Source organism: Rhodothermaceae bacterium, assembly GCA_009838195.1.
In the GTDB taxonomy this organism is placed as follows: Bacteria; Bacteroidota; Rhodothermia; order Rhodothermales; family Bin80; genus Bin80.
In genome coordinates this window covers 1-115,343 of sequence record VXSC01000002.1, presented here as the reverse complement: position 1 = coordinate 115,343, position 115,343 = coordinate 1, and the positions used below count along the sequence as shown (strand labels likewise).

Sequence of the window (115,343 nt, the reverse complement as noted above, 5' to 3'; positions counted from 1 at the left end):
GGCGCAACTCCGGGACTGCATCGGTGAGTGTGCTCCGCGGATTTTTGATCTCCGTGGGGCTGAGTGATGTGCCACACTTTTCACACTGATCTCCATAGGCATCCTCGTAACCACAAATGGGACAGGTGCCATGCACAAAACGATCTGCGAGAAAAACCTTTGCCTCCGGGTCGTAAAGATGCTCCTCTCGCTTCAGCACAAACTCATTCTTCTCGGATAATCTCCGAAAAAAATCCTGACTGGTCTCCGTGTGGACCTCACGTGTGGTGCGGCTATAGTTGTCAAAACTAATTCCGAACCCCTCAAAACTGTCTCGGATCATGGGATGGTAACGATCAACGACTTCCTGAGGAGTGACGTTCTCCTGCATTGCCTGCATCACGATCGCTACACCATATTCATCCGACCCACAGACATATACCACATCACGACCCTGTAACCTCAGATAGCGAACATAAATATCCGCTGGTAAATAAGCACCTGCAAGATGTCCAATATGTACCGGACCATTGGCGTACGGCAACGCAGACGTCACCAAGGTGCGCTTAAAAGACTCGTCCGGCATAGATCATACTTATATTCTTGTTACGGTTCAACAAAAACTCATCGCTGCGGATCCTGACCACAGTATTGTGTACCTACGCGCCAAACCGTGTACTTGTGCGTACAAGCCGGATTAAACCATATTTGCCAGTGATGGAACCTGTTACTTCTGATCGGCAAAGTTCGATCACCCGAAAGACCGGGGAAACTAATGTCTCCGTCCAGTTCAACCTTGATGGAACTGGTGATTACAAAAACCAGACAGGGGTTGGGTTTCTGGATCATATGTTGGACCTTTTTGCAAAGCACGGTCAATTCGATCTAAAAACCAAGTGCAGTGGAGACCTTGATGTTGACGAACACCACACCGTCGAAGATGTTGGGATTTGTCTCGGTCAGGCGCTACGGAAAGCACTGGGAGATAAATCCCATATCACACGTTATGGCCATGCATACGTGCCGATGGACGAAGCATTGGCCCGTACAGCGATTGATCTCTCCGGCCGATTCGTACTCTATTTTGAAGGAGATTTTGATCGTCCAACGGTGGGAGACCTCCCAACTGAACTTGTCCAGCATTTCTGGTACAGCTTTGCAGAGCATGCACATTGTACACTGCATATAAGCGTCCTCTACGGGATCAACACGCATCACAAGATTGAAGCGATCTTCAAATCTGTCGGGCGTGCATTAAGAATCGCCGTACAACAGAGCGAAGACAATTCAAAGATGCCATCAACTAAAGGGGTCCTCTAATCCATGTCACTCTCCCATCAAACCATAGCTGTCATTGGTGCAGGCAATATCGGCCGTGCTCTCGTTGGCGGGTTGATCTCAGGCGGACACCTGGATCCATCGAGAGTTCGCGTAACCCGGCGGAATCCAAATGGCTTGGAGATTCTACATAGAAAACTTCCCGGCGTATCTGCGGGCGTAGATAACAAAGCAGCCGTCAAAGATGCCTCTATCATCGTACTGGCCGTTAAACCCACAAATTGGCTGAGTGTCGCGGAAGAAATTCGTGAATTCGTCAATCCGGGAACCTTGATTGTTTCTGTACTCGCCGGGCTTACTACAGACCGGATCGCAAAGGAATTCCCGGACCATCAACCGGTTGTCCGTACAATGCCAAACACGCCAATGACGGTGTTCAAGGGAGCGACTGCTATCTGCGCAGGAGCCTCCGCATCTGTTGAACACGTTGAATTAGTTCGAGAAATGTTTGAGGCCGTAGGCAGGGTGGAGCGGGTCCCGGAGTACCTTATGGACGCAGTCACTGGACTCAGTGGCAGTGGCCCGGCGTACGTCTACATGCTGATTGAAGCCCTGACCGATGCCGGCGTAAAACAGGGTCTTCCCCGCTCAACAGCCTTCAGGTTGACCAAGCAAACTGTACTTGGAGCGGCGCAACTTGCAGATCAAACCGATAAGCATCCTGCGATCCTGCGCGATGAAGTTACCACGCCAGGTGGAACTTCTATCTCCGCGATTGCAGAATTGGAACAGCATGGTTTGCGCACCATGTTCATCCACGCTGTTGCGACCGCAACAGAACGTTCCAAGGAACTCAGTGGAAATTGATGGTTGGCCTCCATGATTACGATTATCGACTACGGTATCGGGAATCTGCATTCCATTGAGAGAGCGTTCCAGTATGTTGCCTCGGGGGTAATCCGGACGGATGCCCCAGAAGCCATTGATCAGGCGGACCGACTTGTACTTCCCGGCGTCGGCGCTTTTGGTGCCTGTATCCAGGAAGTAAGAAAGAGAGGGCTGGAACAACCGATTCTGGATGCAATTGCTCGCAAGGTACCATTCCTGGGGGTTTGTGTGGGAATGCAAATGCTCTTTGAATCTAGTTCGGAAAAAGGCCGACATGTTGGCTTAGGGCTACTGAGCGGGCATGTAGAAGCGTTGAAACCACAAGATCCTACTCTGAAAATCCCCCACATGGGATGGAATGTGGTTTCGCCGGTCCAGCCCAGCCCGCTTCTGCATGACCTACCCGATGGTGCGTGCTGCTACTTCGCACATTCCTTCTACGCAAGTAAGACCGACCCGAATGACGTAATTGCCTCTACAGAGTACGGAGCAACCCTCCCGGTTGTCGTGGGACGAGATAATGTCTACGGGGTACAATTCCACCCGGAAAAGAGTCACAAAGTTGGTCTTCAAATTTTATCAAATTTCGCCCAACTTGTATGATTATTCCGGTGCCGGCAATTGACCTCTTGGATGGATGCTGTGTACGGTTGATGCAGGGAGCATACGATCAGGTAACCAACTATCATCGTAACCCCTTGACGGTTGCCCAAAAATGGGAATCTCAGGGAGCAACACTGTTGCATGTTGTCGACCTTGACGCTGCACGATCCGGAGGACAGACACACAATACAGAAACAATTGCTTCGATCGCAAAACAAGTGTCCATTCCGGTCCAAACTGGTGGAGGAATTCGGTCCAGTGCAGATGTCACCCGTATCCTTGAGCATGGAATCCACCGGGTGATCATCGGTACCGCTGCCGTTCAGGATCCTTCACTCGTCCGTACAATGGTTACAAAATATGGAGCAGAACGTGTTGCAGTTGGCATAGATGCCAAAGGGGGGGAGGTCCGTGTGAGCGGATGGCTTGAAGGGACCGGGGTGGCTGCTTTTGAGTTTGCAAGAGAGATGGAACGATGCGGAATTCGCCGTATTATCTATACCGACATCAGTCGAGACGGTACTATGACTGGCCCCAATCTGAGTGCCTATCGCACTTTAGGGATGCAGCTTGAATCTGCGAAACTGATGGCAAGTGGTGGTGTATCCGGGCCGGAAGATTTAGCAGCATTGGACGAACTGGAGTCTGTCGGTGTAGATTCAGTCATCATTGGCCGGGCACTCTATGAGGGAAAATTTTCAGACCATACTCTTTGGCCCGAAGGATTAAAAAGATGCCCCTAACCAAGCGGATTATCCCCTGCCTAGATGTGGATCAGGGGCGCGTCGTAAAAGGAATCCAGTTCGTGGACCTGGTTGATGCCGGGGATCCCCTTGAACAGGCGCATGTGTACAACAAGGAGGGAGCCGATGAGCTTGTATTTCTGGATATTACGGCAACCCATGAAGGGCGTGATATCATGCACGATGTTGTTCGTCAAACGGCCGAACAGATTTTTATCCCTCTGACCGTTGGCGGAGGTATCCGAACCTTGGAGGATATGCGAAAAATGCTTCACGCCGGGGCGGATAAAGTCGCCATCAACTCCGCTGCAATTCGGACACCCGATCTCATAACAGAATGTGCTGAGGCATTCGGCGCCCAATGTGTGGTCGTGGCAATTGACATGAAACGACGCCCCCAGGGAGGCTGGGAAGTCTATACACACGGAGGACGGCGAGCCACAGGAATTGATGGACTTGAGTGGGCCAAAGAAGCAGAGACGCGAGGCGCTGGTGAATTATTGGTCACATCCATGGACCGGGATGGTACTCAGATTGGATATGATCTGGAGCTGTTGCAACGGCTAGATGAACTTGTGCAGCTTCCCGTTATCGCCTCGGGTGGCGCTGGTACACTTGAGCATTTACGGGATGCTCTGCTAATCGGGCGCGCTCACGCTGTTCTTGCTGCGTCCATGTTCCACTTTAAACAGGTTACGATCATACAGGCAAAACAATTTCTGCATGATGCGGGGATTACCGTCAGGCTCATCTAAGTCGTTCGACTTAACGGGCCCTGAACATCAATTGATTCGAACCCCAAGGCACCTGTAGGGGCATTCCATGAGATGCTCGGGGTGGGACTTGCGAACAAAATGCGAATATCTTATCCTATCCCCCATGCTCCAGCGCTACTTACTTCCTCTTGTCCTACTTGCCTTGGCGTCATGCCAGACTCCTGAGTCTGCAGGTCCTACCATTCTGAGTCCGTCCGATCTCCCGGATTACGAACATGTACTGGATCACGCCGGAATCATTAACAACTGGACTGAGGAGTTCTATCATCGCGGGCTGCAGATCTACCGAACCAATTGTTTTTCCTGCCACGGAACCCCCAGCATCCAGGGCACACTCCCCAATTCACGTCAATTCTGGGAAGATCCCTTCAAGTATGGAAGCGATCCGCTCTCCCTATACAATACACTCACGCTGGGGCGCGAACTTATGCCACCTCAGTCGCAATTAACTCCGCAGGAAAAGTACGCTGTAATCCTTTATATCCGGGAAGAATTTCTGCATGACCACAATCCGGATGCTTTCTTTGAGATCACCTCCTCCTATCTGGACGAACTTCCCCGGGGAACTTCCTTCGGCCCTGAACCCGCACAAAACACTCCGTGGAAGGACATGGATTACGGGACATTTTTGATGCGGACCTATGAGATTGCACATGCATCTGATGGATCAAAAGGAATCAACCGTCGAGGCAGCCCCATTCCCAATGAAGATTTTCGCTCCCGGAATTTCGCTTACAAAGGCATTGCCATCAGACTTGATCCAGGGGATGGTGGAGTTGCAGCCGGGAATGCATTTGTATTGTTTGACCATGATCTCATGCGCATGGCCGCTTACTGGAGTGGTGACGGGTTCATTGATTGGGAGGATATCCTGCTGGATGACCAGCATAACATCTTCCCCCGGATTGTGGGAGACTTACACGTTGAAACTGCGATGGCTCCAGGCTGGGCCAGTCCGGCCACAGGCTCAGCAGAGGATCCACGCTTTCGCGCCGTAGACGGCCGTCAGTTTGGACCCCTACCCCAAAACTGGAGCCATTACAAAGGCCTGTATGTCCATGGTGATCAGATCGTTCTCCATTACACGGTTGGAAGGGCCCGAGTTCTCGAATCATTTGCCCCGGAAGCAGATACCCTGTTGAGCCGAACGCTAAATATTACGGGAGTAGTGCGTCCACTGGTTCTTCACGCAGCCCCTGACAGTGTACCATTGACCGTCATTGCTTCCCCTGATGGAATGCCTAGTGGGGTGCTCAGGCAAGAAAATGGAGCCCACTTGGTGACCGTCCCTCGTGATCTTAATCTCAAGTTGATCTATGGGGCCAGTGATGCAACCTCTGCCCCGCCCGATGATCTCACACAGTATACCCAAGGCGGCCCACCCGCCGAAGCTCCAGTACTTGAATCGCCAATTCTCCCTGGAACCGGGGAAGGCTACACTGCCGATGTCCTCACGCTTCCTTTGGATAATCCCTGGAATAGCCGGATGCGTCCAACCGCGATCGATTTTATGGCCGACGGGAATGAGGCCGTCATCACAACGATTGACGGCGAGGTGTGGCACCTCTCAGGGATTACCCGACAATCTGGATCTGTTGAATGGCGCCGTATTGCATCCGGCCTCTTCCAACCACTGGGGATTCGTGCGGTCGGAGGAGATATCTATGTGAATAGCCGAAATCAGATTGCCCGCCTGCATGATCTTAATGGAGATGGCCTCACAGATTACTACGAGAGCTTTAATAATGACCACCAGGTCACCGAACATTTTCATGAGTTTGCAATGGGGTTGCAGACCGATGAGAAAGGGAATTTTTACTATGCAAAAAGTGCCCGACACGCCCGCCCTGCCCTGATCCCCCAACATGGCACCCTAATCCGCGTGAGTGCGGACGGCCAAGAAAGTACCATACTCGCTACCGGATTTCGGGCAGCGAACGGGGTTACGATCAATCCAGATGGTACGTTTATGGTCACCGATCAGGAGGGACACTGGAATCCAATGAACCGTATCAATGTCGTTGAACCTGGAGGGTTTTACGGGAATATGTATGGATATGGGGCCCCCGCAGACTCCTCAGATGAAGCGATGGAGCCTCCCTTGGTATGGATCGACATGAGGTATGACCGCTCACCTGCTGAGCTACTCTGGACAACAAGTGATCGCTGGGGGCCACTGTCCAACAAACTTCTCAGTTTCTCTTATGGGTACGGTCGTATATTCCTTGTGATGCCCCAATCGGTGGGGGGAGTACAGCAAGCTGGGATTGTGCAACTCCCTTTGCCGGATTTCCCAACTGGCCTAATGCGAGGACGCATGAATCCTGCGGACGGGCAACTTTATGTCGTTGGAATGTCCGCGTGGGCAACGAGTCAGATGATCCAAACCGGCGGCCTCTATCGCATTCGATATACGGGTGGGACAGTACACATGCCCGAGTCCATGCGAGTGCTTGAGGGAGCGGTCGAACTCTCTTTCACCTCTGCACTTGAAGAGGCTTCTGCGACCCAGGCGAGTAATTACCGGGTACATACCTGGGATCTTGAGCGCTCGCGCCGTTATGGGTCCGAACGCCACAATGTCCAGAGACTACGGCTCGCCGCCGTATCTCTCCGAGATTCCACAGTCACTTTGAGTCTTCCTGGTCTGGAACCAACCTGGATCCTCGAAATCTCCTACGACCTCATTGACTCCAATGGGATTGCTTTTGAGGGAGCCGTCCAGAGTACGGTCTACGCTATTGAGGAAGACCCAACTTCGAGTTGACCTAAAATCGCCGTATTCCCGATCCCACTTACGCTTTATTCATCCTCGTCGGTCTGGCAGCCGTCTTCTCCTGTAAAGCATTTATGCTCTGCGTCTGCGCCGCTCAAAAGATAGGCGATCAAATCTGCTACTTCGTCCTCATTTAATCGATCCAATAACCTAGAAGGCATCGTTGAGACAGGTGACGCATCACGGGAAAGAACCTCTGAAGCCTCTACACTGGTCTCCTGAGACGGATCATAGGGATTCTGACTAACAAATACCCGCCCCTCCTCCTCCCGCAGGACTCTCCCCACAACCCTGCCACCGCTACTTAAGGTCAGCACGGAAGCTTCATATTGATCACTGATTTCGTCGCTGGGGGAATCAATTGCTTCAAGGATCTCATTGCGAGAAAACCTTGACCCAATCCCGGTCAGATCCGGTCCTTGCGCTCCCCCTGCCGTTCCCATTCGGTGACAAGTACTACAAAATGCAGCAGCATACATGGCCTCCCCCTGTGCAAAATCCCGTGGCTCTCCAAGTGCATCATCAAGCATTTGGCTGAGTTCCTGCCGGTTCCAAGCCTTACCCGGCCCTTCTGGAACTGGTAAATCCGCCAAGGATTGCCCCGGTGAAGAGTCTACGAGTCCGGCCAGCGCCTCCTTCTCGTCGTCCGTCAATTGCTCGACCGCATCAGCACGGATATCCTCGATAAACCCTACATAGCTTTCTCCCCCACTACGCCGCATCGCTTCATGGAACCACATGAAATAATCTTCCCGTAACTCCATTGACCACCCTGATTTTTGCCCTCGCAGATTCATGGCCAATTCGATCTCTTCTGGACTGGGAGGATTGGCTTTCATCTCTGTGATTGCTTCGCCATACTGCTCACTCCGCTCGGCCACCTCGCCTGAAATCAAAAAAGCTTCTTCAGGACCTGCTCCACTCAACTCCAACAAGCGAGCCACCATCTGATCTACTAACCCCGGTGCTTGTAACGCAGCCAACAGGCGTCCATATTCCCGATTTAATACCTCGTCCGACGATGGGTAATACTTTTGCAATCGATCAATGAGCTCACTGCGAAGCGGGTCCTCAGGGAATCCCAGCCGAATACATACGAGTCCCATTGCTCGAACCAAATCCAATTCCTGGGCACGCGAGAGCTCAGATGGATTAATATTCAGCAGAGCTCGCAGGGCCTGGGGCGCCATACTCTGATCAGCATGGCGTGCTAAGGCGATGATGGCATGAATTCTACGAATTGGATCCGGCTCACTCAGCGCCCTTGATTGCCATTGACGGACCGGCTGATGCTCAATAGCAATTCTAGCCGCGTAGCGAACAAAACGATCACTATGATTCAAACTAGCCCAGGCAGCATCCAGTGCCTCTTGATTTGTCGTCTCGCGATGCAGAGCTTCCAGGGAATGTCGTAGCACTTGTTGCGGCGAACGCTCAGGAGCAGTATCAGATTCCAGTTCTGTCACACCCTCATAGTAGACCCGAAAAAGGAACGAGTTGAGCCGGCGACCTCCCGTTGCAAAATAAAGCGCCCCATCATGTCCGATCACCCCATCGGTAACCGGTAGCGGTACACCACTCAGAAATTCTTCCACCACTCCCGTGTACGTACTTCCACGCGCCTTCAATGCTACATGATAGATGGTCCCGAAACTCCAGTCAAAGACAAAGAGCCCCCGGCGGTATTTGGGTGGGAATGCCGCATTTTTACCGGATACAATTCCTGTTGGGCTTCCCTGACCGATTTCCACTACAGCTGGAAGATTGTCAGGATAATAGTCTGCCCATTTACCAGACCCTGTACGCCATCCGAATTCACTTCCTCCGGTTACATGCACGACACGAATCGGCCGGTACCATGGCATACCTAAATCCCATTCCATATCTGAGTCGAATGTGAAGAGCTCCCCTTCCCTGTTGAAGGCAAGATCGTATGCGTTGCGATAACCTACACTGAGGAGTTCCAGTTCGGATGCCAGTGAATCCGTTCGAATGACCCACCCCCCGGGTGGCTGCCGATCAGCCGCGTGACCTCGCGGGTCACGTAGTGTTGGAAGCAGTTGATCCGTTTGCCAAACTGGAGGGACAATCGGGGTGTAGATACCTGGCAGTTCGGTATGATTCCCTGCGATCAGATACAGGGAACTGCTGTCGGGCCCGAGAACAATTCCATGAGGTCCATGCTCTCCCCATCCCTCAAATTGTACCAATGTGTGTACGCTATCCAACACAGCATCACCATCCGAGTCGATAACCCGGTAGAGCCCGCTACTGTGTTCAGCAATTCCTTCCTCACTGTTGACGACTACGTAAAGGCTGTTGAAAGCCCATAGCAATCCCTGCGCATGACCTAGCTCCAGATCCAATGCGGTAACCTCCGTATTCTCGGGATTCCCTCCAATCGGAGCCGGCTTTATGTGGTACAGTGTTCCGTATTGATCCGAGGCAAAGAGGCCATCTTCTCCGTCTACCGCCAGGGAAACCCAAGAACTAGAGTCCGTCTGCATTGGACTATACAGGACCTCAGAACGAAACCCCTCTGGTAAAACCAACTCCGGGGGCGCATCATCTGCACTTCCACCCATTTGGGTACAACCCAAGATCCCAAATGTGGCGAAGGATACTGCACTTAAAAGAATCAAAATTCTTAAGTTCATCGTCTGACAGTAAGCTTTATTCCACAAGAAGGTACGAACCTTATCGGTCTTTGCATATCTTAGTCGAATGTTGACGTGCCAACACGAAAATTTCTTTCTCTCTGCTGATAAGCATTATCTCAACTGCGCTTTTATGTCCCCCCTCATGCGCAGTGTCGAGCTTGCGGGTATAGAAGCGCTTCGATTGGAGAGAGATCCATCTCAGATCACCCCCTCGATGTTTTTTGAGGAAGTGAATCACGCCCGAACCTTATTCGCACAGCTTATCAATGGAAAATCAGAGAATGTTGCCTTGATTCCGGCAACTTCCTATGGGATCGCAACGATTGCACATAACCTATCCGTCGGCTCCGGCGACAACATTATCCTCGCGCATGGTCAGTTTCCAAGCAACGTGTATACATGGCAAAGATTGTCAAACGAGACCGGCGCGACAATCCGGACCGTGACCAGTCATGGTGGAGAGTGGACGCAAAAAATACTTGAGGCCATTACCTACCGGACAGCCGTTGTTGCGATCGGGACTCTCCATTGGGCGAATGGGTCTTCTTTTGATCTGGTTGAAATCAGCCAGCGTGCGCATGATGTCGGAGCATACCTCATTCTTGATGGGACACAGTCTATTGGAGCACTGCCCTTCGATCTCCAGGCAATTAAGCCGGACGCTTTGGTGTGCGCTGGATACAAATGGCTCTTAGGGCCCTACGGAACTGCATTCTTGTACATGGGGGAGTCGTTTATCGACGGGGTTCCCCTCGAGGAAGGCTGGCTCGCAAGGGATGGCAGCGATAATTTTGGAAACCTGACTAACTATACCGACCGGTATCGCCCTGGGGCAGCTCGATTCGATCGGGGCCAAACGAACAGCTTCGCACAAACCGCGATGATGGTCAAAGCCCTGAAACAGATACTTGACTGGAAGCCTCAACAAATTCAGGCGTACTGCTCCAGCCTGATCAAGGATTTTCTACCCGCCATTCGCAGAAGGGGATATACGATTCACGACTCCTGCTTTTCACACCTATTTGGAATCACCTTGCCAGAACATGTCGATCAGACCCACCTGAGCAGCGAATTGGCACGACAACAAATTTCTGTCTCTATGCGCGGCAGTGGAATACGTATTTCTCCAAACGTATATAACACCGGTGCAGATATTGATGCACTTCAGGACGTATTTCTCTCTGCGGCCAAGTAACCTTGAACGACCCTGTCCAGAAATTCGAACGCCCCTTCATAGATCCCAGGATGTTCGCTCTCGCGTGGCCCCGCTACATTCACGATACCAGATTCCAAGGCCCGCACCTACTGAATGACCAATTCGACAGGATCTCCCAATTCTGCATGAAGAACAGGTTGATGCAGTTCTTCTGCTGTTTTCCGGGCAAGCTGGGTCCCTTCTGAGTCCTCTATTCCGCCCAAAATGAGTACGCCGTCACTCTCCTGTACATTCCAGACCGTGCGCTGTGCTGGATTTGACTCCGGGGTTACACGAAGCAGGTATCGTCCCGGGATTTTCCCATCTTCTGCCCAGCGCCCGGCAGGACACCAACCTTTGTAGGGAAGTCCCCATTTGATCGCAACATCAAGCGCTGCGCGGTCCACCCCCGTCTGACCACCACTGATTATTGTGAACTTGGAATCTGACACTCTTGTGGTTATGTTGGACCTGAGACTAAGCGAACACCACACGTTGAGTTATAGTACGACTCCTATGATTCGTTCTGCCTCGGGGCTGAGAGTAGCTCTTATTCTTATTGGGTACATCGTTCCAGTGTCTACCGGTGTTCTGGCGCAGGTGCCATCTCCAGTGGCGCTGTTGGACGAGGTAGTCGCCCGTTATCAGAATACCATGGAGGCCACATTTGTGCATCACCTCACGTCTGAAGCCTGGGATGGATCACAAACCCTGACGGGAACGGTACAGCTTTGGGGTGACCGTTACCGTATTGAAACGCTTCATGAAGTCATCACTGGACAAGGTGAAGAAGTATGGATTTATCGCGCAGCAGACAACCAAGTCCTCATGACCACGGTAGATAGGGATGGTCTGGCCTATTCTCCTGGTGCACTTTTTCGTTCCTACGGAGAACTCTACCATCCCCACGCTTCCTCGCGTGAAATCCTTGACGGGGTCCCTTATTTTCGGCTTGAGCTCTACCCCCTGGAAGAGGATTTTGCAATTTCTTCGCTGACACTCTGGATCCGTGAACATGATCGTATGATTAAACAGATCGTTGCTCTGGATCAAAGCTCCGTTCGTACGGAGATTGAACTGGAGAATATTCGTGTCGGCCTACCCATCCCCCCTGAGACCTTTGAATTCAGAGCACCTGAGGGGGCTGAAGTCATTGACCTGCGATCGTGACTCGTCCAGTTCGCCTGCATATACTGCTGCTATCCTTCCTCCTGGCGGCATTTTTAATCTGGCTGTCCCTGCGCGACGTTGAATTTGCACAATTCATTGAATCCGTGCGCTTTGCACACTATGGGTGGATTCTGCCTGTGATTGGAGTCACCTTGCTGAGTCATTGGATCCGGGCATACAGATGGCAGGCATTGATCATCGCACTCCCCGAGGACTCCAAATCCCGGGTCTCCACACTGGATCTGTTTGCATCCGTCATGGTCGGAAACATGGTCAACTATGTAATACCTCGTGCCGGGGAGATTGCCAGGTGTACGCATTTGTCAACTAGGAAAAAACTCTCATTCTCTGCACTATTGGGAACGGTGGCCATTGAGCGTATCGCTGATCTCCTTGTGTTGGGTTTTGGCCTGCTCATCACTCTGGTATTCATCCGTGAACAACTGCAGTCTCTGTTTGAGCTATTGTCATTACGACAACTGCCATGGGTATGGATTGCAGTCGGTTGTCTGATGATTGCGATCATAATCTATATTGGACTCCGCTTGAAGTTCACTGCATCCCTGCGTAATCGACTTTCAGCACTAATCACCCAATTTGCCAACGGAATTAAAACGGTATACCGTACGCCCAAACGCTGGCGACTGATCTGGACAACGGTAATCATGTGGCTGATGTACGGCTTTATGGCCTACATCCCACTGGTAATGTTTGAACTAGATTTATCCTACTGGGATGGTCTGGCAATCATGTTCATCGGGGTGCTGGGCATCCTGGTTCCTACGCCGGGCGGATTGGGCTCCTTCCACGGTATTACCATCCTGACACTGACATCCGTGTACGGGATCGCGCGGCCGGATGCGGCGGCCTATGCTATTTTCGTTCACGGCGCACAACTGATCCTTTACCTTGCTATTGGAGGAGTGATTCTATTGACTTCTGCGATTACCTCACGTGCCAAGGTTTGAAGAAGATCAAACCGTGGGTCTAACGAAAGTATGTGCCGCCCCACCGCAATATTGTAGCTAAAGGTTGATAACTTCCCGCAATAAGATTGCGGACCAAGGGAACGCAATGCTGCTATCCAAAGGGGACAATTCTGGTGCGTGGCAGCCTATCCCATTTCCACCCAGAACGGCCCACCAAGCCCGCTGGCGACGACGGACCCGTCCGAAAAATCTCAATAATTCTGGAAAAACCTATACTCTCTGGCAGTGTAGAAGAAAAACATCTTCCTTGTCACCGAAACACATCGCAGTGTAAATACCCATACTGCTAAGGATTTCTCTATGTACCAAGGCATTAATATTAATAAGCGCATCCCTACTCATTCGAAATGGCTGATCGCATTGCTTCTGACCTTGAGTATGGGATGTACGGGAGATCGCGAACTTGGGGAGGGTGACACCCGCCCCATTCTGATCGACGGTGGAACGGTCGTAGTGATGGATAGCACTGGAACGATCCTCGAAGGTGGCGCAGTGCTAATTGAGGATGATCGCATTGCTGCGTTACTTGAGTTTGATGCACCTCGACCGGAAGGAGTCATGCGAATTGATGCAACTGGGCATCTTGTGATTCCCGGCCTGATCAATACCCATGGGCATGCGGCCATGTCTCTTCTGCGTGGACTGGCTGACGACCTCCCCCTACTCACCTGGCTCAATGACTACATCTTCCCAGCAGAGGCTGCACTTGTGGAGCCGGATTTTGTGTACTGGGGCACCTTGCTCTCATCTATTGAGATGCTGAAAAGTGGCACCACCACCTTTGCGGACATGTACTACTTCCGTGATGATATTGTGAGAGCCTCGGCCGAAGCTGGGATTCGCATCGTAACTGGCCCACACGTCATCGGCTTTCCCGCGCCAGACTACGCCTCTCCCGAAGAATCCCTATCGGATGCGGCAGAATTCATGGAGCAGTATCAAGACCATCCCACTGTAGTTCCGTCTGTCGCTGCCCATGCAGTTTATACCACACCTCTTTCAGATATCGAAGCTGCTTTCCGGCTTGCAGAGCGCTATAGTGCTCCATTTCAAATCCACGTACTTGAAGATTCCTCCGAGAACCCAACCTTTCGTGAGTTAGCTGGCATGGGAGTCATTGAGGCGCTCGACTCTATTGGTGCGCTCCGGCCTGGGACCGTGCTCGCCCATTCGATCTACCTGTCAGACGAAGACGTTTCACAAATTGCTGCAAGCGGTGCCGGAATCGCACATAACCCTCAGAGTAACATGAAACTTGGAATCGAAAGGGTCGCCCCGATCACCAAGGCACTCTCTGCAGGAATTCCAGTGGGACTCGGAACAGATGGTCCCGCCTCCAACAATGATCTCGATCTGTTTGATGAAATGGATACCGCTGCAAAGGTTCATAAATTGGCGCTCGGCGACCCCGCTGCCCTGCCAGCGGAAACCGTTTTCCGAATGGCGACCATGGGCAGTGCAAGAGTACTGAATCTGCACGAAGAGATTGGCTCGTTAGAACCGGGGAAGCGCGCCGATGTCGTACTTGTTGACATGGATCGTGCGGGACTGACACCGCATTATCGTGTCTATTCACACTTGGTGTACGCGGTTAGTGGAAGCGATGTCAATACTGTAATCGTGAATGGCCGTATCGTCGTTCAAGACCGTAAAGTCCTCACCGTGGACGAAAAAGAGGTCATTGAAAGAGCGCGCACATTCGGAGACCAAGTGCAGCAAGTGATGGCTGAACTAGGCAGATAGTGACTGATTCCTCGATTGAATTGGAGCAGATCATCACCGATTCTGCTTGGGCGCGACAAAAAACTATTTTTTCGTTTAGCCCCTATAGCCCGGCTGAAAAGCCAACGCCAAGAGGACACCGGTCGCGACGGACGCATTCAGTGATTCGACATCCCCGTCCATGGGAATCGAGACCAGACGGTCACAAATGCGTTCCGTATCCGGGAATAATCCTCTCCCCTCACTACCGATCACCAGTGCGACAGGACAGTTCCAGTCCATCTCCCAGATCGAATGCGCTCCGTGGGCCGCTGTACCATACACAAAATAACCCCGTTCTTTTAGCTCGGGAATTACATCTGCAAGTCGACCAACGCGAGCAATCGGCATCCGCAGCGCAGTGCCACTGCTAGCCTTGACCATAGCCGCATTGGCCGGGGCCATGTGATGAGCGCATACAATGAGTCCCTGAACACCAAATGCAACAGCCGAACGGACGATAGCGCCAAAATTTCGGGGATCCTGAATCCCATCCAACAACAATAACCGCGGGCGCTGTGCCCGTACCGTATCAAGGTCTGCTGCAATGTCTTTTAACATCACCGAATAATCCGCATAGGAAAACGCAGCCTGAAATGCTACAGCTCCTTGATGCGTCATCCCATCTGCCAAACGCCGTAGTCCGTCCTTTGGCAACATTTGAACCGGAATCCCCGCTCTGGTTGCAAGGCTTCGAATTTGGTTCAAACCGCGAGCATCTCGTTGAAGACATACCTTCTCCAGTGATTCGGGGGTGCGCTCCAATGCCTCCCGGACTGCATTGCGTCCGGCAATGATAAGTGGGGGATCAACGGACATGAGACTGTACAAAACCCACTAGGGAGTCTACCAGCGACTCTGCAAAATTCGCCTGCTCAGGACGCATCAGGACACTTCTCAGAATTCGAACACTCTCCTGATCCATCTCCATATCGGGCGTGCGGGCACGTAAATCTGCCGACTGTACACGAAGAACGCTCAGAAACACCGGGTTCGTCGTGGAAGCCATCGAATTTTCAAAAAGTGCCTGAGAAGCCCGGTCAATAGCGCTGGCAGAATTTGGATTCGCCTCGGGGTAATAACACGCGATATCCAGTTCCGGCTTTCCCCAGCTTCTGAGTGGGGTATCCTCCAGTGCAGCATGCCAACGCTGTGCGGCCTCTAAACAGGAAGAGAGTATAGGGCCCAGCCCCTCATCTGCAGACAATGGTAACAGCTGCAGAGTCAGCCACAATGCCCCTGCTGCCGCGCCGGCCCGTGAGCACTCCAGGCTGATTTCACCCAGATGCAGGTCCTCACTCGTAAAGTAAGTGTATGGAGAATCATGCAAATAGTGCTTTGCCATCGTTGGGTCACGATAGAGAACGCATCCACAGCCATATGGCTGAAGTCCGTGTTTATGGGGGTCCAAAACAACTGAATCCGCGTCTTTGACTGCATCAAGATTTCTGGCAACTACAGGATCCAATATCTCGCTCCTGCTCAGCAATCTGAAGAACCCTCCGTATGCAGCATCCACATGAACTCGCACACCATATTGCCGGCACAGAGGGATCGCTTCTGCTATCGAATCTACCGTTCCCAAGCCGGTCGTGCCAGCAGTCAGAACCACCGTTCCGATCTTCCGCGACCGGAGAGCCTTTTCGAGTGCTTCCAGGTCCATTCGACCATTTGTATCAGCGGCAATATTCTCTACCGATACACCCAGCACATGGCCCATGCGGGCATGCGTGTAATGGGCTTCCTGGCTGACCGCGATCGTTTTGTCTGGGTGCTCCTCCCGGCTTACAAAGAGCGCCTCCAGATTGGCAATCGTTCCGCTACTGGTCAGATGTCCCAACGCATTTATCGGGAACTCGAACATCTTGGCCAGTTCGATGACTACCTCTTTTTCCATTGCCGCCGTTGGCGGCCCACCATCCAGCGCATGGTTGTTCGGATTAATGCGCATTGCCGTAAGGTAACCCAGAATCGCAACTGGATGCGGTGGCTTGAGCATCTGTCCTGCATAACGGGGGTGGAAGAAAGGATAATTCCCCGTGAGCCGATTCACATAGGCTTCATACGAGGCGCTCAGAGCCTCATGATCTACACGGAGAGATGGATGCGGCTCATAGGGACCCCAACGTGCTTCCCATGTGCTCACACAGCGATCTGCCTCTTTGAGCCAGGCCCCGAGCGACTGCGCCGCAGTGGTCTGGGTCATGCTATTTCTTCCGGGTTGTAAATACCAGCCCCGCGATCCCCATAAGAATCATGATCACCGAGATCACTTCCGCCTGTGTGACCTCCAGACCGATAAATTCAAACACATTGTTGACCCGGATCTGCTCAATCAAAAGACGTTCTACCCCAAAAAACAGTACGGTAAGTGATGCCAGCCAACCTGCACGGAATGGATGATTACGTAAGCTCATCAGCACTGCAAATAATACTGTCGCCATCACAAATTCGTAGATGGATGTTGGATAAACACCAGATTCGGGCAATGTCTGGCCAAGAATATTATTCGGATAGGTCTCTCCCCACAGCCAATCCGGTATAAAGCTTGGTTGTATGTCTGGATTTGAGGGGATCCCCCAATCTCCGTCCCCCGCGAGATGACACCCAATCCGTCCAATCCCATACGCCAACATGACTGTCGGCAGTGTGGCATCAATAAAAAGAGGTAAGTGAACGCCGTGCTTGCGAACATACCAGATAATTCCGACTGCGGCAAAGATCAAGCCCCCATAGAAGGTGAGCCCGCCTTGGGAAAAAATCATTCCACCGGGGTCAACCATGAAATCTCCCCAATTTTCCAGAATATGAAAAACCTTTGCCCCGATAATGCCTCCAATAACCGCAATCACTGTAATTGTGCCCACCAGCGATGCCGGACTTGTATCGACGTTTTGTTTTTGCTTACGCCCTTTCTTTGCTTCAATCTGTACAGATTGAAGCTTTCCCTTTTGATATAATCGATCAAGCTCACGTCGCATGAGCCAAGCCGCCACCAGGAACCCGGTGGCCATCATTGCACCAAATGAATAGATCGTAATCGACTCCATGCCCAAAAATTCAATGGGGATCGGAATCTCAAGGAGACGTGGATACATAATTATTTGAGTTTTCCAGTCAGGTTTTGTATTAATCTAGAAAATTGAACGGCCGTCTGTTCCCCGGTGACCATATTCTTGACAGTTGCTTTTTCGGTTTTCATCTCCTCCTCGGCCAGGATGACAACCCAACTTGCGTTTGCGCGATTTGCGAGGCGCATTTGTGCCTTCATTGAGCGGCTAGTTAACTCCAGGCCTGCCCGTACCCCTGCCCTTCGAAGAGCTTGCACAAATGTAAATGCTTTTTCACCCGCTGCATCTCCCAGTGCGATCATCCATACATCAAATGAATCCGCCTCCGGTAGCGACAACTCCGATCCTTCCATGGCAAGAATGAGGCGCTCTATGCCCGCCGCAAAACCAACGGCAGGGACAGGCTTCTTTGCCCCGATTGCAGGGGCCAGGAGGTCGTAGCGCCCCCCACCGGCCAGTGCACTCTGTGCTCCGATGCCGTCATGCTCAAGCTCAAAGGCCGTGCGGGTATAGTAATCCAGCCCGCGAACGAGCATTGGATCCTCTACGTACGTAATCCCTATCGACTCAAGAAGTCTCTTAAGGGCCTCGTAGTTCACCTGACTCTTTTCGTCAAGGTAATCATGTAAACAGGGAGCCTGTTCAAGAATCTTGCGTTCTGCCTCGACTTTTGTGTCCAGGATCCGAAGCGGATTACGAGAGAGACGCTCACGACTGACCTTGGTTAGATTCTCCCGGTGTGGCTCAAGGTAATTGACTAATGCCTCGCGATATTTTGGCCGGGTCTCCGCACTTCCAAGTGTGTTGATGATAAGCTTGGTCCCTAGAAGCTCGAGCGCCTGATAAACCTCCATCATCACCGCGATGATGTCTGCATCTGCTCTTGGATCTTCGGTCCCGATGATTTCTGCTCCGAATTGGTGGAACTGCCTATATCGTCCTTTCTGTGGGCGCTCGGCCCGAAAGCAGGCACCGATATAGTACAGTCGCTGTACCCCCGGCTGCTGATCCAAATGATGCTGTAAATAGGATCGCATGATGGGGGCAGTCAGCTCTGGTCGCAGGACATAACTCGTATCTCCGCGCTCAAACGTAAACATCTCCTTGGAGACAATATCAGAAAGTTGCCCAATGGCCCGTGCAACGAGTCCGGTAGGCTCTAAAACGGGAGTCCGGATTTCTGAAAATCCATGCCGGTGCATGACCTCATGAATCACACGCTCTACATAACGCCATACCTCTGTGCGTACCAGTGCCCTCTGGGCGCCAGGCAGCAGATCGTTCGTTCCCTCTATTGTCTGAAAAGTGCTCTTCACTGGATTATTGGTTTATCAACCTCGGAAGTGAGCAACATCTTTGCGCAACTGCTCTCTAGTCCAGACTATGTCCTCCGGAAGGTCTGCCACGAATTCCATCCTATCCCCAGAATCGGGGTGACAAAACCCCAGCGACCGTGCGTGCAGTGCCTGCCTATCCAATACATCGAAGATATTCGCATAAAATGCCCGCCGATTTCTTGTAACGGGGCCATGCTTGATAGTCGCTCCTCCATACGCTGCATCTCCGACAAGTGGATGTCCCATGTGGCTCAAATGCACCCTGATTTGATGGGTTCGGCCCGTCTCCAGCTTGAACTGTACCAAAGCGGCTGGACCCAGAATTTCATGTGTTTCATAATGTGTGATTGCATGACGGCCATCAGGACGTACTGCCATTATAGTCCGGTTACGTGCAGATCTACTAATTGGAGCATCTATGGTACCTGATCGGGGATCTGGCACTCCCCAAACGATTCCAACATAATGTCTATCAACGGATCGCGCTTCAAATTGGGACTGTAACGCACGGTGCGCCGCATCGTTTTTGGCAACAACCAAAAGCCCCGTCGTATCCATGTCCAGCCGGTGAACAATCCCTGGGCGAAAGGGCTCATCCAGCGCATGTGGTAAATCTCCGTCCACATGATGCAGTAATGCGTTTACCAAGGTTCCGGTTGGTCTCCCTGCTCCAGGATGAACCGGCATCCGCGCAGGCTTATTGATCACTAGAAGGCTCTCATCCTCATAGACAATATCCAACGGCAATGCCTGAGGAAGAAGACTCATTGGCTCCACGGTGGGCGATGTCCACCGAATGACGAGACCTGGGGTTACGGGATGGGATGGACGCACCACAGTTTTTTCATCTACCGTCACACCGCCAGCTCGAATGACTTTCTGTGCCTGATTCCGAGACCCAATATCGGGCATGCATGCCAAGGCCACATCCAAACGCTGCTCAGTTTTGGCAACCAGGACATTTTGTTTCTTCATGATTCGCTCTGCAGCTGCTCCTCTTGAACACATTTCCACAACTCCCGCTTTAATGTATCTAATCCAAAGTCGGCTACTGCGCTAATCAGAAATACATCCTCTTGTGAACCAAACCGGCGGCGAGCCTGATCGAGATAATATGCATGTTCTTCTTCGGGGAGCAAGTCTGCTTTTGACAGCGCAATAAATCGACGTTTCTGAGAAAGCTTTGGGTCATAATTGTGTAATTCCTGCATAAGATTCTCAAATTCAGAGACAATATCGTCAGAGATCACCGGGATTAAAAATAGCAGTACTGCATTGCGCTCAATATGCCTAAGGAAGCGTAGCCCCAACCCCTTCCCCTTACTTGCCCCCTCAATAATGCCGGGAATATCAGCAATCACGAATGACTCATATTCATCTACACGGACGACACCAGGGCTTGGGGCAAGTGTGGTAAATGGGTAATCGGCAATTTTCGGGCGCGCAGCAGAAACAGAGGCAACTAACGTGCTTTTACCCGCATTTGGAAATCCGACCAGGCCGACATCCGCCAACATCTTTAACTCCAGTTGGATCGTTTTTTCCTCACCCGGCTCTCCAGGTTGAGCATAACGGGGAACCTGTCGCGTAGCAGATTTAAAGAATGTATTTCCTTTGCCACCCCGCCCGCCTTTCGCGAGTACAAGCTGGTCATCATGCTTTACCACTTCACCCAAGAGCTCTCCACTGTCCGACACCCGGGCAATCGTGCCGCAGGGTACGCGCAAAACCAGGTCCCCACCGTCTTTACCGGCACGGTTGTTCCCCTGCCCCCCTTCGCCCCGGGGCGCACGCTGGTGTGGGTTGTATCGCAAATCCAGCAGCGTATACAGATGTTTGTCTGCCTGGAGAATTACAGAACCGCCTTGCCCGCCATTTCCTCCTGCCGGACCGCCCTTTGGAACATATTTTTCACGCCGAAATGCTACGCTTCCAGCACCCCCATGACCACTTCGTACATAAACGGTAACTTGATCTATAAATCGCATTGAGACAGTGAAGAAGGTAACGATCTATACGGATGGGAGTTGTCAAGGTAATCCCGGACCAGGCGGCTGGGCCGCCATCCTTCGGTACGGAACGGAGGAACGTGTTCTTTCAGGGGGCTCACTGGAAACGACGAATAATCGCATGGAACTGAATGCAGCTTTGCAGGCTTTGAAAGCCTTGAAAGAGCGTTGCGATGTAAAACTTCATACGGATAGTCAATATCTCAAACGAGCGTTTACGGATGGCTGGATCGATAAATGGCGTTCAAACGGCTGGATGACTACAAATCGCCAGCCAGTGAAAAATCAAGATCTCTGGCAGGCCCTATGGAATGAAACCCAAAAACATAGCGTCCAATGGATCAAAGTTAAAGCCCACGCGAACAATAAACTCAATAACCGGGTCGATCAATTGGCCGTAAGCGCGGGCGAACGCGTTTCACGTGTTTCAGAGCATACATAACAAAAATTTACCCTGATTTTATTCAATGCTCCTCATAGTATCGGCTTTGTTGATGGGTACTCTACCCTCGGCAGTCCTCCCTGACAACTGCCCTGAGGACTGTAGGCTTTCCGCATCTTACGTCTCGCAGAATATCGAGATAGATGGCGTGCTCAATGAAGAAGCATGGCTTGGTGCGGCTATCGCCACGGATTTTACCCAATACTCACCGAATGAAGGAGATCCCGCCACCCAGCAGACTGAGGTTCGTGTTCTTTACGGAGAGAGTCAGATTTTCATCAGTGCCGTTCTCCGGGATACGGAACCTGAACAGATTCGACGCACACTGGGTCGCCGAGATGAATTCAACCAGGCGGACTGGTTTATCGCATCCATTGACTCCTATCTGGATCGCAAGACGGCATATAATTTTGGAGTCAATGCGGCGGGCGTGCAGGCAGATGGAATTTACACTGGCGGTGGGCCTGGTGGAGGCGGAGGAGGTGGGGGCTTTGATTTTGACACTTCCTGGGATGCAGTTTGGCGAAGTGCTGTGCGTAGTACTCCGGAGGGATGGGTCGTAGAAATGCGAATCCCCTTTACGATGCTCCGATTTTCCGATACACCTAACCAGCGCTGGGGGATCAATTTTCGACGTGTCATTCCGAGACTTGGGGAGGTAAGCGACTGGGTACTCATACCACGAGCTGAACGCAGAAGTGGGGTGGTTGCACAATATGGTACCCTGGAAGGAATTATCGAAATTCGTCCCCGACGAAACATTCAAGTCACCCCGTACACGGTTGGGAGTACTACCCGTGACTCTGAAGAATCTACCTCATCCTATTCTGGAGATGTGGGAGCTGACGTGAAGATCGGAATCTCCTCCAACGTCACGCTTGACGCAACGATTAACCCAGACTTCGGACAGGTCGAGGCGGATCCTGCCGAGCTGAACCTGACGGCTTTTGAGACCTTTTTTCCTGAAAGAAGACCATTCTTCACAGAGGGTGTGTCTATCTTCAATTACAACGTCGTACGAGGAGGGTCGCTCTTGTATACACGACGCGTTGGCTCACACGCCGCTGTATTAGGTGCAGCCAAACTCTCTGGAAGAACAGAAAAAGGGCTCGATTTTGGGTTCTTTGGTGCGTCTACGGGAGATGATTACAACCCAGAGAACCTCTATAGTGTTGGTCGTGTACGGCAACGTATCGGTACCCTCTCCAGTATCGGTGGCATCGCAACCCTCTATGACAACAAACATGGTGAACGAAGTTATACGGGTGGGACCGACTGGGACATCCGCATCTTGGACAATATGTACAGTATTTCGGGGCAGTTTAGTGGAACTCATCGCATCGAAGATGGCGAGTCCGAACAGGGATATGCATTGACGCTCAGTGCAGATCGCCAACGTAGTATATGGAATTTTTCCGCCGACGTGGCGGTCATCAGCGATGGATATAACCCCAATGACATTGGACGCCTACGCCAAAATAATTATGTAAATTTCTCTGGTGGAGTCTTCCACCAAATTAATGGAGGGGCGCCCTTTGGACCTTTCCGCCGTGCATCTGCTTTTTTGTTCAGTGGGGGCGGCTTTTCCTACGACGAGCGACTGCACGATGGTGTTGGCACATTCTTTCGTTCTGACTGGACCCTGAACAGCTACAGTGAGGTGGAAGTGAATTTCCAGACTGACTATCTCTTCGGGGGATACAATGAATACGAAACTCGGGGATTGGACGCACGGGCCCGCCCGCGGGAGTTCGAATTCGAGGTTGGATACAGAACCGATACCCGCCGTAAATGGACCCTCGAGCCCGCTATTGCGGGAGTTATGTTTGCGGATGGAGGACGAGTCGTAGAGCCTGAACTGGAACTGGAGTGGACTGCTACTCCCAAACTCAACCTGTCTCTGGAGGTTGGGCTGGGTCGTGAAATCAATACTACTGAATGGGCCGCCAATGAAGCCCTCTCCTTCAGTGGGAATACTTTATTGATCGGAGAAGAAAGTAATGATGATCCGTCCGAGATAGAGGCATGGCGTCCAATTCCTACCAATGCGGCACTCAACAATGCACTCTCGGCACGTGAGCCCTGGGACGACGAGGGCAATCATTACGTGCCCCTATTTGGTCATCGCAATACGCGGTCTGCTGATATTACCTTGCGTACTGGCATCACCCTGTCTCCCAACTTAGTGATCCAGTTCTACGGGCAACTTTTTGCAGCCCGCGGACAATACACCAGCTTTGAAGTACTACAAAATCGGGACACGCTCGTCCCGGTTCCTGCATGGCCCAAGCAGTACGATTTTGCCTTTAGCAGATTCCAGACCAACACCGTACTGCGCTGGGAGTACCGTCCAGGATCTGTGCTGTACCTGGTGTGGTCACAAGCCCGCTCAACGAGTGATGACGCAGACCTGTTTGATGTGGGCGGTATTTCTCCCTTTGATCAAACCACGTCAAACCAGTTGGCCGACACGTTCAATCTCCCCCCTGTGAACGTGCTGTTGCTCAAGTTCAGCTACAAGTTTCTGAACTAACCCGAATTTCCGCGTCTTCCCTCATGCTGGGCAGTTGCTGCTTTGCGTCAGACGTGGTCTTGTTCTATCGGTCGTGGTTCTGCTGCCTCCGTTAAAAACATCTGCTCAGTCGGTAATTCATCCGACGAAAGAATATACTCCTATTTCCTCGGATCCCCGCTTCGAGTTGGGACATGATGGATATAGCAACGGTAGGTGTTGATGAGGGTAATGCATATGAAATGATCGGGTTATTGGTGAATTTTGATATCGATCACAATGGTACTATGTGCTACGTCGATCTAATGGATACACAAGTTCATGTCTACGGTTACGATGGCAAATTTATTGGCAATTACGTATTTAACCGAATCTTTTGACCGGAGCTGGGCCTTATAAGCAGGTAACTCGACAACTGACACATCATCGCCTATCTTTGAATTGACATGTCTAAATTTCGTGTATATACGGTCGGACACGGGGGACGCACAGTGGACGAAATTGTGCGCCAGATACGAGCTAAAGAGATCCAGTTTGTGATTGACGTTCGCTCGGTTTCTTACTCCAAGTATCAGCCTGAGTTTGCACGAAAACCACTGGCAACAGCACTTCGCAACGCAGGACTGAAGTATGGATTCATGGGACACCAGTTGGGCGGACGCCCGGACGATGAATCTTGTTACGATAATAACCATGTGAATTACGAGAAGGTGCGCGCAATGCCTTTCTTCAAGGAGGGTATTGCACGTTTGCGTTCGGCCTGCGAGCGAAATTATATCGTCTGCCTGCTATGTGCCGAGGCAAATCCAACACAGTGCCACCGATCCGGTATGATTGGGGAGGCCCTAGTACAGGAAGGAATCGAAGTTGAGCACCTACTCAAGGATGGCAGTAGCAGGAGTCAAAAGTGAGGTGATGTATGAGCGCACTGGGGGACAGAAAGAACTATTTCGTGACTTCCCTTCTCTGCAGAAAGACTTTTCGACGCGTCCGATCCGATGATTAATTGGACAATTGGTGCCCACGGAACAACACGTGACACATTTTTTGACGCACTCTGTAAAGAGGGTGTAGTCAGAGACTCTCCGACCTCCTAACTTACCGGTTCAATCTGGACCTTGTAATCTTCCATAATCGGATTGGCAAGTAACTTTTCGCAGGCGGCACGTGTCACAGACTCTGCATCCTCTTCCGTATCTGCAGAGACCTGAAGTTCCATGTACTTGCCAATTCGAACAGAGCTTATCTGGTCAAAGCCCAAATTCTGCAATGCATGATGCGTAGCTTTTCCCTGTGGATCCAATATGGCCGGGCGGAGCGTAACTGTGATGCGCGCTTTATACATATCAAAGATTCGGTTACCTAAAGCGAATTAAATTGATATCATAGCATTAAAGGTCCCATGGCCGGGCGCCGACTACCTCACCGCCGGAAGATCTCGCGCGGTGGAGGAGGGAGTTCGCATTTGGTTTCCCGTTTGGTGACAGGCCCGATCCGGCCATCCGCACTAACCGGCATCGCCCGCCTCCACCAACTTATACACAGCCACGCTGTGCTCACCGAATTCGCCGCGCTCCAAAAGGAGTACCCAGTCCGACCCGGCATCCAGTAGCGTCGAGCGCGCGGGGACGATGAGGCGAGCCACCCACGCGCCGCTTGGGTGCAGCAGGTGGAGTTCCTGGTCCAGCGACCGCCAACCGAAGGTGGTGACCCACAGGCTGCCGTCCGGCAGCGCCATAAGCCCGTCCGTTTCGAAGGCGGGAAACTGCTCCGGTAGGTCATTCCGAATGTCCGGCCAACGCTCCCTCTCGAAGCGCTGGCGCTCCGCAGGTGTGTCGTACCGGGCCAAGTAGGCGTTCAGATAGCGGTCGAGATGCCCAGTTGTCACCTCCCGGTCTGGTCCGGTCCACCGCGCAATGCGCGTGACACGACCACTCCAGTCGACGTGTTCGAGTTCGTAGTCATCGCCCGACCCGTACCACACGCCAGTGTCAGTCGCCGCGAAGACCATGACCTTTCCCCACTCCCTCGGCCCGGTGCCCCCACCATAAAAGAAACGCTCCGTACCGGGTATCCCAGAACGCAGGATCATCACACTGTCACCCTGCGTCCGGCTCAGCGACATGCTCCAGCGGAAGATCTCACCCACCTTCAAGGATGCGTAGTCCGTGCGGTCCGGCCAAGGCGTGAAAATTAAACTGGCATCGGGTGCACACATGGGCTCGCTGTACGGATTTACTCCGGCCTCGCTGAGCCTCCGGGTGTCGATCAAGTCGCCCTCCGCGTCGAGTTCGGTAATTCGGTCCAAATGCCAGTCGAAAACCGTGATGGCGGCTCCCGGACAACCTCTCAGCAACCGGAGTCCCCCATACTCTCCTGGTCCCTCGCCTTGTTGTCCGCTTGTCCACAAATGCCGACCACTGGCGTCGAACATCCGAACTTCATAGCTCTGCTCATCCGCCACAACTACACTTCCGTCTTCGAGCCGAATCGCGCCGGTTATTTCGCCGAACATGTATTCCATTGGACCTTCAAGGACACCGATACGCGCCAACGGCTCGTCCGACAGGGTCAGGTCAGAGCGACTTGGTTCTTCACTCTCAACTATCGTCTGAGCAGCAAGCGTGGTGGCGGACATCAACAACCCATAGATGGCTACTAGGACGATGGCTCCGTACAGTACAATCCTTGCGTTGGCGGAGGGTGTGCTTACAGCGTGGTTCTTCATCGGGTCGGAACAAATGTGCGGAATTGCCAAGCTGAGGATAGGAAATTGTCCCCAAAAAGTCAATAAATCGGAGTCAAGGGTGTTGCCCTATCTCTTTTTTGACCGCCTTCGCCCCCTCCCACTCTTGCGGGGGCTTGCAGCCTTCTTGTTCAGTAGCTCAATCGCCTCGTCCAGCGTGATCTCTCCTAAACCTCGATTTTTTCCAACCGATGCATTTAGTTTTCCTCGCTTTACAAATGGCCCGTACTGACCTTTATCAAAGAATACTCGCTCCCCTGTCTTCGCATCCACCCCTAATTCAACCGGAAACCTGAGCAGTTCCAAGGCAAGCTCCAGATTTACATCCTCTAGTTGAACCCCTTTGGGGATTGATTTTCGTCGGGGTTTATTTTTTGATCCTTCCGGTTCCACAAGTTCAATATAGTGGCCATAGGTACCACTCTTGAGTAAAATCGTTTGGCCACTTTCAGGGTGAATACCCAACTGTTTGGCGGGAGCTTTTGCTGCTTTGAGAAGACCAAGCAATTTTTCATCATCAACATCGGCAGGTAAATAGTGGTCCGGGACGGTACTCCGCAACTCCTTTCCGTCAATGGTTGCCTGCACATATGGTCCATAGCGCCCCACTCGAACGATGCACTGCTTCAATTTGGGGGAATGAATCGTGGAGATTGCGCGAGAATCCACTTGATCCATGGCCATTTCTACCCGGTTCTGGAGTCCCTCCTCTCCCTGATCAATCGTGTAGAGAAACTCCTGTCCCTTTGCCCTGCCCTGTGCAATTTCATCCAAACGCTTCTCCATCTGTGCGGTAAAGCCGACATCTACGAGAGATTCGAAACGTTCCTCCATGAACGCATTCGTCGCAAATCCACGGAGTGTTGGAGCGAGTGCTGAGCCAGACTTGATTGCACTGCCCCGTTCCTGGATTGTGCTGACAATGGTGGCGTAGGTGCTGGGGCGACCAATCCCTTCCTCTTCTAATTTCCTGATCAACGATGCTTCCGTATAGCGGGCAGGAGGTTTTGTCTCGTGGTCTTTTGATTCGAGATCCACACACTGTAATGGCTGCTGAGCTTCAAGCGCTGGCAGGTACTTCTCAGTACTCTCTTTTACTTTTTCAGGGTTATCACTGCCCTCAACGTACACCAGTAAAAACCCGGGAAATAACACTTGTCGCCCGGTTGATCGAAAATGTACTGGCGGACTACCTTGAAGGGTAGCCATAGAAATCACCTTGATATCCCGCATCCTGGCATCTGGCATTTGGCTTGCGACCGTGCGTTTCCAGATCAGGTCATATAATTTCCTTTCATCTCCGTGCAATCCGAGTTGACTGGCGGTCTTCATCTCCCGGCCGGCAGGGCGGATTGCCTCATGAGCTTCCTGAGCATTCGCTACTTTGCTCTTGTACCGACGAACATGCTTACTCAAGTACTCCTCCCCATACGTACGCACAATTGCTTCACGCGCCGCAGTGAGGGCCTCCTGGGAGAGAGTAATCGAATCCGTACGCATATAGGTGATGAATCCGCGCTCGTAGAGTTTCTGAGCAACCGTCATCGTTTTGCTAGCTCCCCATCCGAACTTACGACTACCTTCCTGCTGCAGTGAAGAGGTGATAAATGGGGCCGCAGGGGTTCGCTTCCGTTCTTTGGAGGTAATGCTGGCAACACGCCAATCTGCCGAGGGGAGTTGGGCGACCAATTGATCAGCCTCCTGTTTTCCTAAAAGAAGGATCCCTGAATCTTTCAGAGATTTTTTGATCTCACCGGTATTATCATCAAAATCACGCCCCGTCGCCAACCTCCGATCTCCAAGATGCGTCATCGTGGCCTTGAATTGGTCGGTATTGGCCTGTAAGGTTGCTTCCAGATCCCAATGCTGAGCAGGCAAAAATTCCATACGCTTTTTTTCGCGCTCAACTAAAAGCCGGACCGCAACACTCTGGACGCGCCCCGCACTGGTACCTTTGCCAATCTTCCTCCATAATACCGGTGAAATCTTGTAACCTACCAGGCGATCCAAGACTCTCCGGGATTCTTGGGCTTCAACCAGATTCTGATTTACATCACGGGTATTAGTGAGCGCCTTGTCAATGGCTCTTCTTGTAATTTCGTGAAACACCATTCGGCGCACAGGCACCTTCGGTTTGAGCACCTCGATCAGATGCCAACCGATGGCCTCGCCTTCACGATCTTCGTCCGTTGCAATCAACAACTCATCAGCCTGAATGAGGGCATCCTTGAGTTCTTTGATCACCTTACGCTTGTCTGGGGGAATGATATAAAGAGGCTTAAACTCGCCGTCCTCAATCTGTACGGCAAGCGTGGCCCAGGGCTCCTTTTTATACTTGGCCGGAATCTCCTTTGCATTTCGGGGCAGATCACGGATGTGTCCCCAACTAGCCATAATCCGATATTTTGATGAAGGCAGAAACCGACTAATCGTCCTGGCCTTCGTAGGAGATTCAACAATTACCAAACTTGACATAGGGCAAATGAATTCTGGCGCCGTTCACACGCACAGCGAGATACAACGTTCCAAGATATAGACTGTATCGTTGGTGCCAATAACGATTTTTGCATTAAATTTGCTGCTCCGTGTGATGAAAATCGCCTTCACTAGACTGACTACCATTTAAAAAATTAATCATGTCCACCCAATATGTATATCGCTTCGGTAACGGAGCAACTGAAGGTTCAAAAGAAATGAGAGCCTTGCTTGGTGGCAAGGGGGCCAACTTGGCAGAGATGAGTTCCATCGGCCTGCCCGTTCCCCCTGGCTTCACCGTAACGACGGAAGCCTGTCGCTTCTACAGTAGCAACGAGCATACTTGGCCTGAAGGGCTTCGGGAACAGATTCAAGACGGAATACATCATCTTGAGAAAGCTCTTGGGCGTACGCTGGGAGATCCTGAACGTCCACTTCTCGTCTCTGTCAGAAGCGGTGCCGCACAGTCCATGCCCGGCATGATGGATACTGTGCTCAACTTGGGCCTGAACGACGATGTCGTGATGGGACTTGCCAAGGAAACCGGGAATGAGCGCTTCGCCTATGATGCGTACCGCCGTTTTATTGATATGTTTGGAGATGTCGTGATGGGAGTCCACCATCACTACTTTGAAGAAGCAATTGCTTCGATGAAAAAAGCCAAAAAAGTCACCGATGATCTAGACTTGGATGCAGAGGACCTGAAGATTCTAGTACTGGAATTCAAGTCTATCTACGAAAAACATACTGGCCATTCCTTCCCCACCGACCCGCAAATACAATTGGAGCATTCGATAAATGCAGTATTTAATTCATGGGACAGTATGCGCGCAATCAAGTACCGCCGTATTAATAAGATTACCGGCTTACTCGGTACTGCTGTCAATGTGCAGGCAATGGTCTACGGGAACATGGGGGAGAGCAGTGGAACCGGGGTCTGCTTTACCCGCAACCCTTCGAACGGAGAGCCCGAGCTTTATGGCGAATATCTGGTCAATGCTCAGGGGGAGGATGTCGTTGCCGGTATTCGTACGCCGAAACCCATCTCGGAAATGACAAAAGAATTTCCTCGACCCTATAAAGAGTTGCTGGAAATGACGACCGCACTCGAAAAACATTACCAGAACATGCAAGATATCGAGTTTACGATCCAGGATGGATCGCTCTATATCTTGCAGACCCGTAACGGAAAGCGGACCGGGCGTGCTGCCCTCCGTACGGCTGTCGATCTGGTGAACGAAGGGATCACCGACAAGGTCACCGCCGTCCGTGATCTCGTTGAGCCTGGGCACCTTGATCAACTGCTCCATCCAGGATTCAAAGATGAGCTTGCCTATCAGGATGACGTCCTGGCTACCGGATTACCCGCTTCACCTGGAGCTGCAGTCGGACGAGTTGTTTTTACAGCGGACGAAGCTGAGGCCTGGGCCAAAGATGGCAAAAAAGTGATTCTGGTCCGCATTGAAACGAGCCCGGAAGATGTGGGCGGGATGGATGCGGCCCAGGGAATCTTAACTTCAAGAGGTGGAATGACCAGCCATGCAGCCGTCGTGGCACGTGGTTGGGGAAAACCGTGTGTCGCAGGCTGCGGAGATATCGTGATCAGTTATGCAACCAAATCTTTTAAGGTTGGACACAAGATTATCCACGAAGGGGACTGGATTAGCATTAACGGTTCATCTGGTGAGGTCATTCTTGGGGCTCAAGAACTTGTCAGTGCCCAAATGAGTGAAGATTTTGCAACCTTCATGGAGTGGACGGATGAGGTTCGTCCAATGGGAGTCCGAACCAATGCTGACACCCCGGAAGATGCAGAAAAGGCTATCACTTTTGGAGCTGAAGGGATTGGGCTCTGCCGCACGGAACACATGTTCTTCGAAGGACATCGTATCCAGAATGTCCGGGAAATGATCTTGGCTGAATCCGAAAGCGCGCGTGAAGCAGCGCTCAGCAAATTACTCCCCTTCCAGAAGGAGGACTTCTTTGGAATCTTCCAAGCGATGTCCGGTATGCCAGTCACGATTCGCTTACTGGACCCACCGCTCCATGAATTTCTCCCTCATGATCAAGCCGGCAAAGCGGAAATGGCCGAACTGATGGGTGTCCCTGTCGGCGAAGTGGAGGCGAAAATTGAGGAACTTCACGAATTTAACCCGATGCTTGGGCATCGCGGCTGCCGCCTCGGGATTACCTTCCCCGAAATCACGACCATGCAAACACGGGCAATTATTGAGGCAGCTGTGGAAGCCAAAAAGGCGGGAATTGATCCTCACCCAGAAATCATGGTGCCTCTGATTGGAACGGTAGAAGAATTTCGGAATCAGAAAGCCCTGATTCAGGAAACTGCAGAGACGGTATTCAAAGAAACGGGGACCCGTATAGAATATCTGATTGGAACCATGATTGAGGTTCCGCGAGCAGCATTGACTGCAAAAGAGATCGCAAGGGAAGCAGACTTCTTCTCCTTTGGCACGAATGATTTGACACAGATGTGCTTCGGGTATAGCCGAGATGATGCTGGAAAATTCCTGCCCGGGTACGTAGAGCAAAAGATTCTGCCGGATGATCCGTTCCAGGTTCTTGATCAGGAGGGGGTCGGCCAGCTTGTTCAAGTCGCTACTGAGGGTGGCAAAAGTGCCAATACCGGCTTAAAGGTTGGCATTTGTGGAGAGCATGGCGGAGAACCACAGTCCGTTGCATTCTGTTACCGCCTGGGGCTGGATTACGTGTCTTGTTCTCCGTTCAGAGTTCCGATTGCGCGGCTGTCTGCGGCGCAGGCCCATTTGGCAGAGAAATAAGCCGACACATACGCTAAGGGATCGGCCTTTCGGTTACATCCGTGCCTGAAAGGCCGATTTCGCAAGCTCCACACCTGACTCAGGAAGCTGGTGGGAGTACTCTTCAGGAGATAGCAGGTCTACTCTGGTGGGTTTCCACGCGGAACGAAGGCCTGAATTCCCGTGATCGCACGCCCGAGTATAAGGCCGTGAATATCATAGGTGCCCTCATAAGTATTTACGCTTTCTAGGTTGACCATATGGTGAATTACCCGAAATTCGCCACTGATCCCATTACCGCCCAACATATCGCGTGCAGTTCTCGCAATCTCTAAAGCGGTATTGCAATTGTTGCGCTTAGCCATCGAGACCATTTCTGGGATGGCCTGATCTGCGTCCATGAGTTCGCCAACCCTCCACGCCAATAGCTGCATTTGCGTGATGCTCGTAAGCATGTTGGCCAGCTTTGTTTGTACGAGCTGCATCGCTCCAAGCGAATGTCCAAACTGGCTTCGCTCCATCACATACCGACGTGCTCGTTCAAAGCAATTTTCTGCCGCTCCACAGGCTCCCCAGACGATGCCGTAGCGAGCACTATTGAGACAGGTGAATGGTCCCCGGAGTCCCCGAACCTCCGGGAATACCCTTGCATCTGGAACGAATACATCACGAAGTACAATTTCTCCCGTTATGGAAGCCCGGAGGCTCATCTTATTGCCGGTCTTTGGAGTTGTAAGTCCTTCGCTATCCCGCTCTACGAGAAATCCCCGAATGACACCCGGATCCTCCTTGGATTCCTTTGCCTTCGCCCACACGACCGCGATATCTGCAATTGGAGAGTTGGTGATCCACATTTTCGCTCCATTCAATCTCCAACCGCCGGAATCGCGGACCGCCGTCGTTTCCATTGAGCCGGGATCAGATCCATGATTCGGTTCGGTTAATCCGAAACAACCTATGATCTCTCCTGTGGCTAAACGAGGAAGAAAGGTCGTCCGCTGCTCCTCTGTGCCAAACTTCCATATGGGCAGCATCACCAAGGAGGATTGTACCGACATAAATGAACGGTATCCCGAGTCTATCCGCTCCAGCTCACGCGCCACCAATCCATAGGCCGTGTAACTGACTTCAGCACCGCCATACTTTTCAGGAATGAACGCCCCCAGGAGTCCAATCTCCCCCATTTCTTTTGCGATTTCCGTGTGGAAAATCTCGTCTTGGTTGCCCTCCAGTGCACGGGGTTCAAGCTTTTCCTGTGCATATCTTCTGGCAGATTTCCGGATCAGATCTTCCTCTTCGCTCAACGTGCCCTCCAGATAAAGCACATCATCAATCTTCAGCGACATATTTTCGGTTCTGGGTATGTTTGGGTTGAATGAATCTCACTCATCATCGTCTCCCAATCTTTTGCAACATTTTCAACTCTCCCCCGGCTCGTCTCACCTCGAATGGAGTATCAATTACCCGAATGCCCGAGGGTTGATCCTCTCTCCCGGCGGATAGATCCATAAAAGCCGTTCGTACATCATAGCCAGAATACAGTTCATCCGCAACATATCTATTATCTTAGGGTTGGAAATGCCGTCTCTAAAAAATTTGCACTGCTGCGATGCGACTGGGATTTAGTGGAATTTTGTTCTTTTTGATCGCCTTCTCTACAACGGCACCTGATCTGCACGCCCAAGGCTTCCCGCGCCCCAGGTTGGGGGTCGGAATGAGCGCGGTAGTGGGGACCGGAGATCAGGCGGTCGGCATCGGAATAGATACACGTCTTGCCTGGGTGGTAAACGCAGATCTCTCGATTGGCACCAGTGCCAACTTCGTCAACTATATCCTGAAGGGCCGGGATGACGCGGCTTACTTTTTTCATCCGACGGTTACGGCTATTGTCACGTTAGATGCTGCAGATGTACGCTCACCCTATCTGATTTTTGGGCTTGGTGCGAATATAACACTGGGCGGCGATGCCGACTCAGCCGAATCTGGCCCTTCGATCAATGCTGGTATGGGATGGGCATTCTCGCTCCAGGCTACATCTCTGTATGTCGAATTTATCCCTTCTTTGATTGTAGTTGAATCATCAGTTGAAATGCAGCTTCCTGTCCGCTTCGGTGTCATTCTATAAGACCCTGATACGGTTCGCTGACCGCAGTCTCGGTTCGTTAGTTGGACATATATGCCTGCGACCTGTAGATTCTCCCTGACCTGCTGCCGTTGATCCCAATCGCTTGTGATGATGCTCGCGGGTTGGTAAACAAATCAAGAAACTCCCCGCTCAGGATGCAATGATAATCCTGATGTCTAATCCCATCACTGATTCGCTGGCGCAATGGATCTGAGCCGCCAGAGTGCATCCCTCTATGTGCATATCCCTTTTTGCACGCAGCGATGCTCGTATTGTGATTTTTACTTCGTGACCACAAAGCATGGCCACGACAAATTCGTTGACGCACTTTGCCTAGAAATCACACAGGTCGCTCAGAATTTTCCCGATACACGCTTGTCCACTGTGTATTTCGGGGGAGGCACACCCTCACGCCTGTCCCCACAAGCAATCGCCCAGATTCTGATGCAAATTCATACCTGCTTTGATATGCACTCGGTTTGCGAAATTACACTGGAAGCAAACCCGGAGGATATCACCGCTACAGGGCTCGAAGAACTCAAAAATGCCGGGATTACCCGAATCAGCCTTGGTATTCAATCTTTCAGGGATGAAGAGTTACGTTTTATGAACCGGTGCCACAGCTCAGAGCAGGCATCCCATGCCTGCGACCTAATCCATGCAGCCGGATTTGCCAGTTGGTCCCTTGATTTAATCTTTGGAATTCCGGGAGCATCCGCACAGGGATGGCAGGATAATTTGCAGCGTGCCGCAGAAACTGGTGTGCCGCATATTTCCACCTATAGTCTAACGATTGAACCACGTACATCCCTGCATAAGCAGGTTCAGAGGGGGATCGTCAAACCGGCCCCCGATGAACAAGTAGCCGATCAATTTCAGCAGGCAATGGTCACGCTGAAGTCCTTCGGACTCGAGCACTACGAAATATCAAGCTTTGCACGTCCAAAACATCGCTCAGAACACAATATGCGTTACTGGCACCACACGAACTACCTTGGAATCGGCCCCAGTGCTCATTCATTCTGGTGGCAGGATGGGCAGGCTCTCAGATGGGAAAATGTCCGAAATCTACGTGCCTACACCGAGATGGTAACCAAAGAATATTCCCCTGCAGGTAGCAGAGAAACCCTTTCCGATCATGACCTGACCCGAGAGAGAATCATGCTGGCACTCCGCACATCTGAAGGGCTTGATCTGGAACACCTCAGGAAGAGATATGGCTTCGATCTTATTGGACATAAGCAGAAAGAACTGGAAAAAATGGTCCTCCAAGGCCTGATTATCCAGCATGGAACGTGCATACGGCTTACTACAAAAGGGATGCACGTATGCGACGGCCTGACAACAGAATTATGGCCTGGCTGAACCAGCCATATAGGATTCGGTTGAAACACCGGACTGCAACCTGTTACGCCCGTATGAGACACATACTTATCGCCGTCATTGCCGTGATTGCGCTCCAAGGATGCTCAGAAGAACCCGTTGAACCTGCGGTGGGAGAACTTGACTTTGTCGGTAGCAATGGAGAGATCATCCGAACGATTGAGATTGAATTCGCAGAGGATGATGAGAGCCGTGAAACCGGCTTAATGCACCGCCGTCAACTCTCACTCAGTCAGGGAATGCTGTTCATTTTCCCGACTCCTGACTCTCTGAGCTTCTGGATGGCAAACACGCCTATTCCACTGGACATCATATTCATTGGGGCGGACTCAGCGATCGTCAACATTGCGAAACGCACGACCCCTCTTTCGCGTGAATTTATCCGCTCCACAGATCTTGCTCAATACGTGGTCGAAGTACGCGGAGGCTTCAGTGATCGCTTTGGCATCGACACCTCAACACGTATACAGTGGCGAAAAACAGAGAATACAGAATGAAATACCATTTTGCTCCCTTGATTCTTCTCATTGTCCTGGCATCTTCATGCCAAAACTCGCCTGAGCCAACTCCGGCAGCACCTGAAATTCCATTCAGGGTTGATGGGTCACTTGATTTCGTGCGGGTGGGCGAAACTCTCCTCTCCCTCGACATCGAGATTGCAGACACGGACTCGCTTCGTGAGCGGGGGATGATGCAGCGGACCTCATTTCCACCGGAATCGGGGATGCTGTTTCTGTTTGATCAGCAGGAAATCCGACAATTCTGGATGGGGAATACCCCACTGTCTCTAGACCTTCTCTTCATTTCCAACGATTCGACCATTGTGGATATTGCGAAGTACGCACGACCATACTCAGATGAGCCAATCGTGGGAGGCGCACCGGCACAGTTTGTGTTGGAAGTCCCTGGTGGTTTTGCTGATACAAGAGGAATCGTAGAAGGTGACCAGGTGCGCTGGGTTCGTCACTGACCGATTACCGCTTTCCCTTCCGAAAACTCCACTCGTTATGTCGAATCTCGGATGGAGCCCAGGCAGCAGGAGAAATACGTTCTAACGTTCGGTCCTACAGACCGAAGGATTCTCCACATGCACAGGTTCTAGCCGCCTGTGGGTTGGAAAAATGAAATCCTTTCCCCTCTAACCCATCCGTAAAATCCAGTTCTGTCCCGTCGAGATACATTCCGCTGCGCCGATCTACGACAATGGACAATCCATCCAGATCAATCTGGGAATCCCCTTCCTTTACTTCGGTGTCCCAACCTAAATCATACGTGAGCCCCGAGCAGCCGCCCTGAATAACTGCCAATCGCACATAGGCTTCATCCAGATCAACGTTTTCCTGCATGGCTACCATACGAATCTGCTCACCAGCCCGCTTTGTTATCTTCAGAAACATCTGTGAATTGCTATTGGAGTAGACATTAATCGACCGCTGCATACAGGAACGAAGATAGATGCAGAAGGTTTACCGAACTGATCTCATCAGATTGCGTGTTACGCATCTTAGATGCCCCTGCACATAGCCATCAATTGACATGAACACGGATACTCAGTACCTGCATCAAGTAGCCGAAAGCGACTACGAGCATGGCTGGTCGACGGATATTGCCTCCGATACGATCCCGAAGGGATTGAACGAAGACGTAATTCGACTGATTTCGGCCAAGAAGCAGGATCCTGACTGGATGCTGGAGAGCCGTCTCCGAGCGTTTCGACACTGGCAGAAACTGGCATCCGATACAGACAAATATCCCCGCTGGGCACATCTGGACTATCCTGAAATTGATTTTCAGAATATCAGTTATTATTCCGCTCCAGGGAGTAAACCCCGCTACGAGAGTCTGGATGAAGTGGATCCTGAATTGCTGAAAACCTTCGAAGCACTGGGAATTCCTCTTGAGGAGCAGAAAGTGCTTGCCGGTGTCGCTGTAGATGCGGTTGTAGATAGCGTCTCGGTTGCCACAACCTTTAAGGAAGAGCTGGCCAAGCTCGGGATTATATTCTGTTCGTTTACTGAAGCCATCGAGAATCATGGTGACTTGGTCCGCAAATATATGGGGAGCGTGGTTCCCCATACCGACAATTTTTACGCGGCCCTGAACGCGGCTGTATTTAGCGATGGCTCGTTCTGCTATATCCCGCCCGGAGTTCGCTGTCCAATGGAATTGTCCACCTATTTCCGGATTAATCAGGCAGGGACCGGACAGTTTGAGAGAACCCTGATTGTGGCCGAAGAGGGATCCTATGTGTCCTATCTCGAAGGCTGCACAGCTCCACGCCGAGACGAAAATCAGCTCCACGCCGCCGTCGTTGAGATTATTGCACATAAAGACGCCGAGGTAAAATATTCAACCATCCAAAACTGGTATCCCGGCAATGCCGATGGAAAAGGAGGCGTGTTTAATTTTGTGACCAAGCGAGGGATTTGCGAAGGAGCCGGATCCAAGATCTCATGGACGCAACTCGAAACGGGATCTGCAATCACCTGGAAGTACCCCAGCGTGATTCTGAAAGGGGATCATTCTATCGGGGAATTTTATTCTGTCGCGTTTACAAAAGGGCGGCAACAGGCCGATACCGGGACGAAAATGCTCCACCTCGGCCGAAATACATCCAGTACAATCATCTCCAAAGGGATCTCCGCGGGGCAATCCAATAATAGCTATCGTGGATTAGTGCGCATCAACAAGAAAGCCGAGAATGCTCGGAATTTTGCGCAATGCGACTCCATGCTTTTGGGAGACCGTTGTGGAGCCCATACTTTTCCGTACCTGGAAATATATAATCCAACCGCACAGGTAGAACATGAAGCAACGACGAGTAAGGTGGGAGAAGATCAAATGTTCTACTGCCAGCAGCGGGGAATCAGCGAGCAAGATGCTATCAAGCTGCTGGTAAGTGGATTCTGCCAGGAAATTCTAACCAAATTGCCGATGGAGTTTGCCGTAGAGGCACGAAAACTCCTGGCCATTGAACTTGAAGGATCCGTTGGGTAAATATTCACTCGCGGATCATACTTGATCAATATCATAGGGAATGACACCAATTTTAGAAATCCGGGGGCTGCGGGCCTCCGTTGAAGATATGACCATCCTTAAAGGCGTTGACCTCTCGGTAAATGCCGGCGAGGTTCATGCCATTATGGGACCAAATGGTTCAGGCAAAAGCACCTTGGCCTCCATCCTCGCAGGACGTGAGGATTATGAGATTGACAGCGGCTCCGTACATTATCTTGGAGAGGACCTCCTGGAGATGGATGTGGACGAGCGCGCCCGCGAAGGTGTGTTCCTGGCCTTTCAGTACCCCGTTGAATTACCTGGGGTCAGCATGATGAATTTCTTGAAACAGGCCGTGAATTCCGTGCGGGAACACCGCGGACAAGAGCCTTTGGGTGCTGCTGCACTGCTGCGCCTTGCCAAGGAAAGAGCAGCTCTGATCGAGTTGAATCCCCGCCTCAAACAGCGCTCGGTAAATCAGGGCTTCTCAGGTGGAGAAAAAAAGCGGAATGAAATCTTCCAGCTGGCCATGCTTGAACCTACAATGGCCATCCTGGACGAGACCGATTCCGGGCTCGATATTGATGCACTACGACGTGTTGCACACGGCGTCAACCTGTTGCGAACCCCCGAGCGTGGATTTTTGATTATCACGCACTATCAACGCCTTCTGAATTATATCGTACCTGACTTTGTTCATGTGATGGTCGACGGACAGATTGTTCAATCCGGTGGTAAGGAGCTCGCAATCAAGCTTGAAAAACGCGGCTATGATTGGGTTCAAGATCAAGTACCTGCTTAGACTATGCCCGAATTGATAGATCATCGTGTAGAAGATCGTTTCCTGGCGGTCTATAAGCGCTACCAATCCCTGAATGGTACGGCAGATCCGCTTTCTGACCTCTCAGAAAAGGCAATTGAGTGCTTTGCACAGACTGGCTTTCCTGAACGAAAGAATGAATCCTGGAAGTACACGAATGTGACACCGATCATCAGTCGAGCCTATCAAATTGCGGAAGCGGACCAGGCTCCGGCTAAGGGACTTGATGTATTGGACACGCCGCATGTGGCAGTATTCGTGAACGGCCGCCTCGCACCCGAGCAGTCCCGGCTTGATCAAGTTCCTGCAGGAGTTTCTATCGAAAGCCTCTCTACGGCCGCGGAAAAAGATATCGTTCAAGCATACTTGGGGAGTCATGCAGACTATGCTGAAGATCCTTTTGTGGCCTTGAATACGGCATTCATCAAAGATGGAGCTGTCATCACCGCTCTTCCCGGCATCAAACTTGATCACCCAATTCATATTCTTCACGTTGTTACATGCAACGAACCCACCCTGGTGCAACCGCGAACCTTCATTCATGCGGCTGATGGTGCCTCCATACAGGTTTTGCAATCGACTGAATTTGCGGGCTCAGCTTCTCTGCTGATGAATGCGGTCACGGAGATTCATGTCGGAAAGGAAGCGCATGTTGACTATCTGGATTTACAAGTGGGAACCCCCGCGGTCAGTCGTATTACTAACCTGAGCGTATACCAGGAAACTCAGAGCAGATTTTATAGTGGTACATTTACGTTCGGGGGCGAGTTGACCCGAAATAATCTGTCAATCCTCCCCAATGCGGAACACTGTGAGAGTCTGCTTCAAGGACTGTTCATGGCACGTGGACGCTCTCATGTTGATAATAACACACTCGTTGACCACGCGAAACCAAACTGTTACAGCTCCGAGTACTACAAGGGGATTCTGGACGATCACGCAATCGGCGTATTCAACGGCAAGGTTCTCGTGCGTGAGGATGCACAGTTGACCAATGCCTACCAGACAAATCGGAGTATTTTACTCTCAGATACTGCACGGATGTATTCTAAGCCGGCTCTGGAGATCTATGCTGACGATGTCAAATGCTCTCATGGAGCAACGACTGGTCAGTTGGATAAAGATGGGCTCTTCTACCTCCGTTCCCGTGGGATCTGCGAGGAAGAAGCTCGTCGACTCATGTTGATGTCATTTGCTGGCGATATTATCGAAAAAGCGCCTGTTTCGGCGATGCATGAAACGCTCTATAACCATGTGGAGCGCATGTTGCGTTAACGCGGGCACCGCGTGTAATGGTAGATCTTGCTTTGAGAGATGATGCCCTCAGGGCTAATTTTCCCGCACTGCATCAGCGTGTGCATGGCAAGCCGCTTGTGTATCTGGACAGCGCCGCCTCTTCACTGAAACCTCAATGCGTTGTCGACTGTCTGGCACATTACTATGCACATGAACACAGTAATGTGCACCGTGGTGTCCACTACTTAAGCCAGCGTGCAACGGATCGATACGAGGCTGCCCGAAAGAGCGTGGCATGGTTTATAGGGGCAGAAAGCGAAAAAAATATTGTCTTCACACGGGGTACAACCGAAGCAATCAATCTGGTTGCCTCTACGTACGGTCGAAAGTATATCCGACCTGGTGATGAGATTCTGACGACGGTCATGGAGCACCATTCCAATCTCGTCCCTTGGCAATTACTCGCAAAAGAACGCGATGCACAGTTGCGTGTTTTGGACGTGTCCTTAGCTGGCACGATCAGCGTCGATGCGTTTGTGAGACATATGAACAGTAGAACGCGCCTCATTGCTCTGGGCCACGTTTCCAACAGCCTGGGGACCCTCAATCCGGTGGAAGACATCGTTGCGGAAGCACACAAGAGAGATATCATCGTTCTCCTGGATGGAGCGCAAGGATTGCCGCACCTACCTCTGAACATGCAGGCATTGGATTGTGATTTTTACTGCGCAAGCAGTCATAAAGCCTATGGCCCCACTGGCGTGGGTTTCCTCTATGGAAAAGAAGAACTATTAGAGGATTTACCTCCGTGGCACGGAGGCGGGGATATGATTGAAGAAGTACATCGCACATCTTCAACATGGGCGGAGGTTCCACATAAGTTTGAGGCAGGTACTCCGAATATCGCAGGGGTGATTGGCATGGCAGCAGCGATTGATTATTTGGAGGGGATTGGTATGGATGTACTCCGGAAAAAAGAAGAAGCCCTCATTGACTACACGCAGGCAGAGCTCCAGACTGTACCTGGCCTGGCGATTGTGGGTACTGCCTCCCAAAAGGTAGGCGCCGTAAGCTTCTTGCTTGAAGGACATCATCCATATGATGTCGGCCATGCACTGGATCAAGCCGGCATTGCGGTGCGAACGGGACATCACTGCACAATGCCACTGATGAAGTACTTTGGCATCTCGGGTACCGTTCGTGCTTCTCTCGGAGCTTACAATACAAAAGAAGATATTGATATTCTTGTCGCAAGACTCAACGAGATTGTCGCAGGGCACTCCCGAAAGACACTTGCATCTTCAACTGCTGATCAAATAGACTCCCCCTCATCTACCGAAGAATCTATTGAAGCTCGCAAAGCAGCCTTGCTGGAGGACCTGGAGCTTTTTGAAGACGTGGATGATCGACGAGAATATGTGATTGAACTTGGCGAAAACCTGAAAGCTATCGACAACTCACTCAAGACCGAGGCCAACCGGATTCACGGATGTCTGGCAATGGTCTGGCTGCACAGTACAGTACGTGATGGTCGAATCTATTTTGAGGCAGACAGTGACGCACTGATCACTCGTGGAATGATTGCACTTTTAGTCCGTCTAATGGACGGCCAAGCGCCGCAAACCATCCTGCAGACCGACCTGTTTGCCCTAGTAAATGATATAGGCCTCCCCAGTCTTATCACTGCACGCCGGAAAAATGGGTTGAACCGAATGATCGAGCGTATTCAAAAAGAAGCATTTCTTGCCAAGGCCCTATGAACTGCGAAATCATAAACAATTCTAAAACTACCGGGCTGGCTGACGAGATTATTGCCTCGATCCGGCAGGTCTACGATCCTGAAATCCCGGTTAATGTATATGACCTGGGACTCATCTACAAGGTTCGGCTTGATGAGGATGACCGTGCATTTGTCACCATGACATTAACAACCCCAAATTGTCCAGTGGCAGACAGTCTCCCCAGCCAAGTTGAATCTGTAGTCATGCTCACAGAAGGCGTGACGGATGCACATGTGGAACTTACATTTGACCCTCCTTTCACGATTGACATGATGAGCGATGAGGCAAAACTTGAACTCGGCTTCCTGTAGCTCACCTAACCCCATTCCCTTCACATTCCGAGAATCGGGGCAGAGATCGTGCCGATGAATATACTACTGCGCTACAGGGTATTCTTATGGAGTGCCTTCTTCCTCTTTTGCGTCCCACAGGTAAGCGCACAAACTGCTTCTGTTCGTGGATTTGTGACGGATGCATCTGATGGACAGGCACTTCAGGGTGTGAATATTGCACTTCGAGATGCTACGGGAAATCTACGGGGAGGCAGCACAGACGATGATGGATTCTTCATTGTCGTCCGATTACAACCAGGGCGCTGGTTCCTGCAAGCGTCCTTCATTGGGTACGAAACATTTGCGGATACACTTGACCTGACTGAAGACCGGACTGAACGACTTTCCATTTCACTCCGCCCAGGGGTTGAACTGGATGCAGTAGTCGTGGAAGGGGAGCGCGAAGGAGGTGCAATGGTGGCGGCCGGTGTGCAAACTGTCCGGCCAGCCGACGTTGATCTGGTCCCCACTCCAGATGTCTCCGGGGACCTTGTTTCCTATCTCTCCGCAATGCCGGGAGTCGTTTCTATTGGAGACCGAGGAGGTCAAGTATTTATCCGTGGAGGAGAGCCATCCCATAACCTCGCCCTCCTGGATGGCATGTATATCTATCAGCCCTTCCACATACTTGGATTTTATTCAGCCTTTTCGTCTGACATCCTCCGCAATGCGGATATTCACGCTGGAGCATTTAGTAGTAAGTATTCCGGGCGCATGTCATCCGTCATCGACGTACATACGCGTAACGGCAACCTACAGGAATCACGCAGAACCTTTTCCTTTGCTCCCTTTGTCAGCATGGGGATTCTGGAGGGACCCGTCAAGCGTGGACGTATGTCCTATTTGCTTTCCGGTCGAGCCTCAACCATCGAGCGGGTTGCATCGGGTTACATCAATCAACCAGTCCCGTACACCTTCGGAGATTTCTTCGGGAAAGTCCACTGGACCATCAGTGACAGCCACCAAGCTTCTGTCAGCGCCATTCATACATATGACCGTGGTACACTTGATACCGCGAACGAGAACAGTGATGAAATCCGCTGGAACAACACGGCATACGGTGCCCGCTGGCTGGTGGTACCTCCTAACCTGCCAATGTTAGGGGAAGTCCTCTTTTCGGTATCTATCCTGAACATGGAGCGGGGACCCAAGGATGAACCGGATCGCTCCAGTGCCATTGAGGGATTTAACCTCACCGTCAACCTGACCAATTACGGCCAGCGTACGAATGTAGACTGGGGATTCTATCTGCGTGCCCCAAGACTGGACGCGAGTCTAGATGGGTTATTTCAGAATCTGGATTTCACCAGTGACAGAATTCTATCAACCGGTGCCTACTTTGAACCGGAAATCAGTTTTACGCCAAACCTGAAGGGGCGTCTGGGATTAATTGCAGAATTTCTGGGGGATCAAGGATTCCATTTTGAGCCACGCATACGCGTCCTTTATGAGCTGGGCCCCCATCAGTTCAGCATCGCGGGCGGATTCTATCGTCAGGAAATGGTCGGACTGAATGATCGCCGGGATGCAACGAATGTGTTTACAGCATGGACCGGGTCTCCAACGGGGAGTCTTCCGAACTCTATCCATGGCCTGATTGGATACAGCACATCACTGCGCCCGGGAGTCAATGTATCTGCAGAGTTATTCTACAAGAATTTCTCTAGTCTTTTCGTCTCCGAATGGACGGCATTTCCCCGGTTTACTACGCGCCTGCAGGAGGCTTCTGGGCGTGCAATGGGCATCGACTTGAGGATGGAGTTGCGAAAGACGAATTTCTACGGCTTTGTCAATTATGGTCTTTCTTCTGTTGAATACAACGCGATGCAAGAGACACTTCCTGTCTGGTTTGGCTCAAATGAGGTTCGGTACCGGCCACCACACGACCGCCGACATCAAATCAATGCACTTCTGAGCTTCACCTGGAAAAAGTTTGATTTCAGTGCCCGTTGGAATTTCGGCAGCGGGCTGCCGTACAGCCAGATTCGCGGATTTGACGGCTTTATTCTCATGGACGGACCTGTAGACGTAGCTGGTGATCTTGGTGCGGCTAGGGTTATTTACGATCGCCCCTACGAAGGCCTATTGCCAAGTTATCACCGTCTGGATCTATCCATTGATCGCGTATTCCAGTATCGTGATGATTCGTTCGTCACAGCCCAGGTCGGGGTGATCAACGTATACAACAAGAGTAACCTATTTTCGCTTGACGTCTTTACCGCCGAGCGAAATAACCAGTTACCCATCATTCCAACCGCTGGCATAAAGTTTGAATTTTGATGTCCCGCATTCATTCCCTTTACACCGGTGCAATCCTGCTCATTTTAGCAACTGCCTTGAGCAGCTGTGATCAGTCAATCGATCCCATTATTGGTGAAGACCGCCCGTTCACCATTTGGGGCTATCTGGATGCCCATGCGAAAATCCAGCGAGTGCGAGTATTTCCGATCAGAGACCAACTGTTAGTTGATCCGGATCACGCTGGACCAATTGATGCAACGGTGACCTCTAACAATCTGACCACAGGAGAGGTATATACTTGGGTCCATATTGAGGACGCCTGCTGCGGTATGCCCAGAGACAGTCTTGGGGGATATCTATTCGAAGCTGAATTCAGAGCCGAATATGAAAATCGTTACCGTCTCTCTGTTCGGCGCTCCGATGGAGCAGAATCCAGCGCAGAAGTGACAATCCCACCCCCCGTTGAGGTGGAGCTTACCGACGAACGCAATCGCGTGATCGTTCCCGTTCACATTCATGGAAAACCTCCCAACCTGGTGGATGTAGCGGTGACCTACGATGCGATTACTTTACCCCCTGCAAATCCATGGCCACCCGGATCAACCACCCCGCCTGCCGTGCGCTTACCCGTGGAGATACCGTATTCAGGGAAGGAGGAGCCTCTTGATGATGGATGGCGATATGAGATCAATCTGCGTGAAGATTTTGACATTGTCCAGGAGCAGTTTGAGATCAATTGCCTCTCTCGTGACCACATTGCGCTCCGCCGAATTTATTTCCGGTTCTTGGCGGCTGATGAGCAGTGGGCTCCTCCTAATGATTCTTTTGATCCGGATCTTTTGATCGAGCCTGGCACGTTTTCCAATGTAGAGAACGGATATGGGTTCTTTGGAGGAGGCTATACGGTCACAACTGCCTGGATCCCGACGGAGGTGATCCTGCGCAATATTGGTTATCGTACTGCAGGTCCATGTCCACTCAGTCCGCAAAACATCCCCGAGTGCCAGTTACCTCCCGAGCCCTGCTTGGAACAAGGCAGTTGAATTAACGGCAACCAAATTCTTCAATTATTCACGCAATATTTTCATCATCCACACACAATTTCGTTTTTTTACTGCATCCTTTTGGTCAAACTTCGTATAACCCCCTGTTTGAGTCTAAAATGAATGGCTCAAATGTCTGTTAATTTCAACTTATCAAACGTCGAAAGACACTGCGTTAATGCAAGATCGAGAACAAGGCACTGTGAAATGGTTCAATGCTGAAAAGGGCTACGGCTTTATTCAGCGAGATAGTGGTGAAAAAGATGTATTCGTTCACTACTCGGAAGTCAACAAGGACGGCTATAAGTCCTTGGATGAAGGCCAGCGGGTAGAATTTGATGTGACCCAAGGAGACAAGGGTTTCCAGGCACAAAATGTGAATCCTATCTAGGGATTCGCTCCTTCCCCTTGTCATGCATCCGTGCAAACAAGGGAATACCAGCTTCGTGTGGTAGCAGCGATTGCTACCACAATATTCCCGCGCGCCAGGAAGGTTGTTGAGCGCGAGTGGATACCAGTTCCGTGTGGTAGCAGTGATTGCTACCACCCCGTGGTTGTTTAAGGAGTATCTCCCGATCCATTCTGTGGGCCCGGAGGGGATACGTGGGTCGAGTTTCGCCACCGTGATATTGATCCCATTGGCAGAACACTCACTGGTTGACCATTCTGCAGTGGTTGCTGATTTCGGTACGTATTGCTTGCCCGAAAAATCAGAGTCTGTGTGGATGACCGCACGAGAGCAGAGTGCCCAAACTCAGCTGAATGCGTTTCGGAGAAGCTCCAAACTCTTGGGAATTGCAGTTTGCTCACTCTCCTTCCCTTCAAATTCCAACGAGACATACCCGGCATAATTGTGCTGACGCATGATTTCCGCAATGCGCTGATAGTCCAAGTCCAATGTATACCACGTTCCGCCACCGTAATACGTCTTGGCTTGCATCAAAACGGTATGTGGTGCCAGCATCTCCAGTTTATCATACGGGTCTTCCAAGAAATTCCCCGTATCCAGCGTGACTTTCAACCACTGAGAGTCGACCGCTTCAACGATCCTGAGAACTCCTTCGGGGGTGCGCCCGAGGCCCCAGTGATTTTCCAACCCAAGGAGCACTCCGCACTGTCGGGCTTTTGGAATCAATCGCTCGATGGCATCAATGACCCAGCCAAATGCATCTTCATCGGTATACCCTTCCAACGCTGGTTCAATTCCACGATTATTCATCAGTGCAGTAAAGGATTCTGATGTCCCCCACCTGCCGGTATTGAGGCGCATAGTCGGGATTCCAAGCTCATAGCAGATCTCAATCTGCCGAATCGTTTCGTTAATGTTATGCTGACGCTCGTCTGCATCTGGAGACACAAAGCCCTGGTGCGTGGAAAATCCCATCAGGTCCAGACCATTGACAAAAGCTCGGCGCTTCAATCCCTGTAAATAATCTGGCTCCTCAGAGGCCATCTGAATGTGAAGCAACTCTATCCCGTCAAACCCCATGGCCGCTGCCTGATCAATGCATGTCTCAATTGGATAGTCCTCCTTCGGACCACTAAATCGCCAAAACGAGTACGTAGATACCCCGATTGGATTTGGCCGCCTGGGTCTAACAGAATTGGAGGCCGTTACGGGAACCGCAGTCAGTCCTGTCGCGGCGATTGCCGCAGTTTGTAAAAATTTGCGCCGGTTCGTCATGATTCATTCAAAAGTATGGTTTCGCCAGTTGAGATCACTAAATTAGGAAATAGATTGATCATTTCATATTCCGACTCATGACTAAGCAAGAAAGAGAGGACCTACGGCTATCCTACGAACAGGAACTGTTTGAGCGCGTGCTTCCGTTTTGGGAGAAGCATTCCCCTGATCCAGTCTACGGAGGGCACTTCAATAACCTGGATCGGGACGGCAGTATCTACGATACTACGAAGCATATCTGGTTGCAGGCACGGCAAGTCTGGATGTTCAGTAAGTTGTACCGCCTCGTCGAAGCACGTCAATCCTGGCTGTCCAACGCTGAAAGTGGCATGAACTTTTTGATCAACCATGCCCTGCGACCAGATGGACGGGTATATTTTTCGCTCGCCCGTGACGGTCGACCCATTTATCAACAGCGCAAAATATTTACAGAATGCTTCTACGCGATGGCTTTGTCAGAGTATGGTCGTGCGATTGACCATACCGCATACATCAAAGAAGCGGCGCTCATGGTGGAGCAGGTTTGGGATTGGGCCTACGACTGGTCCAAGGTTGGCCGCCCTGCCCTTTCAGGTGCAAAACCCGCCCAAATGCTTGCAGTACCTATGATGCTGCTCAACCTGATTGATGAAGTCATGGTTGATGCGGACTGTTCCTCCGAAATCGATGACTGCTTCAAACGCATCCGACTGCATGTGCATGATCGTCAAATATTCGAATTTGTAGCTCCAGATGGCAGCCGCCTGGACGGCCCCGAAGGGCGCCTGATGAATCCCGGACATGTGATTGAGGCAGGGTGGTTTCTCCAACACATCGCCACGAAGGTTCAAGAATCAAGTATGATTGAACTCTCCCGAAATATGATCCAGAATGCCCAGGCTTTTGGATGGGATGAGCAGTACGGAGGACTCTACTACTTTGTGGATGCAGGAGGATTCAGTCCGGTTCAGCTGGAATGGTCTATGAAACTCTGGTGGCCGCATTCCGAAGCCCTCTACGCACACCTGCTCAATTATGCGCATACGGGCGATCCCAGTGATCTCGCGTCCTTTCGGAAGATTGACGACTACATCTCCGATCACTTTATCGATTCGAAATATGGTGAATGGTATGGGTACTGTGATCGGAAAGGCCAAGTTACTCACCGCTTTAAGGGGGGACCGTATAAAGGCTGCTTCCATGTGCCACGCACACTATGGCTTTGTTGGCAACTCCTCCAGCAATGGCCGACGAACTCGGATTAACGCTGATTTTCTTATTCTTATAGGCGCTCTGTGATCAGCGATTATTTATGACCGTCACTTTTACGTTTCTGGACTGGCTCTGGGTCGGGCTGTTTCTGCTCTTGATGGTCGGCAGTGGCATCCTGTTCTATCGATTAGGCAAGCGCTCAGAGTCTGATTTTTTTCTGGCTGGACGGGGCCTACCCTGGTGGCTACCGGCCAGTAGCGTATATGCGACGCACACTGCTACAGATACACCCATGTGGATCACGGGAGTGATCTACAAGAATGGGATGGCAGGCATCTGGTATACGTTTTTTTGCGGCTGGGCTGCCATCAGCGCATTTGTATCGACTCGAATATTCCGCCGCTCGCTGGCCTATACGCAGGCAGAATGGAATGTGGTACGATTCACAGGCCTCGGCAGTGAACTCCTGCGCGGCTGGATGGCCGGATGGCAGTTTTTTATGAATATGTTCGTCCTGGGCTGGGTTGGAATTGCCATGGGGCGTGTATGCGAATACCTGTTTGCATGGCCGACCTGGATTGGGCTGATCGTATTCTCACTGGTTTGTGCCATCTACGTTCTGGCATCTGGATATTGGGGAGTCGTCATGGCGGACTTCCAACAAGGGATCATTGCATTCCTGGTCATCATTATCGTCTCTGTATGGGGAATCCATGTCGCAGGCGGCCCAAATGGTATTCTCGAGAAGCTGGAAGTCCTTGGAGAATTAGACCGTATCAATCCGTTTGCTTTTACAGGGTGGTGGTCTGGAGATTTCCCGATTGCCTGGTTTATTACCATGATGCTTATCGCTTTCCTGGGCGGCTTTGGCATGGGAACAACCATAGACTGGTATGTGGAAGCACAACGCATTCAATCCGCGAAAACCGTGCGGGACGCAAGCTACAGTATATGGTGGGGCACCATCCTCGGCCTGGTCCGAAATTCCGTATGGGCGGTTGCCATTCTGGCCTTTTTCGTCCTCTTTCCAGGAATCACAGAACAGAGCGAATATGAGATGGGCTGGTTCCGCCTCGGATTTGACTACCTGCCCGCAGGGATGCTCGGATTCTTCTTTGCAGCCATCCTGGCAATCCACCTATCTACAATCTCATCGCACCTCAACCTTGGTGCTCTCTATGCTACACGTGATCTCTATCAACATTACGTCAATCCCAAAGCAAGCGAACAACGTCTCGTCCAGGTAGGCAGAATATCCACTGGAATCCTGCTGCTCGGATCTTTCTTCTATGGTCTGATCATGGAGGACATCACCTCCTGGCTCATTTTTGCACTATGGATCATGGCGGCTGGGATCTGGCTGCCAAACATTCTGCAGGTCGTATGGTGGCGCTTTAATGCCTGGGGATACCTGTCATCCTGGATCGCGAATCTGGGATTCAGTTGGCTGGTTGTATGGATATTACCGGAATTGAACCTGATCCCACATCTATTGGATTATCAGCAGTTCTGGATTCTGATGATTCTCGGTGCAATGGTATATTTTCCGGTGACCCTTCTTACAAAGTCCGAACCCATGGATCACCTCGTCCATTACTACGTGATGTCGCGTCCCATTGGTTGGTGGGCGCCCGTGCGAGAGGAGGCGATACGCCGCGGCCTGATTATGACCAACGGTGAAACGGCTCCTGGTGCTGAAGAAGCCAGCCGCCCCGCCGACAGTTACCCCGATAGCTCATGATTCGTCGAAAATGGTCGGCCAATGAAGCCGATGAATGGACCAAAGAGGACTGGATCGCCATTGTTCTCTCCCCTTTGTGCTATGTACTGGTTACGATCGGTGCAGCATTGTCAATCCTGCTGCAGATGTCTGGGTATATTATGCTGGCCATTGGGATTGTAATGACTGTGATTCTGCATCTTGTGATCGATCCAAAGCTCAAGGCTATTTCCAAAGAGTACGAAACAAAGCAGCAGGGCTATTTGCAAGAGTTGGAAGCGAAAGTTCGATGGAAATCAGTTGACGAGAAAGCATCATGAACCAAGCATTAGCTACAGTCATTGGTATGACGATCGCATACGCGGCATCTTTTCTGGGGCTTATACTGGCCTACCGTGCCTGGCGCAAACACAATCAAAGTGAGAGCGATGGAAGAGTTTAATTTTCTATGGGGTGTTGTAGTACCTGCGACTATTTTTCTCATTGCCTTTCTATCCACCTGGCTCCTCTACCGGCATTTCACTGCAAAAGAGTAATGTGGTTGAGGCAATCGTTGGTCCGTCTGGTTTCCGTCCTCCACTCCCTTCACCAGGGAGCTTCATATCAATATGAAGCAGTTTGCGGATTGCACACAGATGGATCTCTCCTACGACTTGATCAAGTGATTTGCAGAAGCATTTCAGAAACCCTCGCCATATGATGCCGGATTACCTGCGAACCACGGTGCGATATTATTGAGAACTACCCCCTATGCGATCTTTATTTTTCTTCATTGCACTGCTAACCGTTAGTTCTGTAGCGAGTGCTCAAAACGGCTTACCGCTGCAGACCTTATCCCTGGAGTCTCTCTCTGCATTCGATAAACCAGCAGAAAACTGGATGCTAGCCGGCAGTGTCTACAGTGATCTTGCTCTCCACCACAGTTTGTCCACTACACCAGGGAAGGGAATCCTCGTAAATCAACCTACCGAATGTGCTCGAGAGAACCTCTTCACCAAGTGGACACATGGAGATATCGAACTTGAACTTGAATTCATGATGCCGCCAGGATCCAACTCCGGTATTTATCTCCAGGGGCGCTACGAAGTCCAACTATTGGACAGCTGGAAGCGCCCTCATGTCACATTCGGGGATGTCGGTGGGATCTATCAGAGATGGAATGAAGATGAGGGACGGGGATTTGAAGGGCGTCCACCACGCATCAATGCCAGCCGTGCACCGGGCCTGTGGCAATCCCTCCGCATTGTGTTTGATGCACCCGACTTTGATGAAAATGGCAACAAAATCCGGCCCGCCCGCTTTGTGCAAGTCATCCTGAATGGTAGCATCATCCAGGAAAGTGTAACTGTTTCTGGGCCAACTCGCGCCGCTGGTTTTCAGGACGAATCTCCTGTTGGACCTCTTATGATCCAGGGAGATCACGGACCTGTTGCATTTCGCAATATTCGCTACCGCATGAGCGGAGGGGCGCCTGTTTCCGTGAGTAATATGACTTACTTCGAATATACTGATGACCCTTCGGAGGAAGTGATTTGGAATTCCACGGGAACAGCCACGGCCACGGGAAACATCCGTGACCTGCAAGAGCACACGGTAATCTCTGCCGATCCAATTGCACTTCGCTACGAAGGCACCATTCATATCCCTGTAAGTGGCACGTATCGCTTTGATGCTACACTAGACTGGATATCTGGTGATCCGCACTGGTCGAGTCATTCAATTGGCGGTGCATTATTGCAGATTGCAGACCAGGAAGTTCTGAAACATGATCGGAATCAACCTTCCGTGTACGGAGATGTCTTCCTGAACGAAGGAATGCACCCATTCAGTTTTGGATATTTCAAGGCAATCGGCTGGGGGCCTCCCCAGGTCTCTCTCAGCGTTGAAGGACCTTCTACCCGGACATCTCCGCTTCTCCAGCCGCTCCAGGGAGCGCCTGCCGCTGAACGGATTCCGATCACGGTCGGCAATGAGCCTATGCCGCTGCGTGGATTCATCGTCCATCGCGGAATCAAACACACCCATTCAATGGCTATTGGCAACCCCAACGGTATCCATTACAGTCTGGATCTGTCTACCGCTTCCCTGTTGCATGCATGGCGTGGCCCTTTTGTAGATGCAGCACCGATGTGGCATAATCGAGGACATGATCAGACGATCCTTCCCCTTGGAAGCCTTCTGACATTCTCGGGACATTCCGCAATTAATACTACCGAGGACACAAAGCTTAAATTTACCGGGTATCGACTGACACCCCACCCCGTATTCATCTACTCACTCGGGAACGCCGTTCTGGAGGATCATATCCAACCGAAAGACGATGCATCAGGACTGTCACGTACGCTGATTCTCATAGGTGACAAAAACGAACCAATCTGGGTGCGCATCGCAGTCAGCGACCAGATTGATGCAATCAACGATCGCCGTTATGCGATTGACGGGTTTACCTGGTATGTTGAAACAGATTCGGATGCATCAATCCAACCATCGCAAAATGGTCAAGTGCTCATGATTCCATTACAACAAGACCAGTCTGGCGCGCCTGCATCTGTCAACTATGTTATCGAGTGGTAGTGTCTTCATGAAAAACCTTTTTCGAGTTGTTCTGTCACTGATCATTTCGCTGCCCTGTGTGGCACAGGTGCCGCAGGAATCAGACTATTATCGCATGGTCCGTGTCCCCATTCCCCAAGATATTATGCTTGAAGTCGGGGGAATGTCCTTCACGCCGGACGGGCGTCTCGGTGTCGCAACGCGACGGGGTGAGGTGTGGTTGATTGATAATCCTGTTATGGCAGGTACGTCCTCCCCCCACTACCAACGCTTTGCATATGGTCTACATGAGCCTCTCGGGCTGGCATGGCACGACGGTTCCTTTTACACTTCGCAGAGAAGCGAATTGACCAGACTGGTTGACGCAAATGGCGACGCAGTTGCCGATCAGTATGAAACCGTGTATTCATGGCCTCTGGAAGGCAACTATCATGAATACTCCTATGGCCCGCTCATCCAAAAAGATGGCTCCATGGTCGTTATGCTCAACCTGGGATGGATTGGATATGGTGCCAGCCAATCCAAATGGCGCGGATGGACACTCTCAATTGACCCGAATGGGGAGATGACTCCGATTGCAACGGGGATGCGATCTCCAGCGGGCATGGGGATGAATGTGGCCGGGGACCTGTTCTATGCAGAGAATCAGGGCGACTGGGTGGGGTCAGGATATATCACACATGTCGAGATGGGAGACTTTGTGGGAAATCCGGCTGGACTGCGCTGGACTAGTGAAGAGGACTCTCCTTTATCCCTGAAGCCTGACGAGATCCCTGATACCGGCCAGCCTCTCTTCGAGGTTGCCAAAGAAATTGATGCATTCAAGCCACCAGCGGTGTGGTTTCCACACACGATTCTGGGCATATCTACATCGGATATTGTCCCGGATACGACCGACGGAAAGTTTGGCCCCTTTGCCGGACAGTTATTTGTGGGTGACCAAGGACACAGTAAAATCACAAGAGTATTTTTGGAAAAAGTCCAGGGAATATACCAGGGCGCTGCGATCCCCTTTCGGGAAGGATTTGCGTCTGGAGTATTGCGTATGGCCTGGGATCCAGAAGGGGGAATGATGGTCGGGCAAACCAGCCGTGGCTGGGGGGCTACTGGCAAAGAACCCTATGCGCTCGAACGACTCGTATGGACTGGGAAGATTCCATTCGAAATGCACAGTGTCCGCGCCATGCCAGATGGATTTTTGATTACTCTGACCAAGCCTGCGGATGGACCCTCGGCGGCCATTTTGGACAACTATTCTGTCGAGAGCTTTACCTACAAGTATCATTCAAATTATGGAAGTCCTCCGATTAACATTACGACGCATCAGGTAAAAGCAGCTCTCGTGTCAGAAGATCGCTTGGAAATTCGCCTAGTTCTGGATGGTTTACGTGAGGGATATATCTACTCGATTAACGCCGAAGGCCTTCATTCAGGGAATGGGGATCCTCTCCTACATTCTACCGCATTCTATACGATGAATCGGCTCCCCGAGGGAGCATCACTGCAAATAGAGCCCGACCAAACCACAGACACTGCACAACCTGACCTCAGTGGCGCCCAGCCATCTGAAAGTGAGCCGAACGTGCGTCTCTCCGTGGGCACACTGCCAAACTTGCAATTCAGCCAGACCGAATTTACCGTTCCTGCGGGAAGTACGATTGCGCTGACGTTCAATAATGATGACGATATGTTGCACAACTTGGTGGTGGTTGAGAGTGACGCGACTGATGAGGTCGTAATGGCTGCCATGCAACTGGGCCTCAGAGGGCACGAAATGCAATATGTCCCCAACTCGGATGCCGTAATTGCACATACTGGTCTACTTGAGCCGGGAATATCTGAGACGATCATATTTCGCGTTCCAGATGAGGCTGGGCAATACTCGTTCGTCTGCACCTTCCCAGGCCATGCAACGACGATGCGTGGGATAATTCAAGTTGTGGCCAACTAACACCTGAAGCTTGTCCTTCTCTCGGTGGGTAGCGGGCGCGTTAGGGAACAGCCTCTGCGGAACGGTTCTTCCACTTTGGCTAAATGACCCTATCTCTACCCAAAAGCGTTCTGGCTAACTCTATGTCCATTATCTTTCCTTTGCTCTCATCCATAGCCCCTTGGTTCGCAAACCGTGAAGAGTCAACGCCTGCTACTATTGATTTTATTGTCCATGTGGACCAATGCCACCTTCGGACAAACTGCAAGCATTCGGGGGTTTGTGACTGATGCAGACGATCTGGAGGCTCTTGCAGGTGTAAGTGTGGTTCTGGAGAGTGATACTGGAGGATTGCGCGGCGGCGTGACCGATAGTGACGGTATCTATAACCTTACACGAATTGCACCTGGCACGTATGTACTTCGGTTTTCGTTTGTCGGTTACATTGCATGGTCAGACACGCTTGTATTCCGGGCAGGACAAAGACTCAACCTCAATGTCGCTTTGCAGTCCACACCAGGAGTACTGGAAGAGATGGTTGTGGAGGCCGAGGTCGAGACCGGAGCTGCCCAGGTAACCGCTGGACTCCAAACGATCAGCCCCAGGGATATGGATTTGCTCCCGACACCCGATGTGTCTGGAGATCTGGCCAGTTTCCTGACTACACTTCCTGGAGTGGTCACACTAGGGGACCGGGGCGGTCAGTACTATATTCGAGGAGGTGAACCCTCCCACAATATGACACTGATTGATGGGATGCAAGTGTATCAACCTTATCACATCCTCGGATTCTACTCAGCCTTCCCCTCTGACATCATTCACCGGGCCGACATCCATACAGCCGGATACGGAGCTCCGTTCACTGGACGCATCTCATCGGTAATTGACATCAAATCTCGCAATGGAGATAAGCGCAACTACACTGGTGCCGCTTCCATCGCTCCTTTCGTCAGCTCTGCCCAAATCGAAGGGCCGCTGATTTACAACAAACTTTCTTTTCTGGCTTCAGCACGACAATCGGTTGTCAAGCAAATTGCCCAACACTACGTTGCTCAGGATATGCCTTACACATTCGGGGATGCATTCCTGAAAGTGCATGGGCAAGTCGGTTCCAACAGCCAACTTTCGATCAGCGGAATTTACACGAATGATCGGGGAACGATTGGGCTCGAAGCTGAAGATCGAATTCTCGAAGAAGTGAGCTGGCACAATGCAGCAGTCGGTATGCGCTATGTCGTTCTCCCTAGAGCACTCCCTTTCGTTGCAGAAATCCAACTTTCCTACTCATTCCTGAAGACCAATCAAGGGCCGACCAAAGACCCGGTTCGCTGGTCCAGAATCTCTGGATTCCAATATGCCGTCCATATGAACAGCTTCTACGAAAGGACCCAATGGAAGTGGGGACTCTATTGGCGTTCCCCGCAGGTCACGGCACACCTGGGTGGACTGTTTCAGGACTTGGACGTTGGTATGAGTCGGCGCCATAAGACCGGGATTTATCTTGAGCCGGATTTCTATATCACCTCCAAGCTCAGAGCCCGCTTGACTGCAATCGCAGAATTATTCCCGGGACAACTGGCTGGGCGCAGTAACCTGGAGGCCCGTTTTCGGGCGATCTGGCAACACAGAGAGCATGAGGTGAGTCTGGGGGCCGGCTGGTATCATCAGGAAATTTTTGGATTGAGCGACCGGCGAGACGCCACCAATATCTTTACCTCTTGGCGCAGTGCACCTGTCGAAGATCTGTCCCGGTCAATTCATGCACTTGCCGGTTACCGAACCAGCCCCTACCCATGGCTTGAATTGTCGGTGGAAACCTATTACAAACAGTTGCAAGATCTATTTATTGCCGAATGGACTGCATTCCCCCGATTCACCTCCCTCCTACAGCGAGCTGATGGGCGGGCAATGGGAGTCGAGATGCGAGCCGAAATCCGCCGCCAAAAAATCTACGGATATATCAACTATGGCCTTTCCAGCGTACGCTACACCTCAAAGCAGCCTTCAGTTGAATTATGGTTCGGCACTGAAGATCTTGATTTTCGGCCCCCTCATGACCGGCGGCATCAACTGAACGTCGTTGCAACCACTCGGATTGCAAACTATGACCTCAGTGCACGATGGAATTTTGGTAGTGGCCGACCCTTTAATCATGTGTATGGATTTGATGGATTCCTTCTACTTGACCGCGTCAAGGATCTTTTTACAGCACCCGACAATCAGCGCGTCATCTATGGCCGCCCTTTCCGTGGTCTACTTCCCACGTATCACCGATTAGATCTGTCCATTGAGCGTGAATTTACCTTTGATGCGTTCATGCTCACCGCACAGGTCGGAGTGATTAACGCCTATAACCGACGCAATCTCTTTGCTCTGGATCTCTTTACAGCCGCCCGTAACTACCAGTTACCTATTGTACCGATTGCCGGCCTCAAAATTGACCTCGACTGACCATGTACAAGTATCTGGCCTTCGTGGGAATCACCTTTTTGCTTTTTTCGGCCTGTTCGGAAACCGTCGAAACACGCCTACAGCTTGAATACCCATTCTCTGTCTTCGGAATCATCAACCCGAAAGCCGATACACATGCTGTGAGAATCTTTGAGATCAAACAAAATATTGCACTCGTACGCCCAGACCCGATCGATGCAAATGTGACAACCACACAGATTCAAAGTGGAGAAGTGTATACATGGCGCGATTCTGTGGTTCAACTTGAGGATGGCGATTACCGACACGTCTACTGGTCGGAATTCAAGGCATCTATGGGAGAGACGTACCACTTAAAAGTCACACGCTCCGATGGAGCGGAAACCGAAGCCATTACCACTGTCCCGCCCCCGGTGAATCTCACGGTTCTGGAACCGGATACCCTGAGGCCCGGTCAGGCAATCATGCCACTGTTCATTGAGGGCTCCCCTCCCACGCTTCCCCGCATAGATGTTGAGTATGTTCTGGTCGGATTTGATGAGGACGGGAGTAACCCAATCTTCAGGCCGGTGATTTTCAATTACGCAGGCCTGGCAACGCCCGAGGTGGGTGGATTTATCTTAAACATTGATCTTCGGGAAGATTACCTGGATATCTATCAATTATTTGACCGGGATGATAGCGTCTCCCCCGCTATCATTGACCTCCGGGGAATTAACGTCACAGTCCATGTAGGGGACAGTCAATGGATCTCGCCCGTAGGCTTCTTTGATGAGAATTTTCTGGTAGAACCGGGATCATTTTCCAATGTGGTCAATGGGTTTGGATACTTTGGGAGTGGCTATACGGAATCCACCTCATTCCGACCTCCACTTGCGCTGATCCGACGCGCAGGATTTCATGTTCCATGATGGAGGAAAAAATGACTGAATCGTCCATTCCTCTTTTTGATGCGCATTTGGACCTGGCATGGAATGCCCTCTCTTTTAATCGGGATCTCACACTTCCTCTGAGCGATTTATGTGATTCCGATGCACGCTATGGGGATGGTCCTTTCCGTGGACACTGTGCGATTTCACTGGAAGAGCTTGCGGCCGCGAGCCTGCGTGTTTGTGTAGCTACTCTACTGGCACGAAGCGGACCCACCAACGCCCCACCGAATGTACTCAGGAGGGATCTGGATTATGCCCATCCTCCCATTGCCCATGCACATGCTCACGGGCAGCTTGCATACTACAGGTGGCTGGAGCGCTCGAAACAGGCATGGATCATCCGAACGGCCAGCGATCTAAAAAACCATTGGGATCACCCCGAGGCCTTGGGGCTGATTGTCAGCTTCGAGGGATGTGACCCCATCCTGGATATAGAAGATCTTCATCGCTGGTATGACCTAGGAGTTCGCGCAGCAGGGTTAACTCATTACGGCAAAGGACAATATGCTGCTGGTACAGATGCCGATGGAGGATTAACGCCCAAGGGACGTGACCTCTTGCGGGAGTTTGAATCCCTTGGCATTATCCTGGACATAACTCATTTAAGTGATGAAAGTATGTCCGATGCCATGGAATGCTATCACGGGCCATTATTGGCCAGTCATCATAATTGCCGTACCCTCGTCCCCGGGCAGCGGCAACTTTCCGATCAACAGATCCGTGACCTGATTGACCGGGATGCCGTCATCGGGATCGCATTTGATGCGTGGATGCTGTACCCTGACTGGATAAGGGGAGAGACGGATCGTTCTGTTGTAAACCTTAATGCAGCGATAGATCATATTGACCATATCTGTGATCTGGCAGGAGACACCAAACACATTGCGATTGGCAGTGACCTGGATGGGGGATTTGGCACAAATCAGACACCTACCGGATTGGATCGATACTCAAACCTTCAGCTCGTTTCTGGCCTGCTTTCTGCACGCGGCTATTCCCCCGTCGATGTAAATAATATCTTCTATGATAATTGGCTTGATTTTTTTCATCGTTCTTTACCTCAAAACCATGACTAACCCCATCGAACGCCTGGAATCACTTGGCTACCCGATTGACGATGTGCCGAGTCCTGGAGGACTCTACACGCCGGTAACTTTAATTGGCTCAATTGCCTACGTTTCAGGGGCAGTACCAGTAACTCAGGGACACCTGAAATACGCAGGAAAGGTCCCATCCGACGTAGATCTTCCGACTGCACAAGAGGCCGCCGCACTCTGCGTGGCCAATAATCTCCGGATGTTCCACCAGGAGGGGGGCTCTCTTGAGCGTATCCTTCGTGTTCTTCGACTGACCGGCTATGTCAATTCCGATCCTCACTTCACGGATCAGCACCTGGTCATTAACGGGGCATCTCAACTTCTCAAAGATGTATTCGGCGACTTGGGAATCGGTGCTCGCTCCGCCGTGGGGGTAGCCCAGCTACCACTAGGGAGCGCAGTAGAAACTGAGCTCATTTTGGAGATTCGCTCATAGGGATGCCTTCAGCCTTTCGGCGTGCACGACGGGAAGCTCTCCACATTCTTGTGGCATGGGGCATCTGCATGATCTGGACCATCGGATACTGTGCATTCTTTGCCTATGGATCCGGGGATATCAGTCTGCTGTGGGGGATGCCACAATGGGTGGTGTTTGGGATTGCCCTCCCCTGGGTCATTGCCACGCTCTATAGCCTCTGGTTCGCCCTGTTCTACATGAAGGCGGAGGACCCATGAGTGGCAGCGTCAACTCTTCACTCATTGCATTCATCTGCTATACTGCGGTCGTATTAGGTCTGGCGGTCATCTCCAATTATGCCTTCAGACGACGGGCGTTTCTTAGTGAGTATTTTTTAGGAAGCCGCGGCCTGGGTGTCATTGCACTCACCTTAACCTTCGGAGCCACCAGTGCCTCTGCAGGCTCTTTTGCAGGATTCCCCTCCCTTATTTACGCCCATGGATGGACGTTGGCGCTCTGGATCGCCAGTTACATGATCTTCCCGCTCTGTACTATGGGGTTTTTAGGAAAACGGCTTAGCCTTGTATCACAGCGAACCGGAGCAATCACGGTTCCAGATGTGCTCCGTATACGCTTTGAGAGCCGTACACTGGCATTGATGAGTACTTTGCTCTTGGCCATCCTCTTGTGCGTGTATCTCGTACCTCAGTTCACGCTTGCTGCACTCATTATGCAACAGCTATTGGGTAGCTCTCCGTTTTATCAGGAGGCCGCTCTGCAGCTTCAAAATATGATACCCGAGCTGATTCCAGTGAACACCAATGCAGAATATGTACTTGGGCTACTCGTATTTGCAATTTTGGTGATCGCCTACACCACGTTTGGAGGGTTTAGAGCCGTGGTCTGGACCGATATCCTGCAAGGGTTTGTCATGCTTCTTGGAGTCCTTTTAATGCTGGTCTTTGCGTTGGTGCAGGTGGGAGGTCTACGCAATGCCTCATCCGAAATGGCGTCCATGCAACCGCCTCGATTGGGCACTGCATTCTTTACAATTGGCGACTCAGACCCGCTGAAAGACATCAGAATTGATTCGGAAACATGGTTTATGGACGATGGACGGTTGTTTCGAACGAACGAGGCAACGGTAATTTCTGTGGGGAGTCAAGAATCCACACCGGTGAAAGTGACACAAATCACTACACCGCAGGAAATCAGCCGAATCCTGGAAAAAGGGATACCTGAATTAACCGTGATCCCCGTTGTACACCCGCTTTCGTCCTATGCAAGAGGAGATGGAGAAACGGGCACGTATATGCAGCCACCTGGACCGAGCCCGTCAGATCCGAATGGATTTTTGCCTCTTGGTCTGGCCGTATCCTTCTTCGTCTTTTGGGCACTCGCGGGTACGGGACAGCCTGGCAACATGGTGCGACTGATGGCCTTTACAGGTACGCGTACATTGCGCCGCGCGATTGCATCGCTGGCAGTGTATTTCTCGCTGATCTATTTCCCCCTGATTATCATCTTTTGCTGTGCACGCATCCTTGCTCCCGGACTCGACCATACACCGGACCGAATTATGCCCGTGATGGCTTACCTGCTCTCGGATGGAGCCGGAATTCCATGGATGGCGGGCATTCTTATTGCTGCTCCATTTGCTGCTGCCATGAGTACGGTTGACAGCTTTATCCTGATGATCAGTTCCAGTATTGTCCGCGATGTGTACCAGCAATCTATCCACCCCGCTGCTACGGAACGCATGCTGAAATTGCTCAGTTATGGTACCACTGTCCTGGTTGGCCTGCTGGCAACCATTGGAGCTCTGTATCCACCGCAATTTTTGCAGTATATCATTGTTTTCACTGGAGGTGGCCTGGCCGTTGCCTTCCTCGCCCCTGTAGCACTGGGCCTCTATTGGCCCCGCTTTAATAAAATGGGAGCAATCACATCCATGGCATCTGGGACTCTCGCTTATGTTTCTCTGTACGTAATTGGCTTTGTCTTTCTTGGCGAAATCAGTCCCATCCGTCCTTTGGGGCTGGACCCACTCATCTGGGGTTTTCTTGCGTCTCTCGTAGCTGGTGGTTTTGGAACTTATGCCGGCCCCCCAAACTCAAAGCCTGTCTTGCAAAAGTTTTTTGGAGTGCATGACAGAGTTGGATCCTGACGGAGACTGCGTAGTTTCGAAAGAGGCTGAGATTGGGTAGTGTTTACGGATCGAACTTTGGAGGCTGAGTGCGGCTAATCCGAGACAATGCAGTTCAATTATAGGATACTTACCTGCTTACTGGGTATTTGTGCGATAGCACCACTCGCAGACTCCCAGCCGCTTCGTTGTGCAGACATCTCTATGCTGGATGAATTAGAGACGGGTGGTGCCGTGTACACATCCCAGAATCTTGCGGGAGATGCCCTCCATATTCTACAGGAGAACGGCCTGAACAGTATTCGGTTGAGACTCTTCCATACGCCAACCGAACGACGCGACGGCCTGCCGGACGTGTTGGAACTTGCACGCAGAGGGCATGATCTTAATTTGAAAATCATCCTCAATCTGCATTACTCGGACACGTGGGCCGATCCAGGCACACAGCAAAAACCATCTGCATGGTCCCAGCTTTCGGAGAGCGCACTGCGTGACAGTGTCTATGCACACACCTATCGAGCTATCCAGGCCCTGAGCGAACAAGGCACGCCACCGATCATCGTCCAGACCGGTAACGAAATCACAACCGGCATGCTATGGAATACCGGGCGCGTTGGTGGATCATTTGATGTTCTGGAGCAATGGGCTAAACTGGCCGGGTTACTTAGCTCGGCAGCAAAAGCCGTACGGGATGCCAGTTCTGCTCTGGTAATGCTGCACATTGACCGGGGAGGCGACCTCGAAGGGGCCCATTGGTTCTTCGGTAACCTCGCGCCCTATGAACTTGATTACGACCTGATTGGTATCTCATACTATCCATTCTGGCATGGCCCGCTTGACCAGTTTTCCGAGGTTATTCGGGAATTGGAAAGCCGTTACAGCAAACCTGTTATGCTTATCGAAACCGCATATCCGTGGACGCTTGCCTGGAACGATAACACACATAACGGTGTCGGTCTGCCCGAGCATGTGTTGCCCGGCTATCCTGCTACTCCAGATGGGCAAGCCGCCTTCATCAGAAGGCTATGGGAACATGTATCTTCGGGCATTTGCTACTGGGCGCCTGAATACATTGCTGCCCCCAACTTCGGCTCTCCCTGGGAAAACCTCGCATTATTCGATTTTAAGGGTGAGGTACTTCCCGGAGCAAGCGCTCTGGGAGCAAGTACTCCTACACAATCTGAAGTTCCAGAATCCCCCTATGCATTGAGTCTGTTTCCCAATCCCGCCCGAATTGGCGAGAGTGCGGTGAATATTCAATTGGCAACCCCATCATGCGGGATTATTGAGATCTATAACCAGTTGGGACAACGCGTTCGGACACAAGAGGCTTTATGCCAGAACAGTGCTATCCTTTCGGTGTCTGGACTCCCCTCTGGGATGTACTGGGTACGTACTCCCGAAATGCAAACCCTCCCCTTATTCCTTATCCCATAGTCTGGTCGCACGTCCTCTCTTTTTTTAATACATCACTCAAGGGTCAGCAATGGTCCTGCCGAAAGCCTGATTTCTTGATCTCTATGTGTTTGAGACGAGGCTACAGTGGTGTTTACGGACAAATCAGTAACTTTGCAAAAAAATTGGAGTAATGGACACGCTGCCTGCAGCCCTTTTGAGATGGCAACAGGTCTCAATTTCACTGAGTTCGTAAAATGCTCCCTGCTGGAAACAAGCAGGTAAAAATGAAAAATTCAGTCCAGGTTTTTGTTACTGACGATCATTATGACCGATTAAAATCTCCTTATCTGCAGGGATAGACATAGCCAGTAAGTTTGACCAAAATTATAGTCTTCAATTACCGTTTTTATAGACAGCAGGGGGAATGAGCAGAGGTATAGATGTTGATTTTCGAAAATTAGTTAATTCCAATCCTGGGAATTGCTCTCTCAGGGAATACCAGTATATCGGAGAGCTGATTGATTCGCTTTCTCCGGGCAATGTTCTGGTATTTGGTCTTGGCAATGACTCTCCGTACTGGATGGATATTAATTCTGGAGGTCAAACTTTATTCCTAGAGGACAGTGCTCACTGGGTTCAAAAGGTGAAATCAGAAAACCCGGGCATTTCGGTAGAAGAAATAGAATACACGACCAAGCGGAGGCAGTGGAGAAGGATTATTGATCAGCCAGATAAACTCCAGTTAGTCCTGCCTGAAACCGTTCTTGACACCTTTTGGGACGTGATTTTCATCGACGCTCCAAGAGGAAATAAAGGCCGATATCCTGGACGAATGCAGAGCATCTTCTCTGCTTCCAATTTAGACTACAAACACATCATAGCGCACGATTGCAATCGGAAGGTAGAGAGGGTTTATTTCCAGAAATTTATCGGTCAGCCAACCCACGTAGTCGATAAATTATTCCACAAGGTGGGTTAGCCCCTGTCTGGCAGCGATTGCACTGATGCGCCCGGTGATCTGGTGCGCAGTTTCCACAAGAGACAGATCCATTCCTCCATAATGCCAGGAAAACCACTTTTATCGAATTCGTACAAAGCGACCGACTTGCACGGTTCTTCCCAAGGGTAAGTCTGCAACCAAACGGTACAAGTAAAGTCCTGCAGGCAGCGATCCACCATTTAGCTCTATGGTCTTTGACCATCCGGCAGCGATACGATTCTCAGGAACCGTGAACAAACGCCTTCCAATCACATCTATTACCTCTACCTGTACACGCGCATCCTGGGGGAGATCAAAGGCCAACTGAGTTGCCGATCGAAAGGGATTTGGGAAGTTACCCAGAGCCTTGAAGACTTCCGGTAAAGACTCTCCTTCAACAGAGACCGGAGAGTAGACACTAATCTGAAACAGCAGGCTGTCCGTGGATCCCCCTGCATCCGTAGCTTTGTAAGTATACTCTATGGGAGAGGAGGTAATTATTGTTGGGGTTCCACTGAGCGTGCGGGTTGACATGTCAAATTCCAATCCTGCAGGTAAAGATGGGGTCAATGTATACTTGATTGGAGCGACCCCATTGGTGGCTTCTGGCAAGACCAGAGGTGCGATGGGTTTTGACCGGGCATAGCGCTGATCATCGATACTTTCCGCAAACTCCAACACCGAGCACACGGCCCCCTTGACGTCCGAAATACTCTTCAGCCATGCCTGGAATTCATCATCCTGCGGCGCACACAGATTTTGCCCGTCAAACCAAACAGCTTTTAGGCTGTCCAGTTGCAAAAAACTCCTTGGGAGTCTGCCTACCAGTGTGTTGTGTGACAGCTTCAGTGAGTCCAGTTGGGAAAGATTTCCAAGTTCGGATGGAATCATCCCTGAGAGTGAGTTGTGGCTTAGATCCAAGACCTGGAGATCAGAAAGATTGCCCAGTTCCGGAGGAATGGAACCCGTTAATAAATTCTCTCCTAAGTCTAGCCATATCAACCTAGAGAGACTCCCGAGTTCTGGAGGAATGGAGCCAGTTAGTGTATTTTCCCCCAGACCAATCCACTCCAACTTATAGAGATTTCCCAACTCGGACGGAATCGAACCCGTGAACTCGTTTTTATCTAGATCCAGACTTTCCAGGTTCACCAAATTTCCTAGTGAGGAAGGTATCGGACCCGAAAAAGAATTCTCGTACAGGTTCAGCCATTCCAACTTCGTGAGCTCACCGAATTCAGATGGAATCGTGCCAGAGATAGAATTGTATGCCAAAATCAGGCTGCGCAGCTCGGAAAAACGGTTCAATCCATCTGGAATTGGCCCAGAGAGAAAATTGTCAGCTAAATCAAGTACTTGTAACTCAGAGAGACCCACCAACTCGGGTGGCAGTATCCCCGTAAGATTGTTCAGAGACAAGCGCAGGCTGTACATCCAACCTTCAAGCATCAATATCCCATGCCACTGAGCCAGTTCTTGCTCACTCGGAGTATTCGTAAGATCCCAGTTTTCACTATTGTGCCACTGATCCCCACCCGTCGCAGTGTATAATGCACTTAGGCTCTGATGAATGGCATCAAGAGAACGGTTCACCCGAAATGAGAGCATATCCGATATATCGTCCGTATCCTCTGCCCGAACGCGCACATAGAAACGAACTCGCCGATTCAGATATGCATCTGCGTCCACACGAAACTGAAATGTCACCTCCGTTGAATCGCCACCCCCTAAAAAGCCAATATCAGCCTCTGCTTGATGTAATTGAAGAAATGGGTATGGCTCAGTACTTTCCAATTCCACGGTGAACTGCCTTGCATCCGCCAGATGATTGGTAAATACCGCGGTAATCGTAACCTCATCTCCCGAGACAATGACATGATCCCCGTCATTATCTCGCCATGACCATCGTTTCAGGCGTACGCCCGACTTGCTGGTCTCCTGAATCGCCGCGAATGCATTCACAAAACCACGGCCAAGCTGCCCCGCGAATTCGGGATTCACTAAATCAATATTCTCAGCAGAAACCCGAATCTTCTCACGTACTGCATCTGGTGTCATATCTGGAAACTTCGTTTTGACCAATGCAGCTACTCCGGCAACTAAAGGAGATGCCAACGATGTTCCGCTGGTTGTAATGTAGCTGTCGTTGACGCCTGTCGTGACAATTGATACTCCGGGAGCAAACACATCCACCAACTTACCGTAATTCGAAAATGATGCACGCCTCGTGGTTTCTTTTCCTGTTGCACCCACCGAAAGTACCCTGGGATGACGGGCAGGGTATAACCTGAACAGATCAACATCTAGGTCTGAGTTTCCGGCTGAACTAACGATAAGCGACCCCAGATCCGTAGCCAATTGCAAGGTCTGATCTATGAATTGAGCATCCATGTCTGCATCCACACGCCCAATCCAGCTAGTATTGATAATATCTGCTCCGTTCATAGCCGCATAGAGAATCCCGTCATACCCATGGCGAATCCCCAATCCCAATGAATCAGATGCGTTGACATGCATTAACGAAGCATTCCATGACGCACCAGCGACCCCGATAGTATTGTCACTAACGGCACTAGCTGCCCCTGCAGCCGCGGTCCCGTGCCACGAATTACCAAATAAGCCCGGTTGTCTTGTTGGGTCATTATTTGATTGGTCTCCATTCGAAAAGTTAACCCCATGGACATCGTCAATGAATCCGTTTTCATCATCATCAATCCCGTTACCCGGAATCTCGTCGTTATTCGTCCATACATTCGCGCGTAAATCCTGGTGTCGCCATTCTCCTCCACCGTCTACAATGGCAATGATGACCTTAGGCGTCCCCGATTCACTCTTCACTTCATCCCAGGCCTCCGGCAGACGAAGTAGGAGAAGCTCCGACTGTCGTCCAAATTCTGGATCATTGGGATCAGAGAACTCCATGGAGTCCAGCGCATAGATCCGGTTCACTACAACCGGCTCCGCATACACTACCCCTGAGACTGCCGAGAACTCTCGCGCGACGATAACTGGATCCTCTCCTGCATGATAACGCACGTAATACGTGCGGCGAAGTGCAAGTAAATTCCTGCGTGTCTCCGGCGTTGGCAGAACATTATCCAAAAACGGGTACGCGCGCTCAATCGTGTAAACCTCATACATAGAAGCTAAACGATCAAAACCAGCTAATCCTGTCCGACTGGCCTTTGATACAATCTGTGCGGTGGAATCGAACTGCACGACCACTACGCCAGTCTCATACTGGGGCTCTTCCTGAGCTATAGCAACCGGTAAAAACTTTAACAAGCACAGAATCGTGAATGTCCACACGGGCCAATTGCCTACTTGGCTGTCTTCAGCATAGATTTTCTTCCTTGAAGAAAGCGAAAAACAATGCATCCTCATAAAAATGCTAAGGAGACCCATCTCACTTGGTGAGCCCCCGTATCCATGACCCCTGCTCAACCCTCCAGCTATAACTGAGTCTTCGGGTACACCATGTCACCATATCTGTAGTGACATCTTACATGAAAATGCTGATTTCAGTTCGCCTACTTCAATTTCCTCCACACGAATGGGGATAGGAGCAAATCGCAAATCTCTTGGCGTTTTTGCGACCTCTGAGAACTTGGGCTATTTCCTCTCTTTCTGGATCCATCGTTGAGAAATTCCTGAACTATAGTATCTCAACGCGTTGGTGAAGCGTTCAGGCCAGCTGGCCGAGTCTCGCCAGCTGGCCTGACTATTCCATACATCAATCAAACAACCTTGCAAGCAAGATCCTATGATTGCGAATTGGATTACCTCGGATTAAAAATGAAGCATATAGGTCAGACGGATGTCGCGACCCGGCAAGGGTACGATTTCTTTCAGGAGTGATGTATGTGCCCTGGCTAATTTATTTGTTAGGTTCAGTCCCTGCAGAGAAATGCTTTGAACCGTGGAACCGATTACCAAACGGTATCCCATTTTTGCATCTACCATTGTATAGCCGTCCGTTTCATCTTCGGTAATCGCAAACACCCGGTCTTGCTTCGCAATGCGTTCCACAGATAGACCGGTAGAAAAATTATTTAGAGAATATTGCAACGAGGCTCCCAACCGTAACGGTGGTATGCGAGGCAGATTACCTCCTTCAAGCGTCAGCCGACCATTGACATAATCTCCAGTCAACCCCAAAATAAGATTCGAGTCTTCCCTGCGAAATAAATCTACATCTGCTGCTATTTCCATTCCGGTGATCCTGGCTTCAGACTGAGAGGTCTGAAGGACGGGGAGATCACTCTCAATCAATCCTGTCGGCGCAAAATAGATGAAGTTATCTGATTGGTTTATGTATCCAGTCATAGTCAGATTAAACTGACCTGTACGGACATAACTCGAAACCGTAGCATTGTTTGTAACCTCAACTTCAAGATTTTCATTGCCTCTTTCGACGGAACGAATTGCTGCGTGCACCCCATTGAAATAAAGTTCAGCGGTACTAGGATTTTTAGCTGCCCGTGCCAGACTGAGCGAGAGAGTCCATTGTTCACTCACTTCATAATTCAATCCTGCTCCCAAACTCAGAGATGAGAAGGATCTATCTGTCCTATCCACCGCGTCATGAGACAGCCATTGCATGCGTCCACTCATCTCGAGTCTTAGTGCCCCTAAATCGATGCGCTCCATTGCAAAAATGCCCACATCAGTGGTCAACGTCGTGGGGAGGATGGAATGATCTCCGACGGCGTTCAGGGCTAGATCACGTCTCTTTACCTGTATTCCGGCCACCCCTTGCGTTTTGCGATGGAGGGAATGGTCTACCTCAAGGCGTCCTTCCCATTGATTATTCTCGTAGACAATACCGACCATATCTGGACCTGACTCAGCTTGTTCTAGTTCCGAGTGCGTGTAGTCGGTCACGCCAAACCTGAAACGAATTTGCTTGATGGCTGCATCTTCAAAAAAATACCCGCCTTCAATATCATAAGTGACGGAGTTTAGATCCAAGGCTATTGATACTTCTTCCTCGCCCCCATGACCATGTTCATCTTCTTCGTGATCCTCATGGTCGTCATGGTCTTCATGCCCGTCGTCTTCATGTTCTCCATGTCCGTGCATGTGACCACCCGGGACACCGTAATCTGTGTTATGAAAACTGACGGCTGCCCCGATATACCCGCGGTTACCAAGCCAGGACACCCCTAAAGAGCCCCTTGATAGAGATGTTCCCGAATTTTCAATATGGTCTACCAATTGGGGTTCACCCTCTTCGTGCTCATCGTGTTCATCATGTTCTTCGTGTTCACCATGCTCATCGTGTTCGTCATGTTCTTCGTGTTCATCGTGTCCTTCATGAACGCCTTCTGGATTAAACAGCGGTGTGGAGACATCTCCCGTCTCGCGTACTAGGCCACGTGCGCGCCATACAAAATTCCCCAATGCACCTGTCAGGCTACCACCGCCTCCCCGCTCACTAGCCCCCAGTCCACCTCTTCCCATAACCATCCCCTCAATCCGGTTCACCGGCATCTCATTGGGAATATGTCCATCAAGAACATTCACTACCCCGCCGGTGATATTACTTCCGTACAGGAGTGCTGCCGGACCACGAATAATTTCAATTCGCTCGGCATCAAACGCATCTACACCTACGGCATGATCTTCGCTTTGATCACTTACATCACCGACATCTAAACCATGCCGAAGAATTTTTACCCTGCTCGCCGCAACTCCACCAATTATCGGGCGACTAGCTCCGGGGCCGAAATACGTTGATGCCATCCCCGCCTGACTTTTCAAAGATTCTCCCAAACTGATTCCACCTGCTTCAAGGAGATCGTCTCTTGTTAAGACATTTACCGGATTTACCAACTGTGAGCGAGGAAGAGCTATGGGCCCTGCAGAAACAACCATCTCCTCAAGACGCACATGCAATAGAACCTCAATGTCCACTTCGGAAGTTTCTCCAGCAACAACTGTAACGGTTTTTGAATTTCGACCCCAGATCGGGCTTTCAACACGCAAAAGAACCGATCCCGCTGGGACTTCTTCAAATGCGAACTGCCCAGATTCATTGACCCGCTGAGAGTAATTCAACCCAACTAATGTGATCGTGGCATCGGTGACGACTGTCGTGCCATCGGTCACGTAAACGGTACCCTCAATGCGGCCCAAATCCTGGGCGGTTACTGACTGGAATCCTATCATAATTGACACGATTCCGATAAAGAACACCCGTAGCTTTTGCATCAGATTTTGTTTTGTTATGGTTATGTATGTTGCATGTCTACTCCTCACTACTCAAAATCTATTGGGATGCAAGAAATGACATTGGGCCCTTGTACCGTCCAAGGTTCCCGAGCAAAACCATCTCCGAATTCGCTCCTCTGTCGGTAGGTTTCCACGTCAGAGCTGGCCATTTGCTATGGCCCCAAATTGATGTTTAACCTTGCAGCTCTTGCCTTCCCCAAGTTTCCTAAAACTTTTAGGATTATTTGGGCCGTGGACGATGAGATGATTTCAATGGTCCCGCCACGTCTCTCCAATTCCGTGAAGATACCCCGGATGTATCGAGTTGCCGTTTGTGCCGATCCTGCCGGCGTGCAGGTGGATTCTAGGCGGTGGAGGTGGTAAGTTACAGAAGCGCTCATCACCTAGTGCTGAGGCCCCATCGTGATCGTGCTGGGATCACGCCCTCGTTGAAAGCTATTTTCGATAATCCAACGGTGGGGCCCTATCCCCAAGTAGAGGTCGATATTCAAAGTCTGAACCTCTTCTTTGATAAAACTCTTCCCTTGCCGCAAGCAACAATTCCTCATCCAATACGAGATCTATCGCAGTCATCGCTAAAACCTTTGAGGCCAGTACAAGCCCCTTCTTCCCAATACTCATCCCCCCTGCAGCAACAGCTTGCCAGCTATGAGCGGCAGTTCCAGGAACCCAAGTGGCTGTATTGAAACCTGCCGTTGGTGCCATATAGCTTACGTCTCCAACATCTGTAGACCCCTTGGTCGTCCTCGGTGCAAACGGTTGGATTGTAGCCTCTGAGCCTAAAGGAATTGAGGTGGCATCTAAAGTTTTCCGGATTTCTTCGGCAAACTGCTGCTCCTCTGCATCATACGTCACCCCTCCAACAGACTTCATATTGGCTAGAATTGCATGAGATAATACGTCGTTAGGTAACACACTGTGCAAACCATGGATAATCTCATAATCCATGGTTGTACCTGTTCCCAGGGCCGCGCCCTCTGCTGCTTGAACCACTCGTGGAAAGATCTCTTCGAGAGTTTGAGCGAAGGGATGGCGGACGTAGTAATAGACCTCTGCATAGTCTGGGACAACATTAGGGGCAAGTCCTCCGCGTGTAATGACATAGTGGATGCGTGTTTCTTGAGGTACATGTTCCCGGAGCAGGTTGGTCATCATATTCATGGCCTCCACACCATCAAGTGCACTTCTACCCCGCTCAGGGGCTCCCGCCGCGTGTGTAGAGCGTCCATAGAATCTAAATTTTGCTGAACGATTCGCCAGTGTCGTTGCTGGACTGGCATCATTCCGATCACTTGGATGCCAGTGAAGCACTGCATCTACATCGTTGAAAAGTCCTTCTCTAACCAGATATACTTTCCCTGCCCCACCTTCTTCGGCGGGGGTACCATAAAGCCGAATCGTACCGCTCTGCCCGCTGGCTGCCAACCAATCCTTGACTGCTACCGCAGCACCGACAGATGCAGCACCGAATAAATGATGCCCACACGCGTGTCCTGATCCATCACTTACCAATGGCTCTCGAACCGGCGTTGCCTTTTGTGATAATCCCGGCAAGGCATCAAACTCGGCCAGAATAGCAATGACCGGAGTACCACTGCCATACTCTGCCACAAAAGCTGTGGGAATCCCCACAATACCTGATTCAACAGAAAACCCCTCATTCGCGAGTACCTGCTGCAACAAGGCACTACTTTTCTCCTCCTGATATCCCAATTCTGCCCACCCCCATATTTGATGAGCCACATCGAAGTATTCATCGGCTCTGGCATCCAGTTCCTGGGTGATTTTCGCTTTCTGTGCTACTAGGATGCCTGGGAAAAACATCAAAGTGAAAGCGAACAGTAAGAATCTGATTTTCATGTGATTGATCGTTCTTGTTGGTTACCGAGAATTTTCTTCCAGCCAGTTACATACGTTTGGCCAGCTCTGCAAGATAACCGGGATACAGCACCACGGTTGCAATATGCTCTGTCATTTCGAAAACAACCTACTCCAGTGGATCAACCTCCAGCGAGGGACCTTCGATTTCTACGCCGTGTGCCCACTTCGGATCACGACGCGTGCCCCAAGGACAAACTAGATGACGACATACAGCTCAGCAACAATGGCGAGGTGCGATGTCAGAATTCACACGCGTCACCATTGCACCCAAGCTTCGCTTCACCGATCCGGTCTCGGATACCTGGAATGTAGAGAAGGAGCCCGTAGAGAAACAATAGTGGGATCCTAAGGCACACCATGCGTGTGGCGTAGATACCGGTGTACACTTGGCGTCTCTGCTCGTCGACAACTACGATTTCGCCTACCGGAACCTCCCCTAAAGGTGAACGATCCGTTCTCAGGCTCACCGCCCGCAACCAGTCGAGCCGTGCGGTGCGTTTCGCCTGTCGCACACAGTCCGAGCAGCTCGGATTGTAGTGTAAAGAAACTTTCATCGTGACAGCTGGCCGTCCGGTAGGCGAAGCAGATTGGTCATTTTTGCTGACTTCTGAGAATGTTTTCCCAGCCGGTCATATACGTTTTAGCTGGCCATGCAAGATAGCCGGGATACGATTGGCGGGCGTCTTCGACTGCACGCCGATCCAGCACTACAGTTGCAATACGCTCCGTCGTTTCCAATACAACCTCTCCCATTGGATCAACCACTAGAGAGGGGCCTCCCATTTCTACACCGAATTCCGGTCGGGGACGGCATACGGACACCACCCAGGCAGAGGCGGTCAGTGCCATGGCCCTGTACGCGAGGCGCCATCGCTTCCACGAAGATATACTGGTTGCTCGCGGAGCCAGAATCACATGTGCACCTTGCGCGGCGAGAAGTTGAGCTGCGGTGGGTCGATTGGCGTCTGAACAAATCTGGATCCCAACCTTCGCACCCATGAACTCAATGACCTGTGGGGGATCTGCGACAGGCTCGTAGTGGTCACATTCCCAGAATCCTTCTTCATCAGGCAAAACATGTTTCGCTGATGAATCTATGATTGCTCCTTGGGCGCTGATCAGCAATGCAAGGTTAATGCGACGACCATCACGTGTAACCCGGATCAATCCTCCTAACACAGCAATTTCTGCCCTTCGGGCAGCATTGCATTGAATGATTTCCCGCCAGCCACCTGAACTTTCGGCATCCTCTAATCTTGCTTTTTTTGTGGCCGGAGACCACTCATTCAAGGGTAATTCGGGCAAGACGGCCAAGTCCGCCCCCTGACTGCGCGCTGCTTTGAGGCTTGACACTAGCTCATCTTCCGTGCTGAAGACTTCACTGACGAGTGCGAGTGTCAGTGAATCCGATCCGATTTCCATGCTTTATCACCAAGAGCTAGAATTTCTCAATCTTGAAATCCCCGTAACGCTACCCTGAAGTGGCAAAGATCACATAAAAATATGAGGGGATTCACCCGCTTTATGTTACCTCCTTGACCGGGTATCGTCCGATGACTGGATACTGTTCCATGTCGATCACTGAGCCACTGACGGGGCGGGACTGATCACTGAGCCAAAAAACAACGGCTGCGGCAATCGTCTCGGGTGAAACGAGCCCTCCAGATGGAGCTATATCATGTGGTAAACGACTCGGCCAATCCTCGGGTAATCCATCATCCATCTTGATCTGGTATTCGTGCTCGGTCAATACCCATCCCGGATTAACTTGGTTCACCCGAACACCATATTGTACATGGAGACTATCTCCAAGATTGCGCGTCATCGTCATCAATGCACCCTTAGACATGCTGTAGGCGAGTAGTGGCTGCTCTCCGCAGTGTGCATTGATGGATCCGATATTCACAACACTCCCCTTGCTTTTGGCCAAATACTTCAACCCTGCCTTAATGAGCAAGAGTGGAGCCTTTGCATTGACATTCACTACCCGATCAAAAAGCTCAGGCGTTGTCGATTCAATCGTTGACCTCGTCAGGAGTGCAGCATTATTTACGATTCCATGTAAATCTCCATAATGATCGATCGCAGATTTAACAATACGAGACGCAGATTCTGGATCCAGCAAATCGTCGACATGTACCTTGCTGCGCTGCCCCAACATGCTCTGTGTCTCATGCAACCCGGCTTCATTCCGATCCACTAGGAGTATCTGTGCTCCATCTTGAATACAGGCCCGGGCAATGGATCGTCCGATACCACCCGCGGACCCTGTGACGATGAATGTCTTTCCTTGTAACTGCATTATCAATCTAGTTTTGGTATTCTAACCTGGACATGGAACCTACCATTGAATCTCTGAGCGCGTGAAAATCAGCTTCGCACACCAGCCTTAAGCACTCGTTCTGACGACTCCTTCAATAAGCGTTGTTGACTGCTTTTACTCATCAAAAAAGGGAAACAGTGCTCTGAGCTGCTCCGGTGTTGGCTGACTCCCGTATTCCGAGATCTCGAACGCTTCTGCAAATTCGATCGCATTCCCACGCTCTTCCCCATAATACTGTATGAGTAAATCTCTGTAAGTATCCGCTACATGTGCATCCCGAGCTTGGAAGCGCTCGCGAATCCAAGCCTTACGAGCCTCTTCGTCTTCAGGAACCTCATCATGATATCCTGCAAGCCATGCATTCCAGTCGGAAAACTGACTTCTTAGCGCGGCCATACAACCATACTTCTGGTCTCCGACTGGACCAATGTCCACCGCGATATCCGGCTCAAAAGGATAAGGTCGCTGGAAACGATCATGGTAGTACAGGAATACCGGGTTTTTTTCCACGCGTGGAACCGTCGGTGTGAAAAAGGGAACGGTCACCATGAATGCGGCATCCTGAACTAGGATCGCTGTATACCGATGATCTGGATGATAGTCATTTGAACGCGGACCCAAAACAATATCCGCCTGCCAGTCCCGAATCAATCGAGCAATGGTCTTACGGTTCTCCAGCGTGGGCATGAGCTCCCCGTCATGGTTGTCAAGCATAATGGATTCTTCGATCCCAAGTATTTCCTGGCAGTCTTCGATTTCGGCCTTTCGTGTAAGAGCTAGCGGACCACCCGCCATTGCATAATGGCCGATATCTCCATTGGTAACGGAGACAAATTTGACCTTATGCCCCATCGCTGCCCACATAGAGGCGACCCCAGCAGCACGTACCTCGCAGTCATCTGGATGCCCTCCAAAGGCAATAATCCTAAGCGGCTCTTGCGCTGCCACGGAAGTGTGAAGGGTCATTCCAATTAGACCCAGATAGATAAAAGCCCAAAGGGCCGAATTTTGAAGCTTCATGATACTTACTCAGTTATGGTGGTCCCTAAATAATAACACTTGCTCATGTAACCGTAAGGGGTCGGGGATTCCGATTGAAGATCGAAAACATTTTTCAGATTTCCGATCTGTCACCAACTCATCTGCCGGTTGCAGATATTGCAATATAATCCCGGCACGATTAGAATTTCACGGTGATTCATGGCAGGCTTGATACTGCTCGGCAAATTCGAATTTTGTTAGCCAGTAGACTCCACCATTAGCACATGAATTTCCCTGCCAATCGACGCATTTGATCCGCTCAATTAACATGGGAACAGGTATCTTTGCCTTGAGGAAGTGACCGCGATTGTTCGGCTTCGGATCGGTGGTTACCCGCTTCGGCGATGCCCCGAAGACGAACACATCAAATTCTTTTTTTGTGGCAAAATCAAAATCTTGTGTGCCCGTTATTTTCTCCGGTAGCCTTACCCTAAGGTCCTTCCCCGGAGATCTATCCAGTACGAAGAAGCTGGTTGGAACATGATAGTCTTGACCCTCCAACGTGAAGCAATCTTGCCCGAGTTTCGTCATAGAAGCAATGCGCCAGTTTTCAGGAATTATCCGTTGACGTGTGTGCTTTCGGTATACATTTGGCAGTATGAAGGCAACGGTATGGACGTTGGAAAACTGTGTGGCCTGCTTTATGAAGGCGGATGACAACTTATGGTACTGTCCGTATGGCGGATTCCCCACTACCAGTACACATTTGGCTGTTTGGTCAATCCTATACTCAAGCCAGTCAGCCTTCAACACATCCTTGTGTTGTGGTGCAATGTCAATCCCGATCTTGTTCGAATGCTGAAGAGCCTCCAGGAAAACGCCATTGCCGGCAGAGGGCTCAATGATCAGGTCGTATCTGGACAGATCACCCAATTTGGCCAGACAACGCTGCGCCACCTCAGGCTTGGTGAAGTACTGATCCAGTACCTTACCGTCAGTGGTTGGGGGAATTCGTTTCAGTTGATGCATTTCGGCGCCATCGGTGTTCTATCCATGGACTCCCTGCCAGCAAACTTCTGCCTGATGTAAGCCACTTGTTCAACTGTAGCTCCAATAACTCGTGCAGCAACGAGGCAATACTCTGCGGACAGGTCATGATGAGGGCAGGCTAGTCTGCTCAAAAGATACATTTTTTGCGTTTATACAAAAGCCGAACTTGAACCGGAAAGTCGCTGTTACGCTGCAAGATTATCCTCACCCGGTGATTGACCCCGTGTTATATTTTGAAGCTTCCTTGATACTGATTAAATTGTGCCTTTGCATACCCCATGCTACGCAAGATTCTCATTTCATGTCTGTTTGCTTTCGCCTGGCCCGCATTTGGTCAGTCGCTGGAGGCCCATGTCGATTCCCTTTTCTCTGCCGTGGATCAACCGGATACTCCTGGTGCAGCGGTTGTAATCGTGCGCGGTGACAGCATCCACTTTGCCAAGGGATACGGTGTAGCCGACCTGGAACACAATATCCTGGTCACTCCCCATACTGTCTTCATGGTTGCAAGTGTATCAAAGCAATTCACCGCCTACGGAATTGCGCTCCTCGCGACCCAAGCCAAAATTTCACTTGATGACCCGGTCACAGACTATGTACCAGAACTGGCATCCTTCACCTCTCCAATTACCGTGCGGCATTTAGTTCATCACACCAGTGGACTGCGTGACGAATTCAGCCTTCTGGCGCTGGCTGGGTACCGGATGGATGATGTGATCACCAAGGACGACATTTTGCGCCTTATTTATCGCCAAAATGATCTGAATTTTGATCCCGGAGAACAATATATGTATAGCAACTCCGGCTATACACTGATGGCAGAAATTATTGAACGCGTGAGCGGACAATCATTCAGCGAATGGATGCATGACAACTTTTTCCTGCCACTTGGAATGACGAATTCACAGTTCCGCTCAAAACGGGGGCAGGTGATCGAAAATGTTGCCTCCGGCTATATCACTGCACTCGGTGGATATAAAGCTCAACGTGTGAATTACTCCAGTGTTGGAGCCAGTGGACTCTATACGACGGCACTGGACCTGGGTCGGTGGCTCACCGCATTGAAGCGAGGCGATGTCGGTGGAACCCAGACGCGAGATCTGGCACATTCACGCGGGATCCTCTCCGATGGAGATACACTTACGTATGCATTTGGTCTCAGCTACGGACGATTTAGAGGGACACAATCTATTGGCCATAGTGGCTCTCACCGGGGATTCCGTGCCTGGGCAGGACGGTTCCCCAATCATGACCTTGGCATTGTTGTGCTTGGCAACCTAGAGGAATTCAACCCATCAAATATGGCGCTTAAGATTGCCACTTTCTTCATTGAGGAAAAAAGCCTGAACGCGTACGAGGGTGCATATCATAGCCGTGAACTCGGTAGCACGATCTACATTTCCCTTGAGTCTGATACACTGCGTGCACGCTCCCAGCGAGGCGAGCTAGCCACGCTGTCTCGGACAGGAAGGGACTCCTTTTCCAGTGACACATGGTACCTGAGTTCTTTCGAATTCAAACGGGAAAATGATCGTTTAACCGGGGTTCATATCAGTTCTGGACGCTCTCAGGATGTCTGGTTTGAGAAAATGGACCAATGACCTACCGACTCCTCATATGGCTGATCGTAGTAGTGAATACTCCGGTCTATGCACAGGTGGATAAACTCTTCCGCCCTTGGGACACAGACAAAAGTCCTGGAGCAGCGGTAGCCGTACTGTACCGGGGGGCAGTCATCCATCACGAAGGATATGGGACGGCCAACCTGGAACACGCGATCCCAATTTCATCCGCCAGTGTCTTCGACATTGCCTCAGTGTCCAAGCAATTCTGCGCATTTGCAATCGCAATGCTGGTTGACGAAGGAAAGATCACACTGGATGAAGATCTACGGACCTACCTGCCGGAGTTACCGGATTTCGGACATACAATTACAATCGAAAACCTGCTCTACCATACCAGTGGACTCAGGGACTGGCCGGGAATGCTCGGACTTTCTGGACGTGAATTGGAGGACGTGATCTCCATGGAGGAGATTCTCTTTTTTGTGAAGCATCAACAAACATTGAATTTCGTTCCAGGGACTCGATACAGCTACTCGAATACGGGCTATACCCTTCTTGCCCTTGTGATTGAGCGTATCAGCGGACAATCCTTCCGGACTTTCATGAAAGACCGGATATTCGAGCCACTTGGAATGACCCGTACGTTTTTTCAGGATGATCACGAAGAAGTTGTGTCAGGACGCGTAACAAGCTACAGTCTACAGTCCGGGGAATTTCAGCGCATCGGTAATGGTCTTATGGCGACCGGGTCCAGCTCCCTGCATACAACCACTGAGGACCTGCTCAATTGGGTGCAGAACTTTGAGGACCAGAGCCTAGGAACGCCTGCTGTGCATTCTATGATGAATTTACAGGGGCAACTCAGTGATAGTACGACCCTTCCATATGGTTTTGGACTGGTTCGAGGGACGTACAGAGGATTGAATACACTCTCCCATTCGGGTGGTTGGGCTGGTTTTCGAACGACAATTCTTCGGATCCCCGATCACGAGTTTGCCGTCATTGTACTTGGCAACCATGCATCTCTGAATGCTACTGCGATGGCACAGCTTGTTGCTGAACACTATCTGGGAGGATTCATGGGCCCCCCTGAAATCCCTCCAACTCCCCTGAGCCTTGGGGACAAATCTGGTGATTATGAAGGAATCTATGATTTGAGTGAGGCGCACGTTTTACGGCTTACCACAAGTGGATCATCACTGTTCGCCCATTTACCTCCCACTCCAAGCGTGCCTGCCCAGTCAATTGGGGCAGACTCTTTATATATTCCGGCACTCAGTTTAACCATCACCTTCGCTCGTGATTCACTGGGGCAGATCACGCATGCCTCTACAACGGACCTTGAAGCCGAGAGGCTACCATTACCGAAAGAGATTGACCTTACGCCATTTGAAGGGTGCTACAACAGCGCGGAGCTTGGCGTATCCTACTGGATGCGTACTGAGGATGGAAAACTGATTGCGACCGGGCCACGCGGCAAAGAATTTGAATTGACGAATGCCCTTGAAAATGTCTTTACCAGCGATTCGTGGTTAATGCCTGTAATCCGATTTTTTGTTGATACCAGTACTCAGACCGTGAGCTACTTTGAAGCAAACAGCTCGCGCAATCGAAAAGTAGTATTCAATAAGGGCTGCTAAACCCGTTCCAGTTTAATAGGATAGGTTTTCCCTGCATTCCACTGGCAGACATACAGATTTTCATCATTGTCTACACACACATCATGACAATGATTGAATATCGCCTTCTCCTGTAGCATGAGTTGCAACTGGCCATTTTCGTAGACTGGTGGAGTCCCCCCTGGATTTGATACAACCTGATCATGTTTGTCCAGGATTGTAACAAAACCGGAATCGGGTGTCTGATTCAGATAGCGAAGCCTTGACCAGCATACACCTGAATACATGGTTTCTCCGTGAATGACCGCACGGCAAACGTACGCACCCGGCAGAAAAATCGTCGAGAGATAATCTCCACTCAACGAGAACCTTTTGAATGCATTATGCCCTCGGCTGGTACACACCAACGATGGCATCTCTGGATTGCGCAGATCTACGCATACACCATGAGCTGTCTGAAACTGGTGATCCTCATCCCCCCTACCCCCAAACTTGCGAATATATTCTCCTTTAGAATTGAACTGGAGAATCCACTGTGATCCGTACCCATCAGCCACATAGATATCGCCATTCGGAGCGATGGCAGTTTCTGTAGGATGAAAAGCATCGGATTCCTCATATGCCCCAACTGCTTTAGGATGTGGTAACCTCATGACAACCTCTCCCGCCAAGGTCGTCTTCACTACCTGCGGATTCCCATCAAAACCATTGTCGCAAATGAACAGGAATTCTTCTCCACCTGCCTCCCAAATTGTTAACCCATGCCCATAAGGATAGTCACTGCCCCATGTGTCAAGCAAATTGCCTGAGGTATCATAGATAAGTATGTTATTGCGTGTCTCATCCCCGATCATGATCAGCCGGCCGGCCTGATCCTGTACCATCTCGTGGCAGTTATTTATCGGGGTAACCTCAGAATCCAGGTCTCCCCAGGTTCGGTGTACCCGATAGCGGTAATCTCCGTGACCGATCAGTTCACCCGGCTCAGGCCGTTTACTGATAATGCTCACGGGAAAGAACGTTAGTAAGGCAGCCGAAGAAGTGCGCTGCGTAAATTCGCGCCGATTCATTGTCATCAGGACCTCCAAAGGTTTAATTCAATAACTCAAGTGTATAGTCTGCCTCCAAATTCAGCACCTGAACCTGTATCGGCTGTAGTTGCACAATACGCCCGGTAAATCCGATCACATCCTCTAAAGAAAGAATTGGTGCTTCTGTGGGGACCATCAAACGAACATCTCGTCCATCGGAATCCGTGAGTATAACCAAATCCTCTTGAAATCCTGTAATCACGCCTTCTGTGGACACAATCTCATCCATACTGTGCAACGAGTCACGTTCGGCATCAAAAATGCTCGTGTATGCGATCGTCCACGGGACTGCACCGGCACGGCGCATGAGCATATCAAAACCCCTCTCGAAACCACCGTAATAGTCACCCAAACCAAATAGCTCCGCCATCTCGACCTTAATCGAATCAAGCACCAGCGATGGTAACTCCTGTGCCATGCCACTACCTACGGTAATCTGCACCAAGCGCTCATCTGCCCGGAGGAGGACCAAAATTCCGTTATGAGTTTCGATAGACCCTAGTTCCCATGATGCATACAACGATGCCGCATGCAGCTCTATGGATTGCCCTCGTATAGATTCTGCTGTTACTCCGACAATCGTAACGGATGTACTGTCGTAGAAATCGGAAAGCAGATTTAACAGAGCACTCTCTTCTTCGGCATCCAATACATCTGCCCGATCAACAATCCAATCCGGCTCCGATATCTGGTTTTCAATCAGACATCCTACCATCAAGATTACGGATGCCAAGCAAAATGTGGACTTCCAGATCGTCATTGAGTCGATTCGCCGGAAAGATGACCGCACTGGACCAGACTACCTACGCTGCTGAGACAAATACCCTTACCCGGCACCTGAGCCTATCTGTATGTGAAGTTTGAATCATCCCATCTCGAGGCCGATCCTACTCGAATCCTCCTTACATTAAATCCCGAAAAAAGCAGGTTCGAGCTCCCGTATGGCATGCACCACCCCCCTGCTGCTCTACCATGAACAGTAATGTATCCCGATCGCAATCCAATTTTGCGGATTTCACGATTTGGAACTGCCCACTGGTTTCCCCTTTAACCCACACACATCCTCGTGACCGACTCCAATACGTCATGGTCCCGGTTCTCAGCGTTTGTTCCAATGTATCCTGATTCATGTAAGCCAGCATCAGTACCTCCAGCGTGGTGGCTTCCTGAACAACAACTGGAACAAGGCCATCCTGATTAAATGCGATGTCCGTCATCTTCTCGGTTGTAAGTTCACTCATGGGAACACTGTATCGTTGATAGGGACCTTTATACGGAAAGAATGTAGGATTGGTGGAAAATGTACAACTGATACATGATACGGCGATTTTTTATACTACCCATACGCGCCTACCAACTGATATTGTCACCGCATCTTCGTAACGCATGTCGGTACACGCCTTCGTGCTCAAATTATGCGATACAGGCCATAAATAAGTATGGGGTACCGAAGGGGATGGTGCTGGCCATTTGGCGTGTAGCACGATGTCATCCATGGGCAAAACATGGGTATGATCCTCCCCGATGGTTTGGTGAGTCACCAGAGCCAAAAGATGGTGCTTGTGTCTGTGAGTGACTTTGACTTGATTCGATCCCATTTGTCACCTTACCTTAATCACACCAAAACAAAATGCCTGAATTCAGCATAACCGCTATCAGTGACACGCATGGACAAGTCGCGTTGCCAGACCTGCTGAAGGATTGCGAAAGTGACATTCTCATTCACTGTGGAGACTTCACCGCTGGCAGAACAAATCATCTGTATAAGTCCGTGATCCATGACAGTCACACGCGGTCATGGCGAAAGTTTTTGCGTGAACTGTCAGTCGTCAGAGACCAGTTCAGAGCAATTATAGTGGTTCCAGGCAATCATGACCAGATTTGCGAATTCATGCCCATGAAATGTCAGTTACAAACGGAGGGGGTAGGAGTACACCTTTTAGTGAATGACGGTGTAACCCTATTTGGCTCTAAGGAGGACGGGGGTGTCAGGATCTGGGGATTACCTCATACGCCACCGTTTGGGCCATGGTTTTTTCAGGGATATGACATGTCTGCGTACACAAATAAATTTCCCGTCGTGACTGATGTGCTAATAAGCCATGGCCCCCCGTACTCAATTCTCGACACGGTCGGGCCCGTCCTACCGCAGGATATTCACCCGAGTGACTACCTTGGTAGCAAAGATCTGTACGTCCGATGCCAAGAACTCCCAAAGTTGAAGGCAGTGTTCTTCGGCCACATTCACAGTTCTCGTGGTGAGGATCAAAAGCATGGAATCGATTACTTTAACTGCTCGGTTCTTGACGAGGAATATCAATGGAAATTCAATCCTGTCACGACAATAATCAAAATTGATGAAAGATCTTGAACTTGTCGGGAGGGGTCAAGCCTGTGTTGATCCGGACAAGAGAATTGCTACGGCAACGATTCAATTGCTCGGAAACTTGAATTCAGGTTAATCTTTCGTATGGAAGTGATGATGATCATTTATCAGGTGATTATTGGCAATAAGACTCAACGTTCGTTTCTACGAAGTAGCGAAGTTGCGAGATACCAAGTTTCCATCCATTTGGGTAGCTCCCTTCTATAAGCCCCAACAATGAGTATTCATGAGTCAGGCGCACCTGCCACACTGCGATTTACACTCATCACAGTGAGCGATACGCGAACAAAAGCGACCGATAAGAGCGGTGCATGTATGGCTAGGTTAGTCCAACACAGTGGACACACGATTGCCTCACAGTGTATTATTCCAGACGAACCAGATGTTATACGGGAGACAATTCACGCCCAATCCGGAAACACAGATGTGGTCTGCGTGAGTGGAGGTACCGGTATAAGTCACAGAGATCAAACTTTTGAGGCAATTCACCCTCTTTTAGACAAAAGATTGCCCGGATTCGGAGAACTTTTCCGCGTACTCTCCTGGGACCAGGTTGGAAGTAGAGCTATGCTCTCCCGGGCGATTGCCGGCACATGTGCCGGTCTGATTATTTTTGTGGTTCCTGGATCTCCCAAAGCTGTTGAACTGGCAATGGAAAAGTTGATCATTCCCGAAGCCCGACACCTAGTCGCTGAACTACACAAAGATTCGTTATGAAACACTCCCTGGCTTTGTTGCTTGCAGGCTGGTGGGGGCTTTGTTCGATCACATCCGCTTCTGCTCAAGAGTTGCTTACGAATATGCAAGTATTCGAAAACCTTGGTGTTGCATGCCTGGAGTCTGTTCCCATGGAAGTGGATTCTCTGATTCTGTCTCCACCGGCTACTCTACCTTATGTGACCAATGCTCTGATCAATCGTTGGCATCAACAGGATAAGACCCTTTTCTTAGCTGATTCTCTGCGTAACCCAACCTCCCCTTTTCTGCTCTCCTGGGAAGTGTCCAAGTCGACAATCTCCTATACGCGTGTCCGACGCAAGACATTCTCGCGCTCAGCAGAACTGGATCTACAGTACACGTTTTTGGGAATAAATGGTGAGATTCTCGCTCAAGACACCTGCCAGAACCTGTTCTCGGATCAAATCCGAAAGGGCATGATCCCTGATCTGGAATCGCCCGCCTATCCTGAAACTCAGGCGGAGCCTCCCCGGGATCGCTGGGTCCGTCGCAATCTGGAGCCGGTAATCATAGCTGCAGCGACCGGACTCGCTGCATTCCTCTTCTTCAATCTGCGAAACAATAGTGCTGACTCGTAAGATTGCCTTCGTGAGTTTTCTGCTGATCTGTAGCTGTGCAGACCCACGCCCGCCAACAGGTGGTCCACGCGATGATGTTCCACCCTCTCTTGTCTCAACAGATCCTCCACATGAATCGGTAGAGGTATCTCCTACTGAGCTTCGGCTTGTTTTTTCAGAGTACGTAAATGAGGGATCCTTTGCACGCGCTCTGTCCATCGTCCCGACTCCACAGGGCAGACTCCGGTATAGATGGCGACGGCAGTCTGTAACGATACAGCTGCCGGAACCACTGAGAGACTCCACCACCTATGTGGTCACTCTTGATGATGAGTTCAGGGATTGGCGGGGGGTCCGGCTCACAAGCCCGCTATCTTTTGCGTTCGCTACTGGACCGGTGATCGATCAGGGACGGTTGCGTGGCCGAATCGTTGATCATGTACAAGGCTTGCCGGTTGCTGGCCTAATGGTTCTTGCCTATCCATCTCAAGCCGCAACCAACCAAGCTCCGGCATATCAAACGCAAACGGATACCGAAGGGAAATTTGAATTCAGTTATGTCCGAGAATCAGATTTCTTCGTTCTCGGATTACGGGATCTGAATCGTAATCTGAGAGCCGACCAAGGGGAATGGTTTGCTGTCCCCCCCGTTGAAGCGATTAGGGCAACGCCGGATACAAGTAGCCAGTACGCGGACTGGGTGTATACAAAAGTAGACACTCTTGGGCCATCCATTGAGAGAGTACGTGCCACTGCAAACCAACTCGTAGAAATTCGCTTCAGCGAAAACGTCTTCCTACAAAACCCGACCGGTGAACCTTGGAGTATCATGGATTCGGTCAGCCGTGCTCCTGCAATGGTTTATTCCAGTTATCAGTCGGAATCAAACTCACGCATGGTCTACCTAGCCGTGGATCCGCTTCAGGAAAAACCCTATGCCCTTCTCCCTGATCCCTCCATACAAGACTCCAGTGGAAATACTGTGCGTCTGGACACGATCTATTTCATGGGCTCCTCAGGTGTAACCACAGATGAACCAAAATTTGAGCGATTCCTGCCAAGTAGCACAGAAAATCCATATAAACTGGCCCCTTGGGAAACGCCTCAAATCGTTTTTGACCAACCAATCGGAGCATCGCTCCTGGACAGTCTGTTGAGCGTTCAGGATTCAACCGGTACCCCAGTAAATTATGAAATCCAGACGTTAAACGGAACTGGTTATTCCTTAATATCCCTGAATGACCCAACCCAGATCTACCGGGTTGCTGTACGGCAACCCGACAGCACCTATGTACGGTTTTTTGAAAGGCTGGGGCCTCGATCTTTGGGGAGTTTAAGTGGCGTGACAATTCCAGCCGGAGATAGTGTGTTGGTCACACTCATGAATACGGACGGTCAGATACTGGCTGCTAAGTCACCAGATTCAGAGGGAGCCTTTATTTTTGACAATCTCCCGGAAAACAGCTATCGATTGCGTGCGTTCATTGATCGAAATCGGAATGGTCACTGGGATGGCGGTTTAATTGATCCGTACCAGGCTATTGAGCCGGTCACTTGGACATCCGAGCCCATAACCATTCGTCCCCGCTGGGACACTGCATTACCCGATATACTCAGAATCGGTCAATCTATTCAAAAGTCTTTCCCCACGACTGATCAGTAAAGTCTTATGGAAGCTCAGGTTACAAACAGGACCCCGCTAACATCAGATCCTCTCTCTGCAGGTTTTCTGCCACTATTACGTGGCAATATGCAGCAAAAATTCGATCAATTGGCAATTGAATCGTTTGGGTTCTCTGCATTAACACTTATGGAAAATGCGGGTAGAAGTGCAGCATTCGCGATTGAACGTGAGTATGGCCCGATGCATGGACGCAAGGTCGTCGTATGCTGCGGAAGCGGGAATAATGGTGGGGATGGGTACGTTATTGCACGCACTCTTTACAACCAAGGTGCCTTTGTCTATGTTGTTTCCTTAAAACCTCCCTCCACGCCGGAAGCCAAACAAAATTGGAGTTTCCTCCGAAAATTGAAAGAGCTTGACAAATCAGACCGGCTCCAGTTTGACGATAATCCTCACAAACCACTCCCTCCAGCAGATCTGTATATCGATGCACTATTGGGAGTGGGGCTGAATCGACCCCTACAGGGTGATGTCGTGAACTTGGTTGATGCACTGAATACGACCAATCCACCTGTGGTTGCCCTTGATCTGCCCTCCGGACTGCATGCGGATACGGGATCTCCGCTCGGCGGAGCGGTGCGTGCTGACTTAACGATCACCTTTAGTGCATACAAGCCGGGACTACTGTTTGGACAGGGACCGGCATACTCGGGCAAAATCGAACTGATGCATATTGGGCTGCCACTGTCTGCGATCCTGAACAAGACTAAGTCTGACATAAATTGGATTTCAACAGATACAGCGATCTCATCTTATCTGCCGACTCGAGATTTACAGGCCCATAAATACAGTGCAGGAATGGTTCTGGTGATCGGGGGATCCCCAGGACTTTCCGGTGCCCCCATGCTGGCTGCACGCGCCGCTGCACGTGTTGGTGCAGGCTATGTAGCCTGTGCTGTACCAGAGAGTATCCAGAGTATTCTGGCGGCTACGATGACCGAAATCCCGGCAATCCGCTTAGCCGAGTGCCCAGACGGTGGAATTGAACCCGATGATGCAATGACTGCACTACAACCATGGCTTGCGAAAGCGAATGCGTTGGTCATTGGCCCCGGGTTAGGTAGACACCCCAATACCCAGCGCTTCGTACAGGCAATCTTGCAATCATGTGCGATGCCGGTGGTCGTAGATGCAGATGCCCTCTCCACTGCGGCGCAGCTACTGAATACCTCCAATCAGGAAAGGAACTGGATTCTTACCCCCCATGCAGGGGAATTTGAGCGCATGGGCTCAGAATCCGGGAAGCTCGATCGACTTGATTCAGCGCGTCACTGGTCATCCCGATGGAATTGTACACTTGTACTCAAAGGTCATCCAACGATTGTCTGCCACGGCCAGGAGGCAGCCTTCGTGTGTGGAAGAGGGAATCCTTCTCTTGCCACAGCAGGGACAGGGGATGTTTTGGCTGGCTTATGCGGAGGTCTGCTTGCACAGGGTTGTGCTGCACCAACAGCGGCCATCTCTGCATGCCATATCGGGGGACTAACAGCAGATCAATATTCCCGTAAACATCATCCCGGCACGATGATTGCGGGGGATATGATTGACAGTGTCGTCACTGCACTTACTTCGTTGAGAAAAAAATAATTCTGTGGGAACCAGATTTTTTTCATTAACGTAGGATCATGTGACATTCGTTTGTGTATGTTTGTTTACGTATATTCGTAACGTATTACCTATTAACTGCAAAACCCGGTGAATCATGGCATTACGTAAAACTCCATCAGCTGACCTGAAAAGAACTTATGGTTTCTTCGTGCAGGTTGGTATGATCGTCTCACTCCTGCTGCTCATTCTTGCATTCAACGCGAATCTGGAACGTGGAGAGGGGATGGAGATCGAGCAAGTTGAGCAGGAAGTTGTCCAAATGGAAGAAATCTTGCAAACCAAGCAGATTCAAAAACCACCACCACCACCACGTCCACCCGTTCCAGTCGAGGTCCCGAATGATGAGATTCTGGAAGACGACGATTTGGATCTTGATGCTTCACTGGACCTGGACGCTCCTATCAATGTACCTCCACCGCCTCCTCCACCGGATGAGGAAGAGGTGGTTGAAGAGCCCGAGATCTTTGAGATTGTCGAGCAGATGCCTGAGTTGATCGGAGGCATCGGTGGTCTACAGGCCATGGCAAAGTATCCAGAAATCGCCCGCAAGGCCAATGTTGAGGGTAGAGTAATTGTACAGTTTGTCGTAGATGAAAATGGCAATGTGAGTGAACCAGTGGTCTCGCGTGGCATTGGGGGTGGTTGCGATCAGGAAGCAATCAGAGTAATCACTGAACATGCCAAGTTCATCCCTGGACGGCAGCGTGGACGCCCGGTAAAGGTAAAAATGTCTCTTCCGATCGTGTTCAAGTTGCGCTGATCCGCAAACTCCTTCTTAAGGAAAATGCCCTGTGCCTGTCTGAGGCGCAGGGCATTTTTTATTGTTGATACTGACCAGAGTCTTTTCCTGGTGGAAATCGCCATGGATTGACCAACTCATTGCAGCCCGCGCTCTACACTGGGGCGATAATCAAAGGCAGAAAAGGATTATGGTGTGGGAACCTACGGTGATCAGAGAATTCCAATAGAGTTTGAAGTGGAAACTTCCTTTGCGTACCATGACTCGAGTCCTTCTCCTATTCTCTATCCTGGTTGGTACCAGTGCCTGCAGCACGCCTCAAACCGTTGTGTCTACAACTAATGATAGCGAGGTGCTTGAAGGTGATGAACTCCGCGATAAAATGCCTGAGTTGATTGGAGGTATTGGAGGGCTGCAGCGGCATGTTAACCAACGAGTATGCCCTTATGATGGTAGGGTCCTTGTCATATTTGACGTAGATGAAAATGGCAACGTGATTGAACCTCGGGTCCAAAATAGTCTTGGGGATGATTGCGATCGGGAAGCAATCAGAGTCATGACTGAACATGCTAAATTCATTCCTGGACAACAACACGGACGTCTGATAAAGTTTACCATGTCTCTTCCGATCGTATTCAAGAAGCGTTGATCTGTAAACTTCAACAGAGCTTGAAGCAGAAATTCCCTTTATGTGTCATGACCCGCACTCTCCTCCTACTTTCTATCCTGGTTGGTACTTGTGCCTGCGGTACGTCTCAACCCACCGTACCTGAATTTGACGAGACTGTCTCTCAAATTAGTGATTCCACATATCAAATTGATGAGACTGTCTCTCAAACCAGTGAGACCAGATCTCAAATTGATGAGAATGAAATAGCAGACGAAGCAAATATTGATGTAATGCCCGAGTTGATTGGGGGAATTGAAGCTCTGTTCTGGCGGCAAAAGTTTGGAGAATGCCGTGTCCGTGGGAGAACAGTTGTGGAGTTTATTGTGGACGAAAATGGAAATGTACTGGAACCTTCAATTGTTCAGAGTACCAGTAGGCGCTGTGATAAGGAAGTAATCAGGCTCGTGACTGAGGAAGCAAAATTCACTCCTGGACGTGACAAAGATGGTAACGCCATTAAGGTGAAGATGCGTCTCCCGGTTATAGTTCGGCGACGCTGAACCATTTTACTCTTCCGCGGAATATGCCTAACGAAGCGGGCTAAGCTCGGGCCCTGAACCGAGCCCCCCCTCTTTATCAATCTGGAAAAACGCCCGGATTGCGGTGCCGCACAGGACTCCCACGAGGCCACCAAACCTCCATTCTAGACGAATTGTTCTTGGTCAAGCACTGGCATTCGACAAGTCTCCTGGATATATTTCCAGAAATATGTTATCTTAATGTAAAGTTAATGTTACTAAAATGTAAAACTTGATCCATATGGCTTGAGCCAGCCCGCTGAAATCGAGTGTATCATGACCCGTATCACTGTACTGTTTTATATCCTCATTGGCCTCAGTGTCAACGCATGTATCGCGCCTCAATCGACGTTGCATGAACCTCCCCATGTTGATATGAAGCCTCCAAAACTGATCAGTATGGTGGAGAACATCCAGCAAATCACACACAACGGGGCAGATAATCAGCATGTGTTCGTATCCTTTGTTGTGGATCAAAGCGGACAGGTCGTGAACCCCGTTGTTACTCAGGATACGGAGGAGGTTATCAAACAGAAAGCGATCCAAGCCCTCCAATATGTTCGCTTCGCTCCCCGACACGTTGAATCCCAGCCTGCCAGCGTAGAAATGACGATGCCCGTATCTTTTCGTGGAAACGAAAATCTGCCGGACCTATCTGATTTTCTAGACCAGATCCCGATCCTCCTCGGCAGCATGGAAAGCCTAGTTAACGAGATTCAGTATCCTGAACGAGCGAGGCGGGCAAGCCTCGAAGGACGTGTGACAGTCGCCTTCATTATTGATGAAAATGGATATGTCCGCTTCCCTACAGTGACCCAGGGCCTGGGCGCAGGGTGCGATGAAGAGGTTTTACGGGCAGTCCAATTAGCGCGCTTTTTACCTGGTCAACTCAATGGCACTCCCGTCAATGTCATTACCTCCTTAACCTTTGTCTTCCTATTGACCTGAGTCGGCACTTTGTGCCTCCATCTAGACATCGACCTGCTTGACGAGTGGACTCATTAATGTAGGATTCAGCAAGAACTGGTAGCCTCTTCTCCTAACTACTCTGGCGCTGAATCACATCAACGCCAGACTCTGTGCCTACAATCACTTCGGTTGCAAGACCAACAAACAATCCATGGTCCAGAACGCCTGGCAAGTCTAACAATTCACGACTAAGTCCCGCCGGATTGTCAATCGGGGGAAACTCAGCATCAATCACCCAGAACCCCTGATCCGTAACGATGGGGCCATCTTTACGTAACCCCAAACGTATCGATGCACGGGCCCCCATGTGCTGGAGCGTACGCAAAATAACCGGTGCTGCAAGTGGAATGATCTCAATCGGTACGGGCGCTGTCGTACCTAGTTGCTTCACTAGTTTGGAAGGATCCACCAAGATCACGAATCGGCTGGCTTGGCTGGCAACAATTTTCTCACGCGTGTGTGCCGCCCCCCTTCCTTTGATTAAATCAAGTTCTGGACTTACCTCGTCTGCACCGTCAAAAGCAATATCCAGTTTCCCTTGCACATCATCAAACGTACAAACGGGAATTCCATGTTTTCGTGCTTCCAGCTCGGCCGAGCTGGAAGTGGGGATCCCTCTGACTTGCAAACCATCTTCGAGAATCCTCTTTCCGATGGCAGCAAGCGCAAACGCTGTGGTTGAACCCGTGCCAAGCCCAATGGTCATGCCATGCTCCACGTGACGAGCGGCTTCTTCACCAGCCCGTCTCTTGGCTAAATCCTGATCCATTACTCGTGACGCAGAGATTCAATTGGATCAAGGCTCGCTGCCTTGTATGCGGGATAGACACCAAATACCATCGCGATCAATGTAACACCAAGTACGGCACCAATCGCCCACATCCACGGAAATACGAAAGACACGTCAAAAAATTGCCCCACAACATTTCCACCCAAAACCCCGACTAGAATACCGGTAATCCCACCAACCTGACATAGAAAGATAGCTTCATACAGGAACTGGCTCAAAACATCACGTCGACGTGCGCCAACCGCCTTACGTACTCCGATTTCTTTCGTGCGCTCAGCAACCGATACGAGCATAATATTCATGATACCGATACCTGCAGAAAGAAGCGTAATCAAGCCAACAACGGCTCCCCCTAGCTTCACCTGGCCTGTAAAACCGGTAACCTGATCCAGGAATGCTTCCGAACTCTGAACCTCAAAATTATTCTCCTCGCCAGGCTCGACATTTCGGACGACCCTGAAGATTCCTATCGCTTCCTCCATTGCCTCGTCAATTACATCCATACTACGAGTCTCCACCTTGATCTCTATGTTGCGCTGTGCGGCACTGTAGGACTGTATCATATTTGTAATGGGAACCAGTGCCAGGATATCAACATTGCTGCCGAAAACATCACCTTTCTCCGCCAGCACGCCGACAATCTGATAGCGTTTCCCACCAATCACAATGGATTTCCCCACCGGGTTAATATTCGGAAAAAGCTGTTCACCAATATCGTACCCGATGACCGCAACGTCTCGCCCTAACTCTACGTCGAGTTCCGTCATATTTCGACCCTGGCCAATATCGAATCCATTCGTAGAGACCCAGTGCTCATTCACACCGAGTTTCTCAATGATGTTTTCTGTCTTACGATCTCCATAACGGCCTTCTACAGGGCTCCATAATTGCATGGTAGGACTGACGGCAGAAGGGAGCCGTGCCCGTTCGGCATACTTAACCATGTCATCGTACGTGAGATTTCGTCGTGCACGAAATCTGGAACTGGATTGATTAAAGCCATCGGTTCTGGAGACGGTGAACGTCGTTGCTCCGAAAGACTCAACGGCGTTCACCAGCCTTGTCTCCACGACCTGTACGGCGGTCACTGCCACAATAATGGCAAAGACGCCTATAACAATACCCAATAAAGTGAGCGTTGAACGCAGCTTATGGCTGCGTACTGCATCCCAGGCCAGACTTACGAATTCGAGGTTTATCATCAGCTATGTCGAAGGGCTTCAATAGGATCCATTCGAGCAGCATTCCAAGCAGGTACGACACCAAATATCACGCCAACGCCCACACATATTCCAAACGCAAGAAGGACGGTACCTGACGCAAATGATGCCGGTACGAATTGATTAATGATCTGCGTCACGCCGATGGATAGGAGGACTCCAGTGAGCCCAGCGGCAATGCACACTAGTACGGCCTCAATCAGAAACTGTGAAAGTATAGCCCGACGGCTAGCTCCCACAGCCTTACGCACCCCGATTTCCTTGGTACGTTCCTTCACGGTTACGAACATGATGTTCATTACACCAATTCCTCCCACAACCAATGCAAGTCCCGTCAAAAATATGCCAATCATGTAGACAACCGTCTTGACAGCTGCTAATTGCTCTCGGAAAGCCTCTGTCTTATTCACCTCGAAATTATTTTCCTCCATTGCATCAAGTCCTCGGGCGGCTCTCACGATTCCAGTCAATTCTTCTTCAAGTAGTGGTACCGTTTCACTAGATTCTGCATTCACCTTAATCGTTACACTCCGAAAGCGCCCAAAATGCCGCTCGAAAGTTCTGATTGGCATCTGCGCCTGTTCATCAAATGAAAACATTCCAAAGAACTTGCCCTGCTCTTCCAGCACTCCGATGACTTCAAACCTCTTTCCACCGATCCTGATTGTCTTTCCAATCGCTTCTTCACTCGGGAACAGCGATTCATTTACAGAATGGCCGATTACGACAACATTGCGACCGACTAGATTATCAAGTTCATTATACCATCGCCCCTCTGAAAGCTTTACGTCATCGACACTTGCAATCTCTGGGGTAGATCCCTGAATAAATACACCGTATAATGCGCGATCACGATAACGTATTGGACGGCCTGTCTGTACTAGAGGAGCTACGGCAACTGCATACTCCGACCGATCACGGATGTACTCTGCCAAATCTGCCCGTAAATCGGGCCGAGACCAGTGACGAGACCTCAATCTTGGCTCTGTAAACCAGCCTGTTTTTTCAATATAAACTGCGTTGGTGCCCAACAGAGCTAGCGATTTATCCATCGCGTTCTCTAGTCCATTGATGACTGTGATCATTGCTGTCACGGTCACAATTCCGATGACAATGCCAAGCATAGTCAGCCCGCTACGTAGGCGATTCGTACTTAGAGAACGCAGAGCAATGAATAAGCTCTCCCAGGTTTCTACGAAAAAACGGATCACAGCAAGTACCTCATGTTCTCTCCCATGCTAATGCCTACGCAGTTTGGGTAATCGTGTTGCGAAATATCCCAGTTTCTCTGTGTTTGACTCCTGAACTGTGCGGAATCATTGGAACCTTTGGACACTTGATACAATCATTGCGTAGAAGAAGCACTTCTTTTTATGCGTTTTTTATGAGTAAACTTAAAATTTCCGTCGAATTCCTGCGATTTCTGCAGATGCGCAGGAAGTATTGGCTAACACCGATTGTAGTGGTTTTGTTGCTGTTGAGCATTCTGATTGTTTTGACACAGGGCTCGGCACTGGCACCATTTATCTACTCTCTGTTTTAACTGCATTTCTGCGTAACCAAGCTCCAATACTAAGATCCAACCTGTACCTTCGCTGATGGGACAGATCATTGCAATTGCTAACCAAAAAGGCGGTGTGGGAAAAACGACCACTGCCGTCAATCTTGCAGTTTCACTTGCAGTGCTGGAGAATTCTACCTTGCTGGTCGACCTAGATCCCCAGGCTAACTGTACGTCAAGTCTGGGATATAATGCCAAAGAGGTCCGCCCCTCTGTCTATGAGGTAATCATTGGAAAGAATTCTCCTGATGATATCCTACGCACGAATGAAGAAGTCCCTCATCTAGATTTACTTCCTGCGAATATCAACCTGGTAGGTGCAGAAATTGAGCTCATCAGTGTCCGAGATCGTGAACAGCTTCTGAAAAAGTCGCTCGTAGACCTGACAGAAAAGTATGACTATATCATTATTGATTGCCCGCCATCGCTTGGACTCTTAACCGTCAACGCACTGACGGCCGCCAAAAGCGTGATTATCCCTGTACAAGTAGAATACTTTGCTCTTGAAGGACTGGGACTACTACTCAACACAATCAAAATCGTACGAGGTGGACTCAACCCGGATCTTGAAATAGCGGGGGTCCTCTTGACGCTTTATGATTCACGCCTACGGCTCTCCAAACAGGTTGCAGCAGAGGTGAAGCGTTATTTCGGTAACCAAGTATTCCGGACTATCATCCATCGGAATGTGACGGTTGCAGAAGCACCCAGCTTTGGGAAACCCGTCCTGCTCCATAGTGCCACCAGCACTGGAGCCCGTAATTATCTGGCCCTCGCCCGAGAGATGATACAACGCCTCTCCACTACCAATACAAAACCCCCTAACTTTACTTCACCATCGAATAGCTAGAGTGTCTGCTAGAAAATGTAGCAGAACCTTAAATTACGGTGGTTGCCCTGACGTACGTTGTCAGTGCGTCCCATATTAACCTTATTCCCGTTTGCATATGACAAACCCAAAGTCTGTCCTTGGACGTGGACTGGATGCAATTCTTAGTAATGACGGGCAACTGCGCTCCGAAGAACATGCGCATTCGCTTGTCGGAGGCATTTTTGAGCTCCCTGTAGGTTCGATCAAACCGAACCCGTTCCAACCCCGACAGGAATTCAATGAAGAAGCTCTTGAATCACTCTCGCAGTCAATTGCGCAGTTGGGCATTATTCAGCCAATCACAGTTCGTGCAACCAGGGGAGATGAGTTTGAACTCATCAGCGGTGAGAGGCGGCTGAGGGCCGCAAAGTTAGCTGGTCTGGAAGAAATTCCGGCATACATCCGCCCAGCCAAAGACGTGCGGATGCTGGAGATGGCCCTGGTTGAAAATGTTCAGCGCGAAGAGCTGAACCCGATTGAGGTTGCTCTGGGATATCGAAGACTCATCGAGGAATATGGTTTGACCCAGGAGGAAGTCGCTCAGCGAGTCGGAAAACAACGCTCCACCATCGCTAACTTTTTACGCCTTCTCCACCTCCCCCCACGGGTCCAGATTGGGCTCCGGGAGGGTGTCGTTACACCCGGCCATGCCCGTGCGCTGCTCTCGCTCCGTGACGATCGTGCAATCAACCGGCTTTTTGGAGAAACTCGACGCAAGAACCTCAGTGTACGTGACGTTGAACATCGGGTAAAGCTCCTTTTGCGCCAACCTGATACATCGAAGAAACACACTCCTCCCTCCTCGGTGTACCTTGCCCAATTTGAAAATAAACTCCGAAAGCACTTGGGGACAAAAGTTCAGATCATAGATAAGGCCAAAGGAAGCGGCCGAATTGAAATTCACTACTATTCGGAAGAAGATCTATCCCGCATCGTTGAGTTACTTGAAGGGACCGGTTGATTTATGGTTCACCCGCTCCTGAAAGCAATCTTCTTCGTGTGTCTGTTTCTGTGGATGATCGGACCAGTGCCGGCAACTGGGCAACCGGATACAACGGTAATCATGCCTGATTTCCATCATCCAGATCCGCGTTCAGCTTTGCGTCGTGCATTCGTACCAGGATGGGGACAACTGTATAACCGCGAGTATTATAAAGTCCCCATCGTATACGTGGGACTTGCAGCTTTTGTGGGCTCTGCCCTGTTGGTGAACCGGCGATATCGGCTGTATCGACATGCATATCTCTTTACAGCACGGACCAATCCGGATGGCACTCCGATATTTCCTGAGTATGAAAGTGACTATTCGGAGCTTCTGCGCGTCTTAGAGTTAAGTTCTGAATCGATTCTCATGCCTGACGAAGTCGCAGCACGCCGTGCCCGACTCCAACCCCAATTCCGTGCACAGCGAGATGTGCTTCGACGGAACAGGGATCTATTGTACCTTGGCACCATTGCCTGGTACGGGTTCACTGTTATAGATGCCTATGTGAGCGCACATTTGGCAGAATTTGACGTAAACGAGTCTTTGACTGCCCGGGTGACTGGGGGGCCGCAGCAGATTGGGTTAACACTCACTTGGTAAACCTCCATGGCATCCATCATCTACGCATTTCGTGAGCAGGCCCCTCTAAAGAGAGATTTTATGAATGAGGCAACCTTGCTTCAACGGCAGGGTCACCAGCGAATAAAGACCAAATTCGGTGACATGTTCCAAGATCCGAGCCTTGGACAGCCGGGGGAGAATTTCATCCTGAACCGTTTTTCCCAGCCAGAATAGAATCGTATGCTTCTCATATTCCCGCACCCTGATAGTTGGTTGCTGCCATCTCATTCATTACTGCTTCAAACCAGGCAATATATCGAGTTCTTAATTCCAGAATCCATCCTGTTTTCCCGACTCGCCATCACCCTCCATGATTAATTCGAACGATACTCTTCCCGCAGAGCCGACCATATTTGAGAAGACGCGGGCTTTCATGGCGCCCGGTGCCTTGATCAATGAAGTAAAAGATGCCGGACTCTATCCCTACTTTCGCGCAATTTCGCGCAGCGAGGGAACACGGGCATTTATTGATGGCCGTGAGCTCATTATGGCAGGATCAAATAACTATCTCGGATTGACCAGTGACCCACGTGTCAAGGCAGCTGCGAACGAGGCAATCGCCCGGTACGGTACAGGTTGTACCGGAAGCCGTTTTCTGAACGGAACGCTCGATATCCACCTGGAGCTTGAAGCACGACTTGCAGCCTTTATGCAAAAAGAGGCCTGCGTTCTTTTCTCAACCGGTTATATGACGAATATGGGGGTAATCCAGGGGATTACTTCAAAGAACGATCTAATTTTTTCGGATAAGGATAATCACGCCTGCATTGTAGCCGGGACACAAGTGAGTACAGCAAACTGCTGGCGCTATCGTCATTTTGACATGAACCACCTGCGGCGGCTTCTCGAAAAAGCCGAGGCAGAACAGCCCGAAGCTGATAAACTCATTGTTACGGATGGAGTCTTCTCAATGAGTGGTCGAATTGCTCCAGTCCCCGAATTAGTAAAACTTGCCGATGAGTTTGGTGCTGCTCTTATGCTGGATGATGCCCATGCGGTGGGCGTCATTGGTCCAGGGGGTAAAGGATCCGCGGCGTACTTCGGGTTAGGTAATGAGGTCCCCCTTACTACGGGCACTTTTTCGAAGAGCTTTTCCTCTTTAGGGGGCTTTGTCACCGGAGATAACGACGTGATTGAATATATCCGGCACACAGCTCGTGCACACATCTTCAGTGCTTCTATGCCCCCCAGTATGGTGGCCACCGTACTCAAGTGTCTGGACATTCTTCAGGAAGAAACATGGCGGCTTGATCGACTGTGGCAAATTTCTGACTATATGCGGGAAGGGTTCCGTAGTGCTGGTTTTGATGTTTGGACCAGTGAAGCTCCGATCATTCCGGTAGTGATCGGCAATGATATGATGACTGCATTTCAATTCTGGACAGACTTACTTGAGGAGGGCGTATTTGTGAACCCCGTGATCCCGTGGCGGGGTGCCGTACCGCGTGGACTGAATATCATGCGCACATCTTATATGGCTACACACACCGATGAAGATCTGGACAGAATCCTTGAGGCCTTCTATCGTGTGGGACAAAAGCATGGAGTGCTGGACAACCATGCAATCTAGCGTATGCCGGCTTCTCCTTCGTGCGTGATTCGACCGGTTCAGTCACGACGGGATCTGAAGCGCTTTATCCAGTTCCCGTATGATTTCTATCGAGGCAACCCGTTCTGGGTGCCTCCACTTCGTATCGATCAACTTGAGACCCTAAACCCACGAAAAAATCCATTCTTTGAGCATGGCCGGATGCAACTCTTCCTTGCACTCGATACCAAAGGGCATGTTTTAGGACGAATTGCGGGGATCATCAATGGTATGCACTTGAAAACGCATGCTGATGATGCCGGATTTTTTGGATTCTTCGAGACTCAAGAGGACTTTGGGATTGCTGAAGCCTTGTTGGATGCCGCAGCTTCCTGGCTTCGGGAGCAAGGGATGCGAACCATTCGTGGACCCGTGAACCCCTCCCTGAATGATACATCCGGGCTTCTGGTTGACGGGTTTGATCGGGTCCCCTCAATCATGATGGCATACAACCCGCCCTATTATGAGGATTATCTCCATCGCTGGGGGTTTTCCCGCGTCATGACTTTGTGGGCCTACTACATTCACCGTAAGCACGTCGCAATTGAACGCTTGAGACGAGGAGCCGCCATTGTCCGTCGCCGAAACCCAGGCCTGTCACTGCGCACATTGGATATGTCACGCTTTGACGAGGAGGTAGCGACCGTACGGGAGATCTTCAATGAGGCTTGGTCTGATAACTGGGGATTTGTGCCTGCTACCGATCATGAATTTTCTCATCTGGCCAGTGCAATGAAGCAGGTCATAGATCCAAGGGTGTGTTTCTTTGTGGAAATGGATGGCAAGCCAGTGGGATTTACGGTTACCCTTCCAGATATCAATCCGGCACTGCAACGACTTCCAGACGGACGATTACTCCCTTTTGGTCTGGCTAAGTTATTGATCCTGACAAAGTTTGCCAAGGTACGGGAGTTGCGTATGCCGCTCATGGGAGTACGTAAGGCCTATCATGGTCGCGCTCTCGATGTTCTTCCTGTCCTGGAAACCATTGAAAAAGGTCCCGGCTATGGATACCTTGCATGCGAGACCAGTTGGGTATTGGATGACAATCATGTCATGAAGAATCTTTTAGATTCAATTAATGCCGCAGTAGATAAGGAATATGCGATCCTTGAAGCCGCCACGAATAAACCATCCTCCCCATGACCACCTCACCGTGGTGAGGATGATCGAAAATGAGAAGCAGGGTCGTGGGATACGATTTACGCAAATCCCATCCTAATTCAAAGCCTGTTAATCTGCGCGTGAACCAGGTCATGAGTTGCCGTCCTCACTCCATGGACCTTCGCCAGTTCGCTCCACCTTCCAAGTGAATATTTTGTCCGCCCAAGGATTTCTTCGGTTTTGGCGTCACTTATTTCAGCACGCCGCCCCAGCGCTCTAAGATGTTCCATGCTTGGCGATTTGCCCTCTCCTATCACCATAGTGCTCTGTTCCCCGCCCGGGCCATATGAGAACGTCAGATCATAGGCTGGCGAAACTTTCCACGCGCCCGTTTCATCCATGAGAAATGAAAAATTCTTGGAATGATCATCTCGGTTATGTGCCATGACGTTGAAGACCGCGTACTGGAATATTTTCTCTGACTCCCGAATGCTGCGTGTCAGATGCAGAGTGAGTTCCAGTAAGTCGTGATAATCAAGTGCTGGAATTCTATGGTCCGAATGCAATAATCCACAAGCGGTGTGCATATGCAAACGTCCGCTTTGATTTTGATCAAAGCGCTTGATCGCAAAATATCCGGCCCCCTGTTTCGCCGGAAATAGATATGTCTCGGGAATCATAAGTCCAGCTCGCCGCGCCATTTCTGAATACACAAATTCAACGGCTCCCGCATCAGGGCCATCTTGTGAATTCGCAAATTTGACAATCCATGGTTCATAGCCTTTCGGTAAAACCTGACTCCCGTGAATGATGCGCCCGGCCTTACGATTATATCCGATCAGTGCTTTTGGCCGCGCACCTGCTGATGACCCATTCAGTGCCAGAAGTTCGCCTAAAACATCCTCAGCTTCGCCTTCCAAAACACTCTGAGATTGCTCGGCAAACCAGTCAAGATCTATTCCGATTCCCTCCCCAGCTTCAGAGTGATCCGGTTCGTAGATCAATGCTCCCATACCAGCCTTGCCAACATATGCCAACCGGTCAAGCGGACTCAGCATCGGCGGCAAAATGCCTCGCTTACGCATGGCCCTGTCAAACAAAAGTCTCCCCCAACCATCTGGCAAACTATCGTTGAATACACCCGGTAGACCTTCAAAAAGTTGTGTATGGAAAGTTTGTACTCCAGGTTTTAACGGTAACCGGAAAGGGGACAGATTGAGACCTCGACGTATGAATTCTGCATCATATTCAAAATATACTTGCTGACCCCGTAGGGCTAGATGCCCCACGAGCCTGGAATTATTACCAAAATCCAGTCCAACCTTTATGTGTTGTACCGGCTCGTGCCTCATGAATGTGACCCCCGTTTGCGCATGGGGCGAGAATTGCCGGACAAAACATCGTCAATGGATGAGAACGTTTCTTGGTCCGGTGCGCTCGCCTCTACGATTTTCCTCAGACCTCCAACGACCAGCATCAGCTTCAACAAATTGTCAATCGATATAGCACCGCTTTGCTCAAATTTTCTGAGAGTACCTAAGGCGACCCCCGAACGTTCGCTAAGACCAGCTTGTGTCAGATTGAGCGCGAGGCGACGCTCTCTCATGTTTTCGGCAAGCGCTATTTTCGCTTTTGTAGGTGTAATAAATACTATCATAGTATTATTTATCTTGATAAATACATAAAAATACTATTATTTTATTATTTGTGATGTTTGAGTATATGATGAAAATCGCCAAAAGTTCGAATGCCATCCATAAAACGGACGAAAACGATATTCCCGAGGGATCCGTGTGTTGAGATGAGTCTGCTGACACAAAAAGGAGGTTTCCACAGCGCATGTAGAGATTTGGTATCTCTGTCACCGAACGTCATTCTGGGATACAATCAAACTATACTGTGGGTCGAGGGGCTACATCATCCTAGCACATCCGAAATGCCAATCTTTGGCACATCGTGACAGCACCTGAACGAGTTATTTGCTCGCGGGCCTAAACCTGTTAAACGGATTGCCCCCTCACCCACCTGAGGGATCCGTTCGAGATCACCGCCATGACCGAAGCCAGTATGTTGTATAGGATATCATGCACATCGAACACACGATTCGGCAGTACGAACTGAAGCACTTCGTCAATTGAACCCAGAGCGGTTGTAACGGCAACGACCACGATGGAGACCGTGGTGATTCGCCTTCCATGCACCGAGCGTTCCAGTAATGCCGCATAAATCAACAACGCCACTACCCCGTACATAATCACATGGATTCGCTCTTCTGGATGCTCGATGTAGGAGAGCGTTACGGAATAGAGTATCGCGATCCCTATTGCAACGACGACCTCCTTTCGACTCGGAATTGCCATCATCCCCCGAGTAACAACAGTGACAAGGAGCACACAGCAGCCGAGCAAAAACACCCCCGCACCCCAGCCGCTGGCTTGCAATAACCGAAGCCATTCTACTGTCAGGCCCAGGGTGAAGTAGATGGCTAGCACGATCAATGCTGCTGCCGTCCACAAACGCCGTTCACGTGTGAAAGCAAATGTCATCCGGTGACCCGTATTTTGATTTGTGCCCACAACATCATCTGCATGTCGTCGAATCGGGCTAGTATTTGCCGACTATTTTGCGACGAAAAAAGTTCTGCGGTCATTGTCAATCAGGATGATGACACTCTGGAATCCAGGTTTTTTTTCAGTTCGATCTTATGCCCAGTGGCTTAGATAAGTTGATCAAGGAATGAAGGGAATACGCGCGGCTCAAGCATTACAGTCAATAGTGCACCCCCGATCGCACCACCCAGATGGGCTTCATGTGCAATCCCGAACGATCTCCCACTCCTCATTGCGTAAATACTCCCCGCTACGAACAGAAACGCAAAAAGAATTGCCGGAATAGGCACAATCCCAAAGAAATAGATCATGTCGTACGGAGCAAATAACACATACGCGAACAGCACGCCACTGATTGCCCCGCTTGCCCCAACCGCATTATAGGCACTGTTGTGCCGATGCTGAACATGGGTCAGGGCATGCGCACACAATAGGGATCCCATGTACAGAATCAAATACTCTATACTTCCTAAACGGAGTTCCAGCAATGGGCCAAAGAAATACAGCGTGATCGCATTGAAAAGCAAGTGCGTCAGGGATACATGCACAAATCCCCCTGTGATATAGCGATAGGATTCTTTGGTCACCCGCGTCGGCCGAAACCCCAGACGATCAATCAAAAGTGGGTTCCCAAAGAGAGCAAACCCACTCACCATTACGATGGAGACGAGTAGCAGTAGTGTGATCGGGGCATCCAATCCGAAAAACATCAGGCAGTTACACCCATGAGACTTCGAAACAATACCGCTCCATCGCAGCCTCCCAAGACATTCTCGGCAGCACGCTCCGGATGAGGCATCATGCCCAACACGTTTCCTTCCCGATTGACAATCCCCGCAATATTATTGGATGACCCATTGGGATTTGCCCCTGGTGTGACCTCACCCTCCGGTGTTGTATACCGGAATACGACCTGTCCATTACGCTCTAATTCAACCAATTCCGACGCCTCCGCAAAGTAGTTTCCCTCGCCGTGAGCCACAGGAAGCCTCAGGATCTGTCCCAATTCTGCGGTGCTCGTAAAGGGAACATCAACATTGTCCGTACGCAGGTGCACCCACTTGCAAACAAACCGAACCGAGGCGTTAGAAAGCAACACACCCGGCAGGAGTCCACATTCACACAGGATTTGGAACCCGTTACAAATTCCAAGGACAAGGCCTCCCCGTTCTGCAAAACGCACCACGCTGTCCATAATGAATGAAAACCGAGCGACGGCTCCCGCACGGAGATAGTCTCCATAGGAAAAGCCACCAGGCACAATCACCAAGTCAACCGGCGGTAGATGGCGCTCTTTGTGCCAGATGAAGGTCGTCTCAAGACCAAACACATGTCGTGCAACGTGATAGGCGTCGTGGTCACAATTTGAGCCTGGGAAAACAATGACGCCTACTCGCATCGGCCCTGTTAGTCTTTGATCAATTCTAACTCAAGAATGATCTCAACATCATGCCCTACGACAAACCCCCCGGCTTCCGTCAGTCGATCCCAGGACAGATTGAATTCTTTCCGGTTGACCGTTGCGGTTGCCTCGAATCCAGCGCGTTCCGAGTCGCCCATCGTGGCGGTTCCAAGAAACTCGCCTTCCAGGACAATAGATTTGGTTACATCTCTGATGGTCAGGTCCCCGGCTAAAAGGAATTCATCGCCATCAACTTCCGTAACTCCCGTGCTGGTAAACGTCATGTTTGGAAACTCTTCCGCTCCAAAGAAATCATCCGAGCGCAAATGATTATCCCGACGTTCATTCCCCGTATCAATGCTTGTGGTTTCGATGGTGGCATCCACCGCCAAGGTACTCAAATCAGTACCATCCATTAAGATTTCTGCATCGTAGGTAAGGAATTCACCGCGAACATTCGAAATACCCAAATGGCGCACCTTAAACGAGATACTCGAGTGGGCTACATCAATAGACCAGGATGAGGGCTCTTCTGTGGGGATTGAAAAAGCCACAAGAAGTAGGGAAGCGAAAAGCAAAGCGCGAATTTTCATCGGATGTGGTAGATGGCTGGAAAAACGCTGTAACTCGGATCCTGCACTTAGGATTCCCGCCTGTCGGATCAACATTTTACGCACAAAATCGTTCTTTCCCGATATTTCATCTGCTCATGATTCCACGCGAACTTTTCGCCAAGATTCGGCGAATAGAAATACGTACGAAAGGCCTGGTGAATAACGTTTTCGGTGGAGAATACCATTCGGCCTTTAAGGGGCGTGGCATTGAATTTTCTGAGGTGCGCTCCTATCAGTTTGGAGATGATATTCGAACCATTGACTGGAATGTGACCGCACGGACGGGCGAAGCTTTCGTGAAAATCTTTGAAGAAGAGCGTGAACAGACATTATTGCTTGTAGTGGATATCTCAGGATCCAGCGATTTTGGAAGCCGTGACAAGTTTAAACGGGAGATTGCTGCAGAGATTTGTGCAGTCCTGGGGTTTAGCGCCATCAAAAACAACGATAAGGTCGGGCTCTTGCTATTCTCGGATCAGGTCGAACTCTTTGTGCCGCCAAAGAGCGGACGTCGACACGTACTGCGCCTCGTGCGTGACCTGTTTGCTCACAAGCCACAGTCTTCCGGCACCGCACTGCAAAGCGCTCTGGATCATATCCTGCATGTTATTCGCCGTCGATCCATCGTACTGCTGGTGAGTGATTTCTTTGACGAAGGCGAAGGCTTCGAGCGATCACTACGGATGGTCTCACGTCGGCATGATACCGTTGCAGTGCACCTCACGGATCCCAGAGAACAGGTACTTCCCCCATTGGGCCTTGTGACCCTGTACGACCCCGAAACCAATCAGTCCCGGTCACTGGACACGGGAAGCCGAGCAGTACGAGACACATTTCAACATTCCTCGACACAAACACATGAGCGGCTCAAAGTACTTTTTCGTAGAGCACGTGTTGATTACGTTGAAATCAAGTGCGGAGAAGACTTCGTGGATCCACTGGCGAAATTTTTTCGTGCACGTGCGCAGGTTGCCTGATGAGTAGATTGTATCTGTACGTCACACTGGCTTTATCAACCGCCTTTGTGAGTCAACTTGACACCGCGCAGGCACAACGTGTGGATGCCTATCTATCTGAGGACAGTGTCTACGTGGGAGATCGTTTTACCCTTACTCTGATCGCCTTGCACGGGTTTGATGAGATGCCCTCGTTCCCGAGTACCGATTCCGCTTTTGGTGATATCCTTCCCGTTGATCTCATATCGGCCGGTACACGGTTCATGGATGCGGATATACGCCTAGACAGCGCCGTATACGAGGTGACTACGTTCGCTCTGGATACTGCCCGCTTAGCACCACTCATCATCGGGTTTGGCGGTAATACGGTAACCGCTGCCACACCTGAACGGGAGTTACGTGTAACATCTCTGGTTCCACAGGATGCCGCAGGGATCCGCGATATGGCATCTCCTGTCGAATTTGGCCGTCCCCTATGGCCATACGTGCTTCTTGGTTTTGCTGTCCTGATTGTAGCCGCCCTGACTTGGTACATGATCTGGCGGCGGCGACAACCTGATCCCCTTCCGGTGACTGAGATGGAAGACTTTGATCTGCCTTCCCCTTCCGCCGTCGCTCTAGAGCGCCTGAGTGCACTCGAGAACACTCCGCTTACCAAGCGAGTACAGGTAGAAGCCTATTATGTAGAACTTTCGGATACCCTGCGCACTTATGTAGAAGATCGGCTGCTGATTCCAGCACTGGAATCCACAACAACGGAGCTCATCCAGGATCTGGTTCATCCAAATGTTCAGCATCAAATCCCTGCAGGCATCCCGGAGCAACTGAATCAAATCTTGTCTCTTTCTGATCTGGTTAAGTTCGCAGATGTAACCCCTTCAATCCCTGAGGGCCGAACTGCATTAGAGGAAGCCGTAACCGTTGTTCAGCGTATTGAAATCAAGTTTGATCAGCGCGCTGCGAGCGAAAAATTTGTGAAAGCTGGTTCGTGATCATGGAGTTTGCTCAGCCACAATGGTTATTTCTCTTGATCCTGGTCCCTGCCTATGGGCTGTTGAGCTGGTTCCGAAGCCGACGTACGCCAGGGCTTGTCTTCAGCAATACAAGAGCAGCACAAAACGCTCCGCGTGGACTTCGGGTTTATGCCTCTATCCTGCCACCATTGCTTCGCATGGGAGCTATGGCGCTGTGCATATTGGCACTGGCGCGTCCCCAGATTCGGGAAGTAACCCAAGAGCGTTATGCGGAAGGTGTCGATATTGTCCTCGTCCTGGATACGTCCACCAGTATGCGTGCAGAGGACTTTAGACCGAACCGCTTCGAAGCTGCCCGTGAGGTCGCCTCTGAATTTATTGACGGACGAATGTCGGACCGAATTGGTCTGATCGTGTTTGCAGCAAAAGCCTACACGCAGGCACCACTAACCCTGGACTATCAGTTCCTCCAACGTATGCTGGCCGAGGTAGAGGTCGGAATCATTCAAGATGGCACAGCGATTGGGACCGCACTGGCTACGGCAGTAAACCGGCTGAAAGATACCGTTGCAGAGAGTAAAATCATCATTCTGCTAACCGATGGGCAAAATAACCGCGGAGAAATTGACCCGGTAACAGCTTCCGAGGTTGCAGCGACACTGGGAGTCCGTATCTATGCGATTGGTGTAGGAGCCTATGGAGAAGCTCCGTTTGTCGTTGACCGTCCCTTTGGAGGGAGACAGCGCCAGATGGTGCCGGTGGAAATTGACGAGGATATGCTGCGTTCAATTGCTCAGGGAACCGGTGGGCAATACTTTCGCGCCACGAATGAAGAGGCACTCCGTGAAATCTATGGACAGATCGGTGAATTGGAGAAAACCGAGATCGAAACGCGTATTTATACAGACTATGAGGAACGCTACATTCGTTTCTTATTTCCTGGACTACTTCTTGTCCTGATTGAAATTTTTCTCAACACAACATTACTCCGACGCTTCCCCTGATGGCCTGGCTTTATGAGTCACATCTTTGGATACTCTGGGCGGTGCCCATTGTGATTGCGCTCAGTCTTTATGCGGCCTGGAGACGCCGTGCATTGCAAATCCGCTTTGGAGATATTGCGCTCGTGCGCAGGCTCTCCAAAAGTGTCAGCGGACGACGACGGCGCTACAAAGCCTCAATCATGGTGACCGCTGTTGCACTGCTGTCCCTTGCGCTTGCTGGACCTCAGGTAGGCACGCAGTTGCGTGAAATCAAGCGGGAAGGAATTGATCTGGTCATCGCACTGGATGTATCGGCCTCGATGCTGGCCGAGGATGTGGCACCGAACCGATTAGGCCGAGCGCGCAATGAAATTAAACGACTCCTGAGTGAGCTCCGTGGTGATCGTGTTGGACTGGTCATCTTTGCTGGAGATGCTTTTATCCAGTGCCCTCTGACAACGGACTACAGTGCTGTACGTCTGTTTCTTGATGTTGCAAACCCAGACCTCTTACCCACTCCCGGCACAGATTTTGGTGCAGCTATGCAAATGGCTATCCAAGCCTTTGATGCGCCTTCAGCCACCATTGACTCGGAAGCAACCCTATCCAAAGCACTCCTGATTGTATCTGATGGGGAAAACCACGTTGCTGAGCTGGACGAAATCCTGGCAACTGCACGGGATGAAGGGATCACTGTGTTCACTGCCGGAGTTGGTGATATGGATGGGGCGCCGATCCCTGTGTACAACGCAACCGGGCAGCGTACAGGGTACAAACGAGATCTTGAGGGACAGATTGTCCATTCCCGCCTTGAAGAGGCGGGGCTGAAAGCATTGAGTGCGGATGGTGCCTACTTTCAGGTTGCCCGCACATCAAGCTCTCTTTCTCAATTGATCCCTGCACTCGAGGGACTGCACCAGGTCGGCTTTGCAGAAGAAGAGTTTGAAGACTACGATCTTAAATACCAATGGCCTTTGGCACTGGCTTTATTGTTGTTATGTGTCGATGGACTGGTTACTGTCCGTCGATCCCCAGTTAAGAAACAGGAAATTTAAACCCGATGACATTGACCGCGATTTTCGGAATTTCCCTGGCAATGATTCAAGTAATCCCTGGATCTGGCCCGAAACAGCACGGCAGAGCTGGTAATGACCATCTCAAGCAGGAGCAATACGAAGAAGCAGAGGTTGCGTATCAAGAGGGACTTTCATCCTATCAACCTTCCGAAGGAATTGACCAGACTTATTACGGACTCCAAAATAATCTAGGCCTGAGTCTGCATCGACAGGAAAATTTTGAAGATGCTAGCCGCGCATTTGAAGAGGCTTTGGCCCATGCCCCAAATGCCGACGCTGTTACCAAATCAGCATTTAATGCTGGCAATAATGCATTCACCCGTCAGCAGCTGGAAAGAGCCCTGGAACACTATCAAACCGCTTTACTGGCAGATCCAGACAATGAAGATGCAAAATTTAATTTTGAATTTGTAAGCAGGCAGTTACAACAGCAGCAAGATCAGCAGCAGGAATCGGGCGGGGACGAGCAGCAAGAAGATGAACAAAACGAAGACCAGGAAGGAGAACAGAACGAGGAGCAAAATGAAGACCAACAAGGTGAACAAGAGCAGGAGCAGCAACAGGAGCAGAACGATCAAGGGCAGGATGATTCAGAGCAACCTGATCAACAAGACGAGCAGAATCAACCTCGTGAAGCTCCTCTGACACGGGAACAGGCCGAACGTATCCTTGAAGCACTCGAGAATGAGGAGGAAGAGCTTTTGCGGGAAGTACAAAAAATAGAAGGACGCCCCAGGCGTGTAGCAAAAGACTGGTGACTCCATGCGGTGTATACTCTTCTTGGTCGGACTCGCCATCACAGCCCACATTTCGGTTGCACAGACCGTCTCTGGGTTAGTCTCTTCCCCCACGATCGGCAACCAGGAAACCGTAGCCTACACGTTGGAGATCTCTGGAGTGGATGCTTCCGAGATCGTGGATCCCAGTGCTCCTGATGCCGAAGGGCTTGTACTGGTTTCCCCCTCAGCCTCACGTGGAACTAGTATCTCCATCACGAACGGGCGCGTCTCCCGTAGCGTGAGCTATACCTGGCACTACCGACCTGAGCAAGAAGGAGATGCGCGGATTCTGGAAGCCAGTGTAACCATTGGGGATGAAAATTATAGTGCGCCTGCGGTTTCAATCACGGTCGTCCCACAGGCGCAGAGACCGAGGCCGCAGCGGCGCTCTCCCTTTGGAGGATTTAGTCTGTTTGATGATCCAGTCCCTGCAGCACCTCCCCCGGAGGTGACCGAACAGGACATCTTTATTCGTGCACGTCAAAGTGGTCGAGAAGCCTATCTGAATGAACAGGTCACCCTTGACTACCAGCTGTATTTCCGACCGGGAACCTTGCCCCGTAACAGCCGCCAGTCTGATTCCTGGGATGCAGAAGGATTCTGGCGCGAAGAACTGGATCTTTCTGAGAATCCGACACCAGAATTAGTTGTCGAGAATGGGATCCGCTATCAGATGGTTTCGATCCGGCGGGTTGCGGTTTTCCCTACGCGACCGGGAGAGCTTTCCATTGATCCGCTCAAGATTGCAGCGGAAGTGCAATCCCCGGATGCAGATCCATTCAGCAGCCCTCTGTTTTCACGTACGTACTCGACGGTTGAGCGAGCTTCTCCCACCATAAGCATCACCTCCAAAGCACTTCCACCCGGAGCACCGGATGGGTTCTCTGGTGCGGTGGGGCAATATTCACTCAGTGCGGAGCTCAGTCAGACTGAACTGGAAGTCGGTGAGGCGCTGCAGCTCACGGTAGCTGTCGAAGGGCTCGGGAATATCGCACTGATTGAAGCTCCGCAGCCTGACCTCCCCGGCATCTTCGAGGTCTATGATCCCGAGGTCAATATCTCAAAAACGGAAAGTGGAGGATTGATACGAGGACAAAAAGCCTTCACATGGCTTCTGATCCCACGCTCGAACGGGACCTTTCAGGTTCCACCCATTCGATTTGTTTTTTTTGATCCGTCACGGGAAGAATATGTTGTCCGTACTGTTGATCTAGATCCTGTTACCATTACCGGTACCGCTCCTGCTGCGGTTGCTGTCACGTCTACGGCCTCGGGATTTCCGGTAGATGATATTGCGCTTCTGAAACGAGATCCCCGGTGGACCACCGTGAACCGTACGCCCCTTCATCATCACCCCTGGTTTTATCTACTCCTGTTGATTCCTGTGCTTGGACTTAGTGTTACGGCTGTATTGAGACGTCGAGTTACACGTCTTGCTACAGATACTGCCTGGGCCCGAAACCGCAGAGCCCATCCTTTTGCCCGTAAGCACCTCAAGAACGCGAAAAAACTCCTCGAAGAAGGGAACCCGGATAAATTTTACGCTGCACTGGAGCAAGCTGTACTCGGCTTTCTTGGGAATCGTCTGAATATTTCCGAGCGAGGACTGACCAGGCCTCAACTTGCCAATCTACTGGCTGAAGCTGGGCTTCCAGCCGATAGGCAACAGGAACTGATCCAGTTTCTTGATGCCTGTGACGCCGCGCGGTTTGCCCCCATACCTCCAGAGTACTCCGAGATGGAAGAACACCTTACGCAAGCGAGTCAAATTTTGAGCTCAATTGCCGATGAACTTGAAACTGTCAATCAATGAAGTGCGGTGTGAATTTCTTCCTGACTTTCATGATCTGCCATGGACTGGCACAGGCCCAACAGTTGGAGGATGCCCTCCGTGTCTTTGATGAAGCGAATCGCCTTGTTGAGTCCGGTGCTTATGAAAACGCGATTGATCAATACCACGCTGTGATTGAAACGGGCTATGAGAGTGGCGCCCTCTACCACAACCTCGCGGGTGCCTACTACCGCCTCGATGAACTCGGAGAGGCCGTGCGATATTATGAGCGTTCCCGCCGATTGCTGGGAGACGATCCCCAGCTCCTGCATAACATTCAGATCATAGAGTCACGTGTTCAGAGTCCATTTTCCCAACTCCCGACCCCATTCTGGCGAGCATGGTGGAATCAATTGTTCGGGCAGTACTCGGCGCTCCCATTTCTGAGTATCGGGATCAGCTTGTACCTGATCTCCTGCCTGTTGTATGCTCAGTTACTCTGGTCAAGAATACGAAGTAGTTGGCATCGACGGGCACGCGCGGGCGCCCTTGCTTCGGGGCTTACCCTGCTACTGATCGCGGTAGTGATCTCCAGTGAGCGAAACTCAATACAAGGTGCATCTATTCTGGAACCTACAACAATGACCACGGAGACTGGAAGCATTGAAGTCCCTGAAGGAGTCAAAGTCACGCTGGTTGGTGAGGCGGTGGCAGGCACCGAAGTCCGTCTCCCAAACGGAGTACAGGGATATGTGGACGCGAATATTCTTGGTGAGTTCTGAGATTTAGCGCTCAGAACTCTTCCAGGAAACTATTGGAGATAAACGTAGCGGCACTCCGAGATGCTTGTCCAGCGGTTGTGTCTTTATGTGAAGCTGACCCGCGTAGATTCAGATGGATATTCCCCAGGCAAATTCATCCGAATACACCTGATGAATCGCTGTCCAGGATTCCCTGCCGTCCAGAGCAGACGACCGGTAAGGGACTCACTTGACAACGGACGCATACAGCGCATCCAGTGATGCGCAAAGCGTGTCCACCAGAAACTCCACCTCCTCCGCTGTAAGAATCAGTGGTGGCGAAATCCCAATCGTATTCCCCATCGCCCGCAGAATTAAACCCCGACGGATAGCTTCCGCCCGAAGTTTCACACCCATCTGATCAGAATCGGGGAATGGTGCACGCGTGTCCTTGTCAGCAACAAGCTCAACACCCGCAACCATCCCTATACCACGTACCTCTCCGACAAGCGGATGCGGTGTCACACGCTCCCGCAATCCTTCCTGAAGCAAAGGCCCAACCGTGCGGACGTGGGATAGGATATCATCCTCCTCATAGATCTTCAAGCACTCCAGTGCCACAGCGGCAGACACGGGATGCCCCGTATACGTCATGCCATGGGCAAAAAGACCAACCTGATCACTCCCGGACTCCAGCGCATCATACACCTTCTGGTTTACCATGACACCAGAGATTGGGAGATAGGAAGCCGAGAGTGCTTTGGCCGTGATCAGCATATCCGGTTGCATACCAACCGTCTGACTTCCCCACATATTACCGGTCCGGCCAAACCCACAGATCACTTCATCTGCAACCAAGAGTACATCATGTTTCTTCAGCACACGCTGGATCTCCTCGAAATAACCTTCAGGTGGAAGAATTACACCCCCAACTCCCATGATGGGCTCCGCAAAAAATGCTGCGACCGTTTCCGGGCCCTCTTCCATGATCTGAGCATCCAACTCTGAAGCTAAACGGGAACTGAATTCCCTCTCCGATTCACCCTCGTGAGCGAACCGGTAGTAATGAGGCTTGGTTGTATGTAGGAAGCCGGGAAGGGGGAGATCGAACAGCTTATGGTTCTTGGGCAATCCAGTCAGGCTCGCAGACGCAATCAGCGAACCATGATATGCATCCCGCCGGGCAATAATCTTTTTCTTTTGTGTACGGCCAAGTGCATTATTGAGGAACCAGATCATCTTTACGGCCGAGTCTATGGCCTCTGATCCAGAGTTCGCAAAAAATACCCTGGCCATGGGAACCGGAGCTATCTGGAGCAGCTCCTTTGCCAGAGCGATACCAGGCGGATGACTCGCCGAAGCAAACATGTGCATAAAAGGCAGCTTCTGTAACTGCCGGTATGCCGCATCCACCAGACGCTGTTCGCTAAATCCGAGCGATGCCGACCATAACCCCGCTATACCCTCCAGGAGACGATTGCCATGCTCATCATAGACCCAGGCTCCCTCCCCATGCGTAAACACCATGGGCTCGTGGGTACCCAATGATGTGAAGGGATGCAAAACAGACGAACGGTCCTGCAGTGAAACCGCAGTCGGCTTCGATTCCGGTGTAGCCATGCTTCAATGCCTTACGCTAGAAACGTACGCATACAGAGAAAAAACTCGAAGCTTACAGGGACTCCCTTGCCTGCTCAAGCGTCTTATATATTTTTATGATTTGAGTAAATCCACTAATCTCAAAAACCTCCTGTACCGCAGAAGACAAGCCACAGATCAAGAATTGTCTGGGGGCACTATACAATTTGGCCAACTCAAGTACAACCCGAAGTCCTGCACTACTGATGTAATCAAGGCTGACAAAATCCAAGATCAGGGCACGATCATCTCCCTCAAGCTCTCCAACAACCGTTTCCTTGAATAGCAGCGCATTGCGGCTGTCTACCCGGCCGTTGAGCAGTGCAACTCTGATACCATCTTCGAATTCCCAAGTTATATTAAGACTCATAATAGTTTACTGATCTAAATCAAAGGCAAAATAGCCACAACTTTTACCCGCTACCCGTAAAGTAGCACGAAAGACACGATACATGTCTCCATCCTGGCCTCGAACCCCTTAGGTAAACCTTTGTTGCATTGGAGGAAGTTGTTTTCTTGATCCCTGAATCAATTGATGACGAAGTCTCAGTATCTAGTTACGGCACGCAAATACCGCCCACAGCGTTTTGGGGACCTCGTGGCACAGGCACATGTTGCGCAGGCGCTCATTAATGCCCTCCGGCTGGAACGGGTTGCTCATGCCTACCTTTTTACTGGTCCCCGTGGTGTTGGAAAAACAACCGCCGCCAGGATCCTTGCCAAAGCGATCAACTGTACGGGAAACCAGAACGATGAAGTCGAGCCCTGCCTGAAATGCCCTTCGTGTGAGGATTTTGAAACACAGCGGAGCCTGAGCATCTTTGAGATTGATGCCGCCTCCAATAACAAGGTAGAAGATATCCGGGATCTACGTGAAAACGTTCGGATCCTGCCACAGGGAGGTCGCCGCAAGGTCTACATCATTGATGAAGTGCATATGCTCAGCAATGCAGCCTTTAATGCACTTCTAAAAACCCTGGAGGAACCGCCTCCACATGTACTGTTCATTTTTGCGACTACAGAACCTCACAAAGTTCTTCCAACTATTCTCTCCCGCTGTCAGCGTTTTGACTTTCGGCGTATCCCCACAAATGAGATCGTACGTCATCTAACGACCATCTGCAAAAGTGAAGAGATCACCGCGGATGAAGATTCACTCCACTTGATTGCCAATAAGGGAGATGGTGCTCTGCGCGATGCACTGAGCGTCTTTGATCAAGCAGTTGCTCTCTGCGGATCAAACTTGAATTATTCCACGCTGGCGGATGCTTTGCGTGTCGTGGATGTGGACCTGTATTTCGAGGCTACCCGGCACATCACCGAACAGAAAACGGGCGCCATACTTAGCCTTGCTGAGCAAATTATCTCGGACGGATATGATATCCGGGAATTTCTTGGCGGCCTGGCAGAGCATGTGCGCAATCTTTTAATCACGATTACATTGGGGGAGAATGCACTGGTTGACATAAGCAAGAACCTCAGAGGCCGTTATACCGAGGCGGTAAAAGGGTTTACGGAAACCACACTGCTTCGGCTACTGATGGTGATTGACGAAACCCAGGCTAGGCTTCCAGTATCTACATCCCCGCGACTGGCAGTAGAGCTGGCCCTCGCCAAGATGACACACCTAGGAGAAAGTGTCGACCTGTCTGAAGCTCTGGAACAGATTCGTCGACTCGAGTATGCGGGGCGGGGCTCACAGCCAACGCGTGCGCCTCAAGCACCTGCCCCCCTCCCCACTCAACCAGCACCGGCCCCCACCGGACTGAACAGCCAACGACGCGGCGCCCCGGCGCCGGGGTACGAGAGGAGGGCTAGAGGACGGGGACAGAATAATGGGGAGGGA

At 50.7% G+C, this 115,343-nt stretch carries 100 protein-coding genes and 1 pseudogene (1 of these 101 running past the window's edge); 64 read left to right on the top strand and 37 right to left on the bottom strand.

What is annotated here, in order from left to right:
• Positions 1 to 565 carry the beginning of a methionine--tRNA ligase gene (gene metG, locus F4Y64_00535; protein ID MXX96096.1) on the bottom strand. It extends 1,526 nt beyond the left edge of the window, so the window shows 565 of its 2,091 coding nt (coding positions 1–565); its start codon is at positions 563 to 565; its stop codon lies off the left edge, out of view.
• Positions 566 to 696: 131 nt separating this feature from the next.
• Here metG and hisB point away from each other — a divergent pair, with 131 nt between their 5' ends.
• The 6 genes from hisB (at position 697) to F4Y64_00505 (ending at position 7,034) form a co-directional block, all read left to right on the top strand.
• Positions 697 to 1,299, top strand: coding sequence for an imidazoleglycerol-phosphate dehydratase HisB (gene hisB, locus F4Y64_00530; protein ID MXX96095.1), 603 nt, complete (start codon positions 697 to 699; stop codon positions 1,297 to 1,299).
• 3 nt (positions 1,300 to 1,302) lie between these two features.
• Positions 1,303 to 2,124 carry a pyrroline-5-carboxylate reductase gene (gene proC / locus F4Y64_00525; GenBank protein ID MXX96094.1) on the top strand — a complete coding sequence of 274 codons (822 nt, stop codon included), beginning with the start codon at positions 1,303 to 1,305 and terminating at the stop codon, positions 2,122 to 2,124.
• 12 nt (positions 2,125 to 2,136) lie between these two features.
• On the top strand, positions 2,137 to 2,748 hold the full coding sequence (gene hisH / locus F4Y64_00520) for an imidazole glycerol phosphate synthase subunit HisH (GenBank protein MXX96093.1): 612 nt from the start codon (positions 2,137 to 2,139) through the stop codon (positions 2,746 to 2,748).
• Positions 2,745 to 3,491, top strand: a complete 747-nt coding sequence (gene hisA, locus F4Y64_00515) for a 1-(5-phosphoribosyl)-5-[(5-phosphoribosylamino)methylideneamino]imidazole-4-carboxamide isomerase (protein MXX96092.1) — start codon at positions 2,745 to 2,747, stop codon at positions 3,489 to 3,491. Before hisH ends, hisA begins: the two co-directional genes overlap by 4 nt.
• On the top strand, positions 3,482 to 4,246 hold the full coding sequence (hisF, locus tag F4Y64_00510) for an imidazole glycerol phosphate synthase subunit HisF (GenBank protein ID MXX96091.1): 765 nt from the start codon (positions 3,482 to 3,484) through the stop codon (positions 4,244 to 4,246). The genes hisA and hisF overlap by 10 nt, the downstream gene beginning before the upstream one ends.
• A 67-nt stretch (positions 4,247 to 4,313) precedes the next feature.
• Positions 4,314 to 7,034 carry a hypothetical protein gene (locus tag F4Y64_00505; GenBank protein ID MXX96090.1) on the top strand — a complete coding sequence of 907 codons (2,721 nt, stop codon included), beginning with the start codon at positions 4,314 to 4,316 and terminating at the stop codon, positions 7,032 to 7,034.
• Between the two features lie 35 nt (positions 7,035 to 7,069).
• On the opposite strand, the gene F4Y64_00500 is transcribed toward F4Y64_00505, so the two are convergent.
• The gene (locus tag F4Y64_00500; GenBank protein MXX96089.1) at positions 7,070 to 9,700 is read right to left on the bottom strand and encodes a c-type cytochrome; all 2,631 of its coding nucleotides are present in this window, start codon (positions 9,698 to 9,700) and stop codon (positions 7,070 to 7,072) included.
• 67 nt (positions 9,701 to 9,767) lie between these two features.
• Here F4Y64_00500 and F4Y64_00495 point away from each other — a divergent pair, with 67 nt between their 5' ends.
• Complete coding sequence (locus F4Y64_00495) at positions 9,768 to 10,898, top strand: aminotransferase class V-fold PLP-dependent enzyme (protein MXX96088.1); 1,131 nt, start codon at positions 9,768 to 9,770, stop codon at positions 10,896 to 10,898.
• Here the strand turns inward: F4Y64_00495 and F4Y64_00490 are convergent.
• Positions 10,868 to 11,350, bottom strand: a pseudogene (locus F4Y64_00490) (molybdenum cofactor carrier). The gene F4Y64_00495 and the pseudogene F4Y64_00490 sit on opposite strands and share 31 nt — an antisense overlap.
• Here F4Y64_00490 and F4Y64_00485 point away from each other — a divergent pair.
• The 3 genes from F4Y64_00485 to F4Y64_00475 all read left to right on the top strand — a co-directional run bounded on the left by F4Y64_00485 (position 11,337) and on the right by F4Y64_00475 (position 14,800).
• Positions 11,337 to 12,068, top strand: a complete 732-nt coding sequence (locus F4Y64_00485; GenBank protein ID MXX96087.1) for an outer membrane lipoprotein carrier protein LolA — start codon at positions 11,337 to 11,339, stop codon at positions 12,066 to 12,068. The pseudogene F4Y64_00490 and the gene F4Y64_00485 sit on opposite strands and share 14 nt — an antisense overlap.
• Positions 12,062 to 13,036, top strand: coding sequence for a flippase-like domain-containing protein (locus F4Y64_00480; GenBank protein MXX96086.1), 975 nt, complete (start codon positions 12,062 to 12,064; stop codon positions 13,034 to 13,036). Before F4Y64_00485 ends, F4Y64_00480 begins: the two co-directional genes overlap by 7 nt.
• Before the next feature lie 321 nt (positions 13,037 to 13,357).
• Positions 13,358 to 14,800 carry an amidohydrolase gene (locus F4Y64_00475; protein MXX96085.1) on the top strand — a complete coding sequence of 481 codons (1,443 nt, stop codon included), beginning with the start codon at positions 13,358 to 13,360 and terminating at the stop codon, positions 14,798 to 14,800.
• A 75-nt stretch (positions 14,801 to 14,875) separates the two neighbouring features.
• Here the strand turns inward: F4Y64_00475 and rlmB are convergent, their stop codons facing one another.
• From rlmB to obgE, 6 genes are read right to left on the bottom strand one after another with little or no spacing between them, the layout of a single operon-like run.
• Positions 14,876 to 15,637: a 23S rRNA (guanosine(2251)-2'-O)-methyltransferase RlmB gene (rlmB, locus tag F4Y64_00470; protein MXX96084.1), complete on the bottom strand. Its 762-nt coding sequence runs from the start codon at positions 15,635 to 15,637 to the stop codon at positions 14,876 to 14,878.
• Positions 15,627 to 17,024, bottom strand: a complete 1,398-nt coding sequence (locus tag F4Y64_00465; protein ID MXX96083.1) for an aspartate aminotransferase family protein — start codon at positions 17,022 to 17,024, stop codon at positions 15,627 to 15,629. The genes rlmB and F4Y64_00465 overlap by 11 nt, the downstream gene beginning before the upstream one ends.
• Before the next feature lies 1 nt (position 17,025).
• A complete protein-coding gene (locus tag F4Y64_00460) occupies positions 17,026 to 17,916 on the bottom strand; it encodes a prolipoprotein diacylglyceryl transferase (GenBank protein ID MXX96082.1) in 891 nt (296 codons plus the stop codon).
• Between the two features lie 2 nt (positions 17,917 to 17,918).
• On the bottom strand, positions 17,919 to 19,205 hold the full coding sequence (locus F4Y64_00455; protein MXX96081.1) for a histidine--tRNA ligase: 1,287 nt from the start codon (positions 19,203 to 19,205) through the stop codon (positions 17,919 to 17,921).
• A gap of 15 nt (positions 19,206 to 19,220) precedes the next feature.
• Positions 19,221 to 20,201 (bottom strand): RluA family pseudouridine synthase, encoded by a 981-nt coding sequence (locus F4Y64_00450; GenBank protein MXX96080.1) that lies wholly within the window; start codon positions 20,199 to 20,201, stop codon positions 19,221 to 19,223.
• The gene (obgE, locus tag F4Y64_00445) at positions 20,198 to 21,214 is read right to left on the bottom strand and encodes a GTPase ObgE (protein MXX96079.1); all 1,017 of its coding nucleotides are present in this window, start codon (positions 21,212 to 21,214) and stop codon (positions 20,198 to 20,200) included. The genes F4Y64_00450 and obgE overlap by 4 nt, the downstream gene beginning before the upstream one ends.
• 7 nt (positions 21,215 to 21,221) lie before the next feature.
• Here obgE and rnhA point away from each other — a divergent pair, with 7 nt between their 5' ends.
• From rnhA to F4Y64_00430, 3 genes are all read left to right on the top strand, one after another.
• The gene (rnhA, locus tag F4Y64_00440; GenBank protein MXX96078.1) at positions 21,222 to 21,677 is read left to right on the top strand and encodes a ribonuclease HI; all 456 of its coding nucleotides are present in this window, start codon (positions 21,222 to 21,224) and stop codon (positions 21,675 to 21,677) included.
• A gap of 25 nt (positions 21,678 to 21,702) precedes the next feature.
• On the top strand, positions 21,703 to 24,210 hold the full coding sequence (locus tag F4Y64_00435) for a hypothetical protein (protein MXX96077.1): 2,508 nt from the start codon (positions 21,703 to 21,705) through the stop codon (positions 24,208 to 24,210).
• 425 nt (positions 24,211 to 24,635) lie between these two features.
• Entirely contained in the window at positions 24,636 to 25,100 is a 465-nt protein-coding gene (locus F4Y64_00430; GenBank protein MXX96076.1) for a DUF488 domain-containing protein, read from the top strand.
• Positions 25,101 to 25,282: 182 nt separating this feature from the next.
• Here F4Y64_00430 and purS read toward each other — a convergent pair whose 3' ends face one another.
• From purS to topA, 3 genes are all read right to left on the bottom strand, one after another.
• A complete protein-coding gene (purS, locus tag F4Y64_00425; GenBank protein MXX96075.1) occupies positions 25,283 to 25,534 on the bottom strand; it encodes a phosphoribosylformylglycinamidine synthase subunit PurS in 252 nt (83 codons plus the stop codon).
• Positions 25,535 to 25,696: 162 nt separating this feature from the next.
• Positions 25,697 to 26,947: a hypothetical protein gene (locus F4Y64_00420; GenBank protein MXX96074.1), complete on the bottom strand. Its 1,251-nt coding sequence runs from the start codon at positions 26,945 to 26,947 to the stop codon at positions 25,697 to 25,699.
• A 57-nt stretch (positions 26,948 to 27,004) separates the two neighbouring features.
• Positions 27,005 to 29,410, bottom strand: a complete 2,406-nt coding sequence (gene topA, locus F4Y64_00415; protein ID MXX96073.1) for a type I DNA topoisomerase — start codon at positions 29,408 to 29,410, stop codon at positions 27,005 to 27,007.
• A gap of 161 nt (positions 29,411 to 29,571) precedes the next feature.
• Here topA and F4Y64_00410 point away from each other — a divergent pair, with 161 nt between their 5' ends.
• Entirely contained in the window at positions 29,572 to 32,208 is a 2,637-nt protein-coding gene (locus F4Y64_00410; protein MXX96072.1) for a pyruvate, phosphate dikinase, read from the top strand.
• 119 nt (positions 32,209 to 32,327) lie between these two features.
• Here F4Y64_00410 and F4Y64_00405 read toward each other — a convergent pair whose 3' ends face one another.
• The gene (locus F4Y64_00405; protein MXX96071.1) at positions 32,328 to 33,533 is read right to left on the bottom strand and encodes an acyl-CoA dehydrogenase; all 1,206 of its coding nucleotides are present in this window, start codon (positions 33,531 to 33,533) and stop codon (positions 32,328 to 32,330) included.
• 263 nt (positions 33,534 to 33,796) lie between these two features.
• On the opposite strand from F4Y64_00405, the gene F4Y64_00400 reads away from it, so the two are divergent.
• The 4 genes from F4Y64_00400 to F4Y64_00385 all read left to right on the top strand — a co-directional run bounded on the left by F4Y64_00400 (position 33,797) and on the right by F4Y64_00385 (position 36,665).
• Entirely contained in the window at positions 33,797 to 34,312 is a 516-nt protein-coding gene (locus tag F4Y64_00400) for a hypothetical protein (GenBank protein ID MXX96070.1), read from the top strand.
• Positions 34,313 to 34,516: 204 nt separating this feature from the next.
• On the top strand, positions 34,517 to 35,677 hold the full coding sequence (gene hemW, locus F4Y64_00395; GenBank protein ID MXX96069.1) for a radical SAM family heme chaperone HemW: 1,161 nt from the start codon (positions 34,517 to 34,519) through the stop codon (positions 35,675 to 35,677).
• On the top strand, positions 35,641 to 36,192 hold the full coding sequence (locus F4Y64_00390; protein MXX96068.1) for a DUF192 domain-containing protein: 552 nt from the start codon (positions 35,641 to 35,643) through the stop codon (positions 36,190 to 36,192). The genes hemW and F4Y64_00390 overlap by 37 nt, the downstream gene beginning before the upstream one ends.
• Positions 36,189 to 36,665, top strand: coding sequence for a DUF192 domain-containing protein (locus F4Y64_00385; GenBank protein ID MXX96067.1), 477 nt, complete (start codon positions 36,189 to 36,191; stop codon positions 36,663 to 36,665). The genes F4Y64_00390 and F4Y64_00385 overlap by 4 nt, the downstream gene beginning before the upstream one ends.
• Before the next feature lie 94 nt (positions 36,666 to 36,759).
• Here F4Y64_00385 and F4Y64_00380 read toward each other — a convergent pair whose 3' ends face one another.
• On the bottom strand, positions 36,760 to 37,092 hold the full coding sequence (locus F4Y64_00380; protein ID MXX96066.1) for an iron-sulfur cluster assembly accessory protein: 333 nt from the start codon (positions 37,090 to 37,092) through the stop codon (positions 36,760 to 36,762).
• A gap of 139 nt (positions 37,093 to 37,231) precedes the next feature.
• On the opposite strand from F4Y64_00380, the gene sufB reads away from it, so the two are divergent.
• The 8 genes from sufB to F4Y64_00340 all read left to right on the top strand — a co-directional run bounded on the left by sufB (position 37,232) and on the right by F4Y64_00340 (position 46,536).
• Positions 37,232 to 38,692: a Fe-S cluster assembly protein SufB gene (sufB, locus tag F4Y64_00375; protein ID MXX96065.1), complete on the top strand. Its 1,461-nt coding sequence runs from the start codon at positions 37,232 to 37,234 to the stop codon at positions 38,690 to 38,692.
• A gap of 40 nt (positions 38,693 to 38,732) precedes the next feature.
• Positions 38,733 to 39,494 (top strand): Fe-S cluster assembly ATPase SufC, encoded by a 762-nt coding sequence (gene sufC / locus F4Y64_00370; protein MXX96064.1) that lies wholly within the window; start codon positions 38,733 to 38,735, stop codon positions 39,492 to 39,494.
• 3 nt (positions 39,495 to 39,497) lie between these two features.
• Positions 39,498 to 40,787, top strand: a complete 1,290-nt coding sequence (sufD, locus tag F4Y64_00365; protein MXX96063.1) for a Fe-S cluster assembly protein SufD — start codon at positions 39,498 to 39,500, stop codon at positions 40,785 to 40,787.
• 17 nt (positions 40,788 to 40,804) lie between these two features.
• Positions 40,805 to 42,508, top strand: coding sequence for a SufS family cysteine desulfurase (gene sufS / locus F4Y64_00360; GenBank protein ID MXX96062.1), 1,704 nt, complete (start codon positions 40,805 to 40,807; stop codon positions 42,506 to 42,508).
• Complete coding sequence (locus tag F4Y64_00355; GenBank protein MXX96061.1) at positions 42,505 to 42,840, top strand: DUF59 domain-containing protein; 336 nt, start codon at positions 42,505 to 42,507, stop codon at positions 42,838 to 42,840. The genes sufS and F4Y64_00355 overlap by 4 nt, the downstream gene beginning before the upstream one ends.
• A gap of 54 nt (positions 42,841 to 42,894) precedes the next feature.
• On the top strand, positions 42,895 to 45,141 hold the full coding sequence (locus F4Y64_00350) for a TonB-dependent receptor (protein MXX96060.1): 2,247 nt from the start codon (positions 42,895 to 42,897) through the stop codon (positions 45,139 to 45,141).
• Entirely contained in the window at positions 45,141 to 46,145 is a 1,005-nt protein-coding gene (locus F4Y64_00345; protein ID MXX96059.1) for a DUF4249 family protein, read from the top strand. Before F4Y64_00350 ends, F4Y64_00345 begins: the two co-directional genes overlap by 1 nt.
• A gap of 178 nt (positions 46,146 to 46,323) precedes the next feature.
• Positions 46,324 to 46,536 carry a cold-shock protein gene (locus F4Y64_00340; GenBank protein MXX96058.1) on the top strand — a complete coding sequence of 71 codons (213 nt, stop codon included), beginning with the start codon at positions 46,324 to 46,326 and terminating at the stop codon, positions 46,534 to 46,536.
• 363 nt (positions 46,537 to 46,899) lie between these two features.
• Here the strand turns inward: F4Y64_00340 and F4Y64_00335 are convergent, their stop codons facing one another.
• A complete protein-coding gene (locus tag F4Y64_00335; GenBank protein MXX96057.1) occupies positions 46,900 to 47,829 on the bottom strand; it encodes a sugar phosphate isomerase/epimerase in 930 nt (309 codons plus the stop codon).
• Positions 47,830 to 47,906: 77 nt separating this feature from the next.
• Between F4Y64_00335 and F4Y64_00330 the strand changes: the two genes are divergently transcribed.
• The 13 genes from F4Y64_00330 (at position 47,907) to F4Y64_00270 (ending at position 64,602) form a co-directional block, all read left to right on the top strand.
• Positions 47,907 to 49,073 carry an N-acylglucosamine 2-epimerase gene (locus F4Y64_00330; GenBank protein MXX96056.1) on the top strand — a complete coding sequence of 389 codons (1,167 nt, stop codon included), beginning with the start codon at positions 47,907 to 47,909 and terminating at the stop codon, positions 49,071 to 49,073.
• 47 nt (positions 49,074 to 49,120) lie between these two features.
• Entirely contained in the window at positions 49,121 to 50,761 is a 1,641-nt protein-coding gene (locus F4Y64_00325) for a Na+:solute symporter (GenBank protein ID MXX96055.1), read from the top strand.
• Positions 50,758 to 51,060 (top strand): hypothetical protein, encoded by a 303-nt coding sequence (locus F4Y64_00320; protein ID MXX96054.1) that lies wholly within the window; start codon positions 50,758 to 50,760, stop codon positions 51,058 to 51,060. Before F4Y64_00325 ends, F4Y64_00320 begins: the two co-directional genes overlap by 4 nt.
• A gap of 430 nt (positions 51,061 to 51,490) precedes the next feature.
• Entirely contained in the window at positions 51,491 to 53,314 is a 1,824-nt protein-coding gene (locus tag F4Y64_00315) for a DUF1080 domain-containing protein (GenBank protein MXX96053.1), read from the top strand.
• A 7-nt stretch (positions 53,315 to 53,321) separates the two neighbouring features.
• Positions 53,322 to 55,244: an auracyanin family protein gene (locus tag F4Y64_00310; GenBank protein MXX96052.1), complete on the top strand. Its 1,923-nt coding sequence runs from the start codon at positions 53,322 to 53,324 to the stop codon at positions 55,242 to 55,244.
• 174 nt (positions 55,245 to 55,418) lie between these two features.
• Positions 55,419 to 57,674: a TonB-dependent receptor plug domain-containing protein gene (locus F4Y64_00305; GenBank protein ID MXX96051.1), complete on the top strand. Its 2,256-nt coding sequence runs from the start codon at positions 55,419 to 55,421 to the stop codon at positions 57,672 to 57,674.
• Positions 57,675 to 57,676: 2 nt separating this feature from the next.
• A complete protein-coding gene (locus F4Y64_00300; protein ID MXX96050.1) occupies positions 57,677 to 58,564 on the top strand; it encodes a DUF4249 family protein in 888 nt (295 codons plus the stop codon).
• An 11-nt stretch (positions 58,565 to 58,575) separates the two neighbouring features.
• Positions 58,576 to 59,661: a peptidase gene (locus F4Y64_00295; protein ID MXX96049.1), complete on the top strand. Its 1,086-nt coding sequence runs from the start codon at positions 58,576 to 58,578 to the stop codon at positions 59,659 to 59,661.
• On the top strand, positions 59,654 to 60,118 hold the full coding sequence (locus F4Y64_00290; protein MXX96048.1) for a RidA family protein: 465 nt from the start codon (positions 59,654 to 59,656) through the stop codon (positions 60,116 to 60,118). Before F4Y64_00295 ends, F4Y64_00290 begins: the two co-directional genes overlap by 8 nt.
• 2 nt (positions 60,119 to 60,120) lie before the next feature.
• Positions 60,121 to 60,357, top strand: coding sequence for a hypothetical protein (locus F4Y64_00285; protein MXX96047.1), 237 nt, complete (start codon positions 60,121 to 60,123; stop codon positions 60,355 to 60,357).
• Positions 60,354 to 62,246 carry a hypothetical protein gene (locus F4Y64_00280; GenBank protein MXX96046.1) on the top strand — a complete coding sequence of 631 codons (1,893 nt, stop codon included), beginning with the start codon at positions 60,354 to 60,356 and terminating at the stop codon, positions 62,244 to 62,246. Before F4Y64_00285 ends, F4Y64_00280 begins: the two co-directional genes overlap by 4 nt.
• 87 nt (positions 62,247 to 62,333) lie before the next feature.
• Complete coding sequence (locus tag F4Y64_00275; GenBank protein MXX96045.1) at positions 62,334 to 63,662, top strand: T9SS type A sorting domain-containing protein; 1,329 nt, start codon at positions 62,334 to 62,336, stop codon at positions 63,660 to 63,662.
• A 385-nt stretch (positions 63,663 to 64,047) separates the two neighbouring features.
• Complete coding sequence (locus F4Y64_00270) at positions 64,048 to 64,602, top strand: hypothetical protein (GenBank protein MXX96044.1); 555 nt, start codon at positions 64,048 to 64,050, stop codon at positions 64,600 to 64,602.
• A 99-nt stretch (positions 64,603 to 64,701) separates the two neighbouring features.
• Here F4Y64_00270 and F4Y64_00265 read toward each other — a convergent pair whose 3' ends face one another.
• The 8 genes from F4Y64_00265 to F4Y64_00230 all read right to left on the bottom strand — a co-directional run bounded on the left by F4Y64_00265 (position 64,702) and on the right by F4Y64_00230 (position 77,050).
• Entirely contained in the window at positions 64,702 to 68,007 is a 3,306-nt protein-coding gene (locus F4Y64_00265; GenBank protein ID MXX96043.1) for a S8 family serine peptidase, read from the bottom strand.
• A gap of 384 nt (positions 68,008 to 68,391) precedes the next feature.
• Positions 68,392 to 70,815 (bottom strand): TonB-dependent receptor, encoded by a 2,424-nt coding sequence (locus F4Y64_00260; GenBank protein ID MXX96042.1) that lies wholly within the window; start codon positions 70,813 to 70,815, stop codon positions 68,392 to 68,394.
• A gap of 456 nt (positions 70,816 to 71,271) precedes the next feature.
• Entirely contained in the window at positions 71,272 to 72,696 is a 1,425-nt protein-coding gene (locus F4Y64_00255; protein ID MXX96041.1) for an amidohydrolase, read from the bottom strand.
• Between the two features lie 260 nt (positions 72,697 to 72,956).
• Positions 72,957 to 73,271, bottom strand: coding sequence for a hypothetical protein (locus F4Y64_00250; GenBank protein ID MXX96040.1), 315 nt, complete (start codon positions 73,269 to 73,271; stop codon positions 72,957 to 72,959).
• A gap of 37 nt (positions 73,272 to 73,308) precedes the next feature.
• Positions 73,309 to 74,139 (bottom strand): carbon-nitrogen hydrolase family protein, encoded by an 831-nt coding sequence (locus F4Y64_00245; protein MXX96039.1) that lies wholly within the window; start codon positions 74,137 to 74,139, stop codon positions 73,309 to 73,311.
• A gap of 100 nt (positions 74,140 to 74,239) precedes the next feature.
• Positions 74,240 to 75,019, bottom strand: coding sequence for an SDR family oxidoreductase (locus F4Y64_00240; GenBank protein ID MXX96038.1), 780 nt, complete (start codon positions 75,017 to 75,019; stop codon positions 74,240 to 74,242).
• 135 nt (positions 75,020 to 75,154) lie between these two features.
• On the bottom strand, positions 75,155 to 76,006 hold the full coding sequence (locus F4Y64_00235; protein MXX96037.1) for a PIG-L family deacetylase: 852 nt from the start codon (positions 76,004 to 76,006) through the stop codon (positions 75,155 to 75,157).
• A 222-nt stretch (positions 76,007 to 76,228) separates the two neighbouring features.
• Positions 76,229 to 77,050 (bottom strand): hypothetical protein, encoded by an 822-nt coding sequence (locus F4Y64_00230; protein MXX96036.1) that lies wholly within the window; start codon positions 77,048 to 77,050, stop codon positions 76,229 to 76,231.
• Between the two features lie 299 nt (positions 77,051 to 77,349).
• Here F4Y64_00230 and F4Y64_00225 point away from each other — a divergent pair, with 299 nt between their 5' ends.
• The gene (locus F4Y64_00225) at positions 77,350 to 78,672 is read left to right on the top strand and encodes a beta-lactamase family protein (protein MXX96035.1); all 1,323 of its coding nucleotides are present in this window, start codon (positions 77,350 to 77,352) and stop codon (positions 78,670 to 78,672) included.
• On the top strand, positions 78,669 to 80,276 hold the full coding sequence (locus tag F4Y64_00220) for a beta-lactamase family protein (GenBank protein ID MXX96034.1): 1,608 nt from the start codon (positions 78,669 to 78,671) through the stop codon (positions 80,274 to 80,276). The genes F4Y64_00225 and F4Y64_00220 overlap by 4 nt, the downstream gene beginning before the upstream one ends.
• Here the strand turns inward: F4Y64_00220 and F4Y64_00215 are convergent.
• The 3 genes from F4Y64_00215 to hisI all read right to left on the bottom strand — a co-directional run bounded on the left by F4Y64_00215 (position 80,273) and on the right by hisI (position 82,587).
• Positions 80,273 to 81,331: a 6-bladed beta-propeller gene (locus F4Y64_00215; protein MXX96033.1), complete on the bottom strand. Its 1,059-nt coding sequence runs from the start codon at positions 81,329 to 81,331 to the stop codon at positions 80,273 to 80,275. The genes F4Y64_00220 and F4Y64_00215 overlap by 4 nt on opposite strands.
• Positions 81,332 to 81,347: 16 nt before the next feature.
• Entirely contained in the window at positions 81,348 to 82,106 is a 759-nt protein-coding gene (locus F4Y64_00210; protein MXX96032.1) for a TPM domain-containing protein, read from the bottom strand.
• 142 nt (positions 82,107 to 82,248) lie between these two features.
• Positions 82,249 to 82,587 carry a phosphoribosyl-AMP cyclohydrolase gene (gene hisI, locus F4Y64_00205; protein MXX96031.1) on the bottom strand — a complete coding sequence of 113 codons (339 nt, stop codon included), beginning with the start codon at positions 82,585 to 82,587 and terminating at the stop codon, positions 82,249 to 82,251.
• Between the two features lie 74 nt (positions 82,588 to 82,661).
• Between hisI and yidD the strand changes: the two genes are divergently transcribed.
• The 10 genes from yidD (at position 82,662) to F4Y64_00155 (ending at position 91,194) form a co-directional block, all read left to right on the top strand.
• Positions 82,662 to 82,922: a membrane protein insertion efficiency factor YidD gene (yidD, locus tag F4Y64_00200; protein MXX96030.1), complete on the top strand. Its 261-nt coding sequence runs from the start codon at positions 82,662 to 82,664 to the stop codon at positions 82,920 to 82,922.
• A 54-nt stretch (positions 82,923 to 82,976) separates the two neighbouring features.
• Positions 82,977 to 83,717 carry a hypothetical protein gene (locus tag F4Y64_00195; protein MXX96029.1) on the top strand — a complete coding sequence of 247 codons (741 nt, stop codon included), beginning with the start codon at positions 82,977 to 82,979 and terminating at the stop codon, positions 83,715 to 83,717.
• A gap of 231 nt (positions 83,718 to 83,948) precedes the next feature.
• A complete protein-coding gene (locus F4Y64_00190) occupies positions 83,949 to 84,449 on the top strand; it encodes a MogA/MoaB family molybdenum cofactor biosynthesis protein (protein ID MXX96028.1) in 501 nt (166 codons plus the stop codon).
• Complete coding sequence (locus tag F4Y64_00185) at positions 84,446 to 85,048, top strand: hypothetical protein (GenBank protein ID MXX96027.1); 603 nt, start codon at positions 84,446 to 84,448, stop codon at positions 85,046 to 85,048. The genes F4Y64_00190 and F4Y64_00185 overlap by 4 nt, the downstream gene beginning before the upstream one ends.
• The gene (locus F4Y64_00180; GenBank protein MXX96026.1) at positions 84,984 to 86,690 is read left to right on the top strand and encodes a hypothetical protein; all 1,707 of its coding nucleotides are present in this window, start codon (positions 84,984 to 84,986) and stop codon (positions 86,688 to 86,690) included. Before F4Y64_00185 ends, F4Y64_00180 begins: the two co-directional genes overlap by 65 nt.
• A 6-nt stretch (positions 86,691 to 86,696) precedes the next feature.
• The gene (locus F4Y64_00175) at positions 86,697 to 88,298 is read left to right on the top strand and encodes an NAD(P)H-hydrate dehydratase (protein ID MXX96025.1); all 1,602 of its coding nucleotides are present in this window, start codon (positions 86,697 to 86,699) and stop codon (positions 88,296 to 88,298) included.
• Positions 88,299 to 88,410: 112 nt separating this feature from the next.
• Positions 88,411 to 89,079, top strand: a complete 669-nt coding sequence (locus F4Y64_00170) for an energy transducer TonB (GenBank protein MXX96024.1) — start codon at positions 88,411 to 88,413, stop codon at positions 89,077 to 89,079.
• A 238-nt stretch (positions 89,080 to 89,317) separates the two neighbouring features.
• Positions 89,318 to 89,707 (top strand): energy transducer TonB, encoded by a 390-nt coding sequence (locus tag F4Y64_00165; protein MXX96023.1) that lies wholly within the window; start codon positions 89,318 to 89,320, stop codon positions 89,705 to 89,707.
• Between the two features lie 47 nt (positions 89,708 to 89,754).
• Positions 89,755 to 90,228: a TonB family protein gene (locus F4Y64_00160; GenBank protein MXX96022.1), complete on the top strand. Its 474-nt coding sequence runs from the start codon at positions 89,755 to 89,757 to the stop codon at positions 90,226 to 90,228.
• Positions 90,229 to 90,522: 294 nt separating this feature from the next.
• Positions 90,523 to 91,194, top strand: a complete 672-nt coding sequence (locus tag F4Y64_00155) for a TonB family protein (protein ID MXX96021.1) — start codon at positions 90,523 to 90,525, stop codon at positions 91,192 to 91,194.
• Between the two features lie 91 nt (positions 91,195 to 91,285).
• On the opposite strand, the gene rpiA is transcribed toward F4Y64_00155, so the two are convergent.
• From rpiA to F4Y64_00140, 3 genes are read right to left on the bottom strand one after another with little or no spacing between them, the layout of a single operon-like run.
• Entirely contained in the window at positions 91,286 to 91,984 is a 699-nt protein-coding gene (rpiA, locus tag F4Y64_00150; protein MXX96020.1) for a ribose-5-phosphate isomerase RpiA, read from the bottom strand.
• Positions 91,984 to 93,207 carry an FtsX-like permease family protein gene (locus F4Y64_00145; protein ID MXX96019.1) on the bottom strand — a complete coding sequence of 408 codons (1,224 nt, stop codon included), beginning with the start codon at positions 93,205 to 93,207 and terminating at the stop codon, positions 91,984 to 91,986. The genes rpiA and F4Y64_00145 overlap by 1 nt, the downstream gene beginning before the upstream one ends.
• Positions 93,207 to 94,436 (bottom strand): FtsX-like permease family protein, encoded by a 1,230-nt coding sequence (locus F4Y64_00140; protein MXX96018.1) that lies wholly within the window; start codon positions 94,434 to 94,436, stop codon positions 93,207 to 93,209. The genes F4Y64_00145 and F4Y64_00140 overlap by 1 nt, the downstream gene beginning before the upstream one ends.
• Before the next feature lie 387 nt (positions 94,437 to 94,823).
• On the opposite strand from F4Y64_00140, the gene F4Y64_00135 reads away from it, so the two are divergent.
• The 5 genes from F4Y64_00135 to F4Y64_00115 all read left to right on the top strand — a co-directional run bounded on the left by F4Y64_00135 (position 94,824) and on the right by F4Y64_00115 (position 99,997).
• Positions 94,824 to 95,636: a ParA family protein gene (locus tag F4Y64_00135; protein ID MXX96017.1), complete on the top strand. Its 813-nt coding sequence runs from the start codon at positions 94,824 to 94,826 to the stop codon at positions 95,634 to 95,636.
• 97 nt (positions 95,637 to 95,733) lie between these two features.
• On the top strand, positions 95,734 to 96,618 hold the full coding sequence (locus F4Y64_00130) for a ParB/RepB/Spo0J family partition protein (protein ID MXX96016.1): 885 nt from the start codon (positions 95,734 to 95,736) through the stop codon (positions 96,616 to 96,618).
• 102 nt (positions 96,619 to 96,720) lie between these two features.
• Entirely contained in the window at positions 96,721 to 97,242 is a 522-nt protein-coding gene (locus F4Y64_00125) for a hypothetical protein (protein ID MXX96015.1), read from the top strand.
• Between the two features lie 331 nt (positions 97,243 to 97,573).
• A complete protein-coding gene (locus F4Y64_00120; protein MXX96014.1) occupies positions 97,574 to 98,833 on the top strand; it encodes an aminotransferase class I/II-fold pyridoxal phosphate-dependent enzyme in 1,260 nt (419 codons plus the stop codon).
• A 3-nt stretch (positions 98,834 to 98,836) separates the two neighbouring features.
• Complete coding sequence (locus F4Y64_00115; GenBank protein ID MXX96013.1) at positions 98,837 to 99,997, top strand: GNAT family N-acetyltransferase; 1,161 nt, start codon at positions 98,837 to 98,839, stop codon at positions 99,995 to 99,997.
• Positions 99,998 to 100,074: 77 nt separating this feature from the next.
• Here F4Y64_00115 and F4Y64_00110 read toward each other — a convergent pair whose 3' ends face one another.
• From F4Y64_00110 to F4Y64_00085, 6 genes are all read right to left on the bottom strand, one after another.
• Entirely contained in the window at positions 100,075 to 101,307 is a 1,233-nt protein-coding gene (locus F4Y64_00110; GenBank protein ID MXX96012.1) for a type II toxin-antitoxin system HipA family toxin, read from the bottom strand.
• Positions 101,304 to 101,609 carry a helix-turn-helix transcriptional regulator gene (locus F4Y64_00105; protein MXX96011.1) on the bottom strand — a complete coding sequence of 102 codons (306 nt, stop codon included), beginning with the start codon at positions 101,607 to 101,609 and terminating at the stop codon, positions 101,304 to 101,306. Before F4Y64_00105 ends, F4Y64_00110 begins: the two co-directional genes overlap by 4 nt.
• Before the next feature lie 346 nt (positions 101,610 to 101,955).
• On the bottom strand, positions 101,956 to 102,501 hold the full coding sequence (locus F4Y64_00100) for a hypothetical protein (protein ID MXX96010.1): 546 nt from the start codon (positions 102,499 to 102,501) through the stop codon (positions 101,956 to 101,958).
• 170 nt (positions 102,502 to 102,671) lie between these two features.
• Complete coding sequence (locus tag F4Y64_00095; protein MXX96009.1) at positions 102,672 to 103,274, bottom strand: rhomboid family intramembrane serine protease; 603 nt, start codon at positions 103,272 to 103,274, stop codon at positions 102,672 to 102,674.
• Positions 103,274 to 103,963 (bottom strand): phosphoribosylformylglycinamidine synthase subunit PurQ, encoded by a 690-nt coding sequence (gene purQ / locus F4Y64_00090; protein ID MXX96008.1) that lies wholly within the window; start codon positions 103,961 to 103,963, stop codon positions 103,274 to 103,276. Before purQ ends, F4Y64_00095 begins: the two co-directional genes overlap by 1 nt.
• Before the next feature lie 8 nt (positions 103,964 to 103,971).
• Positions 103,972 to 104,559, bottom strand: coding sequence for a polyisoprenoid-binding protein (locus tag F4Y64_00085; protein ID MXX96007.1), 588 nt, complete (start codon positions 104,557 to 104,559; stop codon positions 103,972 to 103,974).
• A gap of 116 nt (positions 104,560 to 104,675) precedes the next feature.
• On the opposite strand from F4Y64_00085, the gene F4Y64_00080 reads away from it, so the two are divergent.
• The 7 genes from F4Y64_00080 to F4Y64_00050 are packed head-to-tail and all read left to right on the top strand — an operon-like array spanning position 104,676 to position 111,901.
• Positions 104,676 to 105,557 carry a DUF58 domain-containing protein gene (locus F4Y64_00080; GenBank protein ID MXX96006.1) on the top strand — a complete coding sequence of 294 codons (882 nt, stop codon included), beginning with the start codon at positions 104,676 to 104,678 and terminating at the stop codon, positions 105,555 to 105,557.
• Positions 105,557 to 106,528: a hypothetical protein gene (locus F4Y64_00075; protein MXX96005.1), complete on the top strand. Its 972-nt coding sequence runs from the start codon at positions 105,557 to 105,559 to the stop codon at positions 106,526 to 106,528. Before F4Y64_00080 ends, F4Y64_00075 begins: the two co-directional genes overlap by 1 nt.
• Before the next feature lie 2 nt (positions 106,529 to 106,530).
• Entirely contained in the window at positions 106,531 to 107,514 is a 984-nt protein-coding gene (locus F4Y64_00070; protein ID MXX96004.1) for a VWA domain-containing protein, read from the top strand.
• Positions 107,514 to 108,548 carry a VWA domain-containing protein gene (locus F4Y64_00065; GenBank protein ID MXX96003.1) on the top strand — a complete coding sequence of 345 codons (1,035 nt, stop codon included), beginning with the start codon at positions 107,514 to 107,516 and terminating at the stop codon, positions 108,546 to 108,548. Before F4Y64_00070 ends, F4Y64_00065 begins: the two co-directional genes overlap by 1 nt.
• Positions 108,549 to 108,553: 5 nt before the next feature.
• Positions 108,554 to 109,327 carry a tetratricopeptide repeat protein gene (locus F4Y64_00060; protein ID MXX96002.1) on the top strand — a complete coding sequence of 258 codons (774 nt, stop codon included), beginning with the start codon at positions 108,554 to 108,556 and terminating at the stop codon, positions 109,325 to 109,327.
• 4 nt (positions 109,328 to 109,331) lie between these two features.
• Entirely contained in the window at positions 109,332 to 111,161 is a 1,830-nt protein-coding gene (locus F4Y64_00055; protein ID MXX96001.1) for a protein BatD, read from the top strand.
• Positions 111,158 to 111,901, top strand: coding sequence for a tetratricopeptide repeat protein (locus F4Y64_00050; protein ID MXX96000.1), 744 nt, complete (start codon positions 111,158 to 111,160; stop codon positions 111,899 to 111,901). Before F4Y64_00055 ends, F4Y64_00050 begins: the two co-directional genes overlap by 4 nt.
• 204 nt (positions 111,902 to 112,105) lie before the next feature.
• On the opposite strand, the gene F4Y64_00045 is transcribed toward F4Y64_00050, so the two are convergent.
• A complete protein-coding gene (locus F4Y64_00045; protein ID MXX95999.1) occupies positions 112,106 to 113,479 on the bottom strand; it encodes an aminotransferase class III-fold pyridoxal phosphate-dependent enzyme in 1,374 nt (457 codons plus the stop codon).
• A 52-nt stretch (positions 113,480 to 113,531) separates the two neighbouring features.
• Positions 113,532 to 113,867: an STAS domain-containing protein gene (locus tag F4Y64_00040; GenBank protein ID MXX95998.1), complete on the bottom strand. Its 336-nt coding sequence runs from the start codon at positions 113,865 to 113,867 to the stop codon at positions 113,532 to 113,534.
• Between the two features lie 165 nt (positions 113,868 to 114,032).
• On the opposite strand from F4Y64_00040, the gene dnaX reads away from it, so the two are divergent.
• Positions 114,033 to 115,343, top strand: a 1,311-nt coding sequence (gene dnaX / locus F4Y64_00035; protein ID MXX95997.1) for a DNA polymerase III subunit gamma/tau, incomplete at its 3' end; no start/stop codon positions are given.

Excerpts from the sequence above, each read along its gene's own strand:
- hisB (MXX96095.1), top strand. The coding sequence starts at position 697 with ATGGAACCTGTTACTTCTGATCGGCAAAGTTCGATCACCCGAAAGACC.
- proC (MXX96094.1), top strand. The coding sequence starts at position 1,303 with ATGTCACTCTCCCATCAAACCATAGCTGTCATTGGTGCAGGCAATATC.
- hisH (MXX96093.1), top strand. The coding sequence starts at position 2,137 with ATGATTACGATTATCGACTACGGTATCGGGAATCTGCATTCCATTGAG.
- hisA (MXX96092.1), top strand. The coding sequence starts at position 2,745 with ATGATTATTCCGGTGCCGGCAATTGACCTCTTGGATGGATGCTGTGTA.
- hisF (MXX96091.1), top strand. The coding sequence starts at position 3,482 with ATGCCCCTAACCAAGCGGATTATCCCCTGCCTAGATGTGGATCAGGGG.
- F4Y64_00505 (MXX96090.1), top strand. The coding sequence starts at position 4,314 with ATGAGATGCTCGGGGTGGGACTTGCGAACAAAATGCGAATATCTTATC.
- F4Y64_00500 (MXX96089.1), bottom strand. The coding sequence starts at position 9,700 with ATGAACTTAAGAATTTTGATTCTTTTAAGTGCAGTATCCTTCGCCACA.
- F4Y64_00495 (MXX96088.1), top strand. The coding sequence starts at position 9,768 with ATGTTGACGTGCCAACACGAAAATTTCTTTCTCTCTGCTGATAAGCAT.
- F4Y64_00475 (MXX96085.1), top strand. The coding sequence starts at position 13,358 with ATGTACCAAGGCATTAATATTAATAAGCGCATCCCTACTCATTCGAAA.
- rlmB (MXX96084.1), bottom strand. The coding sequence starts at position 15,637 with ATGTCCGTTGATCCCCCACTTATCATTGCCGGACGCAATGCAGTCCGG.
- F4Y64_00465 (MXX96083.1), bottom strand. The coding sequence starts at position 17,024 with ATGACCCAGACCACTGCGGCGCAGTCGCTCGGGGCCTGGCTCAAAGAG.
- F4Y64_00460 (MXX96082.1), bottom strand. The coding sequence starts at position 17,916 with ATGTATCCACGTCTCCTTGAGATTCCGATCCCCATTGAATTTTTGGGC.
- F4Y64_00450 (MXX96080.1), bottom strand. The coding sequence starts at position 20,201 with ATGAAGAAACAAAATGTCCTGGTTGCCAAAACTGAGCAGCGTTTGGAT.
- obgE (MXX96079.1), bottom strand. The coding sequence starts at position 21,214 with ATGCGATTTATAGATCAAGTTACCGTTTATGTACGAAGTGGTCATGGG.
- F4Y64_00435 (MXX96077.1), top strand. The coding sequence starts at position 21,703 with ATGCTCCTCATAGTATCGGCTTTGTTGATGGGTACTCTACCCTCGGCA.
- F4Y64_00430 (MXX96076.1), top strand. The coding sequence starts at position 24,636 with ATGTCTAAATTTCGTGTATATACGGTCGGACACGGGGGACGCACAGTG.
- purS (MXX96075.1), bottom strand. The coding sequence starts at position 25,534 with ATGTATAAAGCGCGCATCACAGTTACGCTCCGCCCGGCCATATTGGAT.
- topA (MXX96073.1), bottom strand. The coding sequence starts at position 29,410 with ATGTCAAGTTTGGTAATTGTTGAATCTCCTACGAAGGCCAGGACGATT.
- F4Y64_00410 (MXX96072.1), top strand. The coding sequence starts at position 29,572 with ATGTCCACCCAATATGTATATCGCTTCGGTAACGGAGCAACTGAAGGT.
- F4Y64_00405 (MXX96071.1), bottom strand. The coding sequence starts at position 33,533 with ATGTCGCTGAAGATTGATGATGTGCTTTATCTGGAGGGCACGTTGAGC.
- F4Y64_00400 (MXX96070.1), top strand. The coding sequence starts at position 33,797 with ATGCGACTGGGATTTAGTGGAATTTTGTTCTTTTTGATCGCCTTCTCT.
- hemW (MXX96069.1), top strand. The coding sequence starts at position 34,517 with ATGGATCTGAGCCGCCAGAGTGCATCCCTCTATGTGCATATCCCTTTT.
- F4Y64_00390 (MXX96068.1), top strand. The coding sequence starts at position 35,641 with ATGCGACGGCCTGACAACAGAATTATGGCCTGGCTGAACCAGCCATAT.
- F4Y64_00385 (MXX96067.1), top strand. The coding sequence starts at position 36,189 with ATGAAATACCATTTTGCTCCCTTGATTCTTCTCATTGTCCTGGCATCT.
- F4Y64_00380 (MXX96066.1), bottom strand. The coding sequence starts at position 37,092 with ATGTTTCTGAAGATAACAAAGCGGGCTGGTGAGCAGATTCGTATGGTA.
- sufB (MXX96065.1), top strand. The coding sequence starts at position 37,232 with ATGAACACGGATACTCAGTACCTGCATCAAGTAGCCGAAAGCGACTAC.
- sufC (MXX96064.1), top strand. The coding sequence starts at position 38,733 with ATGACACCAATTTTAGAAATCCGGGGGCTGCGGGCCTCCGTTGAAGAT.
- sufD (MXX96063.1), top strand. The coding sequence starts at position 39,498 with ATGCCCGAATTGATAGATCATCGTGTAGAAGATCGTTTCCTGGCGGTC.
- sufS (MXX96062.1), top strand. The coding sequence starts at position 40,805 with ATGGTAGATCTTGCTTTGAGAGATGATGCCCTCAGGGCTAATTTTCCC.
- F4Y64_00355 (MXX96061.1), top strand. The coding sequence starts at position 42,505 with ATGAACTGCGAAATCATAAACAATTCTAAAACTACCGGGCTGGCTGAC.
- F4Y64_00350 (MXX96060.1), top strand. The coding sequence starts at position 42,895 with ATGAATATACTACTGCGCTACAGGGTATTCTTATGGAGTGCCTTCTTC.
- F4Y64_00345 (MXX96059.1), top strand. The coding sequence starts at position 45,141 with ATGTCCCGCATTCATTCCCTTTACACCGGTGCAATCCTGCTCATTTTA.
- F4Y64_00340 (MXX96058.1), top strand. The coding sequence starts at position 46,324 with ATGCAAGATCGAGAACAAGGCACTGTGAAATGGTTCAATGCTGAAAAG.
- F4Y64_00335 (MXX96057.1), bottom strand. The coding sequence starts at position 47,829 with ATGACGAACCGGCGCAAATTTTTACAAACTGCGGCAATCGCCGCGACA.
- F4Y64_00330 (MXX96056.1), top strand. The coding sequence starts at position 47,907 with ATGACTAAGCAAGAAAGAGAGGACCTACGGCTATCCTACGAACAGGAA.
- F4Y64_00325 (MXX96055.1), top strand. The coding sequence starts at position 49,121 with ATGACCGTCACTTTTACGTTTCTGGACTGGCTCTGGGTCGGGCTGTTT.
- F4Y64_00320 (MXX96054.1), top strand. The coding sequence starts at position 50,758 with ATGATTCGTCGAAAATGGTCGGCCAATGAAGCCGATGAATGGACCAAA.
- F4Y64_00315 (MXX96053.1), top strand. The coding sequence starts at position 51,491 with ATGCGATCTTTATTTTTCTTCATTGCACTGCTAACCGTTAGTTCTGTA.
- F4Y64_00310 (MXX96052.1), top strand. The coding sequence starts at position 53,322 with ATGAAAAACCTTTTTCGAGTTGTTCTGTCACTGATCATTTCGCTGCCC.
- F4Y64_00300 (MXX96050.1), top strand. The coding sequence starts at position 57,677 with ATGTACAAGTATCTGGCCTTCGTGGGAATCACCTTTTTGCTTTTTTCG.
- F4Y64_00295 (MXX96049.1), top strand. The coding sequence starts at position 58,576 with ATGACTGAATCGTCCATTCCTCTTTTTGATGCGCATTTGGACCTGGCA.
- F4Y64_00290 (MXX96048.1), top strand. The coding sequence starts at position 59,654 with ATGACTAACCCCATCGAACGCCTGGAATCACTTGGCTACCCGATTGAC.
- F4Y64_00285 (MXX96047.1), top strand. The coding sequence starts at position 60,121 with ATGCCTTCAGCCTTTCGGCGTGCACGACGGGAAGCTCTCCACATTCTT.
- F4Y64_00280 (MXX96046.1), top strand. The coding sequence starts at position 60,354 with ATGAGTGGCAGCGTCAACTCTTCACTCATTGCATTCATCTGCTATACT.
- F4Y64_00275 (MXX96045.1), top strand. The coding sequence starts at position 62,334 with ATGCAGTTCAATTATAGGATACTTACCTGCTTACTGGGTATTTGTGCG.
- F4Y64_00270 (MXX96044.1), top strand. The coding sequence starts at position 64,048 with ATGAGCAGAGGTATAGATGTTGATTTTCGAAAATTAGTTAATTCCAAT.
- F4Y64_00265 (MXX96043.1), bottom strand. The coding sequence starts at position 68,007 with ATGGGTCTCCTTAGCATTTTTATGAGGATGCATTGTTTTTCGCTTTCT.
- F4Y64_00260 (MXX96042.1), bottom strand. The coding sequence starts at position 70,815 with ATGCAAAAGCTACGGGTGTTCTTTATCGGAATCGTGTCAATTATGATA.
- F4Y64_00255 (MXX96041.1), bottom strand. The coding sequence starts at position 72,696 with ATGAAAATCAGATTCTTACTGTTCGCTTTCACTTTGATGTTTTTCCCA.
- F4Y64_00250 (MXX96040.1), bottom strand. The coding sequence starts at position 73,271 with ATGAAAGTTTCTTTACACTACAATCCGAGCTGCTCGGACTGTGTGCGA.
- F4Y64_00245 (MXX96039.1), bottom strand. The coding sequence starts at position 74,139 with ATGGAAATCGGATCGGATTCACTGACACTCGCACTCGTCAGTGAAGTC.
- F4Y64_00240 (MXX96038.1), bottom strand. The coding sequence starts at position 75,019 with ATGCAGTTACAAGGAAAGACATTCATCGTCACAGGGTCCGCGGGTGGT.
- F4Y64_00235 (MXX96037.1), bottom strand. The coding sequence starts at position 76,006 with ATGACCCTTCACACTTCCGTGGCAGCGCAAGAGCCGCTTAGGATTATT.
- F4Y64_00230 (MXX96036.1), bottom strand. The coding sequence starts at position 77,050 with ATGCATCAACTGAAACGAATTCCCCCAACCACTGACGGTAAGGTACTG.
- F4Y64_00225 (MXX96035.1), top strand. The coding sequence starts at position 77,350 with ATGCTACGCAAGATTCTCATTTCATGTCTGTTTGCTTTCGCCTGGCCC.
- F4Y64_00220 (MXX96034.1), top strand. The coding sequence starts at position 78,669 with ATGACCTACCGACTCCTCATATGGCTGATCGTAGTAGTGAATACTCCG.
- F4Y64_00215 (MXX96033.1), bottom strand. The coding sequence starts at position 81,331 with ATGACAATGAATCGGCGCGAATTTACGCAGCGCACTTCTTCGGCTGCC.
- F4Y64_00210 (MXX96032.1), bottom strand. The coding sequence starts at position 82,106 with ATGACGATCTGGAAGTCCACATTTTGCTTGGCATCCGTAATCTTGATG.
- hisI (MXX96031.1), bottom strand. The coding sequence starts at position 82,587 with ATGAGTGAACTTACAACCGAGAAGATGACGGACATCGCATTTAATCAG.
- yidD (MXX96030.1), top strand. The coding sequence starts at position 82,662 with ATGATACGGCGATTTTTTATACTACCCATACGCGCCTACCAACTGATA.
- F4Y64_00195 (MXX96029.1), top strand. The coding sequence starts at position 82,977 with ATGCCTGAATTCAGCATAACCGCTATCAGTGACACGCATGGACAAGTC.
- F4Y64_00190 (MXX96028.1), top strand. The coding sequence starts at position 83,949 with ATGAGTATTCATGAGTCAGGCGCACCTGCCACACTGCGATTTACACTC.
- F4Y64_00185 (MXX96027.1), top strand. The coding sequence starts at position 84,446 with ATGAAACACTCCCTGGCTTTGTTGCTTGCAGGCTGGTGGGGGCTTTGT.
- F4Y64_00175 (MXX96025.1), top strand. The coding sequence starts at position 86,697 with ATGGAAGCTCAGGTTACAAACAGGACCCCGCTAACATCAGATCCTCTC.
- F4Y64_00165 (MXX96023.1), top strand. The coding sequence starts at position 89,318 with ATGACTCGAGTCCTTCTCCTATTCTCTATCCTGGTTGGTACCAGTGCC.
- F4Y64_00160 (MXX96022.1), top strand. The coding sequence starts at position 89,755 with ATGACCCGCACTCTCCTCCTACTTTCTATCCTGGTTGGTACTTGTGCC.
- F4Y64_00155 (MXX96021.1), top strand. The coding sequence starts at position 90,523 with ATGACCCGTATCACTGTACTGTTTTATATCCTCATTGGCCTCAGTGTC.
- rpiA (MXX96020.1), bottom strand. The coding sequence starts at position 91,984 with ATGGATCAGGATTTAGCCAAGAGACGGGCTGGTGAAGAAGCCGCTCGT.
- F4Y64_00145 (MXX96019.1), bottom strand. The coding sequence starts at position 93,207 with ATGATAAACCTCGAATTCGTAAGTCTGGCCTGGGATGCAGTACGCAGC.
- F4Y64_00135 (MXX96017.1), top strand. The coding sequence starts at position 94,824 with ATGGGACAGATCATTGCAATTGCTAACCAAAAAGGCGGTGTGGGAAAA.
- F4Y64_00130 (MXX96016.1), top strand. The coding sequence starts at position 95,734 with ATGACAAACCCAAAGTCTGTCCTTGGACGTGGACTGGATGCAATTCTT.
- F4Y64_00125 (MXX96015.1), top strand. The coding sequence starts at position 96,721 with ATGCCTGATTTCCATCATCCAGATCCGCGTTCAGCTTTGCGTCGTGCA.
- F4Y64_00120 (MXX96014.1), top strand. The coding sequence starts at position 97,574 with ATGATTAATTCGAACGATACTCTTCCCGCAGAGCCGACCATATTTGAG.
- F4Y64_00115 (MXX96013.1), top strand. The coding sequence starts at position 98,837 with ATGCCGGCTTCTCCTTCGTGCGTGATTCGACCGGTTCAGTCACGACGG.
- F4Y64_00110 (MXX96012.1), bottom strand. The coding sequence starts at position 101,307 with ATGAGGCACGAGCCGGTACAACACATAAAGGTTGGACTGGATTTTGGT.
- F4Y64_00100 (MXX96010.1), bottom strand. The coding sequence starts at position 102,501 with ATGACATTTGCTTTCACACGTGAACGGCGTTTGTGGACGGCAGCAGCA.
- F4Y64_00095 (MXX96009.1), bottom strand. The coding sequence starts at position 103,274 with ATGTTTTTCGGATTGGATGCCCCGATCACACTACTGCTACTCGTCTCC.
- purQ (MXX96008.1), bottom strand. The coding sequence starts at position 103,963 with ATGCGAGTAGGCGTCATTGTTTTCCCAGGCTCAAATTGTGACCACGAC.
- F4Y64_00085 (MXX96007.1), bottom strand. The coding sequence starts at position 104,559 with ATGAAAATTCGCGCTTTGCTTTTCGCTTCCCTACTTCTTGTGGCTTTT.
- F4Y64_00080 (MXX96006.1), top strand. The coding sequence starts at position 104,676 with ATGATTCCACGCGAACTTTTCGCCAAGATTCGGCGAATAGAAATACGT.
- F4Y64_00075 (MXX96005.1), top strand. The coding sequence starts at position 105,557 with ATGAGTAGATTGTATCTGTACGTCACACTGGCTTTATCAACCGCCTTT.
- F4Y64_00070 (MXX96004.1), top strand. The coding sequence starts at position 106,531 with ATGGAGTTTGCTCAGCCACAATGGTTATTTCTCTTGATCCTGGTCCCT.
- F4Y64_00065 (MXX96003.1), top strand. The coding sequence starts at position 107,514 with ATGGCCTGGCTTTATGAGTCACATCTTTGGATACTCTGGGCGGTGCCC.
- F4Y64_00060 (MXX96002.1), top strand. The coding sequence starts at position 108,554 with ATGACATTGACCGCGATTTTCGGAATTTCCCTGGCAATGATTCAAGTA.
- F4Y64_00055 (MXX96001.1), top strand. The coding sequence starts at position 109,332 with ATGCGGTGTATACTCTTCTTGGTCGGACTCGCCATCACAGCCCACATT.
- F4Y64_00050 (MXX96000.1), top strand. The coding sequence starts at position 111,158 with ATGAAGTGCGGTGTGAATTTCTTCCTGACTTTCATGATCTGCCATGGA.
- F4Y64_00045 (MXX95999.1), bottom strand. The coding sequence starts at position 113,479 with ATGGCTACACCGGAATCGAAGCCGACTGCGGTTTCACTGCAGGACCGT.
- F4Y64_00040 (MXX95998.1), bottom strand. The coding sequence starts at position 113,867 with ATGAGTCTTAATATAACTTGGGAATTCGAAGATGGTATCAGAGTTGCA.